This window comes from Klebsiella sp. F11, from assembly GCF_056712265.1.
This window is the reverse complement of sequence record NZ_CM160060.1, coordinates 5,052,584-5,167,042: the sequence shown is the minus strand read 5'-3', so window position 1 is coordinate 5,167,042 and position 114,459 is coordinate 5,052,584. Positions and strand designations below refer to the sequence as shown.

Sequence of the window (114,459 nt, the reverse complement as noted above, 5' to 3'; positions counted from 1 at the left end):
AAACGCCAGGCTGTAGATCTGCTGACGGCGTTTGAACTGATCGAGCTTACTGTCGCCATCATAGAAACCATTGCTCAGTTTATAGCCGTTATGTTCGGTAATGCTGCCTTCGCCCGGTACCGCGCTGTGGTAGCCCCCGGATGGATCTTTTGCCAGATAGGCTCGCAGCAGTAACGAGGTGTCTGCGTTGGGTTGCCAGAGCAGCGACGGCGAAATCGCGTATTTTTCTTCACGCGTGTGCTGGTACTGCGTATCGCTGGAACGCGTCAGGCCAGTCAGGCGAAACGCCAGCTGATCGTTAATCGCGTTGGTGTAATCAAAAGCAGCCCCTTTCGTGTTATTGCTGCCGCCCATCAGGCGGATATGGCCCTGCTCCGTGAACAGCGGATTTTTTGAGGTTTCCATCACCAGACCTCCCGGTACGGTCTGGCCATACAGTGCGGAGGAGGGCCCTTTAATCACGTCGATACGTTCGAGGAACCAGGGGTCGACTTGTAATACGTTATAACTACCTGCATCGCTCATCAGCCGTAGGCCATCGAGGAATACGTTGTCGACGTCGCTACCGTGGAATCCTCGCAGAGATACTGTGTCATAGCGCGTTGCCGCTCCGGCAAAGTTGGTGAAAGCTCCGGCGGTGTAGTTCAGCGCTTCATTGACCGTTAAAGCGCCTTGATCTTCCATCTGCTGACGGGTAATGACTGAAATCGACTGCCCGGTGGTGATCAACGGTTTGTCTGTTTTGGTCGCTCCTTTACTGCTGGTAACCGTGTAGCCGCTGGTTGGTGCATCCGAAGCGTCCGCCGCAGAGCCGGTAACCGTCATGCTATCTTCGGCAAAGCCGCAGGAGGGAAAGGTGGCTGCCAGACCACACAAAAGAACAGAGCGTTTCAGCGTAAAGGCGATTCCCATTATTAAATCCTCATTATTTAAAGCACAGGAAACGCCATTATCACTGCGCCATGCCATTCTCCGGCTATGCGCGGCGATGAGTTATGTATGAGCAACAACAAAAGAGAGTTAACTATTGCGTACCGCGCTTGGCGCGATACCGTAGCGGCGGCGAAAAGCAGTGGCAAAATTCGTGGCGTGTTGATAGCCGGACATCCACGCCGCCTGCTGGACGCTGTAACCCTGTTGTAGATGCTGATACGCCAGCGCCAGCCGACGGTCACGCAGGTAATCGAACACTGAGTCGCCATACGCCTGACGGAACTTAGCGCTGAGGCTACTGGGGCTCATTGCCGCATTGCGCGCCAGCTCGTACAGCGTATGCTCCTGTTGCGGCTGCTGCTCCAGTCGCTGACGTACGCCTTCAAGCCGTCTCCACTCGCCGGGAGGGAACAGTGGCGATACCGGGCATTCCGCCATCATTGCATGCCCCAGAACCTGCATTGCCACCCCGTCCAACAGCAACTGGCGTGTTATAAGCGGGGAGCTGCACGCCAGGGCCGCATGGATGCCGGCCAGTAAATACTCCGGCACGGACCATAGACAGCAAGGATATTTCATCTGCCCCCATTCGGATAACAGATCGGCCATTGCTGGCGATAGCTGCAGGGTCTCAGGAGAGAATCCCAGCACCATCGTCTTCAATTGCGCATCCGCCTGATGACTAACGTTCATCACCCATTGCTCGCCTAGTCGGGTGGTTAGCGCCATCCCTGGACGCACGATAAAATACCGCTTGTCCAGCCGGATACGTAAGCAACCCTCCAGAACGATCAGCGAGCACATCGGTGAACTACGCAGCGAAGTGGATTCATACGGCTGCATAACCTGCACGTGGGAATGGGTGAGTTGAATACCTGATGGCAGCAACGTCTCTTCAACGCTCCCTCGTACGACAGTGTGCCGATCTTTATCACAACTGTTGCGCGACGAAAGCGTCGGGAAACGGTAGTCGATTCCATAACGTTCGCCAAAATCTAAGAAGTCTTCAACTAAAAATGATTGCGGCGACGGCGTGGCGGCGTGGTGGTTGGTCATATTCGTCACAGGAAATCAGGAAACGATGGTGAAGTATTATCAGACCAAAGAGATATAACGAACAAGAGGAAACGATAATTATTCTCACTTATGTCGGCGATTCTTTTGAGTCGCCACGGGTTTAACAGACGCCTCAGAGTCATTTATGGACTTGATCTCCTCCCTGAAAACAGTGCCAGTCTAAACTGAAGTATCCGGTCTTTCGTCCTGCTCACAGAGAGGCTTATTGCCATGATTTTGTTAGCGACCGCCACGGTCGTTTTATTAAATCCGCGCCGTTCCTTATCAATGTATGGATGTGGTTTTACATGACCTTCCGACTTCTAAATTTTATTGTCCGGGCGGTCACAGCTCACTTCTCTCATTCGTCATCTTTATGTGCTAACTACATAAATGAGGAATTGAAATGTCGACACCTTTAATGAATACCGCCCCGGTAAATCACTCGCAAACAATTGCCAATGTTTTCTCCGCCCTGCTGAAAGTGCATGGCAGTATCGACTCGCACGGTCTGGAACGTAAGATCTACCATCTCGTGTTGTTGTGTGCTTCGCAAATCAACGGCTGCGGCTACTGTGTCAAAATGCATACCAAAGAGGCTCGCGAGGACGGTGAAACCGATGCTCGTCTGGACAGCGTGATAGTATGGAGGCATGTCGATGATTTCACGTCTCGCGAACGGGCGGCGTTAGCCTGGACGGAGGCGCTAACGCGGCTTGAACGTCACACCGATTATGGCCCTCTGCGCGCGGAGTTGCGTGAGCACTTTTCTGAGGAGGAAATTAGTGCGCTGACCGCCAATATCACTATGATAAATCTCTGGAATAGAATCCATATTTCCGGCCATTAATATGCAAGACGAAAAGTACGCAGATCTGTTCGAATCCAGAAGGCCGTTTCTGAACGGCCTCGCCTATCGCATTTTAGGCTCTTTGGCCGATGCGGAAGATGCTGTGCAAGACACCTTTATTAAGTGGCTGCATGCGGATCGACGCCCAATCCTGAATCCAGCTGCCTGGCTGACTACGGTCTGTACTCGTCGCTGTCTTGATCTGCTGCGCGGCGCGCAGCAGGCTCGCACTGACTATATCGGCGTCTGGCTTCCGGAACCTCTTCAGACAATGGCCGTTGAAACATCCGAGCAGCAAATGCTGGAACTTTCATCATCGCTATCAATGGCCTTTATGCTACTGCTCGAAAGGCTTACGCCCCGCGAACGCGCGGCGTATTTGCTTCATGATATCTTTGACCTCCCCTACGCAGATCTTGCCATAACTCTGGACGCAGAAGAGGCAACCTGTCGTAAACTGGTGTCACGCGCGCGGGAAAAAGTTGGCCACTCGCAGGTACGTAGCGTTATTCCAGAGGAACGGCAGGAAACGTTGCTTGCCTCTTTCAAAGCCGCGGTGGAAACCGGGAATATCAAACCGCTTTCTGCTCTGCTGTCAGAAGATATTACGCTCAGCGCGGATGGCGGCGGCAAAGTTTCCGCCAATCCGACACCGATTATCGGCAAAATCGACGTTCTTGAGTTCATCGGCGGTAAACTGTCTGTATTTTGGCGAACCTATGAATGGCGACCCGCGCGCATCAACGGCCTGCAAGGCGTTTTGCTCTTTGACCAAAACCATATCGCAGCGGCAGTCAGTTTTGCTCTTGATATCGATGGTCATCTTGCGCAGATATTTATTGTACGCAACCCGGACAAGCTTTCACGACTCGGACGTTTATGGGAAATACCCCTGCGCTAAAAATGCGATATTCCAGTCACTGGATAAAACACAACGGGTTTCGTGACGGCCCCGAAGGGGAGAGCCGCTGGTGGCGAATAATCGAATGCAGTTCGCTGGAGAGTCCGACCGCAGAAAATCAAAAAACCGCCTTGTGGGCGGATTCTCTGAATAGTGGTGCCCGGACTCGGGAACATTCAGCTTTTTATTAAGTTGAGATATGACATAAATTATAATCGAGATTGCTGTCAAGACCCATGGTTTGACCCGTATTTTATATGTAGATAAAAATGATGACCCTGATTTCGGATATGATCCAGTCATAATCAGTAACAACTGGCTTCAGTCCTGCTGTATATTTTAGCAATCGGTGGATTTCTCAGCGAATTCACACGGAGTTATCCATCCCAGTGCAGAATGAGACATCTCTGGTTATAGTATTTGCTCCAGGCCTCGATTCTGCGCCACGTATCCTGGGTCTGGTTCTGGGGAAAATGTATTTCGGCGAATAGTATTTTTTCATCGGCCTACCTTCGTGTAGGGGGGAATGCAAGAATTCTGTTTCTGAATGGAACAGTATTTCGGGTCAAGCTTAGCAACGGTTTTCATCTGATGTAGCCCCCTGAAACACCGGACAGTAGCTGTATCTCCAGATAAGAGATAGGCTTAAATATATGTCTAACAACCATGTTAATTTTGAGATGACCGGGATCCTGTTAGGGCAAGAAGCCCGTAAGCGTAAGACTCCGCAAGAGAAAATTGCCATCATCCAGCAAACAATGGAGCCGGGTATGAATGTCTCCCACGTTGCTCGTCTGCACGGTATTCAGCCCAGTCTGCTGTTTAAATGGAAGAAGCAATATCAGGAAGGTAGCCTCACCGCCGTTGCGGCCGGAGAGGAAGTGGTTCCGGCTTCGGAGCTGGCGACTGCACTCAAACAGGTCCGGGAACTACAGCGTCTCCTGGGTAAGAAGACGATGGAAGTTGAGATCCTCAAAGAAGCGGTGGAGTACGGCCAGTCGCGAAAATGGATAGCGCACGCGCCCTTGTTGCCAAAGGACGGGGAATAGCTCTGGTTAGTCGCACCATGAGCGTGTCGCGTGCGCAGTTATCACTGCGGGTGAGCCGCTCTGCCGACTGGCAGGACAGGCGCAGCAACCGGCGTAATGACGAAGCTGATGCAGAGATACTGTCGGAGATCCTCGGCATCATCAGCGACATGCCCAGCTACGGTTACCGGCGGGTGTGGGGTATCCTGCGTAAGCAACGCCGTGTAGAGGGACTTCCACCGGTGAACGCCAAACGGCTTTACAGGATAATGAGCGAGCATAACCTGCTGTTGTTGCGTGATAAACCAGAGCGTCCGAAGCGGGAGCATAAAGGCAAAATCGCGGTAGCGGAAAGCGATATGCGCTGGTGTTCAGACGGCTTCGAGTTCGGTTGTGACAACGGCGAGAAGCTTCGGGTGACGTTCGCACTGGACTGTTGCGACCGGGAGGCCATAGACTGGGCAGCGAGCACGGGAGGCTACGACAGTTCAACGGTACAGGATGTGATGCTGAGGTCAGTGGAAAGGCGCTTCGGTAGCACGCTGCCGGGTAAACCAGTGCAGTGGCTGACAGATAACGGTTCAGCGTACACCGCGCATGAAACGAAGAAGTTCGCGCGAGAACTGAATCTGGAGCCGTGTACAACAGCGGTGAGCAGCGCACAAAGTAACGGCATGGCCGAACGGTTCGTGAAAACGATGAAGGAAGATTACATCGCGTTCATGCCAAAACCAGATGTGGGAACAGCGCTACAGAACCTTGCAGCGGCGTTCAATCACTAGAATGAAAATCACCCGCACAGTGCGCTGGGATATCACTCTCCGAGAGAGTACCGGCGGCAGCGGGCATCGTTAACTTAAGATACAAAAGCTGTCCGGAGATGGCGGGTCAAGATCAGCAACGGTTTTCATCTAAAATATCAGGTAGTGGGATCGTATTAATATTACAGTATGTAATTGCATCTGTGGGTCTGTCTGTGCCATACCTGAAATAGATTATTATTATTTTTTTATGGCGTGGTTGGTTGGGGGGAGTTGATAGATATCACACATTGTTAAAGCAGAGATTGAGTCTGAGGCGCTTACTCGCTATAAGAGATGCCTAAAACCCGCCGTCTATCATTCTGTTGAATCATTCGGTACATTATCGATGTCTGTAGTCCACAGCTGCTTGCGGGCTATTTCAGCCCGGCATTTCTGTTCAGCGTTTAATGTCGCACGGTACGTTTCATCATCGACCTTCGTTCCCTGATTTTCGGCATATCGCGTGAGTTTCTCTGCGTCCGGTTTATTAAGCTGTGAAAGATGAGGACGCAGGGGAGGCGTTCGATTCAGCTGTACTGATACAAATTGCAGGCGGACGTCATTGTTGACATGAGTATTCAGTATTTAATGGATATTGCCATAACAGGCTGAATATTTAGAAAATATTCAATTATAGTGTTGTGCATGCAGCAATCTGTAGGGATATACCTCGTTCGCGCAAATTATTGCATACAGCCTCGTTGAGGTTTGAATCGGTCACGACACCAGTCAGACTATCAATAGGTGCCGCGCAAAAAAGGGACCAGGAACCATATTTACTGCTATCGGCCAGAAGTATGCGGCGGCGGGCATTGGCCAATAGATCAATCTTCAGCCCGGCCTTATCTTCTGTGGGCGCGGTGATGCCGCGATCGATACTCCATGAGTTACAACTCACAAACGCAATATCCGGATTAATGCTGCGCAACAGTCGACGCCCGTGTTCGCCGATACAGGACTGGCTGGAGTCATCAATACGGCCGCCAATGATGGTGGTTTCAATCTGTTTGAATTCAGAAAGGAATAGCGCGATATGCAGATCGGAGGTAATTACCCGCAAATGCAGATGAGTCAGTTGACGCGCCAGCTCGAGCATGGTGGTGCCAGCGTCCAGTACGATCGAATCGCCTGACTGCACACAGCTGGCGGCAAGCTGCGCGATGGCCTGCTTCTCCGCCAGGTTACGCTGCATTTTTTCCAGTGTCGTTGGTTGCGAGGGAATGAAGCGATTGAGTGCAACTCCACCATGACTCCGGCTAATGACGCCTTCTTTGTCGAGCTTGATCAGATCGCGGCGGATAGTCGCTGGCGAGGCAGAAATTGCACTCACCAGCTGTTCTACAGTAACCAGATTATGACTTTTTAAATAATCCATAATCTGGTCGAGACGGCTTTGTCCCTTCATATTTCCCTATGCAAGCTGCATCGCAAGTTTAATCGATATCGCCATGCTCGCAGAGTTTGCCTTACCTGTCCAGGCGATATCGAACGCCGTGCCATGGTCCGCTGAGGTACGGATAAACGGTAGACCAGCGGTAATATTTACACCATCATAAAATCCTAATAATTTCAGAGGAATATGCCCCTGGTCGTGATACATAGCCACCACCATATCGTACTGACCTTGTTGACACTGCAGGAACACGGTATCCGGTGGGCAAGGGCCATACACATCAATACCTTTCTCTTTCATCGCTTTGATTGCTGGCGCGACCGTGGAGATCTCTTCATCGCCAAACAGACCATTCTCTCCCGCATGTGGGTTCACACCAGCTACCGCAATGCGTGGCTTCTCAAAACCAACCCGGCGCAGGAAGCTGTCGGCCATACCAATCACGGTTCGAATGCGCTCTCCGTTCAGGGTGTCGAGGAACTTACGCAACGCTATGTGCGTGGTTACGTGTATCACTTTTAGATGATCGGTATAGAGCACCATTGCGTAATTTTTGGTGTTCGTGAGATGCGCCAGCAGCTCGGTGTGCCCCGGATAGATGTGCCCGGCGGAATGCAGCGCCTCTTTGTTTAACGGAGCGGTGGCAATGGCATGCACTTCACCGGCCAACGCCAGTTCGGTTGCGCGCTTCACACAGCGCCAGGCGAGGTCGCCTGCTTCTTTCTGAACTACGCCTGGCTTCAGGGCAGCAGGGTTGGCCAGAGGCTCGTCGATAACGTTGATGATCCCCGGGGCGAAATGAGCATCTTTCACGTTATTCAGTACGCGTAGTTCAGCCTGCGGCGTAATGTTCAATCCTATCACCCGGCGCAGCGTGCTGGCGCAGCCGACTACAACGGCGGGAATACCTGCCAGTTCGCCTTCTGCTAACGCTTTAATGATAATCTCCGGGCTGATGCCCGCGGGATCGCCCATGGTCACCGCAATAATTTTATTCACTCGACTTCTCCTCAATGAAACGTATGGCTTCTACCAGGGTGTTTTCATCACCAAAGCCACCTGCTTTGGTCATCACCGGCAGGTGTAATTCGCTGTTAAGCAGAACCCCGTGCGGTACGCAGCCCGCGACCAGGCCCTGAATCTGGAAACCCTTGGCGCCAAGCGCCTGTGCCACGGCAATCGCCACATCTCCGCCGGAGAGATACAAGCCGGCAGGGAGCGTATCGCGACACACTTTGCGCGTCAGTTGCGCGAGGAACAGACAAATGCCTTCCCCTAATTCCTGACGTGAGACCTGATGTTGCTGACACAGCTGTTCGATGTCGTGACGCTGATCGGTATACTGAGTGGTACGCACCACACAATGCGCACCGGCTCGCAATTTCTGCTGTATCGACAGCTGCCATTCGGCCGCCTGCGGCCATGCAGGCTGAGCAAACAGTTGGCGAATATCGATGTCGATAATGCTGATATTGCGCTGCATGGCGAGACGGGCAATCTGTTGCTGTGCAATGGCGCTCATCGAACCCACGATCGCCAGCACTGGCCGCGAAGGGCGTTCCGCGAGAAACTCACCGAGCGCATCGCCCAACCCGGAGGCTCCTGCCAGCAGCGGGCGCGTAGGTAAGGTCGCTGCAGCCGCCACTAATAGCGCGATGTCGGTATCCAGCTCAGCATCCACCACCACTAACCCCCGCTTACTGGCGAGTACTTGCGCCAGCTTGCCGCCGCGCACCGTAGCCAGGTCGAGAGTTTCTCCTGCCATCTCACTCTGCATTTGCAGGCACGTTAAAACATGACCGCTGGTAACCGGGGTTTTAGGATCACTGGCAAATTCGGTATCGGTCAGACGTTGCTGGTTGATCCACACCTCGCCTTCACGTGTCGTACGGCCCAGCCTGGGAACGGCAGGCGCCACCAGGGCTAAGGTTTTCCCACTGGTGCGCAAGGCGGCTTCAATTTCTGCACCGGGATTGCCACGTAACGTTGAATCGATCTTTTTAAATAGCCAACCATCCCGGGCTATCGACTGATACTGCTGTACGGCCAGCGCCGTACGATACGCAGCGTCTGCTGCACTCATCGCGCGGCTATCAGTACTGATCACCAATACATCGGCGTTTTCGGCATCGTTTGGCGTGCTGCTATCAAACAGCACATGCACGTTTGCGCCAACTCGCGCCAGCCCGCTTCCGGCATCATTGGCACCAGTAAAGTCATCCGCGATCACCAGGACCGGCGTTTTCCATGATTGTTTAGTCATTCTCTTTGCTCTGCTACCGGTGGTTCATCGTACTGTTTATGATTATATTAAATCATGATTGATTATATGTGATCAAGATCAAATTATTTGAAACCGCTTTGTCCTATAAATTTAGGCGCTGTAGTGACAAAGGCCGCACTGAATGAGTAAAAGTAATCATTTTGTGCAAAAACGCGAGAAGGGTATGAAATGAATATCAACAGCACCGTGATCAGTGGCTTTCAGGCGCTGAACAACCTCAGCTATCTGCTGCAAGACAAAAAGAAGGCGCTTCTGGTAACCGACAAGAATATCGAAGGCATTTCAGCGGTTAAGTCGCTGATCGCACAGCTGAAGCAGCAGATCAGCAGTTTGAGCATTATCAACAGTGTACCGCCCGAACCCAGCCAGCACGATGTCGCGGCCATTATTGCCGCGTTACCTTCAACCGATGTCGATTTGGTGATTGGGGTTGGGGGAGGCAGCGTGCTGGATGTGGCGAAACTGCTTTCCATCCTGTGCGTTGACAGCGCTCCCACGCTGGATGAGCTACTGGCCGGTGAGAAACCGCAAACCCGTACTGCATCGCTGTTGATCCCGACCACCGCTGGCACCGGCTCAGAAGCCACCCCGAACGCCATTCTGGCGATCCCAGAGAAAGAGACCAAAGTCGGCATTATCACTCCCGTGATGTTGCCAGATTATGTGGCACTGGTGCCAGAACTGACCACCAGTATGCCGCCTCATATCGCCTCTTCAACCGGTATCGATGCGCTGTGCCATCTGATCGAGTGTTTTACCGCCACCATTTCCAACCCGGTGAGTGACAACTACGCGCTAATCGGCATGAAAAAACTGTTTGCCAGCCTTGAAACCACCATTGCCGAACCGGGCAACCTGGAAGCGCGTCTGAACATGCTTTGGGCCTCTTACTACGGCGGCGCGGCCATTGCCCACGCCGGTACCCATCTGGTTCACGCCATGTCCTATCCATTGGGCGGCAAATACCATCTGCCGCATGGTGTGGCGAATGCCATTCTGCTGGCTCCGTGCATGCGTTTTGTACGTCCGGCCGCGGTGAGTAAGTTCGCGCAGGCCTACGATTTGTTGCCTGACGCCGACAGCACACTGGATGAAGAAGCCAAATCTCACGCGCTGGTGGCTTATTTCGCCGCGTTGGTGAAACGCCTCAAACTTCCAGCCAGCCTGGAAGAATTAGGCATCGGCCCGGATCACCTGCCGTATCTGGTTGAAGCCGCGCTCGATGTCCAGCGTCTGATGAAGAATGTACCGATGAAAGTAGGCGCCGATGACGTGCGAAACGTCTACCTGACGCTCTTTCCGGCTTTGAATCACTAAGGACTAATGAGGGAATCATGAACAAGAAAATTCAGGGCGTATTAACCGCCATCGTCACCACTTTTGACAGCGAAGGCGCTTTCAATCCTTCGGCTCAACGGGTTCAGGTCCAGCGGCAGTTGAACGCAGGCAACGGTATTTTCTGCGGCGGCACCAACGGGGAGTTCTTTGTGCTGAACGAGCAAGAGAAGCTGGCGGTCACCGAAACCTGCGTTGATGAAGTGAATGGAGCTGTACCGGTTGTGGCGCACATCGGTGAGATTTCCACACGTGAAACTATCCGTCTGGGCAAACAGGTTGCCAAACTGGGCGTCGATGCGGTTTCTGTGATCACCCCCTATTTCGTCCCGCTGAAGCAGGAAGAGCTGATTGCACACTACCGCGCTGTTGCTGACGATATCGATGTGCCGCTTTACCTGTACAACATACCGGCACGTACCGGTAACACTCTGCAGCCGGAGACAGTACGTACTCTGGCGTCGCACCCGAACATCATCGGCATCAAAGACAGTGCTGGCAGTTATGAGAGCCTGAGCAGTTTCCTACAGGCGGTAGAAGGAATGGATAATTTTAACGTACTTACCGGTCCAGACTCGTTGATCCATCGCGGCTTTGTCGAAGGCTGCACCGCCTGTATTTCTGGTCTGGCAAACGTGGCGCCAAAAGAGATCAATGCCATCTGGGCACGTTTCCACGCGGGCGACATCGAAGGTTCGCGCCAGGCACAAGAGAACATCACTGGCCTGCGCACCGATCTTTATAGCGTCGGTTTTCCGCCTGCGACCGTGAAGAAAGCTGTTTCACTGCTGGGTTCCGATGTGGGGAGCAGCCGTTATGCGGTCAGCTTCTCTGCAGAAGAAGAGCAGAAGATCCGCCAGATAGTGAACCAGTATTTGCAGTAATGACCGATTGGGCAGCCGTTGCTGCCCGTTCCAATATCAGGACCGGGAAGAACTATGAAAATAATCTGTACTTCGCCCTCATTCGCCAAATACGATGCGCAGCCTATCGACGCCCTGCAACAACATGGTTTCGAGCTGATCACACTGCCAGCCGATGCGCCACTGAGCGAACTGGCGCCTCATCTGGCGGATACCGTGGCAATGATCGTCGCCTTTACCGATGTCAATGAAGAATTGTTAGCGCAAGCGCCGCGGCTGAAGATCGTCTGTAAACACGGCGTTGGCGTCGACAATATCAATTTGGATGCGACGCGCGCGCGGGGCATCTATGTAACAAACGTACCGGATGCCAACAAACACGCGGTTGCTGATTTTGCCTTTGCGCTGATCCTGAACAGCGCACGTCAGATAACCCAGGCGGCAATTGAAACCCGCTCCGGTAAGTGGCCACGTATTTTTGCCACCGATGTATATGGCAAAACGCTGGGAATTATTGGCCTCGGCAATATCGGCAAACAAGTAGCGCTCCGAGCCAAGGGTTTCAACATGCGTGTGGTTGCTTTTGATTTCTATCACGATGAAACCTTTGCCGCTGAACACGGCATCGAATTTGTCACGCTGGATCAACTTACCGAGAACAGCGATTTCATTACGTTGCACATGCCGCTGACGGACAAAACACGCAACCTGTTCGATGCTTCACGCATCAAATGTATGAAGAAGAGCGCTTTCCTGATCAATGCCTCACGCGGTGGAATAGTGAATGAAAAGGATCTGTATCAGGCGTTGCTGGATAACGTCATTGCAGGTGCCGCTGCCGACGTGTTCGAACAGGAACCCCTGGCAGAACATCCGCTGTTCAGCCTGAGCAACTTTATTCCGACTTCACATATCGCGGGTTATACCGATGGCGCCATCAGTGCCATTGGAGAACGTTGCGTGACACAGATTGTGCAGTGCATCAAACAGGGCGAACGCCCGGTAAACGTGATGAACGGGCTGGAGTAATCGGCCCTTTTTCTGACAGGTGAAATAATATTATGAACAACACCTCTCGCTCTACCCGCATTCGTTGGTGGATTGCTGGCCTGATGTGGCTGGCGATCGCCATTAACTATATTGACCGAACGGTACTCTCTGCAGCCGCGCCGCATCTGATCAAAGAATTCGACATGAATCCTGAATTGATGGGATTTATTATGGCGGCTTTCTTCTGGTCCTATGCGCTATTGCAGATCCCGGCAGGTTGGTTCGCCGACCGCTTTGGTCAGAAAAAAGGCCTCGGTATTGCCGTGGGATGGTGGTCAATCGCTACGATGGCTATGGGCCTCGCCACGGGCTTTAAATCACTGCTGGCACTGCGTTTAGCGCTAGGTGTCGGCGAAGCCGCTGCCTATCCCAGCAATGCGGGCATCACCGCGCGCTGGTTCCCGGATCGTGAACGCGCCACCGTTTCCGGCCTGTTTGATAGCGCATCGAAGTTTGGTGGTGCCGTTGCTATGCCGCTGATCGTATTCATGATAGCCATGTTTGACTGGCGTCTGACTTTCCTTGCGATTGGTGCTATCGGGTTGCTCTGGGTGATTGCCTGGTACTTCATCTACTCCGAGAATCCTGAAGATCATAAATCGATTAGTCAGGATGAAGTGCGTTTGATACGTGATGGTCAGGCCCAAAAGCACGGCGATAAGAGCGTGCTGCCAATGAAATGGTACAAGCTGCTGCGGTATCGCAACATCTGGGCAATGTGTATTGGTTTCTTCACCATCAACTACACCTCGTATTTCTTTATCACCTGGCTGCCGACGTATCTGGTGAAAGACAAAGGCATGGATTTCCTCAAGATGGGGATGGTCGCTGCTCTGCCCCTGATTTGCGGTATGGTGATTGAAGTGCTGGCGGGTTGGGCATCAGATCGTATGGTACACAACAAAGTGCTGTCGCTGACGGCTACACGCAAACTGTTCCTCACCATTGGTCTGCTGATGGCCCTGTGCATCGGTTTCGCTCCGTTCACTGATTCGGTATTTACGACCGTGTTGCTGCTGTGTATCGCTAAATCCGGTACCACTGTAGCAGCTTCTCAAGTCTGGGCTCTACCGGGTGATGTGGCACCGAAAAACAGCGTATCAATTGTGGCTGGCCTGCAAAATACGGTATCAAACATGGGTGGCGCGGTGGGGCCGATCGTAACCGGTGCCATCGTCGGCGCAACTGGAAACTTTACATGGGCACTGGTGTTCTCTGCTGTGCTGGTCGTGATTGGTATTCTTAACTACCTGTTCCTGATGGGGAGAGTTGAACCTATCGTGGATGAGGAACAGCGACATCATTCACATTCCGTTGTAAGCGGTGCGTAAGTGCCAAACCTGCCGTATCGACCTGATGCGGCGTTTCCCCTACAGAAAATAAAAACAATTGGAGGCGACATGTCGCTAAATTCCAATGGATCACCTGCTGCAATTCAGGCAAGTAAAGCGAAAGGGAAATTTCGTTTCGTCATTCTCACAGTACTGTCCGTCGGCATCGCTATCAACTACATCGATCGCGCTGCCATGAGTGTCGCCATGCCGTTTATGAGCCAGGAGCTGCACTTCTCGCCCACTGACAGCGGCTTACTGCTCTCGGCGTTTTTCTGGAGCTATGTACTGTTCCAACTACCCGGCGGTTGGCTGGTGGATAAACTGGGACCACGCATCACCTTTGCCGTCAGCAGCCTCGGCTGGGGCTTAGCTACAGCAGCTTGCGGCCTTGCCAGCTCAATTGCTGCCCTGGTGGGTTTTCGTTTTGTACTGGGCGCAGTCGAGGCCCCCAGTTATCCCGCCAGCTCTTCAACCGTCACGCGCTGGTTCCCTCGCCAGGAGCGCAGCTTTGCCGCAGCTACCTTTAACAACGGCAGTAAAATCGGCGGCACGCTGGCTATTCCCATTATCTCCTTCCTGATTGCCCTGGTCGGCTGGCGTATGACCTTTGTCATCTCAGGGGCGGTGGCCGTGATCTGGGCCCTGGCATGGTATTTTTGGTATCGTGATCCGCGTGACCATAAAACCGTAACGCGCGAAGAAGTGGAGTTTATTGAGGCCAACCAGGATCCACAAACGGGTGATCCCATGAGTGTGCGCCAACTGCTGGGACAGCGAGCCGTACAGGCGATGATGGCAGGCTTCTTCTGCATCAACTTTGTCTCTTACTTCTTCTTCACTTGGTTCCCAACCTATCTGGTGGAAACTTTCCATTTATCGCTGATGAAATTCGGTCTGCTCGGTATGTTACCTGGGCTGGCGGCGATCGTTGGCGGCTGGTGTGGTGGGTTGCTGTCAGATGCTCTGGTGCGTCGCGGCTATTCACTGAGCGTGGCGCGTAAGATCTCTCTGGTGGGCGGTATGTTAGGTAGCGCTACTATCGGCTTAGCGGCGTTTTCGCCAACAGTTGAACTGGCGCTGGCCTCACTCTGCTTTGCGAACTTTGCCGCCACCTTTGCTTCCGCTGCTTTGTGGGCACTGCCTTCCGATGTCGCACCGAACCGCGCTAACGTGGCAACGATAGGCGGTATTCAAAACATGGCAGCCAATCTGGCAGGTATTATTTCGCCGATCCTGATCGGGGTGATCATGCAGTACACGCACTCATTTATGATCCCTCTGGAAATTGCTGGAGTGATCGGTGTGGTGGGAGCGTTGATTTATGCATTCTGGCTACCGCAAGTACAACCGATGGGCACGCAAACCGCTGCTGCGCTGGATGATAAATTAAGGAGAGAAGTATGAATGCTCGCTGGAAGAAACGCCCGGAGCAATCCACCTGGGGCGACTTCGGGGCCGACGATCAGCTGGGGCGCCTGAATCTGCTCACCGCGCAGAAAGTTCTGGAAGGTGTAGCCGAGGTGAAAATCGGGCAAACTTTCTGCCTGAGTTTGCCTCTCGATTTGCCTGGCGGAACGGCAATGAATCCGCGTCGTTCGCCACCTCGGCTTAATGCAACACGACGCGGAGAGTATGCTAACATGACGTATCCGCTATCACGTGATAATCCGCTGCTTACCGATGTGATTTGTGATGATACCGTCACTCTTGCGCTGCAATACTCAACGCAGTGGGACAGTCTGGCACACATGGGGCAGTGGTTTGATGTCAACGACAATGGCATACCAGAGATGGTGTTTTATAACGGCTACAGGGCCAGTGTGGATATCGTCGGTGAAACCGATTATCGCGGTGGTTGTGGCTGCGCTCTCGGCAGCCACTTAGGAGCCAGGAAACTCGGCATCGAAAATGTGGCGCAACATGGTATGCAAGGTCGTGCGGTGATGATTGATATCAAACGCCACTTTGGTTCAGAGCGGTTTGCGTTTGGCTATCAACATTTGCAGCAGGTTTTGCAAGCGGATGATATAGAGATTCGCCCTGGCGATATGGTTTGTTTCCGTACCGGTATGGATGAATCAATTATCTCCATGCGAGGCGAGCCTGATATGGCTTTCCTCAATAACCATTTTGCCGGGCTGGATGGCAGTGATGAGCAGTTGCGCAACTGGATTGTCGAGAGCGGAGTGGTGGCGCTGATTGCGGATAATCCGGCGGTGGAAATTTTACCGGCACGTCCAATGAACGATGCTTTTTATCCGTCTCATCCTCTTCATGATTTGTGTTTGTTCCGTCTGGGCGTATATCTCGGCGAACTGATGCTGCTGAGTCCTCTTGCAGACTGGCTGGCACAGCATCAACGTCACGCCTTTCTGCTTACCGCACCGCCGCTGCGGTTGCCTGGTGCGGTGGGATCGCCAGCTACGCCGATTGCTACTGTTTAATTCATAAGGTCGGCCTGGTTGCCGACCATCTATTTTTGAACTCCGGGTCTGCCCGGTTTACCGATCAGTTGCGTCACCGGTGTGGTCTGCAGCGTGATGAATATCATGCTGTTGTGATGCCGAGCCTCGAAGCTGGGATTCAGTGATTCACGTTAGGTTGTTTACATACAGGTGCAGGCGACTGGCTTCCACGCCTCCGGGCTGGATTAGCTTGTCCACTGGGTGGAAAAGATGTTTTACCGGGTAATGGAAGGTAAATGTGGCAGTGAGAGCTACGTATAGGAATAAATTATCGCGGAACCCGGGAGTGCTTTTCTGATGGCTGATTTGTGGGAACAAGGGCGAGGTTCAGCATGCGTGTAATATTGCGTCCAGGGTGAATGCACCTGGAAATTACAAACGTGATATTTTCAGAACGCCCAGAACAACGTCAAAAGTACATTATTCTGTAATGGGGGGGACGGAATAAGCCGTAAAAGATGGAATGTGGTTTTAAGTATATCCTGTAGGCAAGCTATTAATGTTGAAAATAATCTCCGGATATTCCAACCGAGTATCACTGCCAGACCGAAATATCCAGAGGTTACGAGGTGGGTGGCAAAGGGACTGCGCCCTCATGAAAACAGAAATTTTAATTCCATCAATAGTCTTAGCATAAAATAACACGTCTGAATACAGATGCTACAGGTTGAAGAAATTAATAACTTGAGCTTATTAGTGTTTTTTTTGCGGGTACTTTTTTTTGCTGATTATAACAGCGGTGACTGAGGTTAAAATATATGTTTTGTTTTCCTGGTAATCATTTTTTTAGTTTCTCGCTTCACCGTTGATATACTACGGCGCGTAATTTTCATGGAAGACCGAACCTTCCGCTGTGAGCATCTCACATCGAAGAACGTCCCTCATCGTTACCCCATTCATTCGCCCTACAATATTGGGTGAATGAATGGGCCAGAAGGTACGTATTCCAGGCATGTTTTTTTCCCATGAAAACCGGCATCAGCTTTCATGCTGGCATGAGCCCTGAATGTCCCGATAAACAGTTCAGCGTTGCCATAGACCAGAAAATCGACCGGGTTAATCAGGTCTCCGGTCTCAGAAAAACTTTCAGTTAATGCGTTTCTGGAAACGAAAAAAGCAGGGCCACCCTTTTCTGGCTGTAGGTCCCCTGTATGCCATTCATTACTGGTAAGGGTTGCATTTTGCCAGCCTGAGGATATTAAGGATTCAACTGCCCGGGTCAGACGCACCAGGGAATTGGGATTTTCTTCATTCCACAGTTCCTCGAGAATGCGACGCAGGCTGACGTGCTTATTCTTTTTTTGACCTGTTTTTATGCAAAGAGCGATATCTTCTGCGACAGATTTCGGGAAGCGTTTTTGTTTTTGGGCCTGAATAAACCAGCGAACAAGGAAGATATTTTCTGCCTGTGGTGAAGACAATATGTTGTCTTTACGTGCCAGATGGAGCGCAGTTAGTGCACAAAAGATGAGGTGAGAAGATGTGTTCTTATTCTTTTCAGATAACATAATGCCTGGTTCAGGAAGAATGGCGTCGCAAATTATACCGTACTGCAACGGGCCTGAAAACTGGCTCCACCCGGGAGAGAAACCGACTACCTTTCTCATTGTTTTTCATCGTCGTAAGGAACTGAAAATGGCCGGAGGTTATTTGATATAACCGCCAGCCTTTGTCGTTCTCAATCTTCTCCAGAAGCTCCGGCAGGCGTTTCAGCAGCAGGGCGGGGTGATGTTGGGTCACCACGGGGGTCACGACACCCTCTAAATCGTAAGCCGGATTATATTTAATCGTACCCTGCTGTACGGCGTGGCACATGATTTTGGTCAGGTGCTGGCGTACCCGTCCGGCGACGTCATGTACGCCTTTATCGTCAATCGCCTTCACAAGCTGCGCCAGATGGCGGGTTTCAACCTGAGCGATATCCATTTCGCCAATGGCGGCGAAAACGTAGCGTTTCAGGCAGATGAGTATTTTATTGGCATGAGCTTTCGACCAGAGTTTAAAGCCACTGCTATGCCATGCGGTAGCGATGCACTTTAATGCACGCGATTCATCAACGGCGGTGTTATGCGCCTTCCGAACCAGGGAGGGACTGATACCGGACGCCAGTAACTTTCGCGCGGCATCGCGTTTTTCGCGGGCTTCCGTCAGAGTAGTCTGTGGATAGGGACCAAAGGCCAGACGGTTTTCTTTACCGCCGCGGCGATAGCGGAAATACCATAACTTAGCGCCGCTGGTCGATTCCGTTAGGTACAGGCCTTGCGAGTCGGTAAGTTTGTATGATTTTACAAGAGATTTTGCTGAGCGGATTTTGCTGTCAGTTAACATATGAGGGTCACTCCAGTTGTCGAACTGAATGACCCGCAATCTGACCCCAAATTCTCTGGATACGAAGGGATAAATCAAAACGTATCAGAAAGACTTTTTACCCCAACCTGTTGAATTTCAACAACACAGGAATCCATAGGAAGGCATAAAAAAAGAATAGTGGTGCCCGGACTCGGACTAACGCCGGAGGCGTTGAACGACGCGCGTGTCGCGTCGGCCCCGAAGGGGTGAGCCGCTGGCGGCGAATAATCGAACGCAGTTCGATGGAGAGTCTGGCCGTAGAAAAGCAAAAACCCGCCTTTTTGGCGGGTTCTCTGAATAGTGGTGCCCGGACTCGGAATCGAACCAAGGACACGGGGATTTTCAATCCCTGTGCTTGTTGCAAAATTGTTAAATGATATATAATTTAACCGTTTACACGCGAATTGATAAATTCGAGTGTAAAACATGCATACATTAGCTAAATCCACATCTATAGGTGTTAGCCACCCGGCACCTCGTGTTATCCCTATGGTCTCAACCAAAGGGGGCGAAGGTAAATCCACTCAAAGCGCCAACCTTGCAGGCTTCCTTGCCGATGCAGGTAAAAAAACTCTCCTCATCGATGGTGACCACTCCCAACCCACCGCAAGCAGCATTTTCTCCCTGGAATATGAAGCCCCCAACGGTTTGTATGAACTGTTGATGAAGACAGTCGATCTCAATCACCCCGAAGAAATCATCTCCCGTTCTGTTATCCCAAATTTAGACATCATCGTTTCCAACGATCCCCACGACCGTTTATCCTCTGCCATGTTGCATGCCCCTGATGGTCGTATGCGGCTGAAGAATGTTCTGCAGCACCCTTTGTTCAACGAGTACGACGTCATCATCATTGACTCCAAAGGTGCGGCGTCTGTGATGCTCGAACTGATTCTGGTTGCCAGTACGGAGTTCGCTGTCGGTGTTATCAAGCCTATACTGCCGGATACGCGTGAGTTTCTGCGTGGCACATTGGGGTTGATGGAAGGATTATTGCCGCTGACCAGCTACGGTATTGCGTTACCGCGTATCCGCATTCTGACGAACTGCATGGAGTACACTAATCTGGATTGGCAGACTCTGGACAGTCTGCGCGGCATTATCGCAAACGGGCAGTATCTGCGTGCAGATACCTTCGACGTCTCCCTTCTCGACACCATCATCCCCAAGCTTGAAATTTACAAAATGGGGCATGCTTCCGGCCAACCTGTTCATCGTCTCGAAAGAACCACAACCCGTACATCAACGCTCGCTGCTGCTGACACTATGTATGAGCTGGCCTGCGAGTTGTTCCCTCACTGGGTTGCCGACTTCGACGTTCTGCGTCAGGAGGCAAATCTATGAAGGTTGATATGCATATTCCTTATTCTTCGGATGCCGAGCAGTGATCTGGTCAAGTTAAACAGGACACTTTTTTCTCAGCCATCTGTTCATATCGCTCTGGCGATAAATACCCATTCGAAGCATGGTTTCTGTCAAGATTGTAATAACGCATATAGTCTGCAACATCACGTTTCATACCTGCCCGCGTCTGCTGCGGGATCAACAGCACCCATTCATGTTTCAAACTGCCCCAAAAACGCTCCATTACCGCGTTATCCCAGCAGGCGCCAACATCTCCCATGCTGCTTCTGAGTCCGTAACTGGTTAACTGCGTTTGGAAGCGCTTGCTGGTATACTGCGCTCCACGATCGGTATGGACGACCAGCCCTGTCGGTGGATTGCGCAGGTTGTAAGCCTGCATGAGAGCCCGGCAAACCAGCGACGATGTCATTCTCTTGTCAATGTGCCAACCGACGATCCGGCGGGAATATAAATCCATGATCGCAGCCAGGTACAACCAGCCTTCACCCGTTTTCAGATACGTAATATCACTCACCCATATCTGGTCCGGTCCGGGAGGATTGAAGTTCTGATTCAACAGATTTGGTGCAAAATCAGCCCCTTTCTTCGGTTTCGTTGTGACCTTCCAGGCACGGCGTTGCCGGCAGAGAAGTCCCTCTTCGCTCATGATTTTTCTAACGCGCCAACGACTTATGGTGACGCCTTCTTCACGGAGCTTTTTAACCAGCGTTCGGCTCCCGGCACTTTCCCGACTGGCAGAGAATAACGCCTTGAGCATCACCCTGACTGCGGTATCTTTCGGCGGGCAGGCTATCGGCTTTTTTCGCCAGGCATACCATGCGGACGGGCTAATGCGCATCACGCGACAAAGCGTCCGTAGCCTGTAATTACCTGCGTTATCGAGGATAAACTGGTATCTCACGACATGTGCTTCGCAAAGAAGGCGCTCGCCTTTTTTAATATTTCCTTCTCAATGCGTAACTCTTTGTTTTCTAGACGTAGCCTTCGGAGTTCAGCTTGTTCATCTTCACTAAGCGGACTTTCATGGCGCTGGCGCGCGGCGGCGACCCAACTGCGCAATGTTTTGGCGCTGATCCCCAAAGAAGTTGCGGCACGCGCAATGGAGTAATTTTGCGTCAGCACCAGGGCCACCGTTTCCTTCTTAAATTCTGGCGTAAACTTTCGCTTCTGATTCACTAAACACCTCCATTTTGGATGTAAGTTTAGTGTCCTGATTATTCGACCACAGCACAGGCCGTTCTCGGCGGCTTGATGCTGGATACCGAGCGGTGGGATGACATTCTGCCATTAGTTGAAGATCGTGATTTTTATCTGGCGGTACATCGTCGTATTTTCCAGGCCATGGCTCGCCTAATGGCTGTTCAGCAGCCGATTGATCTGATTACGCTCCATGAGTCATTGGAACAAAATGGTGAGCTCGAGCAGGTCGGCGGTTTTGCCTATCTGGCGGAGTTGTCGAAAAACACACCGAGCGCAGCAAATATTGTCGCCTATGCCGGGATTGTCGCTGAACGCAGTCGACTGCGTAGCCTGTTGCAGATCGGGCGTGAATTGAGCGCTGATGCTGCCAATCCCCGCGCAGATTCTGCCGCCCTGGCCGAAAGGGCTGAACAGCAATTGTTCCAGCTCTCTGAGCAAACCCACTCACAGCAGAATGTCAGCCTGACCGATGGGCTGAATGCTGTCGTGACCTATCTGGAGACGGTGAATGGCGGTAATGGGATCACAGGAACCCCGACCGGCTTCTCAGAGCTCGATGTGATGACGTGTGGTTTGCAGCCGGGAGATTTGGTTTTGCTTGCCGCACGGCCTTCGATGGGTAAAACCGCCTTTGCGTTGAGCGCCTACACCAGCGCACTTCGAGGCACGGAGAAACCGGCATTCTTCTTTAGCCTGGAAATGCCGCGCGAGCAGTTGCTGCAACGCCTGATTGCTGTTGACGGGCGGGTTGAACTTTCAAGGCTGCGCAGCGGCCAGTTGGATGATGAAGATTGGGCGCGTATTTCCAAAGCGATGGAGCGGTTGTTGCCATTGGAAAACCGCCTGATTATTGACGATGAATCGTATTTGACCCCCTCACTGCTGCGCTCCAGGGCACGGCGCTATACCCGGTTGTATGGTAATCCGGGTTTAATCATGGTCGATTACCTGCAGCTGATGCGTTGCCCTGGCCAGGAAAATCGCACTCAGGAAATTTCAGAAATTTCCCGCAGTCTGAAAGCGCTGGCCAAAGAACTTGATTGTCCCGTTGTTGCGCTATCTCAGCTGAACCGACAGTTGGAAAGCCGTGCTGACAAACGTCCCTTTAATGGTGACCTGCGAGACTCTGGTGCGCTGGAGCAGGATGCCGATGTGATCGCCTTCATCTACCGGGATGAGGTCTATTACGCTGACTCTGATGATGCCGGCACGGCAGAAATTATCATTGGTAAGCAGCGTCAGGGGGCAACGGGCACCGTTCGCGTCAAGTTTGAAGGGCAATTCACCGCGTTCAGTGACTTCCACGATGGTCAGTATGACCAATACTCGGGGAGGGCGTAACTATGGCGCGTACTAAAACCAAGATCCTCGATCTGAACAGTGCTTTGCTCCAGCAGGGCAAGACTGCAGCAGGCACGCAACCTTTAGCCCCTGTGCTGGCGGAAACCCCTGTCAGTGAAATGCCGTTGGTATTGACCCTGGATGAAGTGAACCCGAATCCGGATAACCCGCGCACCACCCGCAACCCCAAATATGATGATATTAAAGCGTCAATTCGGGCACGCGGTTTGGACACAGTGCCAAAAGTAACTCGTGATCCAGAGCGTCCTGAGCTGGGATATTTCTTCAGTGATGGGGGGAATACGCGTTATGCGATCCTTTCCGAACTCTGGCAAGAAACAGGCGAAGAGCGATTCTACCGCTTTTCTTGTGTGTTCAAACCCTGGCCAGGTCGGCTGTCCTGTGTCATTGGTCATTTGGCTGAAAATGAAGTGCGTGGAGATCTGACGTTTATCGAGAAAGCGTTTGGGATCAAGCAGGCACGTACGCTTTTTGAAGAGCAGTTGGGAAAAACAGTTTCTTTACGTGAACTTTCAACGCTGTTGGGTGAGTCCGGCTATCCGGTTCATAACTCCAATATCAGTCGGATGGAAGATACGATCCAATATTTATACCCTTATATTCCACGTTTACTCGAGTCAGGTTTAGGACGTCCACAGATTCAACTCTTGTTAGCCTTACGTGGGAATGCTGACAAAACATGGCAGCGTTTTATCATTGATGTTGAAGTAACTTGTACCTTTGATGCAGTCTTCGGAGCAGTCTGCAGTCACTTTGATGACCCTGAAGTCTATTCGCTGGATATGTTTCGTGATGAGTTGATCGGTGCGCTCATTAACGCGTTGCCACACCCGTTGCTCAATTATGACCGCTGGCTACTGGAGCTCGATCCCAAAGAGCAAAACCGGCGTAAGCACCTCGGTGAGCCTGAGCCGGCATTAACGCCTGAGCTGTCAGGCAAGGGCAATACTGTCGAGTTGGCGCCAGCACTGCAGCAGGAAAATACCGACGGACCGACGGCACCTGAAGTACAGGGGGAGGGCTCTTCTTTGGTACTGGACAGCGCGTTGCCTGGGTCAACGGGTGATGCCGATGATGAATCACAGAACGCTCAGGAAGAGGAAACGCCCACAGCTCAAACTGAACGCCGTGTTGAAACCCAGCCTGACTTATATGGTGCGCCTTCGGTCTTGTCAGGTGACGTTGAAACGGTTTTAGACGGTGAGAATACCATCGTCCCCCTGCCTGACACTCATGAGTCGACAGCCCTTCACAGCAATACCGGGACACAGCCAAATCAAGGTGTAACCCCTGTTGCAGAGGTGCCTTTTGCCGAGGTAGGACTTGAGCCAGTCTCCTCCATTTGGGCTATTTCTGCCCTGCAGGATGATATCGAACACCTGCAGGTGATCACCTTCCGATTGGCATTCGAACTGGCCGAAGTGGCGGGCTGCGAGGCTGAAATCAAAGCTGATAAAGCCAACTTGCAGGCTGCCGGCTACGCATTGACTGCCGAACGTCCCTCTCGCTTCACCGCGTTACTCCTGACCCTTGCCGGCAACAACCCGGACGGCGCCTCATCCAGCTCGCTCAATGAAGCCCTCATCGGGTCGGAAAATGCTGCTGACTGGCCGTTGCTTGACGATATTCATGCCGTGAAATTGATGCGCCTTATTCGCGTCTTACGCCGTCTGCGTGAACTGCAGCGTGACTTATCTGCAACAGAGGAGACAGCCTGATGAGCCATTCACAACGACAGGTGCGCCTGGTGAAACTGGTGCGCAAACTGCTTGAGCTGGCCCGTAGCAACAGTAATGCGCATGAGGCTGGACTGGCGTTAGCCCGGGCGCAAAAACTGATGGAGAAATACGGTATCAGCGAGCTGGAAGCCAGCCTGTCATCTATTCAGACGGCACCGAGCCGGGGAGCGCCTTCCGAAGCGAAACAAAAACTGCCTGAATGGATGTCCGGTCTGGCGTGGGCGATTGCCCGCGCCTTTGGATGCCGTTTGTATTTTTCCTGGCGGGATAGCGAGTCGGGCCCGCGCCGCAACGTGACGTTCTACGGTTTTAGTGAGCGGCCGGCCGTTGCGGCTTATGCGTTCGATGTGCTGAGCCGGCAGTTGAAAGATGCGACTGCAGACTACCTGAAAACCCAGAATAAGCGCCTGAAAATGAGCACGCGGCGTGCCCGGGCTGAGCAGTTTCGTGCCGGCTGGGTTGCCGGCGTCCGGAGAGTCATCACGACGTTTACCGTGACAGAACAGGAATGCGAGCTGATGGGAGCCTGGCTGGAAAGCCAAAAGATGGGTGAGCTGCAAACGCGCGCCCCGAAAACCTGCCGCGGTGATGATATTGCCCGTTTACGTGGATTCGAAGCAGGCCAGAACGCCCGTTTACACCAGGGAGTACAGGGGGCTGTTGCCACTGGTATTGGTTATCAGGGAGGACGCAATTCATGAACCCTTATTTATACCTTCTCACAATGCAGACCTTCGTTTTTTGGTTCCTACTTCTCGGTATGGGCAACGTTCCTGTGCTGTGGTCGAATAATCAGGACACTAAACTTACATCCAAAATGGAGGTGTTTAGTGAATCAGAAGCGAAAATTTACGCCAGAATTTAAGAAGGAAACGGTGGCCCTGGTGCTGACGCAAAATTACTCCATTGCGCGTGCCGCAACTTCTTTGGGGATCAGCGCCAAAACATTGCGCAGTTGGGTCGCCGCCGCGCGCCAGCGCCATGAAAGTCCGCTTAGTGAAGATGAACAAGCTGAACTCCGAAGGCTACGTCTAGAAAACAAAGAGTTACGCATTGAGAAGGAAATATTAAAAAAGGCGAGCGCCTTCTTTGCGAAGCACATGTCGTGAGATACCAGTTTATCCTCGATAACGCAGGTAATTACAGGCTACGGACGCTTTGTCGCGTGATGCGCATTAGCCCGTCCGCATGGTATGCCTGGCGAAAAAAGCCGATAGCCTGCCCGTCGAAAGATACCGCAGTCAGGGTGATGCTCAAGGCGTTATTCTCTGCCAGTCGGGAAAGTGCCGGGAGCCGAACGCTGGTTAAAAAGCTCCGTGAAGAAGGCGTCACCATAAGTCGTTGGCGCGTTAGAAAAATCATGAGCGAAGAGGGACTTCTCTGCCGGCAACGCCGTGCCTGGAAGGTCACAACGAAACCGAAGAAAGGGGCTGATTTTGCACCAAATCTGTTGAATCAGAACTTCAATCCTCCCGGACCGGACCAGATATGGGTGAGTGATATTACGTATCTGAAAACGGGTGAAGGCTGGTTGTACCTGGCTGCGATCATGGATTTATATTCCCGCCGGATCGTCGGTTGGCACATTGACAAGAAAATGACATCGTCGCTGGTTTGCCGGGCTCTCATGCAGGCTTACAACCTGCGCAATCCACCGACAGGGCTGGTCGTCCATACCGATCGTGGAGCGCAGTATACCAGCAAGCGCTTCCAAACGCTGTTAACCAGTTACGGACTCAGAAGCAGCATGGGAGATGTTGGCGCCTGCTGGGATAACGCGGTAATGGAGCGTTTTTGGGGCAGTTTGAAACATGAATGGGTGCTGTTGATCCCGCAGCAGACGCGGGCAGGTATGAAACGTGATGTTGCAGACTATATGCGTTATTACAATCTTGACAGAAACCATGCTTCGAATGGGTATTTATCGCCAGTGCGATATGAACAGATGGCTGAGAAAAAAGTGTCCTGTTTAACTTGACCAGATCACTGATCCCAGAACGTGGTTTAAGGACAAGGGCAAAAACTTCCTTTCAGCGCTGCCATTCCTGTTCGTTTCCATGGTGTTGCTGGCATGTTTGTTTGCTGTTTTTTCGAGATATTTTTCCAAAGTCCAGGGGGCTTCACTATGAGTAATAGCTTGTCTCAGGCGACGAACAGCCTGCTCACTCAGCTCGTGATGGAACTTAAATCAGGCTATATCCGCCGCTGTGAGTCCCTGGGACTGACCACCGAAGAGATGCAGCTGCTGCACGGTTTGACCATTGAAGATCTGCATTACCTGATGAACAGCTCGGTATCAGTGTTGACCTTCCAAATCCATCACGAGAATTTCTCCCTGATGCTGCAACATGCGCGCCGTGAACAGCAGCGCATGCAGCGGATTGATCGTGCACTGGCGTTGGGGGGCTCTATCGAAATGATGCAGCACTATTTTGGCCTCTCGACCGTTGAAGTTGCAGCCCGCCGACGCATGACCGGTATCAACATTCGCCAGGGGCGCTGTGCAGCGCTCAGCGACGACGAGAACGCGGCATTGTGGCGCCAGTGGCAAAAGGCCGACATCGATGACGCCTCCAGTGCCGATGGACTGGACGTCATGATGCTGGCCGCCGAACAGATGGATGTTTCTCTGACGGCTGTCTGGCACGCCGTCCGCAGCTTCGATGCCCCTCAGACGGCAACGGCCAGAAAAGCCATTCAGGCGGTGCGTACGCCACGCGCTACGCCGGGAGGAAATACAAGGAGGCTGGCATGAAGCCCGTGATGTTAATGCCGGGGTTGCAGGTCCCCCGTTCGGCGCCACCATCCTGCCAGAGAAAGGCGAAGGAGCAGGTCAGGCGTTTCCGCCGCGGGGAACGTAACTACAAGCACCTTCATGTTAAAGGCAAGCACGCCCCCGGGCGTGCCTGGATGAAGATTGATATCGGTACCAGCTGGCGACTGCTCAGCCGAAACAGTGGTGATGACTGGGAGCTGTTGACCCATGAACGCTACAACAACGAACTGTGGAAGTGATGGCATTCACCCTGTACCTGGTATCGGGTACAGGCCTGAGTGCCGTTAGGCCAACAACCGCTTGATGCCTTCGCCCTGTGGGCGGGGGCAGCGTAAAAGGATGCGCAAAATCGATGAGCATAAACAACACACCTGATGACAGCCTGATCACCTTTACGCTCGAACAAATGAATGCCCGCCTGGCGGAGCGAATAGGTGCGGAAAAGCACGCGGGGAGCCCCGATGTCACGAATCTGCGCAGCGGTCTGCTGTACAGTGATCTGGTCAAGTTAAACAGGACACTTTTTTCTCAGCCATCTGTTCATATCGCTCTGGCGATAAATACCCATTCGAAGCATGGTTTCTGTCAAGATTGTAATAACGCATATAGTCTGCAACATCACGTTTCATACCTGCCCGCGTCTGCTGCGGGATCAACAGCACCCATTCATGTTTCAAACTGCCCCAAAAACGCTCCATTACCGCGTTATCCCAGCAGGCGCCAACATCTCCCATGCTGCTTCTGAGTCCGTAACTGGTTAACTGCGTTTGGAAGCGCTTGCTGGTATACTGCGCTCCACGATCGGTATGGACGACCAGCCCTGTCGGTGGATTGCGCAGGTTGTAAGCCTGCATGAGAGCCCGGCAAACCAGCGACGATGTCATTCTCTTGTCAATGTGCCAACCGACGATCCGGCGGGAATATAAATCCATGATCGCAGCCAGGTACAACCAGCCTTCACCCGTTTTCAGATACGTAATATCACTCACCCATATCTGGTCCGGTCCGGGAGGATTGAAGTTCTGATTCAACAGATTTGGTGCAAAATCAGCCCCTTTCTTCGGTTTCGTTGTGACCTTCCAGGCACGGCGTTGCCGGCAGAGAAGTCCCTCTTCGCTCATGATTTTTCTAACGCGCCAACGACTTATGGTGACGCCTTCTTCACGGAGCTTTTTAACCAGCGTTCGGCTCCCGGCACTTTCCCGACTGGCAGAGAATAACGCCTTGAGCATCACCCTGACTGCGGTATCTTTCGGCGGGCAGGCTATCGGCTTTTTTCGCCAGGCATACCATGCGGACGGGCTAATGCGCATCACGCGACAAAGCGTCCGTAGCCTGTAATTACCTGCGTTATCGAGGATAAACTGGTATCTCACGACATGTGCTTCGCAAAGAAGGCGCTCGCCTTTTTTAATATTTCCTTCTCAATGCGTAACTCTTTGTTTTCTAGACGTAGCCTTCGGAGTTCAGCTTGTTCATCTTCACTAAGCGGACTTTCATGGCGCTGGCGCGCGGCGGCGACCCAACTGCGCAATGTTTTGGCGCTGATCCCCAAAGAAGTTGCGGCACGCGCAATGGAGTAATTTTGCGTCAGCACCAGGGCCACCGTTTCCTTCTTAAATTCTGGCGTAAACTTTCGCTTCTGATTCACTAAACACCTCCATTTTGGATGTAAGTTTAGTGTCCTGATTATTCGACCACAGCACATGGGCAATGTACATGATTCCATCCCCCGCCGGTTGCTCCTGGACACCCGTCTGTCACCGCTGGATAAAACTGCGTGGATTATGATCCGCCTGTACGCACAACAGAACCAGGGTGCAGTGTTCCCGACCTATGACGAGCTGCAGCTGCAGCTTGCCTCGCCCTTCAATGGTAAGGCGTCTCGCGAGACCGTCAGCCGCGTGCTGCTGATGTTACGCCTGACCGGCTGGCTCAGTTTGTGCCGGCGTGTGCGTGACGGCCAGGGGCGGGTGAGGGGGAATATCTATGCCCAACACGATGAACCACTCTCGGCCCGTGATGCGGAGACATTGGATCCGACCTGGCTGGATACGGTCGCCATGGGCTGTGCGCATAAAAATCGCACCGTCAGCCAGACGGCCTGGTCGGTACTGTCGGATATTCAGCATGATCCGACAATGCGTCATCAGCATTCTCAGATGGCGGCGATTGCAGAACGGCTGGGGTCGCCACAAACCCCGCAACAGATGGCCGTCAGAGTGTCTCAACGACAGGAAAATATCCCCAGTTCGGACGCCGAACTCAGTAAAAAATCCCCGGGTTCGGATACCGAACTAAGTCAAATTAAGCCCGGTTCGGATACCGAACCCAGTGTAAAACAGGAAGACAAAACACCGGGTTCGCTTTCCGAACTCATGGTGAAATCAGTTACTTACGGTGCATCAACGAAACCGAACTGTAACGTACGTTCTTTCACACAGAGTGTGAATAAAACAACGTACGTACCTGAGTTACCGACCGAACTGCAGAACATCATCGCGACGGATGATCAGCGGCAGATTGGTGTCCAGCTTAAGGCATTGCCTGCAGAGGTTGCCCGTCAGGTGCTGGAGAGTCTTGAGCAGGCAATGGCCAAAGGCACCCTGAATAATCCCACTGGCTGGCTGCTGGCGGTGATCAAACGGGCCAGAAATGGTGAGCTGTATGCAAGTGCCAAATCCCCAGAACCTGCCAGGCCTGTACCGCGACGCCAAATACCTTGCTCTGCGGCGCCAGCTAAACCAACAGGTCCGGTCCGTCAACACCTGGCGTCGCGGGATCATGTAAGCGGTGTTGTGGCCAAATTGCGTCAGCAAATGATGCGGGCAAAAAATTAATAGTGATTGCAAAACTAGGTTTGTTCAAAAAATGCACACTGCTGACAGTGTCAGCAGTGTATGAAAATTGCACAGATTTGTTTGTGCCTCTGCTGAGGAATTTGGCGCTGGTTAAATAACGCTCAGTGCTGACAGTGTCAGCACTGTGCAAAATGTAGGCAGTCGTTGGCTTGGAAACTTTTCCTTTAGAAACCAAAAAGAGTTTTGGATTGCTGCTAATGGTGTCTGCCGAGACTATTTCAAGCCACACACGTTCCCGGAAGGATGCTTCTAATGGTTGAATCAGCAAAGAATAATGAACAAAAACCGGCGGCTGCACGCGCTGGTGCATTAAAATCCACTCTTACCGTAGAGCTTCATACCCTCTATGCCATTCGTTTATGGGAAGGGCGACGTAGCCAAAACGCTGATCCTGAAACGTCGGGGAAGCGACGCCCTGATATTTATAGTATGCCCCGTTTTATTCTACGAGCAGGGCAGATCAATGAGGCTTCTGGTGAAGATAACCCTTATGCCGATGCTGCAATGGTCGCCCTGGAAGAGACCTTAAATAAAGGTACGCAGTTACTTCAACAGGCTGTTGCCGAGCTGGACAAAACACTGGCAAACATCCCTGCACAAATTTCTCTTTCAGATGTTGCTTCCGTGTCTCCTTTAAATATTGGTGTATTTAGTCGCACTCCTGTGGGATATCGCTGCGTTTTCCTTCTGGTCGGCTATGACCAGCTTGCGATGAAAGCCTTTCAAGCCTGGCACTATGGGCTTATATCACGTTCGGAACGCGACACTTTATTGGACCGAGGGGGGCACTGGATCCGTAGCGTATACGGTGTCGTCCAACACTATCGTCCCGCGAAGGTGACTCGAGATGATATTCGTCTCGAAACGCCCGCAGGTAAGGATGCGATCACCCGTTTGGGTATGCCTGACGAAGGTATTATGTCGGGCGCAATACGCTCCTCTTTCTCTCCACCACTCAAGACCTCTGCATTAATTTCCTCTAAAAAAGGAGCTAAATCATGAGTATGAATCGACAGGTAAAGTCTTTTTTGATGCCAGGTGTACTCTGCACCGCGTTATTGTTAACGGGGTGCGCAGGCACTGAATTGGGTGAATGGAACAAAAAAATCAGTGACGCTGCCCATTCCCTGGCAACCGGTGGCAGCGGCGGCGCAAGCGAGGGCGGCATGCCCTGGATGACCCGGGCCGGTATTTCCGGGCCCCGGCAGGATGTGCATCATACTTATAGCCTCCCGGTGGACGTTGATACCGCGGCGGCACGCCTGAAAAGTCATTATCAGTTCATCTCCTCCGAGGAACTTGAGAGTCTGCGCCAGCGTGATCAGCACGGCGACTGGAGCGCGAGCTCCATTGATGAAGCACGCCCGGTCTGGTCAGCAAATCGGGGAAGTTATTACAAGATGGGGCAGGAATGGAAAGGCAATGATCGCCTTGAGCTCGAAGTGGTCAAGTCCGGTGCCGGCAGCCGTCTGAAAGTGACATACAGCTCACCGGATGCGTCGCATCTGACCGACGCTTACCTTGGGAGATTGATGACGGAGCTGCAGCAGGTTGCCAAAGGTCAGGGATGAGGGAGGGTATCTGATGCAGCTCTACCTGTGTGAGAAACCCAGCCAGGGTAAAGATATCGGCGCCATTCTCGGGGCGACCCAGCGTAAGCAGGGCTATCTGGCGGGCGCCGGCGTCATCGTTACTTGGGCTATCGGGCACCTGCTGGAGCAGGCTCAGCCGGAGACCTACGGTGAACAGTTCGGTAACCCCTGGCGGGAGTCCGTGCTGCCTATTGTTCCCTCCCTGTGGAAGATGACCGTCAAGAAAGACACGGCTGACCAGTTCGCGGTCATCCGCGGGCTGCTCAAACAGGTGGATTCGGTCGTGATAGCGACCGATGCCGACCGAGAGGGAGAAGTGATTGCGCGGGAGCTGCTGGAACACTGCCACTTTACCGGCCCGGTTCAGCGCCTCTGGTTGTCTGCGCTGGACGAGGCCAGTATCCGGCATGCTCTGGCAAACAAACTCCCAGGCGAGAAGACTGCACCCCTGTATGAGGCCGGCCTGGCACGCGCCCGGGCTGACTGGATGACGGGGATGAACCTGACCCGACTTTATACTCTAAAGGCGCGGGAACAGGGATACGGCGAGGTGTTGTCGATCGGGCGGGTACAGACCCCCACGCTGGCGCTGGTCGTGAACCGTGACCGCGAAATCGCCAACTTTATTTCCAAGCCGTACTGGCAAGTCAGGGCGAACCTGCAAAAGGATGGCATTACTTTTCCTGCGAACTGGGTGCCGGCTGCCAACTACTGCGATGAAGAGAAGCGCTGTATTCAGCAGAATGTGGCGCAGGCCGTGGTGCAGCTGTGTCAGCAAACAGGTCATGCCGTTGTGCTTGAGGTAGGGACCGAGCGTAAGAAAGAGTCCGCGCCGCTGGCCTTTGACCTGGGGACGCTGCAGCAGGCTTGCTCACGCAAGTGGGGGATGAGCGCAAATCAGGTGCTGAGTATCGCGCAGTCGCTGTATGAAACGCACAAGGCGACCACATATCCCCGGACAGATTGCGGCTATCTGCCGACATCGATGCGGGAAGAGGTTGCCGATGTGCTGAGTGCAGTTACCCGCACGGATCCAACGCAGAGCGAAATTGTGGCCAGGCTCGACAGGGCCTTTGTTTCCCGCATCTGGAACGACAAAAAAATCACGGCGCACCATGGGATTATCCCGACTAAGCAGCCGTTCGATTTGAGCAAGCTGTCTGCCGATGAGCTGAAGGTCTATCAGCTGATCCGTCAGCATTACCTGGCACAGTTCCTGCCGTTACATGAAGTGGATGTGACTGAGGCTACCTTTAGTATCGGCGGGCAACTGTTCCGCACTCGTGGCAAGGTCGAGGCGGTGGTAGGTTGGAAAGCTCTGTTCCAGCATGACGTGAGCGAGGTGAAAGAGGAGTCGGCGGACACGGATGATGTCCGGCTGCCGGCGCTGGTAAAAGGTGAATCCGTCGCGGTTGCCGGCGCGGAGCTTAAAACGCTGCAGACGAAGCCCCCGGGGCATTTTACTGACGGGACACTGATCGCCGCCATGAAAAATGCTGCGGCGTTCGTCAGTGACCCGCAACTGAAGAAGGTGCTGAAAGAGAACGCGGGGCTGGGTACTGAAGCGACACGTGCCGGTATCCTGGAAACGCTGTTTAAACGCGGCTACCTGGAGAAGAAGGGAAAAATCCTGCTTTCCACGCCGATTGCCGGCGAACTGATAGATGCGTTACCGACGGCGCTGACCAACCCCGGGATGACGGCGCTGTGGGAGCAGGCGCTGGACGAGATTGCCCAGGGGCAGATGACACTCGAGACGTTCATGAGCCGCCAGGCACAGTGGACGGGCCATCTGGTGGAGAAAGGGAAGACGCAGGCGGTGAAGTTCACTGCGCCTCCTTCACCGCCGTGCCCGACATGCGGAGGGACGATGCGCCGGCGTGCAGGCAAGAAAGGTGGCGGTGCCTTCTGGGGCTGCAGTAGTTATCCCACTTGCCAGGGCATCATCAACATTGATGCCAAAGGAAGCCGTAAGGCCAAGCGCTATAAAGCAAAATCACCGGCTAAAAATAAAACAACCGGAGCGGAGTAAGAGATTGTCTGATGTTTATCGCTGAAAGTTTTGCTAATGTGAGCAAGCTTTGATGCAGAGCACCCCGTGGCTGCGGATGGCAGGAAAGTTTAATGCATGGACAATTCTGCTTCAGCCCGTATCGATGGCCTCCACACTCAGGTTGATTGATTAAGCGCATGCGACTTCGTGAAAAGCGCGCCAGGAGTTTACTACCCCTCCTCGAAGTCAGATGAGATTTACTACCAGTTATGGTGCAAACTCCGCGGCGCAGTCTTTGACTGTGCCGTTTTTGTTTTCTCAATTCACAAAAATGATATTCCTGGTTGACAGCAGCAGCACCTGAACTAAAAATGAACAGGCTTACTTGTTGTCCTCGGACAACCACCAATGCTCAGTGGGTCTGTGATGAGCGCCTTCGGGTGACCCTGCTGTTAATTGACAGCCACTAATGATCCCGTTACCTGAGAGGATCGCCTTCGGGTGGTAACAAAAGAACGCTTCCTTAGCCTGAGAGGGAGTACGTAGCTTAGCTGCGTGGTACATCTGCCCGCCTTTGAGAGTAGATATCGTTGATAGTGAGCGCGACTTTGCGTAACGATTAAGGCTTATTCAATCTGATCAGACTGTCAGGATATGGCGTATACCCATACCTGGCTCCCGACGGGAAATACTTTTCCCGTCAGGGAAGGTGTATTTCTCCGTCACCGAATCTTTACTCCTGGAGAAAACATCATGTCTACCCAATCTCAGCAAGCATCTACCAAAACTGAATACTTCAACCTGACTATCAAGGGCATGGGGTACCTCAGCAACATTCGTCAAGTCAATGGACCGAATGGCACCTTTATCAGCTGTGTCGTCAATGGACTCTCCGGTCCTACCGATAACGCCAGTTACACGCGTTTCGATGTAACGGTCGCCGGTAAAGAAGCCAGCAGCCTGATCAACCGCTGTCAAAAATCGGTTGATGAAGACAAGAAAGTCCTGATTGGTTTTGTGCTCAGCAATCCAAAAACGGACATCTTCACACTCAACAGCGGCGAACATGCCGGTGAACAGCGCGTCAGTCTCAAAGCCCGCCTTATCAAGGTCGATTGGATCAAAATCGGTCAGGAAAAGGTATATCAGGCTGAGAAGTCCGACTCTACGCCGCCTCAGCAGGGTTCCGCACAGCAACAATACGCGGAAAACTCTTTCTGATAACGCCCTCTACGCCTCGATTTTTCGGGGCGTTTTTCCCTTTCTAATTCTATTCCCCTATGAGGATTCGATTATGGCGTCTCGCGGCGTAAACAAAGTCATACTTGTCGGTCATCTCGGCCAGGATCCTGAAGTCCGTTACATGCCAAATGGCGGTGCGGTGGCTAACATTACCCTGGCGACCTCTGAAAGCTGGCGCGATAAGGCAACCGGTGAGCAGAAAGAAAAAACCGAATGGCACCGTATCGTGCTGTTCGGCAAGCTCGCTGAAATTGCCGGCGAATACTTGCGTAAAGGCTCGCAGATTTACATAGAAGGCTCCCTGCAGACCCGCAAATGGACCGATCAGGCCGGTGTTGAAAAATACACCACTGAAGTCGTCGTCAACATTGGCGGCACTCTGCAGATGTTGGGGGGGCGTTCGCAACCTGCCAACGCCGGACAATCAGGCCAGGGCAGTTGGGGGAAACCTCAGCAACCGCAACCTTCGCATAGCGGCACGCCGGCTCAGCAACCCCAGCCAGCTCAATCGGGTGGAAATGCCGCGCCGATGGATTTTGACGATGACATACCGTTCCTTGGGTTTGGTTATGGTATCGCAAAATCAGCCATTTACGCTTTGTGATCGTCGGGAGACATTATGCCGACAATACTTAGAGTAGGTGGTTTTCGCTTTTACTTTTACAGTCATGAACCTAACGAACCGGCGCATGTCCATATTGATAAGGGCAATGCAACCGCTAAAATATGGTTACATGATGTCAGTATTGCGCGTAGTGTGGGATTTGCATCACATGAACTGCGTATACTGCAGCGTCTGGTGACTGAACATCGGACACTTTTACAGGAGGCCTGGGATGCTTACTTTACGCAATGAAAATGATCTGCGTGTAATGAATGTCCGCATCGATGATGACCGTTTGTCGGTTGATTTGATGGATGGCCGAACTATTTCGGCACCGTTAGCTTGGTATCCCCGGCTTGCGGCCGGTACGCAGGCGCAACGGGAAAACTGGGAACTCTGCGGGGCTGGAATGGGTATACACTGGCCAGATCTGGATGAGGACTTAAGTACGGAAGGGTTGTTGATGGGAGCGAAAGGCGTTACTCGTACCCCTTCATTATCCTGATGTTGTTCCTCGTCATCTGACACTAAACGCTGACCTTCGACCCTGTACATGATTCTGTGTAAATGCCTTTTCTCAGAAGTGACCGTCCAGACGGTCACCGAACTCGATAATAAAGCGGCTCATTGCCATACGCCAGTCCCTCAGCGGCATCGTCCATTTCTGTGATGCCGCCTGGATTGCCAGCCACACCACCTTTTTCACCGCGTCGTCTGTCGGGAATACCTTCCGTTTCTTGATTGCATGCCGGATCACGCTGTTCAGCGACTCGATGGCGTTGGTCGTGTAGATCACCTTGCGGATGTCTGCCGGGTAAGCGAAGAACGTCGTCAGGTTGGTCCAGTTTGCCTGCCAGCTCCGGCTTATCTGCGGGTAGCGGCTGTCCCAGGCACTGGAGAACGCTTCCAAAGCCTGCAAGCCGGCCTCTTCCGTGGCAGCCTGATAGATGGCTTTCAGGTCACGGGTCACTGCTTTGTAGTCCTTCCAGGAGACGAACCGCAGGCTGTTGCGCACCATATGCACGATACACAGCTGAATGCGGGCTTCCGGATACACCGCGTTGATGGCGTCGGGGAAGCCTTTCAGCCCGTCAACACAGGCGATGAGGATATCGTTCAGACCACGGTTTTTCAGCTCTGTCAGCACATTAAGCCAGAACTTCGCACCCTCATTTTCGGCCAGCCACATACCCAGCAGTTCTTTCTGGCCTTCGATATTGATACCCAGTGCCAGGAACACAGATTTGTTGATAACGCGGCTGTCCTGCCGGACTTTCAGGACGATACAGTCAAGATAAACAATGGGATAGACTGCATCCAGTGGACGATTTTGCCATTCGACAACCTGCTCAATGACAGCATCGGTGACCTTTGAGACCAGGGCCGGTGAGACATCCGCGTCATACAGCTCTTTGAACGCGGCGGCGATCTCACGGGTGGTCATCCCTTTGGCGTACAACGATAAAATTTGGTTATCCATCCCGGTGATCCGGGTCTGGTTTTTCTTTACCAGTTGCGGTTCGAAAGAGCCATCGCGATCGCGCGGTGTACGCAGCTCCAGCGGGCCATCGCCAGTGATAACTGTCTTTTGGGTATAGCCGTTGCGGGCGTTGGTCGCCGGTTTGGGCTGATGTTTATCGTAGCCGAGGTGATGGGTCATTTCGGCGTTGAGCGCCGCCTCAACACTGATTTTTTTGAGCAGGCGATCGAACTGGTTGAGATCGTCAGGGGTTTTGAGATTTTTGGCCAGTTCATTAGCCAGAGCCTGCAACTGTTTTTCGTCCATAAATTAACCTGTTTTTGATGTTGGATTGAACATATCAAAATCAGGCAATTACACAAATCTATGTACAGGCTCCTGACCTTCGGGTTGGCGTTTTTTTTTGAATAGCAATAAAGAGTTGTTAATTGAGCCTCCCGGACGGTAACCGCACAGTGACATCTGCCAATTGTCACTGAACAGGAAATCTTCCGGATGAAAAAAACAATTCTCTTCTCTTCCCTGGCTGCACTCATGCTGACCGGGTGCGTTACTCAGCAGCCACTGCAGCAACGCGATATTTCCCCTGTCACGCCTTCGGTTACCGTCACCCGCAACGTTCAACCGGTCAGCCCGGATGCTTACGGGCAGGTGCCTGAGGTCGTGCGCTACGACCGTTATTTACTGGTCAGCACCGACCCGGCGGCCGTTCAGCGTGATCCGCTCTCGCAAATCATCGATATCCGTATTCCGGCATCAGTAAAACCGACGGTGGCTGACGCGTTGCGTTATGCGCTGCGCCAGTCGGGCTATTCACTGTGCGCGACTGGACCGGCAAACGGCGTGCTGTACCGGCAGGCGTTGCCGGCGGTGCAGTACCAACTGGTGCTGTGGTCGAATAATCAGGACACTAAACTTACATCCAAAATGGAGGTGTTTAGTGAATCAGAAGCGAAAGTTTACGCCAGAATTTAAGAAGGAAACGGTGGCCCTGGTGCTGACGCAAAATTACTCCATTGCGCGTGCCGCAACTTCTTTGGGGATCAGCGCCAAAACATTGCGCAGTTGGGTCGCCGCCGCGCGCCAGCGCCATGAAAGTCCGCTTAGTGAAGATGAACAAGCTGAACTCCGAAGGCTACGTCTAGAAAACAAAGAGTTACGCATTGAGAAGGAAATATTAAAAAAGGCGAGCGCCTTCTTTGCGAAGCACATGTCGTGAGATACCAGTTTATCCTCGATAACGCAGGTAATTACAGGCTACGGACGCTTTGTCGCGTGATGCGCATTAGCCCGTCCGCATGGTATGCCTGGCGAAAAAAGCCGATAGCCTGCCCGTCGAAAGATACCGCAGTCAGGGTGATGCTCAAGGCGTTATTCTCTGCCAGTCGGGAAAGTGCCGGGAGCCGAACGCTGGTTAAAAAGCTCCGTGAAGAAGGCGTCACCATAAGTCGTTGGCGCGTTAGAAAAATCATGAGCGAAGAGGGACTTCTCTGCCGGCAACGCCGTGCCTGGAAGGTCACAACGAAACCGAAGAAAGGGGCTGATTTTGCACCAAATCTGTTGAATCAGAACTTCAATCCTCCCGGACCGGACCAGATATGGGTGAGTGATATTACGTATCTGAAAACGGGTGAAGGCTGGTTGTACCTGGCTGCGATCATGGATTTATATTCCCGCCGGATCGTCGGTTGGCACATTGACAAGAGAATGACATCGTCGCTGGTTTGCCGGGCTCTCATGCAGGCTTACAACCTGCGCAATCCACCGACAGGGCTGGTCGTCCATACCGATCGTGGAGCGCAGTATACCAGCAAGCGCTTCCAAACGCAGTTAACCAGTTACGGACTCAGAAGCAGCATGGGAGATGTTGGCGCCTGCTGGGATAACGCGGTAATGGAGCGTTTTTGGGGCAGTTTGAAACATGAATGGGTGCTGTTGATCCCGCAGCAGACGCGGGCAGGTATGAAACGTGATGTTGCAGACTATATGCGTTATTACAATCTTGACAGAAACCATGCTTCGAATGGGTATTTATCGCCAGTGCGATATGAACAGATGGCTGAGAAAAAAGTGTCCTGTTTAACTTGACCAGATCAGACTATCAACGTGGCCGGCAAAGGGTATCGTTACGCCAGCCGCCTGCAGGCCTGGGAAGCACTGCAGCACTTTTTGAAAACACATCCTCGCAAGCGCATCGATGTCGGGATTGCCCAGGTCAATCTGGGCTGGAATGGCCATCATTTCATGTCGACCTGGGAGGCGTTTGACCCTTACACCAACCTCAACGCGGCAGCGGCCATCCTGCGGGAATGCTATGACCGCAACCCTGGGAGCTGGCTGGTTGCCGCCGGGTGTTATCACCATCCCGCCGGCGGCGCACCGGCAGCCCGGTATAAATCCATCGTGAGTGGCAAGCTGGCACGCCTGAACGGCAGGGGGGCTGCTCCGGTTCGGGTGACCAGTAAAACCCCCACGGCTACGGTGTTAGCGGTACAAACGGCGGCGCTGACATGGGTTGAGCCACGGAGCCAGTAAGCATGATGAACGTGAATGTGACGAAGCAACTGGAAGAACTGAAAGAACAATTGCCGGCGGCGCTGGCTACATGGCAGCAGTCGAAAGGCGGGAAAATCACCGTTGGATGGATGCATGCCGCTAACCCTGAAGTCATCGGCGCTTTGCTTAAGCTGCTCGATGGCCATGAGCAGGAGGACGCATGAAAACGCTTGAGATGATTAAAAACCTGGCGGAACGCAACACCGTTGTTGCCAGTGCTGACGTACTCGCTGTGTTTGCTGCGCTGGAAAAATCGCATCAGCGCATCGGGGAGCTGGAGTCTCAGCTGCAATCGGGGTTTACGCCGGAGGCGCTGGCTCAGGAAGAACGAGCGGAAAATGCCGAGCAGCGCGTAGCAGAGTTGGAATTCATGCTGAGGAACCCATAATCATGAAAAAAGTGAATTTTCTGCTGTTCGGCCTGAGTCTGGTGACCACCACGGCATTGGCCAACCTGAACGTGATCGCCGATGTCGGTGGCGATGATGCATCACCTTATTTTGAGGGGATTAATCGGCAGGGTGTCGCGGAAGCGCCGCCGGCCATGCCGCAAGCCCCTGCCTCTGCTGATGAAGTTGAAGTGACCGTATTGCCGGTGATGACACCGGAGCTGACGCCGGGTGTGGTAGCGGCGCGCCCACTGCAACTGCCCGGGATTGGTTCGTTGTTTATTGTGGGGGATGACGATGCCAGTCGCCTCTGGCTGCAGGCGAATGCGGAACAACTCAAATCCCGGCATGCTGCGGGGCTCGTCGTTAACGTCAGTAACCTGCCTGCACTGCAGGCACTGCGTGAGCTGGCGCCGGGGGTACCGATGGCGCCGGCCTCCGGCAGTGAGTTGGCGCGCCGGCTGCAGCTGTCGAATTACCCGGTACTCATCACTGATACCGGTTTGTCCCAGCAGGTCACACCATGATATTGGCGCAACACATTGCTGCAGAATTAATGGTAAACCCTGTGCTGACGGTTGTGCTGGTTGTGTTGTTTGTTGCTGTCATGATTGGGCTGAACTGCCGTGGCCGGGAGACAGCCAGCCGTCGGCGCCACCGCCGATATCAGGCGACGGCCACGCGGGTACTGGCGCGCTTACCGCTGCTGGGCGGTGATGGCCAGCGTCTGGCCTATCTGCGCAAAATCAACCCCTATGTATTTGAAGAGCTGTTGCTCCTGGCGTTTGAACGTCAGGGGTATGCCGTTATTCGCAATACCTCCTACAGCGGCGACGGCGGCCTGGACGGTCAGGTCATTATCGAAGGCAAGACCTATTTCATCCAGGCCAAACGTTACGGACGGACGATCTCACCGTCCCATATCACGCGTTTTGGTACGTTGCTGCGACATCACCATTGTGATGGTTTTTTCATTCATACCGGCCGTACCGGTCAACTGAGCCGGGTGTTGTTGCAGAACCATCCCCACGTCCACCTGGTCAGTGGCCGAAAGCTGCTTGCGTTGCTAGCCGGCAATACAGAGTGGCTGCTTTTTTTAACCGTGAATTCGGTCACCAACCCGAATGATAAGGAAGGTCGTCATGAGTAATCGTCATGTCATGGAAGCGCTGCTGCGCCCGGCGGTAGAATTGAATACCGCGATCGTTGCCGGTGCTGCGGCAGCGATTTGTTTTGCTGCTCCCTGGTCGGTCGCCCTGGCGCCGTCGGTGAGTTATGTTACTGCCGGCGGGTTTGCGGTGCTGTCCGCGGTACGAGCACGGCAGGGCCTGCGGGTGGTCCGTTATCGCCGTAATCTGCGTCGGTTACCGCGCTATGTCATGGAAAGTCGACAGATCCCGGTGAGCAGGCAGCGGCTGTTCCTGGGGCGGGGTTTCCGTTGGCAGCAAAAGCACACCCAGCGCCTGATGGATACCCGTCGGCCGGAAGTGGAAAAATACGTCCAACCGTCGCAGTTGTACCAGATGGCGCGCCGACTGGAGCTTAAAACCGAATATACCCTGCCGTGGTTGTCCCAGCTGCTGCGCAAAGACTCCCCGCTTAATCCGGTGCGGCCGCTGCCACCGGTCGGGGGGAACCCGGCGATCCATGGTATTGAACCCGATGAGCTCGATGTCTCGATGGCACTGGGCGAACGTGTAGGGCACAGCCTGGTGTTAGGCACTACGCGTGTCGGTAAGACCCGCCTGGCGGAACTGCTGATCACCCAGGATATTCGCCGCGGTGATATCACCATCGTGTTTGATCCAAAAGGCGATGCGGATTTGCTTCGCCGGGTCTGGGCTGAAGCCCACCGTGCCGGTCGCGGGGATGAGCTGTTCATCTTCCATCTGGGCTGGCCGGATATCTCGGCACGCTATAACGCCGTCGGGCGCTTTGAGCGCGTGTCGGAAGTGGCCGGGCGTATTTCCGGGCAACTGAGCGGAGAGGGCAACAGTGCGGCGTTCCGTGAGTTTGCGTGGCGATTCGTCAATATTGTGGCGCGTGCCCTGGTCGCCCTAGGGCAACGTCCAGACTATCAGTTGATCACCCGTTACGTGAACAACATCAGCGAGCTGTATGAGACCTACGCGAAGAAAGTGATTGAGGCGCGTATGCCGGCGCTGCAGCAACAAATCGACAACAGCCTGCAGGTGCTGACGGAGGACGATGTCCCGCGAAATATGCAGGGCCAGCCGAACGCGATAAAAATCATGGCGATGGAAATGGCCCTCAGCTCGGAAGCCGGCAAGCAACTGTATGACCCTATCCTGGATGGCTTGCGCTCGGCCGTGCGCTATGACCGCACCTACTTCGATAAAATCGTGGCCTCCCTGTTGCCGCTGCTGGAAAAACTCACCACCGGCAAGACCGCCGAGCTTCTGGCACCGAACTATATGGATATGAGCGACCCGAGGCCCATTTTTGACTGGGAGCAGGTCATCCGCAAGCGCGGTATTGTCTACGTGGGGCTGGATGCCTTGTCGGACGGGGTGGTCGCCTCTGCCGTCGGCAACAGCATGTTTGCCGACCTGGTGTCGGTGGCCGGTCATATCTATAAACACGGCATGCACGGCGGGTTGCCGACCCGGGCAGACGGTAAACTGCCAATCAACCTGCACTGTGACGAGTTCAACGAACTCATGGGGGATGAATTTATCCCGCTTATCAACAAAGGCGGCGGCGCCGGTATGCAGGTGACGGCCTACACGCAAACCGAGTCGGATATCGAGGCGCGCATCGGCAGTACCGCGAAGGCGGCTCAGGTGACAGGTAACTTCAATACCCTGATCATGCTCCGTGTCCGTGAGAACCGCACCGCGCAGTTGCTTACCACACAGTTGCCGGAAGTGGATATCTACACCAAAACCCTGGTATCAGGGCATGCCGATACGGCCGATGTGGAGAAGGGACAGGATTTTACTTCCAATACCCAGGACCGCGTCGGGACTGTGAAAGCCCCTCTGCTTGCCCCGGCGGATGTGATTAACCTCCCGAAAGGACAGGCGTTCGCGCTGCTGGAAGGCGGTCAACTGTGGAAGATTCGGATGCCGCTGCCCAGTGGTGACAGGGATGATGCGCTTATGCCGGCGAACCTGCAGAAGATTGCCGAGGAGATGCAGCGCAACTACCGTACCAGTGAATCCTGGTGGTCTGCCAGCACGGTAATGCCGGATGTTGCCATCAAAGGGGGATTGAATGTCACAAGCGGTGAATAATCAACCTCAGCAGCCCGTACAACCCCGTAAGCATGGGCTGTTTTACAATGTGCTGTGGGGCTGGCCCTGGATGCTGATCGGGATGTTCCTGGCTTCGCTTTTGGTGAGCCTGGTGATCGAATATGTCGGGATGGCCTTCTTCTGGCCGGAGCTTGGCGCATCGCACAGTGAAGCGGTGATGAACACCGAGTTGGGGTACCTGTCCTCTGAATTTACGCGTAGTCTGCTGCTGTCTGAACCGTCAGTGACCGTCACCCGTTGGATTATGACGGCGTATCAATGGACCTTCGTGGACAGCGGCTTTTTGGGCTGGATTAAGCAGGCGTATGATACGCAGGTACACAGCCAGAATGCCGTTGCCAGGGAGCTGAACAGCTGGAGCGGTTGGCTAGCTACCACGCTTAAAGAGTACCTGATGGCGACGGTGTACGTCACCGTGATCACCCTGGTACGTGTGACCATTCTGGTGCTGTCCATCCCGCTGTTTATCCTGGTGGTCCTGGTTGCGCTGACCGAGGGGCTGGGGCGGCGTGATATTCGGCGCTACGGTGCCGGCTATGAGTCGAGCTTTGTGTACCACCACGCCAAGCGGATGGTGAAACCGGCGGTGTATATCCCCTGCATGCTGTACTTGTCCTGGCCAACAGCGGTATACCCCAATCTGCTGTTGTTGCCGGCCGCTATCCTGCTCGGCATTGCGGTGACAGTGACGACAGCGTCGTTTAAGAAATATTTGTAGGTCTGAAATCCAGGCTGGACGGCGGCGTACAAAACTGGCTTTTGTGCGCTGCCGTCAGCAGGCAAGTCGCGTAGCGACGCGTCAGTTGATCTGGAATTTATGAAATACAGGAGTAAAAAACTTTATAAAACCAGAAAGAATTCCATGCTGACCTGACGGATATATTTTCCCACTCTTGATGTTCTTGACATGAAGAGGAGCAACTAACGATGATGAAAAGTGAAAGGATTTTTGCAGGCGTAAATACCGCACAAGTCGAGCAAAAGTGCTCGCCGAATTCAGATGTCCATGACATACATTTTACGTTGAGGGATGAGCAACATCATTTCATTATGACGCTTGAGGCAGTTTTGTCGTGCTTGCGCTTTGCAGAACGGGATGGTGACATTCCCGCTCTGCCGCTGGAATGGTGGCAGCTTCTGCAGACAAGGTATCGTCAAGTGAACTAGCGGAGCCGTGGCCCCAGGATGTCGTTGGCCAGGGTGAGGAGTTTTTGGTTGCGTTCAGTCACCTCCCATTTGGCAAAATTGATAATATTGGCGAAATACCTGTAATCGAAAGTGATTTTTTTTCGGCAAATTTCGTGGGTACGCTCAGAACCTTTTTTAAAGGTAAACACGCACTCCATGCTTTCTGTGAGTTCATTATCCAGGACCTGGTGTGCGTGTTTTGTTTGATACATGCCAACATGTACGTAGTCTTTGCAGTCTGGATGCTTTTTCAACTGCCCCCATTCATTTATCACCAGGTCCTCTGGGTAGCGCTCACACAAGGTTGCTGCAAGGGATTTATCAAGGATCTTTGTATACATGATGTCTTGATTATCAGTCATGTATAAAAAAGCCCATGGCGCATTCATCAAAGTGGCTCGCGCGTACAACCATCCTTCTTCATCTCGAAATTTCAGCAACATATTTCTGGCGATCCTTTCATTGATGGATACGCCTGAGTCTTTACTGATGAAATAGGCAATTTTATCAAAATGATTAATGAGTAGGCTAAGAATTTGCTCTACAAGATAGCCCTTTTCTCTTTTGGGGCGCTCTGCTTGATCCGCCGTATTTTTCTTAGAATAAGGACACCATTCATAAGCATCGCGATCATAGATCCCCACCCCTGGAATGGGGCGACCAAAGTGTTTCCCATAGGGGTTCGGTGTATTAGCCAGTTTTTTGTAAAAACCGATAATTTGCACAGGATTATTACACGCTGGGCAGATGGCAAAATATTGGGGAGTTCCATTATCGCTGGTTTTATACCAGGGTGGTCTGCGAGCGGTGCGTTTCTCGTAATCTGTGATATCAATGGGATAGTATGCTTGTGATTTCAGCTCAACCTTGTAGACATTCATGAATACTCTCTCCTTTAGTATAGGGTTAATATTGCAAAACCTGTTTTTGGGATCAAGGTCTCCAGCCTTGCATATAGCCCTCCTCACTGAGCCGAAAATTATCAAAATTCCATAAAGAGTTATCCGCTGACCTCCCGCCCCATCTGTCGCACCCTGAGAGCACCCTACATCATCAAGGAGTGCTTGTGTATGCCTATCCCCGTTGTTCGTGGTCTCGGCGCCGGCTGTGTGCTGGGGCTGACTTTGCTGACCGCATTGCCTGCCTTTGCTGCTGAAAAAGATGAGCTGGCCTCTGCCCAGCGGATGCTGATTCAGGTACAGGCAGCGCTTGAACGTGCGCGTGTTGCCGCCGTGCAGGCGGACCCGTCGGAGCGCGGTCGTTTCTTCTTCGACTATGCCCGCGCTACCGCCGATCTCAAAACCATCAATGCCGGTATCGATCGTTACCTCGAGCCTTCACGCGCGCAACCACGTGATGGCAGTGCGGTGGCCGGCAACTACCGTCGGGAGCGCCCCTGATGGCCATGACCGGTGCGCAGGAGCAGGCCTTCAAGGCGGCCAGCGGCGGCGTTGAAATCAATATCCTGTCGCTGATTTGCATCGGTGGGTTACTGGCGGTGCTGTTTGTCTGGGCGGCCTGGGCTCTGGTTGATGTTTACCAGGGCTGGAGTAACGAAAAAGTACGCAATGGGGCGTTGGTTCACTTCGTCATCAAAACCGTGCTGTTGCTGGTTGTTTCAATCTGGATGTTTGCCAGCTGACCTGTAAGAGGCGCTGGACCGTATTTCACGATGTTATTTTCACACACCAATAAGGAATGTTTTATGAATGCTGCAGTTCGTCTTTTCCGTCAACTCTGCGCGCGTGTCGCAGTAGCCACTTCCCTGGCGTATGTCGCCAGCCAGCCGGTGCAGGCGGCTCTGCCGTCGGTTGAGCCCCCGTCCTCCGGTGGTGGCGGTGGTCTGATGGATACCATCAAAGGCTATTTCCAGGACGGGATCGTTATTATCGGTCTGGTCGCCGCTGCGGTGGCCTTCCTGATTGTCGCCAACGCTGCGATCCATACCTTTGCCGAGGTCCGTGATCAGAAAGCGACCTGGGCCAAGTTCGGCGCCATCGTGCTGGTTGGTGTGGTGCTTCTGGTCACCGTCATTTGGCTGGTTGGCAAGTCCGCCGAAATCCTGTTCTAAGGTTATCCGCCATGCAGACTATCCGATTTTTACCTGACCGCCTCAATGCCGAGCCCGTCGTTTTCCGGGGGTTTACGACCCCGGAAATGGGGCTGGCGGCGTTAGCCGGCGTGGGACTGGGTCTGCTCGTGTCGTTGCCGTTTCTTCCTCTTGCCGGTTGGGTCGTGATACCCACCGGCATGCTGGTGATGCCGCTTCTCGTCATCTGGTTTGGGGGCAGCCGGCTGACGCGCCTTAAGCGCGGTAAACCGGAGAATTATATCTGGCAGCGCCTCGAGGCGCGTAAACGTCGCATGGGGTGGGGGGATCCCACCCTGATTATCGACAAACAGGGCTGGTCGTTGCGTCGCAGCCGCGTTGTTAAGAGGTCCACATGAGCCGTTTCAGACATGCGGTTAAAAACCGCGATCAGCATATTCTCACGTTGCGGGTTGCCTGCGGTGTGCTGGTCGTTTTCCTTCTGGTGGCCAGCATCGGCTGGATGCGGGCGCCTGATAATTTGACCATCCATAACCCGCCAGACCTGCGCAGCGGCTCTACCCGCGCCTGGTGGGAGGTGCCACCGTCCACGGTTTACAGCTTCGGTTTTTATATCTTCCAGCAACTCAATGCCTGGCCTAAGAACGGTGAGGTGGATTACCCGGCAAAAATCAATGGCCTGTCACCGTACCTGACGCCGTCGTGTGAGCGCTTTCTGAAAGCGGACGCCAAAAAGCGTAGCGAAAGCGGTGAACTTGCCGGCAGGACGCGCGTGGTATTCGAAATCCCTGAGCACGGTTACAACGGCCGTTATAACCAGAGCCCAGTGACGGTCAAAGGCCGTGATAACTGGGTGGTGCGCCTTGATCTGGTGGCGGACGAGTCCTTTGCCGGTGAACCGGTGAAACGCGCACTGACACGTTACCCGCTGAAAGTGGTGCGCGCAGAAGGGGATCCGGAACGTAATGAGTTTGGTCTGGCGCTGGATTGTTACGACAGCATGCCACAGCGTCTTGCTGCAGCGCCGGCGGAACCCGCGCCTGAGAAAAAAGGAGTATTCCAATGATGAAAGCACGTGTTCTGGCGCTTTCCCTGAGTGTACTTCCCCTGGCGGCGACGTTTATCGTGCCGGCTACGCAGGCGGAAGAGCTGATGAAATGGGAGCGTATCCCGTTGCAAATCCCGCTGGCCGTCGGCAAGGAGCGGGTGTTGTTTGCCGATAAAAATGTCCGCGTCGGATTCCCGCCGGCGCTGAACGGCAAGCTGCGGGTACAAAGCAGTGGCGGCGCGGTCTACCTGAAAGCGGATGCGGCTTTCCCGCCTACGCGTCTGCAGCTGCAGGACGTGGAAAATGGGGAGGTTATTCTCCTTGATGTGACGGCATCGGACAAAGGCTCGGCTGAACCGGTGCGTATTGTCTACAGCGGTGACGTGACCTCAGTCAGCAGCAGTAATGACACGCCTGCTGCTTCAGGGGGAAACAACGCGGCGCCTGGGGCGGATAACGGCACCCAGGCGAAGCGTAAAAAATTCAAATACAACGCGCCGCTGCCGGTTGTCCTGACGCGTTACGCAGCGCAAAGCCTGTACGGCCCGGTGCGTACGGTTGAAGCGGTGCCCGGTATTCATCCGGTCAACCCGCACCTGCCGAAACGTATCACCACACTGTACCCGTCAGAGCCGGTGACCATCACGCCGCTGGGCGGCTGGGGTATTGGCAGCCGCAACGTGGTAGCGCTGAAGGTGCAAAACACCGCCAGCCGCAAAATCACGCTCGATCCCCGGGTACTGCAGGGGCAGTTTGTGACGGCGACGTTCCAGCACCGCTATCTCGGCCCGGTGGGGACTCCGGAAGACACCACCACGCTGTACCTGGTTACTGCCGGTCGCCCGGATGGGGCGTTTGTCGCGGAGCCATCAGCGGTTCGCAAAGCCGTAAAAGCGGCGAAGAAGGGGGCAAACCATGGCTGATGTGAAATCTAACATGTTGCCTAAAGTGATTGTGTTCGGCGTGCTGGCCACCGCGATCCTCGTCGGACTTAAGGCCTGCAGCGGCGGTAAAACACAGGAGGAGACTCAGCAGGCGCATAACGTTCTGGCCAGCATGTCGCCGGAAGAGCTGCGGGCGCTGGGCGTGGAGGGGGATACCCCGGAGGACACGTTGCGTACCCTGGTGGGCACCCTACGGACTACCCGAACCCAGCAGGCCGAGCTGCAGAAAAACATTGATAAAGTGCTGAAAGAAAACGAAGAACTTCGCAAGCGCAATACCAATGTGTCCGGTCAGGTCAATGAGGCCGTGGCCGGCTTCCAAAAACAAGCACAGCAGCGCCAGCAGCAGCTTCAGCAAGAGCAGCAAACGCTGATGGGAAAAATCCAGACGCTGACCGAGCAGTTGAGTGCGAACAAGGACAAGGCAAAAAGCGACAGTGATATTCCGCTGGGGCTGGGACTGGATGGCTTGGGTGCCGGGGACGGTGGGGCCGCTCCTGGTCAGGATGGCTTGATGAGGGTCGGTCCGAAAGACATGAAAGAACCCGACCCGCGTAATCCGAACAGCGTCAAAGACGGCCCGCAGTTCCCGACGTCGTTCCTGTCGGACAATGCGATCACACGCCAAAAAGCTGCCTATGAGCAGCAGGTTAAAGGACATACCAATGAAAAAGGGGCGGAGGAGAACGCCGAGCCGGTGTTTACCCTGCCTGAGAATTCCACCCTGGTGGGCAGCCGCGCCATGACGGCGCTGCTGGGGCGCGTGATCTGGTCAAGTTAAACAGGACACTTTTTTCTCAGCCATCTGTTCATATCGCACTGGCGATAAATACCCATTCGAAGCATGGTTTCTGTCAAGATTGTAATAACGCATATAGTCTGCAACATCACGTTTCATACCTGCCCGCGTCTGCTGCGGGATCAACAGCACCCATTCATGTTTCAAACTGCCCCAAAAACGCTCCATTACCGCGTTATCCCAGCAGGCGCCAACATCTCCCATGCTGCTTCTGAGTCCGTAACTGGTTAACAGCGTTTGGAAGCGCTTGCTGGTATACTGCGCTCCACGATCGGTATGGACGACCAGCCCTGTCGGTGGATTGCGCAGGTTGTAAGCCTGCATGAGAGCCCGGCAAACCAGCGACGATGTCATTTTCTTGTCAATGTGCCAACCGACGATCCGGCGGGAATATAAATCCATGATCGCAGCCAGGTACAACCAGCCTTCACCCGTTTTCAGATACGTAATATCACTCACCCATATCTGGTCCGGTCCGGGAGGATTGAAGTTCTGATTCAACAGATTTGGTGCAAAATCAGCCCCTTTCTTCGGTTTCGTTGTGACCTTCCAGGCACGGCGTTGCCGGCAGAGAAGTCCCTCTTCGCTCATGATTTTTCTAACGCGCCAACGACTTATGGTGACGCCTTCTTCACGGAGCTTTTTAACCAGCGTTCGGCTCCCGGCACTTTCCCGACTGGCAGAGAATAACGCCTTGAGCATCACCCTGACTGCGGTATCTTTCGACGGGCAGGCTATCGGCTTTTTTCGCCAGGCATACCATGCGGACGGGCTAATGCGCATCACGCGACAAAGCGTCCGTAGCCTGTAATTACCTGCGTTATCGAGGATAAACTGGTATCTCACGACATGTGCTTCGCAAAGAAGGCGCTCGCCTTTTTTAATATTTCCTTCTCAATGCGTAACTCTTTGTTTTCTAGACGTAGCCTTCGGAGTTCAGCTTGTTCATCTTCACTAAGCGGACTTTCATGGCGCTGGCGCGCGGCGGCGACCCAACTGCGCAATGTTTTGGCGCTGATCCCCAAAGAAGTTGCGGCACGCGCAATGGAGTAATTTTGCGTCAGCACCAGGGCCACCGTTTCCTTCTTAAATTCTGGCGTAAATTTTCGCTTCTGATTCACTAAACACCTCCATTTTGGATGTAAGTTTAGTGTCCTGATTATTCGACCACAGCAGCGTGCCGATCAACGGCACGGTGACTGACCCTTACCCGTTCAAGCTGATGATTGGCAAAGACAACCTGACGGCGAACGGCATCGAGTTGCCGGACGTCGAGGGTGCGATTGTCTCCGGGACGGCCAGCGGCGACTGGACGTTGTCGTGCGTGCGCGGCCAGGTCAACAGCATCACCTTCGTGTTTGCGGACGGGACGGTACGCACCTTGCCGCATCCTGACACCAATATGAAGGCCAATAGCAACAACAATAGCGGTAACAATGGTAAAGACGTCAGCACCACCGCCGGCATTGGCTGGATCTCTGATGACAACGGCATCCCGTGCATCGGTGGAGAGCGTAAGTCCAATGCCTCGACCTACCTGCCGACTATCGCCGCCTTGTCGGCCGCCAGCGCCGCCGGGGAAGGGATCAGCCAGGGGCAATACACCACGCAAAACAATGTGAATGGCATCACCTCGACCATGACTGGTAATGCCGGCCAGGCCGTGCTGGGCAAGGCGCTGTCAGGCGGGATGAAAGAGACCGCCGATTGGGTGCGTGAGCGCTACGGCATGATGTTCGACGCCGTGTACGTTCCGCCGGGCCAGAAACTGGCCGTGCACATTACCCGCCAGCTGGCGATCGACTTTGAGACCAAAGGGCGCAAGGTGCGTTACGACTTCAGCCTGCCTGGCGAAGACGGCAGCACCGGCGGACTGGATTAACACGTCATTCAGAGGAGGAGAAGCATGCTGTGGCGCCAATGTGAAAAGTTGAGTCGCCCACAGAGTTGGGCGCTGGTCTTGCTGTCCTGCAGCGCGTTTTGGTTAGGTGTGCTGCTCCTGCTGTGTTTGCTTATAAGAGAATGATAATCATGCGGAAAAATCTGTTTAACCGGGTCCTGGCGACCGCTGTCATTGTCAGCGTCATGGCGTTGGCCGGCTGTTCGACGTCGAAAGAAGAAATGCTGCCGCCAGGCGACAGCTCGATGCTGGAATTGTGGCAGGGTGAGGATGGCGGCGGAACGGCGCGCAATGCGGTGGCGGCGCGCGACAGCCTGCGCCGACCGCTCACCGAGAACGAAAGCCAGGCAACAGCCGCGAGCGATCGCAGCTACAGCCGCACACAGGAAAGCGAAATCAGCCAGCAGTTCCCGCGCCTGCCGAATCCCGACCTGGTGATGTACGTGTTCCCGCACCTGGCGGATGGCAACGCGCCGGTGCCGGGGTACAGCACCGTGTTTCCTTTCTACAGCCAGGTGCAGTATGCGATGCCGGGTGAACGGACGGAGGCTTACTGATGCGGTTTTCCCTGTTTGATAAAAAGCGCCTGGCGCGAAAAAAGCCGGCAGCTGTTGCCCAGGACGCACTGAACGTGACCGAGGACGGTGTGCCGCTGTCTGTCGACGGCCGTGAGCCATTACGGCGCCAGGGCAAGATGACGGTAAAGGATGAGCAGCAGGTGTACCACGCCAATCCGTCCATCGTTGATTACCTGCCCTGGGCGGAGTTTCTCGACCGTGAGCAGTGTATCTTGCTCGATGACGGCGTATCCGTCGGGGCCGTCTTTGACATCACGCCGGTGGCGACCGAAGGGCGGACGGACGATCGCCTGGAGCAGATGCGCGATACTGTAGAGGATGCCCTGCAGGACTCGTTTGACGAACATGATGAAAACCCCTGGATCGTGCAGTTCTTCTGCCAGGACGAGAACAATGTCGAGGCGTATATCGACGGGCTGCGACAGTATGTCAAACCCCACGCGCAGGGCAGTGCGTTTACTGAAGACTGGTTGAAAGAGACTGAGCGCCATCTGCGCGGGATTGCCCGTCCGGAAGGCCTGTTCAAAGATACGCTGATAACAGACCAACCGTGGCGTGGGCAGCAGCGACGGACCCGCATGGTGGTCTATCGCTGGATGGGTAAGAGCAATCATGATCCGATGCCACCGATTGCCATGCTGAATCAGACCTGTGAGCGCGTGACCGGTGCCCTGGCCGGTGCCGGCGTTGCCTGCGTACGCCAGAACGGTGCGCAGTTCCATGACTGGATGCTTCGCCTTTTTAACCCCAGCCCGGAGTGGGTGGATAAAGAGACGCTGTATCGCGATGCCGCCTATTTTGACAGCCGTAACACGCCGGAAGGCGCGATGCCGGTGCAGAATGATTTTGCCGAAACCCTGCTGTTCACCCCGCCCGTATCCGATCCTGACCACGGTGTATGGTGGTTCGATAACCAGGCGCATTGCGCGATCCCGGTCGAGAAGCTGCGCCGTCCGCCGGAGCCGGGCACGATCACCGGTGAAATGAAACGCGGCGAGAAGAAAATCAATGCGCTGATGGATCTGTTCCCGGAGGGGACGATGGTGTGCATGACGATTGTCGTGCAGCCTCAAGACACGCTGGAGAATGACTTCAATCGACTGGCCAAAAATGCCGTCGGTGAGAATACTGAATCTGGCCGCGTGCGCCAGGACGTGGCGCAGGTGAAAGAGTACCTGGGCAATCGCCACAAACTGTACCGTGCCGGTATCACCTTCCTGCTGCGTGCCGGCGATCTGACCTCGCTCAATCACAAACGTGTCGAGCTCACCAACGTGTTGCTTGGCGCCGGCCTGCAACCGGTTCGTCCGGAATTTGATGTGGCGCCGCTCAATACCTACCTGCGGGCGTTGCCGATGTGTTTTAACCCGGAGACGGACAAGAAACACTGGTACACCCGCCTGACCTGGGTACAGCATCTGGCCGGCCTGTTACCGGTGACTGGCCGCGAAACCGGGACCGGTCACCCCGGCATGAGCTTCTTCAACCGCGGTGGGGATACGCTGACGTTTGACCCGCTCAACAAGCACGACCGGAGTCAGAATGCGCACATGCTGTATTTTGGTCCGACCGGCGCGGGGAAATCTGCGACGCTGTGTGCGACCCTGTCGCAGCTGATGGCAATACACCGGCCGCGACTGTTTATTGCCGAAGCGGGGAACTCGTTCGGACTGCTGGCCGATTACTTCGAGAGCCAGGGGCTCAGCGTCAACAAGGTGAGTATCAAACCGGGCAGTGGCGTCTCGCTGCCGCCGTTCTCCTACGCGCATAAACTCGTCGACGATGCGTTAACCTCGCTGGCCCTGGATGAAAATGAACTGCCGGACATCGATGCCGATGACGACGAGGATGAAGATAAGCGCGATTACCTGGGGGAAATGGAGATCTCGGCGCGCATGATGATCACCGGCGGCGATGCGAAGGAAGAACATGAACTGAAACGCGCCGACCGCGCGATGATCCGCGAGGCGTTGCTGATGGCAGCGCGGCAGACCTATGACGAAGGACGGCAGATGTTGCCGGCAGACCTGCAGAAGGCACTGTACGCCATATCCAAAGACGAAGGGAGTGATATCCGTAACGTCCAGCGCCGGGCCAAAGCGGCCGAAATGGCGGAGTCGCTCGGGATGTTTACCCAGGCAGGCAGTTTTGAAGCAGAGCTGTTTAACCGTGAGGGCAGCCTGTGGCCAGAGGCGGATGTGACCCTGATTGACCTTGGGCATCTGGCACGTGAGGGCTATGAGGCGCAGATGGCGCTGACGATGGTGAGCCTGACCAACACCATCAACAACATTGCCGAGCGAGACCAGTACTCGGAGCGGGATATCGTGTTCGCGGTGGATGAGGCGCACATTGTGACGGTGAACCCGCTGCTGGCGCCGTACATGACCAAAATCGTCAAGATGTGGCGTAAGCTCGGCGCCTGGCTGTGGCTGGCCACGCAGAACCTGAAAGACTGCTGTGGTCGAATAATCAGGACACTAAACTTACATCCAAAATGGAGGTGTTTAGTGAATCAGAAGCGAAAGTTTACGCCAGAATTTAAGAAGGAAACGGTGGCCCTGGTGCTGACGCAAAATTACTCCATTGCGCGTGCCGCAACTTCTTTGGGGATCAGCGCCAAAACATTGCGCAGTTGGGTCGCCGCCGCGCGCCAGCGCCATGAAAGTCCGCTTAGTGAAGATGAACAAGCTGAACTCCGAAGGCTACGTCTAGAAAACAAAGAGTTACGCATTGAGAAGGAAATATTAAAAAAGGCGAGCGCCTTCTTTGCGAAGCACATGTCGTGAGATACCAGTTTATCCTCGATAACGCAGGTAATTACAGGCTACGGACGCTTTGTCGCGTGATGCGCATTAGCCCGTCCGCATGGTATGCCTGGCGAAAAAAGCCGATAGCCTGCCCGCCGAAAGATACCGCAGTCAGGGTGATGCTCAAGGCGTTATTCTCTGCCAGTCGGGAAAGTGCCGGGAGCCGAACGCTGGTTAAAAAGCTCCGTGAAGAAGGCGTCACCATAAGTCGTTGGCGCGTTAGAAAAATCATGAGCGAAGAGGGACTTCTCTGCCGGCAACGTCGTGCCTGGAAGGTCACAACGAAACCGAAGAAAGGGGCTGATTTTGCACCAAATCTGTTGAATCAGAACTTCAATCCTCCCGGACCGGACCAGATATGGGTGAGTGATATTACGTATCTGAAAACGGGTGAAGGCTGGTTGTACCTGGCTGCGATCATGGATTTATATTCCCGCCGGATCGTCGGTTGGCACATTGACAAGAGAATGACATCGTCGCTGGTTTGCCGGGCTCTCATGCAGGCTTACAACCTGCGCAATCCACCGACAGGGCTGGTCGTCCATACCGATCGTGGAGCGCAGTATACCAGCAAGCGCTTCCAAACGCAGTTAACCAGTTACGGACTCAGAAGCAGCATGGGAGATGTTGGCGCCTGCTGGGATAACGCGGTAATGGAGCGTTTTTGGGGCAGTTTGAAACATGAATGGGTGCTGTTGATCCCGCAGCAGACGCGGGCAGGTATGAAACGTGATGTTGCAGACTATATGCGTTATTACAATCTTGACAGAAACCATGCTTCGAATGGGTATTTATCGCCAGTGCGATATGAACAGATGGCTGAGAAAAAAGTGTCCTGTTTAACTTGACCAGATCAGACTTCCCGGATATTGCCGAGAAAATGTTGAATATGGCGGAGTGGTGGGTTTGTCTGACCATGCCGCCGGAGGAGGTCAACGACATTGCCCGCTTCAAGGCGCTGACTGAAGAGCAAAAGGCGGTGCTGCTGTCAGCCAGCAAACTCTCCGGCTGTTATACCGAAGGTGTGGTGTTGTCGAAAAAACTCGAGGCGCTGTTCCGTGCAGTACCGCCGAGCCTGTACCTGGCGCTGGGGATGACCGAAAAAGAAGAGAAGGCCGAACGCCGCGCGCTGATGCAGGAGTTTGGCTGCAGCGAGCTCGAGGCGGCGCGAAGGGTAGCGCAAAAGCTTGACCGCCTGCGTGGTCTGGCGGCGAACGGGGAGGCACGGGCTGCATGATGACCCTGAAATATCCTGAACCGGTTGTGCGTTCTCAAGACCTGGTCATTCGAGATCCGGCGTTGTTTACCCTTCCCCCGCAGGGGGTGGCTACCCTGAGCGCAACAGATGCGCAGGGACTCGACACGTTCTGTACGGCTATTCGGGCTCGGTTGTCAGGGCCAGTTCGGCTTACCGCCCACCCGCATCGCATCGGGAGTCGTACCAGTGTGGCTCTGCATCTTGAGGGGCGCCTTGGGCGTTGCATCGATGTGCTGATCACGGTGACCGGCAGTACGTTGTGGCCTCAGCCGGAAGAGTATGATCACCCGCGCTGGTATATTACCGTGCCAGACGCGGCGGATGTGGTGTACCTGCTTCTCCACCTGAGCGAGCTGTGTGAGCGATTTAGGGTTAACTGATAACACTGCAGAAGTTAACGAACACTTCATACTATCTGGTATCTGAGCCAATTTTTGAGAGTATGTTTTCATTTGATCACCGGCCCTCTGGCCGGTTTTTTTTTATCCGGATAACGGTATACTATTCGGTATTACAGGAGGAGATGACGTGGCGATAACTGAAGAAGCATTATCGAAGTCAGGTTTTACGACGAAAGATATACAGAAGCTCCGAAATAATAGTGCCAATTATGGTTCAACTGTAGATGTCATTGTTTCAGACCTGGCGAAGCGGTTCTTGATCAATGTCTGGGTGACGTTTGGGGTTGTTTTGGTGTGTTTGATAGCGCTGATTCTGGGGTCTGTTGACAGCGCATTATCTGGTGTGTTTGCCGGTTTATTCGTTTTAGCCATCGGTTGGTTAACTGTTCCGGCTGGCCTGGCATATAAATCCTGGCGTTTCAGAAAACGGGCTCAATGAGCTGAGTCTGTTGTCGTTGTCATTAAATCGAATACAACTTTTGCCTTAAGTCCATAGCCTACTATTTTCATTGTCAACATAGGTCTGTTCATGGTTTCGACCTTGCGATAAAAATCAGTCGGTAGATAGTGGAACAGCCGCCATGTTCCAGGTCTTCTGAGTAATCCGAATATGCTGTAAGCGTTAGCTGTGAGGGTTACTGCTTTAAAAGCACCGAGACCACTATCTCGGCTGAATCCCATAAACTCAGCGGTTGCCATGACACCATTAGCGAGGATCCCTTCAGAACCAGGTTTGCTTTGTACTTGCTGATCGAATTCTCGCGAAAGCGTATTGAAGCCATCAGCGATAAGTATTACTCCCGCCATGACGCCGATAGGGGTTCCTGTCGCTGCTATTGCAAATCCACCTACAACTTCCAGACCGGCCAGGACGACGTTAACTGCCGTGATGGCATAACCCACGACTTTGTTGTTTTCCTTGATAAATTCTACCTTTGCATACAGTTTTGCGGCCTTTGTTCTGAGTAAGCGATCTTGCTCGAGAAGATTTTCATTTTCTGCTCTTAAGTTCTTTAAATAGGAAATTCCTTCCTCTTCAGATTTTGCCTGGCGAGCAAGATAAAATTGCTGTGATATGAAGGATTTAATATCTTCCATGAACTTGATTTTTGTGAGCCCATCCTGAAGATGGTGAGACGCAACGGTATTCGCGGTATTAATGAGTTTTCGAGCTTCCAGATTAATCATGGTTGCTGACCAGGCGTTAGTCCGTTGTCCTGTAAGCTGTGAAATATCCATTTATACCCTCATAAGCGATTTGTCATACCGTCGACCAAAATCATATAACAAGGTCTACTCAATTGCATAAATTCTTGCAGCATAGATTCAGCGTTAGCGTAGTAAAATTATCGCAATCCAATAAAGACTTCTTTGCTGTCTTTCTGAGCGCTCCATAGCACCCTGTGTGGATTCTATCCACGCAGGAGTGCACGCCATGAAAATCAGCACGTTGCTGACGTTGTTTCCTCTGCTGATGCCGGCATCGGTGCTTGCCGGCACGGTACTGTATACCGATTCCCACCATCCTCCGACGAATAATGATGCTTCCGTGACCGTGATTTATCTTGACGGTCCGGAGCAGTTGCAGACGCAGCTCTTCGGCGCACTGTCGTCGAACCCGGATGAAGCGCAGCGGCAGGCGCAAGCCGTACTGCAGTCACCACAATGGCAGGCGCATGAACAGGAGCTGGCGACGGTTTACCGTGCGGTGGTGCGCGCCTGGGAACTGGGCGTCAAAAAAGTCCCCGCGGTCGTGTTTGACGATCGGGATGTGGTGTATGGCACCGCTGATATCGCCCGGGCCACCGCGTTGCGCGCGAAGTCACTGGAGGGCCAGTGACATGCAACGATTTCCCTTGCAGTTGGCGTCTTCCGGACAACCCCGGCAGACCCTTAAATCCCTCGGTGTAGCCATGATGCTGTCTGCGGCCGGCGTGCCGGCAGTGAATGCCGCACTTAACAGCGCGCAGATTGTTGCCAGTGCGGTATCGCAGTCCTGCATCAGCTGGCGGGTAAGCGGCATTTGTTACTGGTTGTTCTGCAGTTGGGGCGGCTGCACTGTCCGGACTTCGGTCAAAGTTAGCCATTTCATCCCGGAGGCGGTGGTGTCGGCGTATAACACCCCGGGAGGCAACCCGTGGCGTGAGATGTCGATGGTCAGTCAGGCCGCCGGCGGACTCGAGAGCAGTATCACCAGCGCGCTGGGCGGAGTTGCAGCCGGCGGCGGCAACAATGAGCTGAAAACGCCTGGGCAGCGCAAAACCAACCTGCATTTCAAATACGCTGACGCCATTGGCCATCCGGCGACGTCCCTGATTGGCGGCAGCATTGCCGGCTATTCGTGCCGTAGTGCGGCGACCCCCTTCGTGCCGTATTTCCTCAGCACGCTGGACAGCCTGGCATGGCGTACTGGCATGCCGGAATCATTGTATCCGGAGGCGTTGATCCCCGGTCAGCGCGAGGTTGGTAGTCAGGCAGCCGCGAATATGTGGGGCAACGTCTATCCCCGTTCGGGATTTGTGACTCAGGTTGATGACGACAAGGCGGGTGCTCTGGTGGCACAGCGTGTGGCGGACATCATTACTCGAACTGGTCAGCCGCACGTCTACCAGCCCCTGATGGGCCAACGCTCGGAAGGGTACTGGCCACCAGGTGCGGTTCAGGAAAATACCGGAACCAGCAACCACAAATGGCAACGCCTGGCACCTCAACTGAGCCAGTCCTGCGCTGTGTTCCCGGACGGTGAACATCCGCCGGCCGTGGATGGGAACACTGCCTTTGCCCTGTGGCAACCCTATAGCTGCTGCCAGCGCCGCGGGCAGCGTTTCCTCTACAGCACAGATTTCTGAGGCATAAATGATGAAAAAACCAATGAATAAATCTCTCCGGGGACGGCGCAGCCTGCTGTCTCTGTTGGTTGTCAGCAGTATGGCATTGGCCAGCGTGAATGCGCACGCTGACGACAATGACGATAACGGCTGCTGTGGTCGAATAATCAGGACACTAAACTTACATCCAAAATGGAGGTGTTTAGTGAATCAGAAGCGAAAGTTTACGCCAGAATTTAAGAAGGAAACGGTGGCCCTGGTGCTGACGCAAAATTACTCCATTGCGCGTGCCGCAACTTCTTTGGGGATCAGCGCCAAAACATTGCGCAGTTGGGTCGCCGCCGCGCGCCAGCGCCATGAAAGTCCGCTTAGTGAAGATGAACAAGCTGAACTCCGAAGGCTACGTCTAGAAAACAAAGAGTTACGCATTGAGAAGGAAATATTAAAAAAGGCGAGCGCCTTCTTTGCGAAGCACATGTCGTGAGATACCAGTTTATCCTCGATAACGCAGGTAATTACAGGCTACGGACGCTTTGTCGCGTGATGCGCATTAGCCCGTCCGCATGGTATGCCTGGCGAAAAAAGCCGATAGCCTGCCCGCCGAAAGATACCGCAGTCAGGGTGATGCTCAAGGCGTTATTCTCTGCCAGTCGGGAAAGTGCCGGGAGCCGAACGCTGGTTAAAAAGCTCCGTGAAGAAGGCGTCACCATAAGTCGTTGGCGCGTTAGAAAAATCATGAGCGAAGAGGGACTTCTCTGCCGGCAACGTCGTGCCTGGAAGGTCACAACGAAACCGAAGAAAGGGGCTGATTTTGCACCAAATCTGTTGAATCAGAACTTCAATCCTCCCGGACCGGACCAGATATGGGTGAGTGATATTACGTATCTGAAAACGGGTGAAGGCTGGTTGTACCTGGCTGCGATCATGGATTTATATTCCCGCCGGATCGTCGGTTGGCACATTGACAAGAGAATGACATCGTCGCTGGTTTGCCGGGCTCTCATGCAGGCTTACAACCTGCGCAATCCACCGACAGGGCTGGTCGTCCATACCGATCGTGGAGCGCAGTATACCAGCAAGCGCTTCCAAACGCAGTTAACCAGTTACGGACTCAGAAGCAGCATGGGAGATGTTGGCGCCTGCTGGGATAACGCGGTAATGGAGCGTTTTTGGGGCAGTTTGAAACATGAATGGGTGCTGTTGATCCCGCAGCAGACGCGGGCAGGTATGAAACGTGATGTTGCAGACTATATGCGTTATTACAATCTTGACAGAAACCATGCTTCGAATGGGTATTTATCGCCAGTGCGATATGAACAGATGGCTGAGAAAAAAGTGTCCTGTTTAACTTGACCAGATCAGGCACCCTGTTTGGTATTTCGTTGCCCCAGGTGAATGACAGCAATATCGGTTACGGGAAGAACGCCAGCGGCGCGGTCTCGGACAAACTGTTCTATTCCCTGGGCGGAGGCTCGGTGATATCGCAGCCGGCTACGCGTGGCAATATGCAACGCCTGGGGATGAACCTGGGCTGGAGCTCGGATTTGATGTGCGGAAATTTCGACCTGAAGAGCACCATCGGTAACCAGCTCAATGGCGTGACGGACGGGTTCAAGAGCCTGATGGGTAACGTTATTCAGGGCGCTACCGGTGCGGTAGCCAGTCTGCCGGCGATGGCTATCCAGCGTGCTAATCCAGGCTTGTATGAAATGCTGACCAACGGGGTATTGCAGGCCAATGTGGCATTCGACAAAGCCCAGCTCAATTGCCAGAACCTCTCCAAACGGATGATGGATATGGCGGATTCCGGCGGCTGGAGTCAGGCGGCGGCGATGGAGGAGGCCAAAAGCCTGATCAATAACGGGGATGCCGATGCAGTGCGGTCGATGAATGCCACCGAGAAAGTAACCGGGCAATCCGGCCAGACCTGGATCGGTGGGCAGAAGCGCGGCGGCGCCGGTCAGCTGGCCATCAAACCGACGCACGATCTGGCTGCAGCCGGCTACAACATGATGAATGCGTTGCCGGTCACCAGCACCTCCAGCGTATCCGGCAGCAGCTGTACCGGCGGTGCCTGTACCAAATATGCCAGCAGTGAAGAAGCGGCAGCCGCTGTGGTGAAGGTGTTGGGCGACACCTCGCTGCGCACCTGCAAGGACGCCGCGCAATGCACCAGTGGCGAAGGGACCGAACAGCCAGGCAGCACCGTAGCCGGTACAGGTTTTGCGCCGATGCTGGAAGAGGCGACGAAAACGAATAATGAGCAGTTGGCCAAGCTGGTCAATGGGGCAGAAAAACCCACCGCGGGCAACCTGGCCAAACTTAAGACAGGTAGCCTGGCGGTGACCGCCGGCGTTATCAAGGCACTGCAGCGCGATCCGGATAATGCCGCCCTGGTTGGGCGCCTGGCCAGTGAACTGGCGATGGCGGATACCATCGAAACGGCCTTTATCATGCGGCGCATGATCACCACCGGGATGTCTGAGCCGAATGCCTCTGCGCAGAAAGTCGCGATGGAAGAGGGTGATCGGCGTATCGAGGCGCTGGATCGTGAGATCACGGCGCTCAAGAACGAGATGGAGATGAAGCGTGAAATTGCGCGTAACGCGGTACTGACAATCATCGATAGGGAGAACAATCGGGCGGAAACCAACCCGCAGCGTCAGTCGGTTGACAGCCCGGATACTAAATTCAACCAGCTGGCCGTGCCGGAAAGCGACCAGTAATTGTGAGGATGAATCAATGACCGGAACAGAGAAAAATGCGGTGACGCCTACCAGGAGGCGCCGGTTTGGTCTGCGGGCAAAGCGTGTTCTGCAGATGTTGGGCATGCTGGTGATAGCGATGATAGTCGCGCTGGGCATGGCTCACTGGGGTGTCAATCACCCGGGAGAGAGTGCCGCGCTGCGTGACTGGGTGCACAGCACCCGTTATGGCTGGCTGAGTTGGCGCCTGGCGCTTTACGCCGCACTGGCCTGGGGGTTCTGGAAAGTCTGGCATGCGCCGGGCTGCAAACCAGAATACCGGCAACCCCTCAAACGCATGGCCATTGCCTGCGCGGTATTTGCCCTGGCCTGTGAATACAGCCTCTTTGGTGGAGGGCTGTCGTTATGATGACCAACAGCTATCTGGAGTATTTCCTGACGCTGCTCGGCTGGCTGATTAACAACGGCCTGTGGGAGCTGCTGGTCAGTACGGGGCTGTTTGTGCTGCCGTTGCTGTTCAAGGTGGCGGCCATCTGGCTGAAGGTACGAGAGGAAGGGGAGGATGAGGGCAACAAAGGGATGCTGTCCCTGCCGCGCATCGAAAACCTGCTCTACGGGGCATTCTTTGTGATGCTGGCCTGCTGTCTGCCGCTGATGAATGTCAGCCTGGACACCATCAAGTACGACAGCAGCCGGGCGGCGACCTGTGGCACCTGGACCCCGAAGAAGCCGGATGAAACGGGCTACGCCAACATCATGTCGAGCATGAATGGCCAGACGGCGAAGGTGCCGGTGTGGTGGTTGGTGGTGCATAAACTCTCAAAAGGCATCACGTCGGCGGCCGTGGCCACCATTCCGTGCCGGCCGGATCTGCGGCAGGTCCGTTTTGAAGTCCAGCACAGCCGGGTCAACAATCCGGGGCTGGCGAAGGAGCTTCAGGACTTCACCAATGACTGCTACGCGCTGGCGCTGTATACCTGGCAGAACCGCGACCAGGGACAAACGACCGACAAGGCCACGCTGCGTGATATCGAGTGGCTGGGGTCGAAAACCTTCCTGAACGGCGGCTACTACAACAACCTGCAGTCCAAAACTCCGCGTACCAGTTTTCCCTGGAATGAGGGGCGGGACAGCGGCCGGCCAAACACCGGACGAGGGGGCTATCCAACCTGCAGCGAGTGGTGGTCTGCCGGCGAAACGGGGCTGGAAGCCCGCGTGGTGAAACAGGTCGATCCTGGCGTCATGCTGCGGATGTCTGCCGCGCTGAAGATGATGGGGCAACCGGATGCGGACTATAAAGAGGCGGTGGTGCGCCGCCTGGTCAGTCCGGATAACCTGACGGTCTCCCAGGGCGGACGCGCTTATGCCGGTTACGGCGGCAATGCAGACTTTACCCTGGACAACTCGGTTAACCGGCTCGCGTCGCTGGGCGGAACCGCGCTGGGGAGCCTGGCGGCGTACCCGGCATTTGATGCGATGCGTCAGGCATTGCCGATGGTGCAGGCGGTACTGCTGATGGCGGTCTATATCATGGTGCCGCTTATTCTGGCGTTCGCTGCCTACGAGTACAAGACGGTGATTACGGTGACGTTCGTGGTGTTTGCGCTGAACTTCCTGACATTCTGGTGGGAACTGGCTCGCTGGCTGGACAGCTGGTTACTGGAGGCATTGTACAGTTCGGACTCGCACAGTCGTTGGAATGTGGCCGGGTTCCAGAATAGTGCCGATGACCTGATTATGAACCTGGTGATGGGGTGTATGTTCTTGGTATTACCAGCTGTCTGGGTAGGCGCTCTTTCTTGGGCTGGTATTCGGACTGGTGGAGTAATCGAAGGGGCCATGAATAATGGCACCAAACAAGCACAGAACAGTGGAGGTAAAGCGGTTGATACCTTAAGTAGTGCCGCTTTATCGGGGGCTAAAAAAGGTTAGAGCTGTAAAATAGCAGGTGAAAGCCTGCTATTTCCTGCTATTTATTGTCTATTCGCGTCCCGCCAACATAGTTGCCAAATCCCTCAGGACCGGCTCTATAGCCATCATCATCACTATCATTTGTACTATCGGACAATTGCATGTTGCTGAAATCGGCATTCTGTAGGATAAACGCTATTGCCCAAATAAAAAGCATACTGCCAGCAACGATAAGTCCCCCGAAAAGCATAGCTGTGACTGAACCGATGAGAGCGATAACAATCGGAACATGGCCTATCCAGGCAGGAAGCCTGTACGCTCGTACCTTAGATACGCAAAGCCGATCCCATCTCATAATCACATTTTTCAGACGACTCCACTTACGGGCAGCCCAGATACCTCGCTGGTAGGCCTGTTGATCTCTGGCTTGGCTCATAATGCCTCCATACACCTGTTTAGCCTTTTTATCACTATAGCTTAAATAACAACCAATGGCTATTTGCCTGACTCCGTGGGTGGCTGATGCACACCATTGCTTTTCTGATTCCGCCCAGACAAAACATAGCCGATAAGCATCAGTACGGTAAGCGTAAACCCAGTGCCGTATGTAGCCATTAAACCAGTACTGGTAACTTAGACGCCCACTTGTTACAGACGGACATCTAAGTATGGAATCCCAATACTGGCGAAAAGAACCCCGCAAGAATTATTCGAATGACTTCAAGCTCCGTATGGTTGAACTGGCTTCCCGTCCCGGCGCCTGCGTTGCTCAGATTGCCCGTGAAAACGGCGTTAATGATAACGTCATCTTCAAATGGCTGCGGCTCTGGCAGAATGAAGGCCGCATATCGCGCCGCCTTCCGGCTACCGTAGTGACTTCATCACTACCAACGATACTACCTGTTGAGGTTGTACCTGATCCGACTCCATCTGGCAGGATGAACACTGAGCCAGCTCAGTTCTCAGCGCTGAACGCCTCCTCCTGTTGCGTCGAGTTCCGCCACGGCAAAATGACGCTTGAGAACCCGTCACCGGAGTTGCTGGCCGTGCTGCTCCGCGAGCTGACCGGGAGAAGCCAATGATATCCCTCCCGTCAGGCACCCGTATCTGGCTGGTTGCTGGCGTCACGGATATGCGTAAATCGTTCAATGGACTGGGCGAGCTGGTACAGCATGCACTTGATGAAAATCCGTTCTCCGGGCACCTGTTTATCTTCCGTGGCCGCAAAGGTGACACCGTGAAGATCCTCTGGGCTGATGCTGACGGTCTGTGCCTGTTTACCAAACGGCTGGAGGAAGGCCAGTTCATCTGGCCTGCTGTACGCGAGGGTAAAATCGCCATCACCCGCTCACAACTCGCCATGCTCCTCGATAAGCTGGACTGGCGTCAGCCAAAAACAGCCCGACTTAACTCACTGACAATGTTGTAAAAAGAGCATGACCGCATTATAAATGAGGTCATGAGTCAGGACTATATCGCCCGTATCGCCGCGCTGGAAGACGCGCTTCGCCAGAAAGACAGTCGGCTCAGCCTCGTTGCAGAGACTGAGTCGTTCCTGCGTTCTGCGCTGGCCCGCGCAGAAGAGAAAATAGAGAACGAAGAGCGCGAAATAGAGCATCTGCGGGCACAGATAGAAAAACTACGGCGGATGCTGTTCGGTACCCGCTCCGAAAAACTTCGCCGACAGGTTGAAGACGCCGAAGCCCTGCTGAAACAGCAGGAGCAGCAAAGCGATCGTTACAACGGCCGGGATAACGATCAGCAGGTTCCGCGTCAGCTTCGACAGTCGCGCCATCGCCGTCCTCTGCCTGACCATCTTCCACGCGAAATAAACAGGCTGGAGCCCGCCGAAACCTGCTGTCCGGACTGCGGCAGCGATATGGCATACCTCAGAGAAGTCAGCGCAGAGCAACTGGAGCTGGTCTCCAGCGCTCTGAAAGTGATCCGCACGGTCAGGGTGAAAAAGGCCTGCACCCGATGCGACTGCATCGTTGAAGCGCCTGCGCCATCACGCCCTATCGATCGGGGTATCGCCGGTCCGGGTCTGCTGGCCCGGGTGTTAACGGCCAAATACTGTGAACACCTGCCGCTATATCGCCAGTGCGAAATCTTTGCCCGTCAGGGCGTGGATCTGAGCCGGGCTCTGCTCTCCAACTGGGTGGATGCCTGTTGCCGGTTGATGGTCCCGCTGGATGAGGCTCTTTACCGCTACGTGATGGACTGCCGCAAACTGCATACGGATGACACTCCGGTGCCGGTACTGGCACCGGGCAGAAAGAAGACGAAAACCGGGCGCATCTGGACGTACGTTCGCAATGACCGGAACGCGGGGTCGTCAGACCCGCCCGCAGCGTGGTTCGCCTTCTCGCCGGATCGGCAGGGGAAACATCCTCAACAACATCTTCGCCATTACCATAGCGTTCTGCAGGCCGATGCCTTCGCTGGTTACGACAGGTTGTTCAGTGCAGAGCGTGACGGCGGCCCGCTAACAGAAGCAGCCTGCTGGGCCCACGCGCGCCGAAAAATCCACGACGTCTATATAAGTACTCAGACGGTCACAGCAGAGGAAGCCCTGAAACGTATCGGTGAACTGTACGCGGTAGAAGAGGAAATACGCGGCCTCCCGGCAACTGAGCGGCTGGCAGCCAGGCAGTCCCGGAGTAAGCCGCTGCTGGCATCCCTGCATGTGTGGTTGGAGGAGAAAAGCGCAACGCTGTCGAAAAAATCCCGGCTGGGGGAGGCGTTCGCATATGCCCTGAACCAGTGGGATGCGCTGTGCTACTACTGCGATGATGGCCTGGCAGAGCCTGATAACAACGTGGCAGAACGCGCGCTGCGAGCTGTCTGCCTTGGCAAGAAAAATTATATCTTCTTCGGGAGCGATCACGGTGGTGAGCGTGGAGCCCTGCTGTACGGTCTGATCGGTACGTGCAGGCTGAATGGCATCGACCCGGAGGCTTACCTACGCCATATCCTGAGCGTTCTGCCGGAGTGGCCCAGCAACAAAGTGGCTGAACTTCTGCCCTGGAACGTGGATCTCACCAATAAATAGCCGTCAATACGGCACTCGCTGAACGCTTACAAATTAACATGGTTGTTAGACATATATTTAAGCCTATCTCTTATCTGGAGATACAGCTACTGTCCGGTGTTTCAGGGGGCTACATCAGTTCTTGCTCGAGGAATACTTTTTCACCAAACAACTACGTGCAGCAACGGAATGGAGTTATAGGAAAGTAGCACTAACATTTACGCGTTTTATTGGTGGAGCTATAACACCCGCTATGGTGACGCAAAGGGATGTGTTGCTTTGGCGTCGGCATCTGTTAAAGGAGAAAAACCTTTCGGTACATACCTGGAACAATAAGGTTGCCCATCTGCGGGCAATATTTAATTTGGGTATTAAAAAAGCGTTGGTTCAGCACGGTGAGAACCCTTTTAATGGAACGGTAGTTCGATCTGACACTAAGAAAAAACGAATATTGACGAAGTCTCAATTGACCCGTCTTTACCTCGTGATGCAACAGTATGAACAGCGGGAGAAGGAGAGAAAACCAGTGAAGGGGGGAAAGTGCGCACTCTATCCTACCTGGTTCTGGATGACGGTATTAGACACATTTCGATATACCGGTATGCGTAACAATCAGATGATCCACATCCGCCTGAGAGATGTGAACATTGAGCAAGGTTGGATCGAACTTCGACTGGAAGGTAGCAAAACACATCGAGAGTGGAAAGTACCGGTGGTTCGTCAATTAAGGAAGCGAATAGAGCTGCTCATGATACGTGCAATCGAGCGAGGTGCGGGTCAGCATGACCTGCTTTTTGATGTCAAACGGTTCACCAATCCACGGAATACCCATTACATCTATGACGAGAAAAACGTTCTGCAGTCATTTCGTAGCTTCTATCGTCGGTTGTCCAGGGAGAGTGGCTTCGATATTTCCTCACATCGTTTCCGTCACACACTTGCCACGGAGTTGATGAAATCCCCGGACAGAAATCTAAAGCTGGTGAAGGATTTGCTGGGTCACCGTAACGTCAGTACCACAATGGAGTATATCGAATTGGATATGGAAGTAGCAGGAAAAGCACTAGAACAGGAGCTTGTTTTACATACGGATATCACCGCTACGAGAAGCTTACAAAGCTTGACACAGGCATGATTTGCTGTGAATATCACCAGTGATCGAGAAAAGGACGCCTGTGCAGCAACACAGGCATCCTTCTTGAGGAATTCAACTTACAACGTCGCGGTAGTAAACAGTTATTCTGTTATCACTTTGACAAGTCGATTCCGTATTAACCACCCGTTAAAGTTCTCATCCTTTAACCAGTGTGCATTGATGCAGAATTAGTGGTGCCCGGACTCGGAATCGAACCAAGGACACGGGGATTTTCAATCCCCTGCTCTACCGACTGAGCTATCCGGGCAACGGGGCGCATTAAACCGTAATCCACTTCGCGCGTCAACCACATTTCTTGAATTTCCTGCCGATTGCTTAACTTTGCGGCAGATTTGCATCAGACGCCGCGTTTTGGCCATTATTCACATCATCCCGTTGTCGCCCTGCCGGATTTTCCAGCCGCTGACCGCAGAGATAACGTGGCGTAAACCGGAGAGACTATAGTCGCCGATCACCTCTTCATCTTCGCGCGGCGAGCTGATGGTAATCTCCGCATCGACGCCGTGGCGGTAGGTTCCGTGGTGGCTAAAAATCGTGCCGATAAAGCATTTATCGTTCAGCCAGACGGGAATATAGGCCACCGTTTCATAGATATAGTTTGAGGGGACACCGCTGTAGTAGTTATCCGCATCGTCGGCCGAGGTGCCGGGAGGAATGGGGCAAATCGGCGCGTCGCTATCGGTTTGCGGCTTGTCCTTCAGCAATGTGCCCTGCATGACCTCCAGCGACCTGAGTAAATCCGCCTTATCCCTGGCATTCAGCGCCGGCGTTAGCGGCTGGTCTTTCTCCGGCGAGCTGATGGTATTCAGCGTGTAGCGGTAGCGAATCGTCACCGCGGGGGTCCTGTCCGTCGGGCTGAACGGACGCAGCAGGTACAGATTATCCTCGCCGAACTGGCCGTTGTACCAAAGCGCATACACCTGACCGTTAATTCTGACCCACCGGCTCCACTGGTTGGCCCCGCGCCCGTTGAGGGAGTACAGCGCGCCGGGCACGCCGGCATCAAAATCATCGTCGTCATCGCTATCGCTGCCGTTGACGCTATCGAAGGTGTCATCACCGCGTTTTAAGACCCCGGTATAGCTGAACAAGCCGGTTCCGCCGACGTAGCTATCGATAATTAAGTCGCGCCTGCCGTCGTTATCGAGATCGATAAGCGTGAAGCTGACCTTGCCGTTTTCCGAATCCGCGCTGATATCTGAATGGAGAAACGCCTGCCATTCGTCGTCGCTGATATCGCGAGAGGGCTTACTTGTTGAAACCAACGTATCGTCGGCGTAGGTCAGCGTAAAGTTGGTGACGTGCCCGGTGAGCGGGAACTGCTCGGCGATTTTATCCAGATCCAGCTCCGGGTTGGCCTTTTGCTCTTTCAGCACTGCGCTATACAGCGCCTTGAGCGCGAGATTATCGGCGTCTTTCTGCTGCTTAGGACGCACCTGACTGACGAAGGTCGGCAGCATCCAGGTCCCGCCGGGGGTAATTTCGCGGCACATGCCGGTGGTATATTTCAGGCTCTGGACAAACGCTTTGCCGTCCCAGACCCGCTGCTCCCCGCTCACGCAGTCGGCAATACCGCGGCCCTTGCTGAAAAATGCGATGACGCCATCGGCATAGCTGGAGGCATCGGTGGAGATCGGCTGAGGTTTAGCCTGCGGGGCGCTATCCACCACCCACATGGCGTAACCGTCGTTATAGGCGGCCCGCCAGCACAGCGCCTGGAGAAGCAAATGGCTTTTATCGATCGCGGTGGCGGTGATTTGCCGCTCCTGCGCGGGAATATCTTTGTTTTGCCAGTCATCACAGCGGTTATTCAGCAGCGGGACCAGCTCCGGGAGGAAGCGCTGACGCTGTTTAGCGGTCAGCGGTTCCGGCTGCGCGTTGGCGAGCGTAGGGGCGGCAATAATCTCCGGGGCGGGCAGCGCGCTCAGCGTATTGCTATCGTCGGCATCGCCTTTGCGCAGCAGCGCATCCGCGGTACCCAGGCGCTGCTGAAATTCGTCGATCTTGAGAAACACCGCGCTGCTGCCCGCGCTTGAGAGCGGCTTGCGCTCCCCGTTGAGCGAAATCTCAATGCGGCCGTCATGTTCCAGGGCCTGAATCAGCGCGGCCGTTTGCGTGCTGTCGAAGCGGAAGTGGCTGTCGTCTTTGGCATCCAGCGTCCCGCGATCCTGATTGTCGATCAGCAGGCGCACGGTGGCGTCAGGAGGAATATCGCGATCGGTCTGGGCAAAGGTCACCTGGCCGCTCACCCGCTGATCGGGGCCGGCGCTGCGGGTCAGCAGGACGCTGACTTCGCCGACGTTGACGCCGTAGCCCGCGGCCCGGCAGGTGCCGGTATTATCGCAGGCGACCTCCCAGTCTTTATACGCGAAAGAAAAACCCTGTACGGGAGCCGCCAGCAGCGAGATCGGATATAGCCCGATGATGGCAGCCCAAAGGAGAGAACGCATATAAAACCCTGTCAGCATATCGGTGAGAGGGAAATTATATGCGCGAAGGAGGGGTTAAGATATCGGAATCAGGTTAACGCGCCGCCCATTCGACACTGGGCAAAACGCAGGATGTCTTCCGCCAGGCGCCGGGCGGTGTCGACGTCGGCCTGGCTGCGCTTCACCAGCAGGCGGCTCAGGCAGCCTTCGATGATAAGCTCCATCTGTTTGGCGACCATCGCCGGGTCATCCACTTCCAGCTGGGTCAGCAGCTCGTGCGTATAGGCGAGCGAAGCCTGCTTCTGCTGTTCAGCCAGCTGATGAATCGGATGCTGGGCATCCGGATAGAAGGTACAGGCGGCAATAAACAGGCAGCCGGGATAGCGGTGATTGCTCACGCATCGGGTCAGCGCCGCATAGCGCGCCAGCAGCTTCTGCTCCGCCGTTAGCGTCTCGTCCAGCAGCAGCTGGCGACGCCATGTATCAACCTGATGGCTGAGATAGCGGAGGGCGTCATACAGTAGCGCTTCGCGGTCTGGCCAGAAGCGCTTGAGGTCATCGATCGGATAAGCAACGCGCTCGGCGACCATCTCCAGCGTGGTGTTGGCGATACCTTCGGTTTCAAGAATTTGTATGGCTTCACCCAGAACATCTTCACGTTGCACGGTTTTCTCCTCCATTTTACCTCCTAAAGTGTCGTTCACGGTTGCCGATCGCGCAAATGGGCGCTGAATGCCGCGGCATCCATAAAGCCGGTTACGCGCTGCGCGGGCTGCTCCTCTCCCTGCGCATTAAAGAACAGAATCGTCGGCAGGCCGAGCACCCGCAGATGCTTGAGCAGGGCGACGTCCTGCGGGCTGTTCTTCGTGACGTCTACCTGCAACAGAACGGTATCTTTCAGGGCCTGTTGCACTTCCGGTGTGCTAAAGGTGTATTTTTCGAACTCTTTACAGGCCACGCACCAGTCAGCGTACAAATCTAGCATGACCGGCTGGCCTTTAGCCTGCGCCAGCGCCCGGTCGAGCTCATCGACGGTGCCGACGCGGGTAAACGCCAGGTGCGCCTGCTGCTGCGCCGTCGGCGCGCCGAACGCCCAGTCCTGCAGCGGACGAACGCTCACCAGCGCGGCGGCCAGCAGCACGATCTGCACGATGCGCTGCCACGGGCGCGTAGCGCCAAGGGAGGTGATAAAGGCCCAGCTAAAGAAGGCCACCGCCAGCAGCGACCACAGGCGCAGACCCCAGACCTCACCGACAATGCGCTCCAGTAAAAACACCGGCAGCGCCAGGATGACAAAACCGAACGCGGTTTTCACATGGGCCATCCACGGGCCGCTTTTCGGCAGCAGGCGGTTGCCAAACACGGTGACCAGAATCAGCGGCAGCCCCATGCCCAGCGCGTAGAGATACAGCGTGCCGCCGCCCAGCCACAGGTTACCGCTTTGCGCGATGTACAGCAGAATCGCGCTCAGCGGCGCCGTCGTGCAGGGCGAGCAGATCAGCCCGGCGATGGCGCCCATAGCAAACACGCCGCCGGCCGATCCGCCCTGCCGGGCGTTGCTCATCAGCGTCAGGCGCGTCTGCAGGGATGACGGCAGCTGCAGGGTAAACAGGCCAAACATCGACAGCGCCAGCAGAATAAAGACCGCCGACAGGCCGATCAGCACGTACGGATGCTGCAGCGCCGCCTGGAACTGCAGGCCCGCCGCGGCGACCACCATGCCCAGCGCGGTGTAGGTTAGCGCCATCCCCTGAACATAGATAACCGCCAGCAGCAGCGCGCGAGCGGTGGAAAGCCGGCGTTCGCCACCGAGCACGATACCAGAGATCAGCGGATACATCGGCAATACGCAGGGCGTAAACGCGATCCCGATACCAATCAATAGCGCCCAGGGCGCGGAAAACGGAAGCTGATCGCTATCGCTCGCGGTGACGGACCGGTCCGGCGCGGCGGTTGCCACCGGCGGCTGCTCCGCGAGCGCCGGACGCGGCTCGACCGGAAGCGGCGGGTTAAGCTTCGGCTCGCCGACGCCAGGAAGGGCCGGGCGAGCGGGAGGCTGGCCATCGCTGGAGAGCGCCAGCGCCGCGCTGAGCGGCACCACTTTGCTTTCCGGCGGATAGCAGAAGCCGGCGTCGGCGCAGCCCTGCCAGGTCACGGTCAGCGTGGCCCCTTTGGCTGCCTGGGTAAGCGTAACCGGTACGCTCAGACGCTGGCGATAAATCTCACTTTTGCCGTAAAACTCATCGTCGTGCCACTCGCCGGACGGCAGCGACGGCTCAAGAAACGCGGCGTCAGCGGCGCTGAGCTTGATCTGCTTGCGGTAGAGATAGTAACCCTCCTTGATTTGCCAGGTCAGGTTTATCTCGTGCTGGCTCTGCTGAAAATCAAAGGCAAAAGCCTGGTCAGCAGGCACAAAATTTGAGCGGCCGGGCGTATCAAAGAGCCCGGCAAAGGCGGATGTACTGCAAAGCAGCAGAATCAGCGTAACGATGCGTTGAGCCATGAGAGGTAATCAGTGTCTCCGTGAGTGACGGGCAAAACCAGTAGTTCGGGGGTTTGATACGGGTGATGGGACTTAAGGCAGTCAAGCAGCGCCTGCTGATGGGCGCGGTCGGTTTTGAGCAGCATCTGCACTTCATACTCCTGCTCGAGCTTGCCTTCCCAGTAGTAGAGGGAGGTCGCGCCCGGCAGAAGAGTGGCGCAGGCGGCCAGTTTTTCTGCCAGCGCTTTGGCCGCTAAATCCTGGGCGGTCGCTTCATCCGGCGCGGTACAGAGTACAACAACGGCATCAGGCGTAGTCATCGTGAACCTCGTATCAGCGAAAAGAGGCACTATAGCACGCAAGCTGCGGGGGGATTAATCAAACGGGCCACGATGTGGCCCGAATTTAAGCACATTTACAGCACGATGCCGCCGATGACGAACCCCAAAATGACGCACAGGGTAATGGCGATCACCCCGGGGATCAGGAAGGCGTGGTTGAAGACGTACTTGCCGATGCGGGTCGAGCCGGTATCGTCCATTTCGACCGCCGCCAGCAGCGTCGGGTAGGTCGGCAGGACGAACAGCGCGGAGACCGCGGCAAAAGAGGCAATAGCGGTCAGCGGGCTCACGCCGAGCAGCAGCGCCGCGGGCATCAGCGCTTTGGTGGTGGCGGCCTGGGAGTAGAGCAGGGTCGCGGCGAAGAACAGCACCACCGCCAGCAGCCACGGGTAGTTGTGCAGCAGATCGCCCGCCACGGCCTGGATATCAGAGATGTGCGCCTTCACGAAGGTATCGCCCAGCCAGGCGACGCCCAGCACGCAGACGCAGGCGCTCATACCGGATTTAAAGGTGCTGGCGTTCAGCACTTCGCTGGTATCGATCTTACAGGTGATGCTAATCAGCGTGGCGATGGTCAGCATGAAGACTACGATCGCTTCGTTGCGCGGCAGCACCGGGTTCTGGATTAGCCCGACGGTATCGCTGATGGCGGTGGCGTAGAACATGACCGCGACGATGCCGATCAGGAACAGCAGCACGGAGCGTTTGGCGTGCGGCTTCAGCTGGAACACCTGGCTTCCGCGCAGTTTGACTTCCCCTTTCGCCAGGCGCGCCTGGTAAATCGGGTCATCCTTCAGCTCGCAGCCGAGGAAGTTACACACCACGGCGGTAATCATCACGGCGATCAGCGTCACCGGAATACAGATTGCCAGCAGCGTCAGGTAGCTGACGCCCAGCGGCTCCAGAATGCCGGCGAAAAACACCACCGCGGCGGAAATTGGCGAGGCGGTAATCGCAATCTGCGAAGCCACCACGGCAATCGACAGCGGGCGGGAGGGGCGAATGCCTTGTTCCTTTGCGACTTCGGTGATCACTGGCAGGGTCGAGAAGGCGGTATGGCCGGTGCCGGCGAGGACCGTCATAAACCAGGTGACCAGCGGGGCGAGGAAGGTGATGTACTTCGGATGACGGCGCAGCAGGCGCTCTGCAAGGCTGACCAGGTAGTCCATACCGCCGGCAACCTGCATGGCGGCAATCGCGGCGATGACCGCCATGATGATCTCAATGACGTCGAAGGGGATCGCGCCGGGTTTAATTTGAAATATTAAGGTCAGGACGAGGACGCCCAGACCTCCGGCGAATCCGATACCGATGCCACCCAGCCTGGCTCCCAGGTAGATAGCCAGCAGGACAATAACAAGTTCTGCACCAAACATATGTTCCTTCCTTGTTTTTTAACAAGTTGATATTGAATTGTTGTCATTTCGTAAACCCAGAAAAGCAAAAAGGCATGTCATTGCTGACATGCCTTTGGCTAGTTTAACCTGAAAGCTTACTGTTCGCTTTCATCGGTAAAACGCTTTGCTTTATAGGCCGGGTGCATCAGGTTTTGCGGAGAGAAAATATCGTCCAGCTCCGCTTCGGTGAGTAAACCGCGTTCCAGCACCACTTCCCGCACGCTCTTGCCGGTTTCGGCGCAAATCTTGCCGACGATATCGCCATTGTGGTGGCCGATAAACGGGTTGAGGTAGGTGACGATGCCGATGGAGTTGTAAACGTAGCTTTCGCACACCGCTTTGTTGGCGGTAATGCCGTTTACGCATTTCTCCAGCAGGTTATAGCAGGCGTTGGTCAGGATATGAATGGACTCGAACAGCGCCTGGCCGATAACCGGCTCCATCACGTTCAGCTGCAGCTGGCCGGCTTCGGAGGCCATCGTGACCGTGGTGTCGTTGCCGATCACCTTGAAGCACACCTGGTTGACGACTTCCGGCACCACCGGGTTAACCTTGGCCGGCATGATGGATGAACCCGCCTGCAGCTCCGGCAGGTTGATTTCGTTCAGACCAGCGCGCGGGCCAGAAGAGAGCAGGCGCAGGTCGTTACAGATTTTAGACAGCTTCACCGCCAGACGTTTCAGCGAGCTATGCACCATGACGTAGGCGCCGCAGTCGGAGGTGGCTTCAATCAGGTCTTCCGCCGGAATAACCGGTAGGTTGCTGACTTCCGCAAGTTTTTGTACCGCCAGCTGCTGATAGCCGTCCGGGGTATTCAGGCGCGTACCGATGGCGGTGGCGCCGAGGTTCACCTCCAGCAGCAGTTCTGCGGTGCGCAGAATACATTTTGTTTCTTCATTCAGCAGAACGTTGAAGGCGTGGAATTCCTGACCGAGGGTCATCGGTACCGCATCCTGCAGCTGGGTACGACCCATTTTCAGGATGTCCTGGAACTCAACGGCCTTACTCTGGAAGCCCTCGCCGAGCTGGTGAATGGCATCGGTTAATTTCAGCAGGGAGGCATAAACCGCGATGCGGAAACCGGTCGGGTAGGCATCGTTAGTGGACTGGCATTTGTTAACGTGGTCGTTGGGGTTCAGGTACTGGTATTCGCCTTTCTGGTGGCCCATCAGCTCAAGGCCGATGTTCGCCAGCACCTCGTTGGTGTTCATGTTGACGGAAGTCCCCGCGCCGCCCTGGAACACATCAACCGGGAACTGATCCATGCACTTGCCGTTATTCAGCACTTCATCACAGGCGGCAATAATGGTATTCGCGACGCCTTTAGGAATGGTTTGTAGCTCTTTGTTGGCCATGGCAGCGGCCTTTTTCACCATCACCATGCCGCGTACAAACTCGGGAATATCGCTGATTTTGCTATTGCTGATGTAGAAGTTTTCAATCGCTCTCAGAGTATGAACGCCGTAGTAGGCGTCAGCTGGAACTTCCCTGGTACCCAACAGATCTTCTTCGATACGAATGTTGTTTAACATGTGAACCTTCTTTTTCAAGCTGCCAATGAATTCACCAAATACGCAGAATTTATAGGGTTTAGCGCATTTTCTCGCCGAAGATTATTTCCTTAATCGGCCTGGTGCCCACGATCATATGCTGATGATAGCGAATATCAGTAATCTTGATCACTTATTATGTAGTGGGGTCTATAAGAATTATTAATCTGTGAAATGAGTCACCGCTTTGCAGTTCTTGAAAAAAATAAGCGTTTCCGCTGATTGAAATGTGTCGCGTTAGCCCAATATTGATGGGATGCGAATAGCACATCTTAAAGCTGCGGGTGCCGATAGCGGCGCCCGCCAATGAAGGAGACGCCGGTGCGTTGGATTCCGTTTTTGGCCTTTTTTTTATACGTTTACATTGAAATCTCGATCTTTATCCAGGTTTCCCATGTCCTGGGCGTGCTGCTGACGCTGATTTTAGTGATCTTTAGTTCGGTGGTCGGGATGTCGCTGGTGCGCAACCAGGGTTTCAAAAACCTGATGCTGATGCAGCAAAAAATGGCGGCCGGCGAAAGCCCGGCGGCGGAAATGATCAAAAGCGTATCGCTGATTATTGCCGGCCTGCTGCTGCTGATTCCGGGCTTCTTTACCGACTTCCTCGGCCTGCTTCTGCTGCTGCCGCCGGTGCAAAAACACCTGACTCTGAAGCTGATGCCGCATCTGCGCTTTAGCCGGATGCCGGGCGGCGGGTTCAGCGCCGGAACCGGGGGCGGCGATACCTTTGATGGTGAGTATCAGCGTAAAGATGATGAGCGCGACCGTCTGGACCACAAAGACGATCGCTAATCCAGCCAGCCCCGCAGCCGCCGGGCGCGTGGAGTGACAGGCCGGATACGCGCAGCGCGATCCGGCTTTTTTATTGGCGAGCGCCTGGGGTTTCGCTCAGCGGCCGGCGCCGGGGTAACAGCAGCCACAGCGCCGCCAGCACCGTCAGCGCGTACAGGCTTTTCCAGCCGACCATCGCCAGCAGCAGCAGGCACAGCACGCTACCGATGATCGCCAGCACCCGATAGCGTCCCTGCAGCAGACGGCAGCCCGCCAGCATACACAGCAGGTAAATCATAATAAAAATGCCGTTGGCGTAGACGATCAGCGCGTCGAGGTTGATATTGAGCCAGTAGATGCACAGCGTGCTGACGACGCAGCAGGCCAGCACCGCATTGAGCGCGTTGCGCGGGATTTGCCGGGCCGACAGGCGGGCGAGGCGGCTCTGCGGCCTGTACTGCGCCTGCGACCAGACCAGGCGGGCGAAGCTCTGAATATAGATATTGAGGCTGGCGAAGCAGGCGAGGTAGCCAACAACGCAGGCGATCCACAGTGCCTGTACGCCGAAGAGACGCACCACGATATCCGGCAGCGATGCGGCGGCGGCCATCTCCTTGCCGTAGGCGTGAAAATGTAGCACCAGCACGGTACAGGCCCAGTAGACCGTACCGGCCAGCAGCAGGCCAATCATCAGCGCGCGCGGAAAATCGCGCTCCGGGGATTTAAATTCGGAAGCCAGGTGGGCGAAGGCTTCAAGGCCGACGAAGCACCAGAACATGACCGACAGCGCGGCAAAAAGCTGCGGCCGGTCGATATCCTGCGGCGCCGGGAAGGGGATTTGCGCCGGATCGATACCGCCGCGCCACCAGATCGCGACAATCAGGGCCACAATCAGTATCGCTACCAGCGTTTGCAGGTTGGCGCTGGAGCTGGCTCCGCGCGAACCCACCCACCAGATAATGGCCAGCGTCCCCAGTTCAGCGCACAGCAGCTGGCCGTCGTGCCAGCCAAACAGCGCCTGGCTAAAGCCGGTGGCGATATGCAAAGCGGCGGGTAATCCGACCGGGATGACCGATAAAAATAGCCAGCCGGTGACGCGCTCCATGCGGGGGCCGAACGCCATGCTGACGAAATGCGCCACGCCGCCGGCGCTGGGGTAGTGGCGGCCGAGTACGGCAAAGACGATGGCTACCGGGAAGACCAGCAGGATCAGCGCCGGCCACGCCCACAGGCTGTTATCACCCGCAACCAGCGCGGCCAGTGCGGGAACGGCGAAGACGCCGGTACCCAGTAATGATGTGGAGAGTAGACCCACTCCCTGAGCCAGCCCTAACTCCTGTTTCAAACCACTCATGATGCAACCCTGTCGCCGGCAAAACCCGAATGGTATCACAATCGTTTTTGCTTATGACGACTGACCGACGCGCCGTGAATGTGTGCCGCCCGGACACGCGAAAAATTTTTTTTCAATTCGCCCCTTGAAGCGGTAAAAGTCCATCCCCATCTCTCAGGTCACTAGCCGGAAAACCGTATACGGGCCGGTGTCATCCATAACTGATAATGACTTTCTCAAAGGAGAGCTATCAATGAGTATTCGTCCGTTACATGATCGTGTGATCGTCAAACGTAAAGAAGTTGAAACCAAATCTGCTGGCGGCATTGTTCTGACCGGTTCTGCGGCAGCCAAATCAACTCGTGGCGAAATCATCGCTGTCGGTAAGGGCCGCATCCTGGAAAACGGAACCGTGCAGCCGCTGGACGTGAAAGTTGGCGATATCGTCATTTTCAACGACGGCTACGGCGTGAAATCTGAAAAGATCGACAATGAAGAAGTGTTGATCATGTCCGAAAGCGACATCCTGGCGATTGTTGAAGCCTAATCTGCGAACGACACTGAACATACGAATTTAAGGGAAAGACAAAAATGGCAGCTAAAGACGTAAAATTCGGTAACGACGCTCGTGTGAAAATGCTGCGCGGCGTAAACGTACTGGCAGATGCAGTTAAAGTGACTCTGGGCCCGAAAGGCCGTAACGTTGTTCTGGACAAATCCTTCGGCGCACCGACCATCACTAAAGACGGCGTTTCCGTAGCGCGTGAAATCGAGCTGGAAGACAAGTTCGAGAACATGGGCGCGCAGATGGTGAAAGAAGTTGCCTCTAAAGCGAACGACGCTGCGGGCGACGGTACCACCACCGCAACCGTACTGGCTCAGGCGATCATCGCTGAAGGCCTGAAAGCCGTTGCTGCGGGCATGAACCCGATGGATCTGAAACGTGGTATCGACAAAGCCGTCGTTGCCGCCGTTGAAGAACTGAAATCCCTGTCCGTACCGTGCTCCGACTCTAAAGCGATTGCTCAGGTTGGTACCATCTCCGCTAACTCCGACGAAACCGTAGGTAAACTGATCGCTGAAGCGATGGATAAAGTCGGTAAAGAAGGCGTGATCACCGTTGAAGACGGTACCGGTCTGGAAGACGAACTGGACGTGGTTGAAGGTATGCAGTTCGACCGCGGTTACCTCTCCCCGTACTTCATCAACAAGCCGGAAACCGGTGCCGTTGAGCTGGAAAGCCCGTTCATCCTGCTGGCTGACAAAAAAGTTTCCAACATCCGCGAAATGCTGCCGGTTCTGGAAGCGGTAGCGAAAGCCGGCAAGCCGCTGGTTATCATCGCTGAAGACGTTGAAGGCGAAGCGCTGGCGACTCTGGTGGTTAACACCATGCGCGGCATCGTTAAAGTGGCTGCGGTTAAAGCACCGGGCTTCGGTGACCGTCGTAAAGCTATGCTGCAGGACATCGCAACCCTAACCGGCGGCACCGTTATCTCTGAAGAGATCGGTATGGAGCTGGAAAAAGCGACTCTGGAAGACCTGGGTCAGGCAAAACGCGTTGTTATCAACAAAGACACCACCACCATCATCGATGGCGTGGGTGAAGAAGGCGCTATCCAGGGCCGCGTGACTCAGATCCGTAAGCAGATCGAAGAAGCGACTTCTGACTACGACCGTGAAAAACTGCAGGAACGCGTTGCTAAACTGGCAGGCGGCGTTGCGGTTATCAAAGTCGGTGCAGCGACCGAAGTTGAAATGAAAGAGAAGAAAGCGCGCGTTGACGATGCCCTGCACGCGACCCGTGCTGCGGTAGAAGAAGGCGTGGTTGCCGGTGGTGGCGTCGCGCTGGTGCGCGTTGCGGCTAAACTGGTTGGCCTGACTGCGCAGAACGAAGATCAGAACGTCGGTATCAAAGTTGCGCTGCGCGCAATGGAAGCGCCGCTGCGTCAGATCGTTTCCAACGCCGGCGAAGAGCCGTCTGTGGTGGCTAACAACGTGAAAGCGGGCGAAGGTAACTACGGTTACAACGCGGCGACCGAAGAATACGGCAACATGATCGACTTCGGTATCCTCGACCCAACTAAAGTGACCCGTTCTGCGCTGCAGTACGCGGCTTCTGTTGCCGGTCTGATGATCACCACCGAGTGCATGGTGACCGACCTGCCGAAAAGCGATGCGCCTGATTTAGGTGCTGCTGGCGGCATGGGCGGCATGGGTGGTATGGGCGGCATGATGTAGTGCGACGAGAGTCGCGTAGGTAGCTAGCCTAGCGGGCTACGTCGATAGTGAACACTAACTTCTGTTGTGTTCACTATATCCCGCATTAAGTAGCATAAATGTAATAAATGTCCGATGTTCCGGACTTTAAATGCCTCCGGAACATCGGCGCTTCGCTTAGCGAAGCCCTAACTTCCGGATATGGCTTTAAAGTCAGAGTCCCTTAAAACTTACAAATGTATTAACTGTTATAACTATTTGAAATTTATCAAATATATTAACTTTTATAACTATTGTAACGTCTCAATAGATTCACGCTGAAGCAAGTTGCTGTTTTAACTTGTGATGTAGCGGGGAAAACATCGTCTTTATTAATGTTATGTACGCTGGCACCTACCGGTGTGAAGCCGTACGCATGATTGTCTGACTGTATTGCTGTTTGATACAGAGCCAGACCTGTTATGTAACTAGCAGTAGCCTAGGAGCAGCGCGTCGCCAGTAATGGTGAGGTGTGAGAGCGCTCTGACAATGTACTCCCCGATGTTTGGGTGCTGTTTTATCGTGAGATAAGCAGTGGATTTTGCCAGTAGCAGGCAAATGAGAGGCTAGGCTGGATCATAGGGTTAACGTTAAGTGAACTGTCCGTAAGCACCGTCAGCCGCAAGCAGCAAAAGCTACTGATATGCTGTGACCAAAAGGTACAAGGTCGGTTATTCCTTTTACATCTGGGAATACGTTACCAACAGACCTTCGGTGTATAGGCAGAACCTAAGTGATTCGTGTCATGAGTACGGAACTCGGTAAGCCCGTATCTTCGCCACAATGTGGCAGGTGAGTCGCAAGACAAGCTGTTGAGGGTGCGGGTAGAGGTGGTTGGAGAAAGCGAATGCCATTCTGTAATGGAATGGATAGGGGGTTAAAGGTTCCTCCACCGGAAACGGGGCAGACTTCCGACTGGTCTTTAATTGTGTGCAGTACTGTAAAGCAATCTAACGTGGCAGAAAGCTGGCTAAGGTGGTTCATACCCACCCTAACCAGACCCTTGCGGGAGCATAAGATAACTCCCGTAAGGGGGTTGTCCGTCTGCTATTCGCTCGGGGCTTTCTAACCAAAGCACTGAGGAGGGTAGCAAGTTGAGTACGTTAATAAAAGTACCTGCGCTTTCCGGCAGGGCGGAAAATTGGCACCAGATTAACTGGCGTCAGGTACACCGTCAGGTCAGAGGGCTACAGATACGAATCGCAAAGGCAACGGAGCAGAAGCGCTGGCGTAGGGTGAAAGCCCTGCAAAGGATGCTGACGCGCTCGTTTGCAGCCAAAGCACTGGCTGTCAGGCGAGTTACCGAAAATCGAGGCAAAAAGACAGCCGGAGTGGATCGCCAGTTGTGGAACACTCCCGGAAGTAAGTGGCAGGCGATAGGTCAGCTAAAACGGACGGGTTACAAACCGTCTCCGTTAAGGCGTGTTTACATTCCCAAGAGCAACGGCAAACGCCGTCCTCTGGGTATACCGACGATGAAAGACAGAGCGATGCAGGCGTTATACCTGCTGGCACTTGACCCCGTCTCGGAAACAACGGCCGATCGCAACAGCTATGGATTCCGTCCGGCACGTTCAGCGGCAGATGCGATTGAGCAGTGTTTTGTTAATCTCAGTCGTAAAAGCTCTGCTGAATGGGTACTGGAAGGCGATATAAAAGGGTGTTTTGACAATATCAGCCATGACTGGTTACTTGCCAACATTCCGTTGGACAAACAGGTGCTCGGGAAATGGCTTAAAGCGGGATTCATGGAATCCGGTCGGTTATACCCGACGGAGGCTGGTACACCACAGGGGGGCATTATTTCCCCTGTACTGGCGAATATGGCACTGGATGGGCTGGAAGCGGTGTTAGAAACCCATTTTGGGAAGAAAAACACCAAAGCCAGTTACAAAACCAAGGTCAATTATGTGCGTTACGCAGATGATTTTATCATTACGGGGATCTCTAAAGAGTTGCTGGAAGATGAAGCCAAACCCCTCGTTGAAGCCTTTATGGCGGAACGGGGGCTGCAATTATCACCCGAAAAAACGGTGATAACGCATATTTCCGAAGGGTTTGATTTTCTGGGGCAGAACGTGCGCAAGTACTGCGGCAAAATGCTGATAAAGCCCGCTGCCAAGGGACTGCGTAGTCATCTTCAGAAAATCCGGCAAATAGTGAAACGAAATGCGGCGTCAAAACAGGGTGACCTGATAAGGCAACTTAATCCGGTACTGCGGGGTTGGGCAAATTATCATCGTCATATTGTCGCCAAAGAGACGTTTAGCTATATCGACTATCGCGTCTGGAAGTTGCTCTGGCGCTGGTCATGCCGTCGGCACGGTAATCGCAACAAGTACTGGGTGAAACGGAAGTATTTTCACTCTGTAGGTAGCGAAAACTGGGTATTCCAGAGTATCGATGCGGATAACGGTCTGAAAAGGCTCGTTTCCTGCAAAGATATCCCGATAAAACGTCACATTAAAATCAGGTCTGAGGCTAATCCATACGATCCGGTTGACGAGTTGTACTTTGAACAGCGGCAGGTTAAGCGCTGGAAAGAAGGTAAAATGCAGCGAGGAAAACTGAGATTAATTTGGGAGCGACAAGGCCATCGGTGTCCGATCTGCCACCAGATATTCAGAGACAATGATGACTGGGATGTCCATCACATTGTCAGACGGGTAGACGGTGGTGGTGACGAAATCGATAATTTAATGATGTTGCACCCTAACTGCCATCGGTTGGTGCATAACAATTCTTTTTAGAATGTCTGTACTGAGCTTCAAATTTTTAAGCAGTACCTTGATTGCTCAGTTTTTGCCCCCATGTAGTCTCTTGCCAACTAGGCAAACTGCGTACAAGGGGTCAGGATGTTCGGAAAAATTGAAGGCCAGCGTCTTAATTTGGCCAAAATGCATATCGCAAACTACTGTATCGCATTGGAACAGCAGGCTGGAGCAATTGATGTTTCATATGTGGTAGAAGACATTAATCGGGAATTTAAGTTGGTTCCGCGTCTGGATACCAATGCTCTGATCAATGATGTGTTCTATTTCTATGATTGCATTAAAAATCAGCAGGTTACGTCAATCGATAGAGGTGGCTACTGGAAATGGAAAGCAATGTCAGCCTTCGAAGCCAAGGAAGAACTGGCTCGTGAGTTGAGCGCCCTTCAGGCTTAACATTGCAATTCATGGCCTTAGTTATAAGTAAGCGTGTTAAATTTGGTAAATGTTGTCGGCCCAAACAGTAGTGCGGGTTTATAAAGGCTTGAGCCGTATGCGGGGAAACTTGCATGTACGGTTCTTAGGGGGCGGCGGCGCAGTAATGCGCTGCTGCTACCCGACATCATGTGCTCTACCGCTTAGAAACAAAGAAACCCTCGGGCAGAAATGCTCGGGGGTTTTTCTTTTTTCCGGCTTTTTAGTATAAGGTGTACATCCGGGCCAGCGCGTCCAGCTCATTGATCATGGGGAATAACATGCAGGTAAGATATTTAGCAGGGATTGTCGGCGCAGCACTACTGTTAGCGGGTTGCAGTTCCAGCAACGAACTGAGCTCAGGCGGGCAGAGCGTACGCTTTGTTGAAGATAAGCCGGGGGCGGATTGCCAGCTGTTGGGGACCGCGACCGGTAAGCAGAGCAACTGGCTCTCCGGGCAGAACGGCGACGAGGGCGGCTCCATGCGCGGTGCGGCCAACGCGCTGCGTAACCAGGCCGCGGCGATGGGCGGCAACGTGATTTACGGCGTCAGCAGCCCGACGCAGAACCTGCTGTCGAGCTTTGTGCCGACCGATAGCGAAATGAACGGTCAGGTCTATAAGTGCCCGAACTGATCGCTTTCCCCTCTCTCCACTGGGGAGAGGGGAAAGAACGCTAGCGCTGTCGTAGCTGCAAATCCAGCGGCGTCTTGCTCGGCTCGCCGCCGATTTCTCGCGCCAGCCTCGGTACCATATAACCGGATACCAGCGTCAGCAGCTCGCGCATGATGGCCCGGGCTTCTTCATCTTCGACCATAAAGTGGGCCGCGCCCTGGACCTTATCCAGCACGTGCAGGTAATACGGCATCACCCCCGCATCAAATAGCGCATTGCTCAGATTAGCCAGCGTCTGCGCGCTATCGTTGACCCCCCGCAGCAGCACGCTTTGATTGAGCAGCGTAACGCCAGCCTGGCGTAAACGCGCCATCGCCGCGCGAAACTCGGCGTCGATTTCATTGGCGTGGTTGATATGGTTCACCAGCAGTATCTGCAGCGAGGAGCGGGCGAAACGCGCCGTCAGTGCTTCGGTAATGCGCGCCGGGATCACGATCGGCAGCCGGCTGTGAATGCGCAGGCGTTTGACGTGCGGGATCGCCTCCAGCTCGGTGAGCAGCCAGTCGAGCTCATGATCTTTCGCCATCAGCGGATCGCCGCCGGAAAAAATAATCTCATCGAGCTGCGGATGGGCGGAAATATAGTCCATCGCGGCCTGCCAGTTGCGCTTATTGCCCTGGTTATCGGCGTACGGGAAGTGTCTGCGGAAGCAATAACGACAATTTACCGCGCAGCCGCCTTTAACCAGCAGCAGCGCGCGGTTGGCGTATTTGTGCAGCAGTCCGGGCACCACGCTGTGCTGTTCCTCCAGCGGGTCGGTGGAAAAACCGGGGACGGCGATGAACTCTTCCTGCGAAGTAAGTACTTGACGCAAAAGAGGATCGTTGGGGTTTCCTCGCTCCATACGGGCGATGAAGGCCCGGGGAACGCGCAGCGCAAAGAGGCGCTTCGCATCGCGCCCCGCCAATAGGTTTGCATCAGCGTCTACATTTAAAAGATGCAGCAGTTCATCAGGACTGGTCACAACATCGGCAAGTTGCGTTAACCAATCTTCTCTGGATGGGGTATTTAGGGTTACAATATGCGCCATTTTGTGGCTTAGCTACCAATTAACAATTTCAGAGGGCCTTATGGCGACTTACTATAGCAACGATTTTCGTGCCGGTCTTAAAATCATGATGGACGGCGAACCTTATGCCGTTGAAGCGAGTGAATTCGTAAAACCAGGAAAAGGTCAGGCTTTCGCCCGCGTTAAGCTGCGTCGCCTGCTGACCGGCACCCGCGTAGAAAAAACCTTCAAGTCTACCGACTCCGCTGAAGGCGCAGACGTTGTCGATATGAACCTGACTTACCTGTACAACGACGGTGAGTTCTACCACTTCATGAACAACTCCACCTTCGAGCAGCTGGCTGCCGATGCGAAAGCCGTTGGCGATAACGCGAAATGGCTGCTGGATCAGGCTGAGTGCATCGTGACCCTGTGGAACGGTCAGCCTATCTCCGTAACCCCGCCGAACTTCGTTGAGCTGGAAATCGTTGAAACCGATCCGGGTCTGAAAGGCGACACCGCGGGTACCGGCGGTAAACCGGCGACCCTGACCACTGGCGCAGTGGTTAAAGTTCCGCTGTTTGTGCAGATTGGCGAAGTGATTAAAGTGGATACCCGCTCTGGCGAATACGTATCCCGCGTGAAGTAATTCACGTCTCAGATGATTGGCGCAGCAGCGATGCTGCGCCCTCTATGGCGCGCAAGCTATCGATAAGCAGGCAAGGACGATGAACAACACCTTAAAGCTTATGGCACTGCTGCTGCTCAGCGGCGCTCTGCTGGCCGGCTGTCATACGGTCCACGGCGTTGGTGAAGATATCCGCAGCCTGGGGCACGCCATCTCTCACGCCGCCAGCTAAGCACCGACTTTCTCTCCTCTTCTTCTGAATTCGCGCCTCCCGGCGTACCGCATCGCTTTTTCTCTTAAAAAACGCTGAGATCCCTTCATATCGGGTCAGTTTGTCTATGCTTATAGGGCACGATAACTAAAACTGGTAAATAAGGATGACATTATGGTGAAAAAAGCGATTGCAGCGTTCTTTACGGTTTTGGCTCTCTCCTCTGTGCTGACCGCATGTAATACAACGCGCGGCGTCGGTCAGGATATTTCAGAAGGCGGCAGCGCCATTTCCGGCGCGGCGACGAAAGCCCAGCAATAGACCTGACGGTACGGTCGCTGGCCGTACCGTTCTTCCCATCACCTGCGCCGTTGTTTATAATATCCGCGCCTTTTCACTCTGCTGTGGTCGAATAATCAGGACACTAAACTTACATCCAAAATGGAGGTGTTTAGTGAATCAGAAGCGAAAGTTTACGCCAGAATTTAAGAAGGAAACGGTGGCCCTGGTGCTGACGCAAAATTACTCCATTGCGCGTGCCGCAACTTCTTTGGGGATCAGCGCCAAAACATTGCGCAGTTGGGTCGCCGCCGCGCGCCAGCGCCATGAAAGTCCGCTTAGTGAAGATGAACAAGCTGAACTCCGAAGGCTACGTCTAGAAAACAAAGAGTTACGCATTGAGAAGGAAATATTAAAAAAGGCGAGCGCCTTCTTTGCGAAGCACATGTCGTGAGATACCAGTTTATCCTCGATAACGCAGGTAATTACAGGCTACGGACGCTTTGTCGCGTGATGCGCATTAGCCCGTCCGCATGGTATGCCTGGCGAAAAAAGCCGATAGCCTGCCCGTCGAAAGATACCGCAGTCAGGGTGATGCTCAAGGCGTTATTCTCTGCCAGTCGGGAAAGTGCCGGGAGCCGAACGCTGGTTAAAAAGCTCCGTGAAGAAGGCGTCACCATAAGTCGTTGGCGCGTTAGAAAAATCATGAGCGAAGAGGGACTTCTCTGCCGGCAACGCCGTGCCTGGAAGGTCACAACGAAACCGAAGAAAGGGGCTGATTTTGCACCAAATCTGTTGAATCAGAACTTCAATCCTCCCGGACCGGACCAGATATGGGTGAGTGATATTACGTATCTGAAAACGGGTGAAGGCTGGTTGTACCTGGCTGCGATCATGGATTTATATTCCCGCCGGATCGTCGGTTGGCACATTGACAAGAGAATGACATCGTCGCTGGTTTGCCGGGCTCTCATGCAGGCTTACAACCTGCGCAATCCACCGACAGGGCTGGTCGTCCATACCGATCGTGGAGCGCAGTATACCAGCAAGCGCTTCCAAACGCAGTTAACCAGTTACGGACTCAGAAGCAGCATGGGAGATGTTGGCGCCTGCTGGGATAACGCGGTAATGGAGCGTTTTTGGGGCAGTTTGAAACATGAATGGGTGCTGTTGATCCCGCAGCAGACGCGGGCAGGTATGAAACGTGATGTTGCAGACTATATGCGTTATTACAATCTTGACAGAAACCATGCTTCGAATGGGTATTTATCGCCAGTGCGATATGAACAGATGGCTGAGAAAAAAGTGTCCTGTTTAACTTGACCAGATCAATAGCCTTTGTTGACGACGTTCAGCCCGCCGTCGTCGCGCAGGCTGTAGGTTGCTGTGACCTTCTCCAGACCGTGCTCAAAGCTATGGTCGAAACGGGCGATTTCATACCAGGTGCCGAGATAGCGCTGGGTAACAAACGGGCTGACCACCGTTACGCCCTGCGGAGGCGTCGGAGTGCTACAGGCAACAACCAGAAATGAGACGGCAACAGCGGCAATCATTGGCAGCAGACGCATACTATTTTCCTTACTGATTTTTTGCTAAGTGTAGATTCTGGCGGGGAAAAAACGGGGAAATATTCTGCAAAAGAGAGCCCGGTAACACTCCGCTACCGGGCATCGGGACGTTTAGATAAACAATACGCCGACCAGCGTGACCGCGCTCAGAATCGCGGCCAGGCCGTAGAAGACCCACTTCCCGTTAGGGACGTGAATTTTCAGGTCGTGCATGGCGTGATGAATGCGGTGGAGCCCGCACCACAGCGGCAGGACGATCATCAGGAAGAGAAATGCCCGGCCAATAAAGCTCTGGGCAAAGCCGAGCACGCGCTCGTAGCTGAAGGCGTCAGCGGGCGCCAGGCCCAGCGGCAGCAGAATACCGACCAGCAGGATCATTACCGGCGCAATAATGGCGCTCCACATACCACCGGCGCCAAACAGCCCCCAGAATACCGGTTCATCGGAACGTTTTGGGTTAGAATTGATCATTCCAGCCTCCTTACCAGAACAGGGCGATACACAGGATCGCCGCCGTTGCTACCGCAGTCACCGCCCACAGCCCTTTAATAACCGGCTCTGGCCCCATTTTCTCGCCTTTGACAATGATATTGGCGGCTTTCGGCGCCAGTTCAAACCAGGTTTTGCTATGCAGCAGCGCGGCGCCCAGGGCGATCAGATTCAGGATCACCACCACCGGATTTTGCAGGAAGCCAACGTATCCTACCCAGCTTTCCGCCCCGTGTTTCAGAGCAAACAGCCCGTAAATCAGGATGATGCTGAACCAGACGGCCGGTACAGCCGTTCCTTCACGCAGCATGTAGAAGCGATAAAACGGCAGCTTCTTCCACCAGGTGGACGTCATCGGCCGCACGTAGGGCTTGCGTTTAGTGGTCATAATGCACTCCTTAGCGTGGTTTCAGGGTGGCGATAAGAAAGTCTTTCGAGCTTTCTACCTTGCCCTGCTGAATGGCGGCCGCCGGGTCGACGTGCTTCGGACAGACTTCCGAACAGTAGCCCACGAAGGTACAGGTCCAGACGCCGTTCTGACCGTTAAGCTGCGCCATACGTTCCTTTTTCCCGTGGTCGCGGCTGTCCTCGTTGTAACGATGGGCGAGGGTGATGGCCGCCGGGCCGATAAACTCCGGGTTAAGGCCAAACTGTGGACAGGCGGCGTAGCACAGACCGCAGTTGATGCAGCCGGAAAACTGATGGTACTTCGCCATCTGTGCCGGAGTTTGCCTGTTTGGCCCCTGATCCGGGGTACGCGAATTGCCGATAATATAGGGCTTAATCGCCTCCAGGCTCTCGATAAAGTGGGTCATATCGACCACCAGATCGCGCTCGATCGGGAAGTTAGCCAGCGCTTCGACCTTAATGCCCTTGGTGTATTCACGCAGGAAGGTTTTACAGGCCAACTTCGGCACCTTGTTGACCATCATCCCGCAGGAGCCGCAAATCGCCATCCGGCAGGACCAGCGGTAGCTGAGATCCGCCGCGAGGTTGTCTTTGATATAGCTCAGCGCGTCGAGCAGCGAGGTCTGCTCGTCGTAAGGAACCTCATAGAACGCGCTATGCGGTGCGGTGTCCACTTCCGGGTTGTAGCGCACCACCTCGATTTTCAGATTCTTCATCTCAGCCATTGCTCGTCTCCTTCTTCTCGGCTGCTTCCGCTTCTGCGCCATATACGCGTTTTGCCGGCGGCAGAGTGGTGATCTTCACATCGCCATACTCGAGGCGCGTGGCGCCATCGGCATCGCGGAATGCGAGCGTATGCTTGAGGAAATTGACGTCGTCACGCTCGGTGCAGCCCTCATCCAGGCGCTGATGCGCGCCGCGGGACTCTTTACGCGCAAGGGCCGAGTGGGCCATACATTCCGCCACGTTCAGGCCGTGACCCAGTTCGATGGTGTACAGCAGGTCGGTATTGAAGACGCTGGAGCTGTCGGTAATGCGTACGCGCCTGAAGCGCTCCTGCAGCTCGGCCAGCTTATCGACGGTTTTCTGCATTAGCTCCGGCGTACGGTAGATCCCGCAGCCTTCTTCCATTGACATGCCCATCTCGTCGCGAATCTTCGCCCAGTTCTCGTCGCCTTCCTGATTGATGAGGTCCTTCAGGCGTTTTTCGACGTCATTGGTCTGCGCATCCAGCGCGCCGGCGTTGGCTTCTGTCGCTTCCGCCGCTCGGCTGATGGCCTGCTCGCCAGCGAGGCGGCCAAAGACCACCAGCTCGGCCAGCGAGTTGGAGCCAAGACGGTTGGCGCCGTGAAGGCCGACCGACGAGCATTCGCCTACGGCGAACAGCCCCTTGATGCGGGTTTCACAGTTCTGGTCGGTTTCGATGCCGCCCATGGTGTAGTGCGCGGTTGGGCGTACGGGGATCGGCTCTTTAACCGGGTCAACCCCGACGTAGGCCTTCGCCAGTTCGCAGATAAAGGGCAGACGCTCCAGCAGCTTTTTCTCGCCTAAGTGGCGAAGATCGAGATAAACCACGTCGCCGCGCGGCGTCGGGATGGTGTTGCCTTTACGCCATTCGTGCCAGAAGGCCTGGGAGACCTTGTCGCGCGGGCCAAGCTCCATATATTTGTTTTTCGGCTCGCCGAGCGGCGTTTCCGGACCCATGCCGTAATCCTGCAGGTAGCGGTAGCCGTCCTTGTTGACCAGAATACCGCCCTCGCCGCGGCAGCCTTCCGTCATCAGAATACCGGAGCCGGGCAGGCCGGTCGGGTGATACTGCACGAACTCCATATCGCGCAGCGGAACGCCGTGGCTGAGCGCGATGCCCATCCCGTCGCCGGTGACGATGCCGCCGTTGGTGTTGTAGCGATAGACGCGCCCCGCGCCGCCGGTGGCCATCACCACCGCGTTAGCGCGGATTTGCACCAGCGAGCCTTCCATCATATTCATCGCCACCAGGCCACGGACCTGGCCGTCGTCGACCAGAATGTCGAGGACGAAATGTTCGTCGAAACGTTGGATTTGCGGGAACTGAAGGGAGGTCTGGAACAGGGTGTGCAGCATATGGAAGCCGGTTTTATCCGCGGCGAACCACGTGCGTTCGATTTTCATCCCGCCGAAGCGTCGGACGTTGACGCTGCCGTCAGGACGGCGGCTCCACGGGCATCCCCACTGTTCAAGCTGGGTCATTTCCGTCGGGCAATGATGGACAAAATAGTCGACGACATCCTGCTCACAAAGCCAGTCGCCGCCGGCGACGGTGTCGTGAAAATGGTACTCAAAGCTGTCATGATCCTGGGTCACGGCGGCGGAGCCGCCTTCAGCCGCAACGGTGTGGCTGCGCATGGGGTAGACTTTTGAAATCAGTGCGATTTTGGCATTTGGATTAGCCTGCGCTGCGGCGATTGCAGCGCGAAGACCTGCTCCGCCAGCGCCAATTACGGCAAGATCGGCTTGAAAAGTTTGCACGACATTCCTCCAGTTTTTGTTTATTTCGCCGCCGGGCTGGCGAAAATGTGTCACTGCTCCTTTATAGGTAAAGGAGTATAGCCTTAGGGTCGGTAGGGAAAATTGACGTGTTCGATTTTTTATCGATATATGCGGTGATTTATCGACACAATTTATGCTTCCTGGCGGTGAATAAATTTTCGTTATTCTTTACGCCGCCGCGAGCACAAAATTTGTCTCACCCGCCGGTTACGAGTAGACTTCGTGCCCTTGTCTGAAATCGGAGAAAGTACCATGAGCGAGACGGCAACCTGGCAGCCGAGCGCGTCTATTCCAAACCTGTTAAAACGCGCGGCTGTGATGGCGGAAATTCGTCGTTTCTTTACCGACCGCGGCGTGCTGGAGGTGGAGACGCCCTGCATGAGTCAGGCAACGGTAACGGATATTCACCTCTTTCCGTTCCAGACCCGTTTCGTCGGCCCCGGCTATTCGCAGGGGATGGATCTCTATCTGATGACCAGCCCGGAATACCATATGAAGCGCCTGCTGGCCGCCGGCTGTGGCCCGGTCTTCCAGCTGTGCCGCAGCTTCCGCAATGAAGAGATGGGGCGTCACCACAACCCGGAATTCACCATGCTGGAGTGGTATCGTCCGTGTTATGACATGTATCGGCTGATTAACGAGGTCGATGATTTGCTGCAGCAGGTGCTGGAGTGCCAGCCGGCGGAAAGCCTCTCCTATCAGCAGGCGTTCCTGCGTCATCTCGAACTCGACCCGCTATCGGCCGACAAGACCCAGCTGCGCGAAGCGGCGGCTAAGCTCGATCTGAGCAACATCGCCGATACGGAAGAAGATAAGGACACGCTGCTGCAGCTGCTGTTTACCATGGGCGTCGAGCCGCATATTGGCAAAGAGCGTCCGACCTTTATCTATCACTTCCCGGCCAGCCAGGCGTCGCTGGCGCAGATCAGCACCGAAGATCACCGCGTCGCGGAGCGTTTTGAGGTCTATTACAAGGGAATTGAGCTGGCTAACGGCTTCCATGAGCTGACCGACGCCCGCGAACAGCAGCAGCGTTTCGAGCAGGATAACCGCAAGCGCGCGGCCCGCGGCCTGCCGCAGCAGCCGATTGACGACAATCTGCTGGAGGCCCTGAAGGCGGGCCTCCCGGACTGCTCCGGCGTGGCGCTGGGGGTCGATCGCGTGGTGATGCTGGCGCTGGGCGCCGAAAGCATCGGCGAAGTGATCGCCTTTACCGTCGATCGCGCCTGACCCGGGCGAATCGCGCTTCGGCCATCCCGGCTCGGAGAGCGGACCTGACCCGGCGCACGAGCCGCCGGCCAGGTTGAACTTACAGGCTGCCCGCCGTGCGGCTGGATTTCCCCGCTGAGTTCATCGCTCTGCTGCTCTTCCTGCCGTCGATGCTCTCCAGACGCATCTGGAACGGCGGGAACGGCATATCAATACCGTGTTCGCGGTAGCCCGCCAGAATCAGCTTGTGGATCTCGTGACGCAGCGGCATACGGTGGCCCATCTCGGCGGCGTAAATACGCAGCTCGAAAATCTGAATCCCCTGCTGCAGATCGACGAGGAAGGCCTCCGGCGCCGGCGTATCGATAACCAGCGAACAGCGGTGGGCGGCGCTAATCAGGATCTGCGTGACCTCTTCGGTATTCGCATCCGCCGGGGCCGGCACCGTCAGCACCACGCGGGTGACGGAGTCAGACAGCGACCAGTTGATAAACTGCTCGGTGATGAACGCCTTATTCGGCACGATAATCTCTTTCCGGTCCCAGTCGCTGATGGTCGTGGCGCGCGTATTGATGCGGGTAATGCTGCCGGTCAGATCGCGGATAGTCACCGTATCGCCAATACGTATCGGCTTTTCAAAGAGAATAATCAGGCCTGAGATAAAGTTGGCGAAGATCTCCTGTAAGCCAAAACCGAGGCCGACGCCGAGCGCCGCTACCAGCCACTGCAGCTTCGCCCACTCAATGCCAATCATCGAGAAGCCCACCAGGCCGCCAATCAGCATTAACAGGTATTTGGTAATGGTGGTGATCGCGTAGCCGGTGCCCGGCGTGAGATCCAGATGCTGCAGGATTGCCAGCTCCAGCAGCGCAGGGAGGTTGCGCACCAGCTGGGTGGTGATAATCAGCACCAGAATCGCGATCAGCACCGCTCCAAGCGTAATCGGCTCGATGCTTTCAACGCCCTGTACCGTCGAGGTCGCGTCCCACAGCGAGATATTTTCGAGGAAGCCGAACGCCGAATGGATTTCTGACCACAGCACGATCACCGAGACCAGAGCGACCAGCATCAGCAGCGAACGCACCAGCCGCAGCGAGCGGATGCTGATCGCATCGAGATCGATTTCACTGACTTCGATCTCCGCCGATCCTTCCGGGCTGCTGGAGTGCGCGACCTCATCTTCGTCCCGCGCGCGCTGGGCGAGTATTTCCGCCCGCCGATGCCTGGCGCGATCGAAGGCCAGCCGGCGGCGCTGAATCAGCATCCAGCGGCGGATGATGTGATAGACCACGAGCAGCAGGAACCAGATCGCCACCGACGTTTCCAGCCTGGCCAGCAGCGCCTGAGCGGTGGCCAGGTAGCCGATGGCCGCCGCCAGCATGGCAATGAGCGGCGCGCCCAGCAGCAGGTTCCACAGCATGCGGTTAACCATATTATCGCCGCTCCCCGATTTATCGAGATACAGCGGAATGCCGGCATGCTTCAGGCTCAGCGTAACCAGCGCCAGCGCCCCGCAAATCAGCAGGAAGCACAGGCGGCCGAGAGAGGCCGAGAACTCGCGGTCGTTGAGGTTATCGAACATGATCAGCGCAATGATCAGCGGGACGATCAGCCCAATGCTCATCAGGTAGTAGCGCATGGCCTTGGTGACCCGGCTGCGCGGCCAGCCGAAGTGGGCGATAAACAGGCCGTTCGGCCGCGCAAAGGTGGCGCACACCATCACCACCCACAGCAGCGGCACCGTGGCGGTGACGCTATCGCCGATGGCCACCGCCAGCGGGAAGGGCCAGGCGGCCTGCAGGCCATAGCCGAGGGTCATCCACAATACCGGCAGCGGAGAGGCCACCAGAATCGACCAGAACACCGTGCGCAGGGTGAGCCAGAAATGGTCCTGGGTCACTTTGCCGACGCGGGCGCTGGAACGCTCAAGGAAGCGGGTGAAGTGGCGACGCGAGCTGATGCTGAAACCTACCAGAATCAGCGCGCCAAACAGCGGCAGCAGCGTCTCCTTGCTGGTTAGCATCATCGCGCTGGCTTTGCCCAGCTGGCTGACGGTATCGAGAGAGACCAGGCGGCGCAGATCGTGGGCAATTTCCAGCGGCCATGAAAAGCCGATTGGGCTGACGTCCGAGGTCCAGAACAGGTAGCGGTGGGTCGCTTCGTTCATCTCTTTCAGGGCGTCTTCAAGCTGGCCGTTGGCCACTTTGAGCTTGGTCAGCTCCAGAATCAGCGTATCGCCGCCCTGCAGCAGCGAGTTGAGCAGTTCGCTTTGCGTGCGCAGCTGCGCTTCAAGAATGCGATTCTGCTCGCTGGTCAGCGCCTGACCGTCGGCCTGGCGCAGCTGGCGGAGCTGTGTCTGGCTGCCGAGCAGATCCTCAAAGCGCAGCCGCTGCACCCGCAGCTGGGCCATTTCGGTATCCAGCTGCTGGGGTTTTGGCGTCTCCGGCAGACGGGCGACCTGGGCGCGTAGCGCTTCGCCGAGCAGGCTGGAGGCACCCAGCCACTGCGACTGCTCGCGCAGCGTATTGAGCGCCTGGCGCACCTGGAGCGTCTGGCTGGAGGCCTGACGCTGCTGGGAAGCCACCAGGTCCATGCGCTGAGCCTGCTGGTTCAGCGCCTGCGACAGCTCGCGGTTAACTTTAAACTGGGCCACCAGCTGCGGCGGCAGGTTTTCGCTGTTCTCCGCCAGCAGCTCGGTGCTTTCCAGCGCCTTTTCGGCTTCGCGCTGGCGCTGGCTGTTGAGCTGATTGCGCAAGCCCTGCAGATAGCCGTCGAGCAGCTTGCTTTGCTTTTGCGCCAGATCGGCGCGCATGCGCGACAGCTCCTGGCGATTGTTGGCGGAGAGCTGCGCCAGGTCCAGCTCGTTGACCAGCGCCTTCAGGCGCGCGGATTCCGCCTGCAGGCTCAGATTTTGCGCCTGCGCCAGCGGCGTATTGCTGGTCTGCGAGCCGACGCGGCGCTCAACGTCGTTCAGCTGCCGGCGGGCGTCGGTTTGCTGCTGGGGAAGCTGGTTGAGCGAATCGGCGATATCGCGGGCGCGCTCCTGCTCCTGCTGGGCCTGGCGGCTGGCTTCGAGCAGCTGGCTGCTGACCTGCAGGATCTCCTGATTCAGGGCGTCGGTGGAGAGCGTCGTTGGGACCTGGCGCGGTTCATCGGCCAGGTTGTTGATCTGCGAACGCAGGGTCTGGAACAGCTTGGGGAAGTTATCGATAACCTGCTGATACTGGCGCGTGCGCTCGAGGGAAGCGCTACGCTCCTCAAGCGCGTTCAGCGCGGACTGCAGCGCTTCTACGGTATCAGGCTGGGCGGGTTTTGCCGCCTTCGCCTGTTCCAGCTCCTGAGCTATCTGTTTCGCGTCGGGGGCTGTCGCTGCGTACGCCCCCAGACTGAGGCTCCAGGCCAGCAGGAAAATATATATCAGGCGCACGGCATAACCCTTTTAGCTATTAACCTTCGTCTTGCGTGTCGTCGCTCAGAGTGCTGGCGTCGTCTTCGGCCGCGGGCGTGGTCTCAACGGCGGTTGCTAGCGGTTGACCAAGCTTAGTCACAGAGAGGTTCTGCAGCTGTTCGAGCAGCTTGACCTTGCCCGGGGCAAACAGGTTGATCACCGTCGAACCAAGCTTGAAGCGGCCCATCTCCTGGCCTTTCAGCAGGGCAATGGAGCCTTCGCTGTCGCCGGCAGGCCAGGTCCAGCGCTTAATCACGCCTTCACGCGGCGGGGTCACGGTACCGGACCACACGGTTTCGATGCTGCCAACGATGGTCGCGCCGACCAGAATTTGCGCCATCGGGCCAAATTCAGTATCGAACAGGCAGATGACGCGCTCGTTGCGGGCGAACAGATTCGGGACGTTTTGCGCGGTCAGGTGGTTAACGGAGAACAGATCGCCCGGGACGTAGATCATTTCGCGCAGAATACCGTTACACGGCATGTGGACGCGGTGGTAGTCGCGCGGCGACAGATAGGTGGTGGCGAAGTTACCGTGGCGGAACAGCTCGGCCATCTGGTAGTTGCCGGCCAGCAGCGCTTCCAGGGTGTAGTTGTGGCCTTTGGCCTGCAGGATTTTATCGTCTTCAATCGCGCCCAGCTGGCTAATGGCGCCGTCGGCAGGCATCACCAGCACGTTCGGGTCGGTGTTCAGCGGGCGCGCTTCATCGCGCAGAGGTCGAACGAAGAAATCGTTAAAGGTGCGGTAGCTGGCGGTATCGGGCTTCTGCGCCTCTTTCATATCGACCTTGTAGCACTTCACGAACAGATCGATGACCAGTTTCGTCAGCCAACCCGCTCGTTTGCTCGCACCCCAGCCTGCGAGGCGGGTAAGCCACAGTTTAGGCAGAATGTATTGCAGCGAAAGTTTAAGATCGTTTAACAAGGTAGCCTCCAGGCCATTATTTGTCGTTCCTGATCCCCGCAGCATGTCGGGGATCTAAAAAAGGGGTCGATTCTATACGTAAACTCATCCGGGTGACATCAGGGCGGCAGGTTTGCGAATTCCCGGCAGCATAGCGCATTATGCGGACGGGGAGAGAGGCGCAGCCAGCCTGAAGGATGAAGCGTATAGCGATGTTCAGCTTAAATGTCAGTCATCGGATGATGAAAAGCTTTTACGCGTTTTTACCTGTACTTCGTTCATGCTTTCCAGGATGCGGTGGTAGTTTTCAAAACGGTGCGCGTTGATGCTGCCATTTTCAACCGCTTCGCGAATCGCGCAGCCCGGATCGGTATCATGCTTGCAGTCGCGATATTTGCAACGGCCTAAATAATCGTGAAATTCGACAAAGCCGTTGGTGATTTGTTCCGCATCAAGATGCCAGAGGCCAAATTCGCGCACGCCGGGGGAGTCGATCACGTCGCCGCCGTGCGGGAAATGGTAGAGGCGCGCGGCGGTGGTAGTGTGCTGGCCGAGGCCCGAGTTGTCAGAGACGTCGTTGGTCAGGATTAGATCGTCGCCCAGGCCCAGCAGCGCGTTCAGCAGGCTGGATTTACCCACCCCCGACTGCCCGGCGAAGATGCTGATGCGGCCGGTGAGGGCCTCTTCAAGCGGCTTCAGACCGTCCTGGGTGCGGCTTGATACCATCAGCACGGGATAGCCGATTTTGCGATAGATATCCATCTGCTCGTTGACGAACGCTAAGGCGTCTTCGTCCAGCAGATCGATTTTGTTGAGCACAATCAGCGGCTCGACGTCCAGCGCCTCGCTCGCCACCAGGTAGCGGTCAATAATGTTTAACGACAGCTCCGGTAAAATGGCGGAAACGATGACGATCTGATCGATGTTGGCGGCGATGGGCTTAACGCCATCATAGAAATCCGGACGCGTCAGGACCGAGGTTCGCTCGTGCACGGCCTCAACGATACCTTTTACTCTCACGCCGTCGGCGGCGTCTTTGCCCGGGCGCCAGACTACGCGATCGCCGGTTACCAGCGAACGGATCGTCCGGCGAATGTTGCAGCGGTGGACGCTACCGTCAACGGATTCGACGTCGGCATGCATGCCGAAGCGGCTGATGACGATGCCCTCGGAGGTCTCGCCAAACAGATTGTCATCGTAGTCGGCCTTCTCCGAAGTCGTTTTCAGGCGGCGCTGGTGGTTGGCCTTGACGCGGCGCTGTTGGCCTTTGGAGAGTTTATTTTTACTCAATCGAACTGGCTCCTGGTCGCCCTGTAGGGGCAAAACCTCTATGATACACGCTATTTTAGATGAATATAGTCACGCAAGAAGGGTGGAAAATAGCATGAGTGCAGATGAAAACAACCTGATTTGGATCGATCTTGAAATGACGGGGCTGGATCCGGAGCGCGATCGCATAATCGAAATCGCCACCCTGGTGACCGATGCAAACCTCAACATTCTGGCGGAAGGGCCGACCATTGCGGTACACCAGTCTGACGCGCAGCTGGCGCTGATGGATGAGTGGAACGTGCGTACGCATACCGGCAGCGGGCTGGTGGAGCGCGTCAAGGCGAGCACCGTGGGCGATCGCGAGGCGGAGCTGGCGACTATCGATTTCCTCAGGCAGTGGGTGCCCGCGGGTAAATCGCCGATCTGCGGCAACAGCATTGGCCAGGACCGCCGCTTCCTCTTCAAGTATATGCCCGAGCTGGAAGAGTACTTCCACTATCGCTACCTCGACGTCAGCACCCTGAAAGAGCTGGCGCGCCGCTGGAAGCCGGAAATCCTCAACGGCTTTAAAAAGCAGGGCACCCACCAGGCGATGGACGACATTCGCGAATCGGTGGCGGAGCTGGCCTACTACCGCGAGCACTTTATCAAGCTGTAATCATGCTGCCGGGGTCACGCGGCCCCGGCTATTTAAACCACTTCTGCTCCATTTGCCCGAATTCAGGGGAGGCCTTGACGACCTCCAGCGCGGCATTCAGCGCATTGAGCAGCTCAGGGTCATCTTTACGCACCGCGATCGCCAGCTGCTTGCCATAATATTTGGCATCGGTCGCCTGCTCGTCGATGATGGCGTAATCCGGATTGTCCTGCAGCCATGTCTCGGCGCTGGCGCGATCGCTCATCACCCCGTTAACGCCTCCCTCCTTCAGCGCGCTGAACGCAGCCGCGTCGCCATCGTAAGAGACGACGTTCACCTCTTTTTGCTTATCGTGCAGATAGCGCTGGTGAATGCTGCCCTTAGCGATGCCGATCTTTTGTCCCTTCAGATCGGCAAAACCGTGGGCGCTATTCTTCGCGGTGACCACCACGCCGGAGAGCTGCTGGCGATAGGGCTGAGTAAAGGCGACCTGCTTTTCGCGCATCGGGATAACTTCGATGCCGGCGATGATGGCGTCGAATTTCTTAAAGCGCAGCGCCGGGATCAGGGTAGCAAAGCCCTGAGGCGTAAACGTGCACTCAGCCTGCATCTGTTTACAGAGCGCCCTGGCGAGATCGATATCAAAACCGGCAGGCTGGTTCCTGGCGTTGACGGTTTCAAAGGGCGGATTGGCCGTGGTGGTGCCAAAATGCAGCGTCGTTGCCGATGCCGTTCCCATCGCCATCGCCATCGGCAGCAGGACGGAGAGCGCTTGTTTCATTTTCGTTTCCCTGTTTGTCGTTGTTGTTGACCGTCAATGGGGCGATCGCACCCGCGGACCGGGGCAATTTTGCGCCTTTAGCAAGGCTGGAAAAAGTTATTTTGCCTTACGCGCTGCTTATTTATACAATTCAGCGCGCTATATGGCGATAAAATGTCCATTCAGACAAAAATAGAAAAAAAGTGCTCGCAGGGGGGTTGCAGCTAAATCGAATTCTCGTATAATGCGCCTCCCGTGACGAAGCAGAAATGCAAATCACGACGCCATAGAAATATGGCAAGAAGTACGCGGGAATAGCTCAGTTGGTAGAGCACGACCTTGCCAAGGTCGGGGTCGCGAGTTCGAGTCTCGTTTCCCGCTCCATAATTTGAAAGGCACTATCCTAATCACAGGATTTCGGCTTGCGATAAAGCTACCCAGGTAGCGGCAGGTTGAAAGACGAAGATTAAGCGGGAATAGCTCAGTTGGTAGAGCACGACCTTGCCAAGGTCGGGGTCGCGAGTTCGAGTCTCGTTTCCCGCTCCAAATTTGATAGTTACCACACCCAAGCGGGAATAGCTCAGTTGGTAGAGCACGACCTTGCCAAGGTCGGGGTCGCGAGTTCGAGTCTCGTTTCCCGCTCCAAATTTCTTCCTCATGCTCAATTTATCCACAGTGCAATAGCGCGCCGGGGATGCTTTCCGTTGCATACCGGAAAATACTGTAAACAGAGTTATCCACAGGTTAGATGTCAGCAACTTGTTGCTGAAAAACTTCGACTTTTGAATAATATCAGTTCATCTCATTGAAAGTTAATAATAAAATTTCATTTCAAAGTGTTAATACGATCACTTGACGTTCGTCTGCATGTTGAAACGCAATGTGTTTTTGTTTTTATTCACAGCCTGTGAATGAATCAGGCGTCTCGCGGAAGGCCTTTTTCAACCACCCTGACCAACCGCTGTTTCTTCGGCAGTTGCACCTCAACCGCGCCGGCGCTGCGCCTGGCGATTTGCTGCTCTATCGCCCACTCAATGTGTTCATCGAGTAGTGAGTGCTCACCCCGGCGGCTTTCCAGCGCCTTGAGATGTGCTTCATCCCACGGCGCATTTCCCAGCGCCACGGCAATATTGCGTAACCAGCGCAGATGACCAATACGGCGAATTGCCGAACCTTCGGTCACCTTCAGAAAATGACTCTCACTCCAGGCAAACAGCTCTACCAGCGGCGGCGCATGCAGCGCTTTTCGCGGGCTGAAATCATCTTCATCCGTAAGCTGAGAGAAGCGGTTCCACGGGCAAATCAGCTGGCAGTCGTCGCAGCCGTAAATGCGGTTGCCGATCAGCGGGCGGAACTCGACGGGGATCGCGCCTTCCAGCTCAATGGTCAAATAGGAGATGCAGCGGCGGGCGTCGACGGTATAGGGCTCGACGATGGCGCCGGTCGGACAGATGGTCATGCAGGCCACGCAGCGTCCGCACTCTTCGGCGACCGGCCGATCGACGGGCAGGGGGATATCAACCAGCAGCTCGCCGAGGAAAAAGAACGAGCCGGCATCGCGGTTAATAATAAGTGAGTGCTTACCTGTCCAGCCAAGACCCGCTTTTTCCGCCAAAGGACGCTCCAGAATAGGCGCGGAATCGACAAACGGTCTAAAATTGAGCGAAGCACACTGTTCCTGAATCATCTCACCGAGTTTTTTCAGGCGGTTACGTAGCAGCTTATGATAATCACGCCCAAGGGCATAACGGCTGACGTAGCCAAGCGTAGGATCTTTCAGGGTGCGGGCAAACGCGGCATTTGCAGGCAGGTAGTTCATCCGTACACTGATGACGCGTAGCGTACCGGGAAGAAGCTCATGAGGGCGCGCGCGCATCATGCCGTGGCGCGCCATCCATTCCATCTCTCCGTGGTACTGTTTGTCCAGCCATGCCTGCAGTTTGGGTTCGCTGACGCTGAGATCGGTATCGGTGATACCCACCTGCTGGAACCCAAGTTCAGTGCCCCATTGCTTGATTTGTTGCGCTAACTTATTGAGATCGAGGGGCTGTAACATGATGGACCATACAATGACGAGAAACCCTGTCAGTATACCACACTTCATCTGGCCGGCAGAGGCGCTACGGCGTGCGGAAAAAGAGGCCGCCGATAGCCTCGGGCTGACCCTGTTTGAGCTGATGCGCCGGGCCGGCGAAGCGGCTTTCCAGCTGGCGCGAAGCCAGTACCCCGCCAGCCGGCGCTGGCTAATTCTTTGCGGCCACGGCAACAACGGCGGCGACGGCTACGTCGTTGCGCGTCTGGCGCAGGCTGAAGGGATTGAGGTGACGCTGCTGGCGCTGGAGAGCGAGAAGCCCCTGCCGGAGGAAGCGCATGCCGCACGCGAAGAGTGGCTCAACGCCGGCGGGACGATCCACGCGGCGGATATTGTCTGGCCGGAAGAGATCTCGCTGATTATTGACGGAATACTGGGCACCGGCCTGCGCAGCGCTCCGCGCGGGCCTGCCGCCGGGCTGATCGCGCGCGCAAACGCGCATCCGGCGCCGGTAGTGGCGCTGGATATCCCCTCCGGACTCAACGCGCAGACCGGAGCTACGCCGGGGGCGGTGATCCATGCGGCCCACACGCTAACGTTTATCGCCCTTAAGCCGGGGCTGCTGACCGGTAAAGCCCGCGACGTGGTGGGGCAGCTGCGCTATCACTCTCTGGGCCTCGATAGCTGGCTTGCCGGAGAACCGTTCCCGCTAACGCGCTTTGACGCCTCGCAGCTGGTGGGCTGGCTGCCGCCGCGCCGGGCAACCTCCCATAAAGGCGATCACGGCAGGCTGGTCATTATTGGCGGCGCTCGCGGCACCGCCGGCGCCATCAGGATGACCGGAGAAGCGGCGCTGCGGGCGGGAGCGGGGCTAGTCCGGGTGTTGACCCATCCGGAAAACATTGCGCCGATTATTACCGCCAGGCCTGAGCTGATGGTGGATGAGCTCACGGCGCAGAGCCTCGATGAAAGCCTGCAGTGGGCTGATGTGGTGGCGATCGGTCCGGGCCTCGGCCAAAGCGAATGGGCGACGCGAGCGCTACGCCAGTTGGCGAGCGTTGCGAAACCGATGGTGTGGGATGCGGATGCGTTGAACCTGCTGGCAATCAATGCCGATAAACGTCACAATCGCGTGCTGACGCCACACCCCGGCGAAGCCGCCCGCCTGCTTAACTGCAGCGTGGCAGAAATTGAAAGCGATCGCTTACATTCTGCTCAACGTCTGGTAAAACGTTATGGTGGCGTGGTCGTGCTAAAAGGCGCGGGGACGGTGGTGGCCAGTGAAGCAGGCGAGATGGGTATTATCGATGCCGGCAATGCCGGTATGGCCAGCGGCGGAATGGGCGATGTGCTCACCGGTATTATTGCCGCTCTGTTAGGGCAAAAGCTGACGCCGTATGATGCTGCCTGCGCCGGTTGCGTGGCGCACGGCGAAGCCGCAGACCGACTGGCTGCCAGAGATGGCGCCCGTGGGATGCTGGCGACCGATCTCTTTTCCACGCTCAGGCGTGTTGTTAACCCGGATGTGATTGACGTAGACCATGATTAACCGAGTGATTCCTTTACCCGACGAGCAGGCAACCTTAGACCTTGGCAACCGCATTGCGCGGCTCTGTGCGGGCGCCACGGTCATCTATCTGTATGGCGATTTAGGCGCGGGTAAAACGACCTTCAGCCGCGGCTTTTTACACGCACTCGGCCACCGCGGGAATGTCAAAAGCCCTACCTACACGCTGGTGGAGCCGTACACCCTCGAAAACCTGATGGTGTATCACTTCGACCTCTACCGCCTGGCGGACCCCGAAGAGCTCGAGTTTATGGGGATCCGCGACTACTTTACTGACGATGCTATCTGCCTGGTTGAATGGCCGCAGCAGGGCGCGGGCGTGCTGCCCGAGCCGGATGTGGAAATTCATCTTGAATATCAGGCACAAGGGCGTGAGGCGCGCGTAACGGCAGTCTCCTCATTGGGTGAGTCTTTACTGGCGCGTTTAGCCTGAAGGATGGCGGGATGAAATATCGCATAACCCCCTGGCTGGCCGCGGCGCTGATGCTGTTTAGCATGCAGACCCTTGCGGCAAGCTTATCCGATATCCAGGTCTCTAACGGAGAACGGCAGGCCCGTATTACCATTAGCTTTATCGGCGATCCCGAATACTCCTTCAGCCCGCAGGGCAAACGCACGGTGGCGCTGGATATCAAGCAGACCGGCACCCTGCAGGGATTACCGCTGCTGTTTAGCGGCAGCAACCTGGTGAAAAGCATTCGCTCGGGCGCCGCGCAGGATACGCAGTCCCTGCGTCTGCTGGTGGACCTGACTGAAGATGGCAAAACCCGCGCGGTGAAGCAGCAAAACGGCTCTAACTATACCGTGGTGTTCACGATTAACGCCGATGTTCCGCCACCGCCTCCGGTGGTCGTGAAGCGGGTGGAAACGCCGACGATCGCGCCGCGTCCGGTGCCGGTGGCGCCCGCGCGCAATCCGTTTAAATCATCCACTAGCGAACGGCAAACGGTGATGACCGAAAGCCATCCCGCGACGCGTCCGGCCGCTCGCGCCGCGGCAACGGACGATAAGGTCATTATTGCGATCGACGCCGGCCACGGCGGTCAGGATCCCGGGGCGATCGGCCAGAACGGCACCAAAGAGAAGAACGTGACCATCTCCATTGCCCGCAAGCTGCGTACGCTGCTGAACGCCGACCCGATGTTCAGGCCGGTGATGACCCGAGACGGCGACTACTTTATTTCGGTGATGGGCCGTTCCGACGTCGCCCGTAAGCAGAATGCCAACTTCCTGGTGTCGATTCACGCCGATGCGGCGCCGAACCGTGACGCTACCGGCGCGTCGGTATGGGTGCTGTCCAACCGCCGCGCCAATAGCGAAATGGCGGGCTGGCTCGAGCAGCATGAGAAGCAGTCCGAGCTGCTCGGCGGCGCGGGCGACGTGCTGGCGAACAGCCAGTCGGATCCCTACCTGAGCCAGGCGGTGCTGGATTTACAGTTCGGCCATTCCCAGCGCGTCGGGTATGATGTAGCGACCGACGTATTGAGCCAGCTGCAGCGGGTCGGCGATCTCCATAAGCGCCGTCCGGAACACGCCAGTCTCGGCGTGCTGCGTTCGCCGGATATTCCGTCGATCCTTGTCGAAACCGGCTTTATCAGCAATACCGGCGAAGAGCGGCTGCTGGGGAGCGACAGTTATCAGCAGCAGATTGCCGAAGCGATTTATAACGGTCTGCGTAATTACTTTATGCAGCACCCGCTGCAATCAGCCCCGCGCGGCGAGCCCGCGCAAACGGCCAGCGCCGCGTCGCCTGGCAGGACGTTGATAAATTAAGGAGTCAGCCATGCCGATTCAGGTTCTACCGCCGCAGCTCGCCAACCAGATTGCCGCAGGTGAGGTGGTGGAACGTCCGGCGTCGGTGGTTAAGGAGCTGGTCGAAAACAGCCTTGATGCCGGCGCGACCCGCATTGATATTGATATCGAACGCGGCGGCGCGAAGCTTATCCGCATTCGTGACAACGGCTGCGGCATCAAAAAGGACGAGCTGGCGCTGGCGCTGGCTCGCCACGCCACCAGTAAAATTGCCTCCCTTGACGATCTGGAAGCCATCATCAGCCTTGGCTTTCGCGGCGAAGCGCTGGCCAGCATCAGTTCGGTGGCGCGGCTGACTCTGACCTCCCGCACGGCGGAGCAGCAGGAGGCCTGGCAGGCCTACGCCGAAGGGCGCGATCAGGACGTGACCGTCAAGCCGGCGGCGCACCCGGTCGGCACCACGCTGGAAGTGCTGGATCTATTCTATAACACCCCGGCGCGCCGCAAATTTATGCGTACCGAAAAGACGGAATTTAATCATATCGATGAAATCGTCCGCCGCATCGCGCTGGCGCGTTTCGACGTCACGATTAATCTCAGCCATAACGGCAAGGCGATGCGCCAGTACCGTGCCGTACCCGAAGGCGGGCAGCGCGAGCGGCGGCTGGGCGCTATCTGCGGTACGCCGTTCCTCGAGCAGGCGCTGGCGATTGAGTGGCAGCACGGCGATCTGACCCTCAGCGGCTGGGTGGCCGATCCGCTGCATACCAATCCGGCGCTGGCGGAGATCCAGTACTGCTACGTTAACGGCCGGATGATGCGCGACCGGCTGATCAACCACGCCATTCGCCAGGCCTGCGAAGATAAGCTCGGGGCCGACCAGCAGCCGGCTTTTGTCCTCTACCTTGAGATTGACCCGCACCAGGTGGATGTAAACGTCCACCCCGCTAAGCACGAAGTGCGCTTTCACCAGTCTCGCCTGGTCCACGATTTTATCTATCAGGGAGTGCTGAGCGTCCTCCAGCAGCAGCTCAGTGCGCCGCTGGCGGAAGAAGATAAGGGTCAGCCGGCGCGCCTTCAGGTTCCGGAGAACCGGGTCGCGGCGGGCGCTAACCATTTTGCTCAGCCGGTCTCCGCGCGCGAGCCGGCCGCGGCGCGCTACGGCCGCGAAACGTCGCGCGAACCTTCCGGCCCGGCGGGCGGAGGCGGCGCCGGCTGGCCGCACGCGCAGCCGGGATACCAAAAGCAGCAGGGGGCGCTGTATCGGCAGCTGCTGGAGACGCCGGCCGTCGAGCGTAAAAGCAGCGTCCCGGCGCCTGCGGCGGAAGGCTTATCCGGACACAGCCAGAGCTTTGGCCGCGTGCTGACCATCGTTAAAGGCGACTGCGCGCTGCTGGAGCGTGACGGCAGGCTGGCGCTTCTGGCGCTGCCGGTGGCCGAACGCTGGCTGCGTCAGGCGCAGCTGACCCCCGCCGGAGAGCCGGTTTGCGGGCAGCCGCTGCTGATCCCGCTGCGGCTAAAGGTTTCGAGCGTGGAAAAGGACGCGCTGGCGAAAGCGCAGGCGGCGCTGGTGACGTTGGGGATCGATCTGCAGTCCGATGCGCAGCATTTGACGGTTCGCGCGGTGCCTTTACCCTTAAGACAACAAAATTTACAAATCTTGATTCCTGAACTGATAGGCTACCTGGCGCAGCGAAAGGCATTTGACGTCGACGACATCGCGCAGTGGATCGCGCGCAATCTGGCGAGCGAGCATGCGCAGTGGAACATGGCGCAGGCGATTAGCGTGTTGGCGGACGTAGAGCGTTTATGTCCGCAGCTGGTAAAAGCTCCGCCGGGTGGTCTGTTACAACCCGTTGACCTGGATTCGGCGATGAATGCCCTGAAAGATGAGTGATGTAACTGAGGCGAGCCTGCCTAAGGCAATATTTTTAATGGGCCCAACGGCCTCCGGTAAAACCGCGCTGGCCATTGCTTTGCGTAAAATTTTACCGGTAGAGTTGATTAGTGTCGATTCCGCCCTTATCTATCGAGGAATGGACATTGGTACGGCCAAGCCGGATGCGGCAGAGCTGAGCGCAGCGCCGCATCGACTGCTGGATATTCTCGACCCGGCAGAGGCTTACTCCGCGGCGGATTTTCGTCGCGATGCGCTGGCAGAAATGGCGGATATCGTCGCTGCCGGGCGCATTCCGCTGCTGGTTGGCGGAACAATGTTGTATTTCAAAGCGTTGCTGGAAGGGCTGTCGCCGTTACCTTCGGCGGATCCCCAGGTCAGGGCAAAGATTGAGCAACAGGCAGCAGAGCAGGGGTGGCACGTACTGCACCGGCAACTACAGGAGATCGATCCCGTCGCCGCCGCGCGTATTCATCCAAATGATCCGCAAAGACTTTCCCGAGCACTGGAAGTTTTTTTCATTTCGGGTAAAACTTTAACGGAACTGACGCAAACGTCGGGAGACGCTCTGCCGTATAAGGTGCATCAGTTCGCCATCGCCCCGGCGAGCCGTGAACTGCTCCATCAATGCATAGAACAGCGTTTTCATCAGATGTTGGCTTCAGGTTTTGAAGCAGAAGTAAGGGCGTTATTTGCCCGCGGAGATTTGCATACGGATATGCCTTCCATTCGTTGTGTCGGATACCGCCAGATGTGGTCATATCTTGATGGCGAGATCCCGTATGATGAAATGGTTTATCGAGGTGTTTGCGCCACGAGACAGTTAGCCAAGCGTCAGATAACCTGGTTGCGCGGCTGGGAAGATATTCGCTGGTTAGACAGTGAACAACCTGAACAGGCGCTCAACAAAGTATTACAGGTAGTTGGTGCGAGCCAGGACTGAACGTGTACAATTAAACGGTATCGTGCGTAATTTTTTTTAAGAATCGTAAGGTTCTGAGTACAAAACAAGCATACATATAAGGAAAAGAGAGAATGGCTAAGGGGCAATCTTTACAAGATCCGTTCCTGAACGCTTTGCGTCGGGAACGCGTTCCGGTTTCTATTTATTTGGTGAATGGTATTAAGCTGCAAGGGCAAATTGAGTCTTTCGATCAGTTCGTGATCCTGTTGAAGAACACGGTCAGCCAGATGGTCTACAAGCACGCAATTTCTACCGTTGTTCCGTCTCGCCCGGTGTCTCATCACAGCAATAATGCTGGCGGCGGTACAAACAACTATCACCACGGTGGTAGCGCGCAGGGTTCTTCTGCGCCGCAGCAAGACAGCGAAGACGCCGAATAAGGTAATGCTGTTTTCCCAGACCGGGGAGCCAGATTTTACTCTATGAGTTTTAGGTTGCAGGAAGGCGGCATGTAGTGAATCCCCAGGCGTTTACAGCCGTAAATGGCTGGGGTAAACGAGTAAGGCCAATACTCACGCAGCCAGAAAGACCACGAGTGACTGTGTTCCCCGCTGGTATTTTAGAAGGGGTTTACGCTTGTTTGACCGTTATGATGCCGGTGAGCAGGCGGTGCTGGTACACATCTATTTTTCGCAAGACAAAGATATGGAAGACCTTCAGGAGTTTGAATCCCTGGTCTCCTCTGCCGGTGTCGAAGCAATGCAGGTGATTACCGGTAGCCGTAAAGCACCGCACCCGAAATATTTTGTTGGTGAAGGTAAGGCTGTCGAAATTGCGGAAGCCGTAAAAGCGACCGGCGCGTCGGTCGTGCTGTTCGATCATGCCCTGAGCCCGGCCCAGGAACGTAACCTGGAGCGCCTGTGCGAATGCCGGGTTATCGACCGTACGGGGCTTATTTTAGATATTTTCGCCCAGCGAGCGCGCACCCACGAAGGGAAACTACAGGTTGAGCTGGCGCAGCTGCGTCATATGGCGACGCGCCTTGTTCGCGGCTGGACCCACCTTGAAAGACAGAAGGGCGGGATTGGTTTGCGTGGCCCGGGTGAAACCCAGCTCGAAACTGACCGTCGACTGCTGCGTAACCGCATTATGCAGATCCTCGGGCGGCTGGAAAAAGTATCGAAGCAGCGCGAACAGGGACGGCGGTCACGAGCCAAAGCCGATATTCCTACCGTGTCGCTGGTGGGCTACACCAACGCCGGGAAATCAACGTTGTTTAACCAGATAACTGAAGCCCAGGTTTACGCGGCGGACCAGCTGTTCGCGACCCTGGACCCGACGCTGCGCCGCATCGACGTCACCGACGTGGGCGAAACCGTTCTGGCGGACACCGTGGGTTTTATTCGTCATCTGCCGCACGATCTGGTCGCCGCGTTTAAAGCCACGCTGCAGGAGACGCGTCAGGCGACGCTGCTGCTGCACGTGATTGACGCAGCCGATGTCCGTCTGCAGGAAAATATTGATGCCGTAAATACGGTTCTCGCCGAAATCGAGGCCGATGAGATCCCGGTGCTGCTGGTGATGAACAAAATCGACATGCTTGACGATTTTGAACCGCGTATCGACCGGGATGAAGAGAATAAACCGATTCGGGTCTGGCTCTCTGCGCAGACCGGAATTGGGGTACCGCTGCTTTTTCAGGCTTTGACGGAACGACTTTCCGGTGAAGTGGCTCAGCACACTCTGCGCCTACCGCCGCAGGAAGGGCGGCTGAGAAGTCGGTTCTATCAGCTTCAGGCGATAGAAAAAGAGCGGCTGGAGGATGACGGCAGCGTGAGTCTGCAGGTGCGCATGCCGATTGTTGACTGGCGTCGCCTCTGTAAACAAGAGCCAGCGCTGGTTGATTACGTGATTTGACCTTGCAGCTTGCCTGAAGATATTAACCCCTGTGGGGATATCAAAAACAAATATGGAGCATATACATGGCGTGGAATCAGCCCGGTAATAACGGACAGGACCGCGACCCGTGGGGGAGCAGCAATAACCAAGGCGGCAACTCCGGGGGAAATGGCAATAAAGGTGGTCGCGAACAGGGGCCGCCCGATCTGGATGATATCTTCCGCAAGTTAAGTAAAAAACTTGGCGGTCTCGGTGGCGGCAAAGGGGGACCGGGAGGCGTTAGCAGCTCTCAGGGATCTCGCGGCCCTATGGGTGGACGCATTGTCGGCATTGTTGCCGCCGCCGCGGTTATTATCTGGGCTGCCAGCGGTTTCTATACCATTAAGGAAGCGGAACGTGGCGTGGTGACTCGCTTTGGGAAATTCAGCCACCTGGTTGAGCCGGGTCTTAACTGGAAGCCAACCTTTATCGATAACGTCCAGGCCGTTAACGTTGAATCGGTACGTGAACTGGCGGCTTCTGGCGTCATGCTGACCTCTGACGAAAACGTCGTGCGCGTTGAGATGAACGTGCAGTATCGGGTAACCGACCCGGAACGCTACCTGTTTAGCGTTGCCAGCGCCGACGATAGCCTGCGCCAGGCAACCGACAGCGCCCTGCGCGGCGTGATCGGTAAGTACACCATGGACCGTATTCTGACCGAAGGCCGTACCGTGATTCGTAGCGATACCCAGCGCGAGCTGGAAGAGACGATTCGTCCGTACGACATGGGGATTACCCTGCTGGACGTCAACTTCCAGACGGCGCGTCCGCCGGAAGAGGTGAAGGCCGCGTTTGATGATGCGATTGCCGCGCGTGAGAACGAGCAGCAGTACATCCGCGAAGCCGAAGCTTACACCAACGAAGTTCAGCCGCGCGCTAACGGCGCCGCGCAGCGTATCCTCGAAGAGGCGCGTGCGTATAAGACTCAGACCGTTCTTGAAGCTCAGGGTGAAGTCGCGCGCTTTGCGAAGATTCTGCCTGAGTACAAAGCCGCGCCGGAAATTACCCGCGAGCGTCTGTATATCGAAAGCATGGAAAAAGTGCTGAGCCATACCCGCAAAGTGCTGGTTAACGATAAGGGCGGCAACCTGATGGTTCTGCCGCTGGACCAGATGCTGAAAGGCGCCGGCACGCCGACGGCAAAGAGCAATAGCAGCGCTGCGAACGATCTGCTGCGCCTGCCGCCAGCCTCCAGCTCAAGCAGCGCCAGCACCACGTCGACCACGACGGATGGCAACATTATGGACCAACGTCGCGCCAACGCGCAGCGTAACGACTACCAGCGTCAGGGGGAATAACGATGCGTAAACCTGTAATTGCGATTATTGCCATCGTGCTGGTAGTGCTTTACATGTCTATCTTTGTGGTTAAAGAGGGCGAGCGCGGTATTACGCTGCGCTTTGGTAAGGTACTGCGCGATAGCGAAAATAAACCGCTGGTGTATGCGCCGGGCCTGCACTTCAAGATCCCGTTGATTGAGTCAGTGAAAACGCTGGATGCGCGCATCCAGACCATGGACAACCAGGCCGATCGCTTTGTAACCAAAGAGAAGAAAGACCTGATCGTCGACTCCTACATCAAGTGGCGGATCAGCGACTTCAGCCGCTACTACCTGGCAACCGGCGGCGGCGACGTCTCCCAGGCCGAGGTGCTGCTGAAGCGTAAATTCTCTGACCGTCTGCGTTCTGAAATTGGTCGTCTGGACGTGAAGGATATCGTAACCGATTCCCGCGGTCGCCTGACTCTGGAAGTCCGCGATGCCCTGAACTCCGGCTCAGCGGGTACCGAAGATGAAGTCAGCACGCCGGCCGCCGACGATGCTATCGCTAAAGCGGCGGAACGCGTATCGGCAGAAACCAACGGTAAGGTTCCGGTGGTGAACCCGAACAGTATGGCGGCGCTGGGTATTGAAGTCGTCGACGTACGAATCAAGCAGATCAACCTGCCGGCCGAAGTGTCTGAAGCGATTTATAACCGTATGCGCGCCGAGCGTGAAGCGGTTGCCCGTCGCCACCGTTCACAGGGCCAGGAAGAGGCTGAGAAGCTGCGTGCTACCGCGGACTATGAAGTGACCAGGACGCTGGCTGAAGCCGAGCGCCAGGGCCGCATCACGCGCGGTGAAGGCGATGCCGAGTCGGCGAAGCTGTTTGCCGACGCGTTTAGCCAGGATCCGGGCTTCTATGCCTTTATCCGTAGCCTGCGCGCCTATGAGAACAGCTTCCAGGGTAACCAGGACGTTATGGTTCTCAGCCCGGACAGCGATTTCTTCCGCTACATGAAGTCACCTGACTCCGCTCGCAAATAAGCGATTTAGTCAGCGAAAAGGCGCCTTGAGAAAGGCGCCTTTTTTATATTTTTGATTTTAGAAATAACTTTTAACACAATGAGTTATACGTTTTCTTTACAAAAAAAGTGCATAATCAACGCAAAATGCCGGACAATGGGCGACGTGGGTAAAAAGCATCCTGGCTCAGGCCCTGACGCTGTCCGGCGACGGTAGTTTCGTTTATCTCTAAGGGTTAATCATGAACTCAACAATCTGGCTGGCACTGGCGCTGGTTTTAGTACTTGAAGGGCTGGGCCCGCTGCTTTATCCGCGCGCCTGGCGGCGGATGATCGCCACTATGAGCCAGCTGCCGGATAATTTATTACGCCGTTTTGGCGGCGGTCTTGTGGTTGCCGGGATAGTCATCTACTACATGTTGACGAAATCGCTGGGCTGATCAAAAAGTGGCCAGACCTGCCTGGTATTGAGTGCAAAAAGTGCTGTAACTCTGAAAAAGCGATGGTAGAATCCATTTTTAAGCAAACGGTGATTTTGAAAAATGGGCAACAACGTCGTCGTACTGGGCACCCAATGGGGTGACGAAGGTAAAGGGAAGATCGTCGATCTCCTGACTGAACGGGCTAAATATGTTGTGCGCTACCAGGGTGGTCACAACGCAGGCCATACTCTCGTAATCAACGGTGAAAAAACCGTCCTGCATCTTATTCCATCAGGCATTCTGCGCGAAAACGTCACCAGCATCATCGGTAACGGCGTTGTGCTGTCTCCGGCTGCGCTGATGAAAGAGATGAAAGGACTGGAAGACCGTGGTATCCCTGTCCGTGAGCGTCTGCTGCTCTCCGAAGCCTGTCCGCTTATCCTCGATTATCATGTTGCGCTGGACGTTGCGCGTGAAAAAGCGCGCGGTGCGAAAGCTATCGGTACCACCGGTCGCGGCATCGGTCCTGCCTACGAAGATAAAGTCGCTCGCCGCGGCCTGCGCGTGGGTGACCTGTTTGATAAAGCCACCTTCGCCAGCAAACTGAAAGAAGTGATGGAATATCACAACTTCCAGCTGGTGAACTTCTACAAAGCGGAAGCGGTTGATTATCAGAAAGTCCTTGATGACGTTATGGCGATTGCCGACATTCTGACGGCGATGGTCGTAGACGTTTCCGATCTGCTGGATCAGGCGCGTCAGCGCGGCGACTTCGTGATGTTCGAAGGCGCGCAGGGCACGCTGCTGGATATCGACCACGGTACCTATCCGTACGTAACCTCCTCCAACACCACCGCGGGTGGCGTGGCGACCGGCTCCGGCCTGGGTCCGCGCTATGTGGATTACGTTCTGGGTATCATCAAAGCTTACTCTACTCGCGTAGGTGCCGGTCCGTTCCCGACCGAGCTGTTTGATGACATCGGCGAGTTCCTGTGCAAGCAGGGTAACGAATTCGGCGCCACTACCGGCCGCCGTCGTCGTACCGGCTGGCTGGATATCGTGGCGATTCGTCGCGCGGTGCAGATCAACTCCCTGTCCGGCTTCTGCCTGACCAAGCTGGACGTGCTGGACGGCCTGAAAGAAGTTAAAATCTGCGTAGCTTACCGTCTGCCGGACGGCCGTGAAGTGACCACCACTCCGCTGGCAGCCGACAACTGGGAAGGCATCGAGCCGATCTATGAAGTCATGCCGGGCTGGTCCGAAAGCACCTTCGGCGTGAAAGAGCGTAGCGGCCTGCCGCAGGCGGCGCTGAACTACATCGCGCGTATTGAAGAGCTGACCAGCGTACCGGTTGATATTATCTCTACCGGTCCTGACCGTACCGAGACGATGATTCTGCGCGACCCGTTCGACGCGTAATTATCTCCAGGGGCGCCGGTTGGGCGCCCCTTGTTTTGCTGCCTACCCGCCCCATTTCAAATAAATTAGCGGCCTGAGCGTCGGCTGGTTTATCATCAATATAGTCATACCCTGCGGATCCACCGCTTTCCCCTTACCCTGAGGTTGCTGTGCAGTTAACGAGTTTCACTGATTACGGATTACGAGCGCTTATCTATATGGCGTCGTTACCGGATGGTCGAATGACGAGTATCTCCGAAGTGACGGAAGTCTACGGCGTGTCGCGTAATCATATGGTTAAGATAATCAATCAGCTGAGCCGCTCTGGTTACGTTATGGCAGTACGGGGAAAGAACGGGGGGATTCGCCTCGGTAAGCCGGCAAAAACGATTCGCGTTGGTGATGTGGTTCGCGATCTTGAGCCGCTATCGCTGGTCAACTGCAGCAGCGAATTCTGCCACATAACTCCGGCCTGTCGCCTGAAGCAGGCGCTTGCAGAAGCGGCGCAAAGTTTTCTCAAGGAACTGGATAACTACACGCTGGCTGATTTGGTTGAAGAGAATCAACCGCTTTATAAATTATTGCTGGTGGAGTGAGGTAAACTTCACCAGAGATGACAACGGAGGAACCGACATGTCACAAGATCCTTTCCTGGAGCGCGAAGCTGAAAAGTACGCGAACCCAATCCCTAGCCGGGAATTTATCCTCGATCATTTAGCAAAACGTGAAAAACCGGCCAGCCGGGACGAGCTGGCGATAGAACTGAATATCGAAGGCGAAGAGCAGCTGGAAGGGCTGCGCCGCCGCCTGCGCGCCATGGAGCGCGAC

General features: G+C 55.1%; 106 protein-coding genes, 4 tRNA genes and 9 pseudogenes (2 of these 119 only partly in view). 86 read left to right on the top strand and 33 right to left on the bottom strand.

Translation table 11 applies throughout. The features are described from left to right. Positions 1-825, bottom strand: the 5' portion of a protein-coding gene (locus AC1M2H_RS25400) for a TonB-dependent siderophore receptor (protein ID WP_480152034.1). The gene continues 1,206 nt to the left of window position 1, outside the view; 825 of the gene's 2,031 nt are visible here — the first part of the coding sequence; the start codon lies at positions 823-825; its stop codon lies off the left edge, out of view. A gap of 195 nt (positions 826-1,020) precedes the next feature. After that, on the bottom strand, positions 1,021-1,989 hold the full coding sequence (locus tag AC1M2H_RS25395; RefSeq protein WP_480149527.1) for a helix-turn-helix transcriptional regulator: 969 nt from the start codon (positions 1,987-1,989) through the stop codon (positions 1,021-1,023). Between the two features lie 406 nt (positions 1,990-2,395). On the opposite strand from AC1M2H_RS25395, the gene AC1M2H_RS25390 reads away from it, so the two are divergent. From AC1M2H_RS25390 to AC1M2H_RS25380, 3 genes and pseudogenes are all read left to right on the top strand, one after another. After that, on the top strand, positions 2,396-2,839 hold the full coding sequence (locus tag AC1M2H_RS25390) for a carboxymuconolactone decarboxylase family protein (protein ID WP_480149526.1): 444 nt from the start codon (positions 2,396-2,398) through the stop codon (positions 2,837-2,839). Position 2,840: 1 nt separating this feature from the next. Beyond that, on the top strand, positions 2,841-3,740 hold the full coding sequence (sigJ, locus tag AC1M2H_RS25385; RefSeq protein WP_480149525.1) for an RNA polymerase sigma factor SigJ: 900 nt from the start codon (positions 2,841-2,843) through the stop codon (positions 3,738-3,740). Positions 3,741-4,420: 680 nt separating this feature from the next. Further along, positions 4,421-5,628: pseudogene (locus tag AC1M2H_RS25380) on the top strand (IS3 family transposase). Between the two features lie 574 nt (positions 5,629-6,202). Here AC1M2H_RS25380 and AC1M2H_RS25375 read toward each other — a convergent pair. Genes AC1M2H_RS25375 through dtnK form a run of 3 tightly spaced genes read right to left on the bottom strand, consistent with a single transcriptional unit; the run spans position 6,203 to position 9,227 of the window. Next, positions 6,203-6,976, bottom strand: a complete 774-nt coding sequence (locus AC1M2H_RS25375; RefSeq protein ID WP_480149524.1) for a DeoR/GlpR family DNA-binding transcription regulator — start codon at positions 6,974-6,976, stop codon at positions 6,203-6,205. A 6-nt stretch (positions 6,977-6,982) separates the two neighbouring features. Continuing rightward, positions 6,983-7,963: a D-threonate 4-phosphate dehydrogenase gene (locus AC1M2H_RS25370; RefSeq protein WP_208492785.1), complete on the bottom strand. Its 981-nt coding sequence runs from the start codon at positions 7,961-7,963 to the stop codon at positions 6,983-6,985. Next, positions 7,956-9,227: a D-threonate kinase gene (gene dtnK / locus AC1M2H_RS25365; RefSeq protein WP_208492786.1), complete on the bottom strand. Its 1,272-nt coding sequence runs from the start codon at positions 9,225-9,227 to the stop codon at positions 7,956-7,958. The genes AC1M2H_RS25370 and dtnK overlap by 8 nt, the downstream gene beginning before the upstream one ends. A 189-nt stretch (positions 9,228-9,416) precedes the next feature. Here dtnK and AC1M2H_RS25360 point away from each other — a divergent pair, with 189 nt between their 5' ends. The 6 genes from AC1M2H_RS25360 to AC1M2H_RS25335 all read left to right on the top strand — a co-directional run bounded on the left by AC1M2H_RS25360 (position 9,417) and on the right by AC1M2H_RS25335 (position 16,274). Beyond that, positions 9,417-10,565 carry an iron-containing alcohol dehydrogenase gene (locus tag AC1M2H_RS25360; protein WP_208492787.1) on the top strand — a complete coding sequence of 383 codons (1,149 nt, stop codon included), beginning with the start codon at positions 9,417-9,419 and terminating at the stop codon, positions 10,563-10,565. A gap of 17 nt (positions 10,566-10,582) precedes the next feature. Further along, positions 10,583-11,467 carry a dihydrodipicolinate synthase family protein gene (locus tag AC1M2H_RS25355; protein ID WP_208492788.1) on the top strand — a complete coding sequence of 295 codons (885 nt, stop codon included), beginning with the start codon at positions 10,583-10,585 and terminating at the stop codon, positions 11,465-11,467. A gap of 54 nt (positions 11,468-11,521) precedes the next feature. Then, positions 11,522-12,475, top strand: coding sequence for a phosphoglycerate dehydrogenase (locus AC1M2H_RS25350; RefSeq protein WP_480149523.1), 954 nt, complete (start codon positions 11,522-11,524; stop codon positions 12,473-12,475). Positions 12,476-12,507: 32 nt separating this feature from the next. Next, positions 12,508-13,827, top strand: a complete 1,320-nt coding sequence (locus AC1M2H_RS25345) for an MFS transporter (protein ID WP_208492789.1) — start codon at positions 12,508-12,510, stop codon at positions 13,825-13,827. 69 nt (positions 13,828-13,896) lie between these two features. Continuing rightward, positions 13,897-15,234: an MFS transporter gene (locus AC1M2H_RS25340; RefSeq protein ID WP_480152033.1), complete on the top strand. Its 1,338-nt coding sequence runs from the start codon at positions 13,897-13,899 to the stop codon at positions 15,232-15,234. Next, positions 15,231-16,274 carry a cyclase family protein gene (locus AC1M2H_RS25335; RefSeq protein ID WP_480149522.1) on the top strand — a complete coding sequence of 348 codons (1,044 nt, stop codon included), beginning with the start codon at positions 15,231-15,233 and terminating at the stop codon, positions 16,272-16,274. The genes AC1M2H_RS25340 and AC1M2H_RS25335 overlap by 4 nt, the downstream gene beginning before the upstream one ends. Positions 16,275-17,200: 926 nt before the next feature. Here AC1M2H_RS25335 and AC1M2H_RS25330 read toward each other — a convergent pair. Both AC1M2H_RS25330 and AC1M2H_RS25325 read right to left on the bottom strand, forming a co-directional pair. After that, a complete protein-coding gene (locus AC1M2H_RS25330) occupies positions 17,201-17,803 on the bottom strand; it encodes a DUF2913 family protein (RefSeq protein WP_480149521.1) in 603 nt (200 codons plus the stop codon). A 139-nt stretch (positions 17,804-17,942) separates the two neighbouring features. Continuing rightward, positions 17,943-18,623, bottom strand: a pseudogene (locus tag AC1M2H_RS25325) (tyrosine-type recombinase/integrase); the annotation flags it as partial. A 447-nt stretch (positions 18,624-19,070) separates the two neighbouring features. On the opposite strand from AC1M2H_RS25325, the gene AC1M2H_RS25320 reads away from it, so the two are divergent. Next, entirely contained in the window at positions 19,071-19,988 is a 918-nt protein-coding gene (locus AC1M2H_RS25320; protein WP_171887606.1) for a ParA family protein, read from the top strand. Positions 19,989-20,037: 49 nt separating this feature from the next. Here the strand turns inward: AC1M2H_RS25320 and AC1M2H_RS25315 are convergent. Beyond that, positions 20,038-21,224 (bottom strand): IS3 family transposase gene (locus AC1M2H_RS25315; protein ID WP_480152032.1). Its coding sequence is split into 2 segments (ribosomal slippage): positions 20,038-20,948 and positions 20,948-21,224, totalling 1,188 coding nucleotides; the frame shifts between segments, so codons are not numbered across the junction. Between the two features lie 36 nt (positions 21,225-21,260). Between AC1M2H_RS25315 and dnaB-PI the strand changes: the two genes are divergently transcribed. The 6 genes from dnaB-PI (at position 21,261) to AC1M2H_RS25285 (ending at position 27,325) form a co-directional block, all read left to right on the top strand. Next, positions 21,261-22,550 carry an SPI-7-type island replicative DNA helicase gene (dnaB-PI, locus tag AC1M2H_RS25310; protein ID WP_480149520.1) on the top strand — a complete coding sequence of 430 codons (1,290 nt, stop codon included), beginning with the start codon at positions 21,261-21,263 and terminating at the stop codon, positions 22,548-22,550. 2 nt (positions 22,551-22,552) lie between these two features. Further along, the gene (locus AC1M2H_RS25305; RefSeq protein ID WP_480149519.1) at positions 22,553-24,289 is read left to right on the top strand and encodes a ParB family protein; all 1,737 of its coding nucleotides are present in this window, start codon (positions 22,553-22,555) and stop codon (positions 24,287-24,289) included. Beyond that, entirely contained in the window at positions 24,289-25,011 is a 723-nt protein-coding gene (locus AC1M2H_RS25300; protein WP_480149518.1) for a DUF2786 domain-containing protein, read from the top strand. The genes AC1M2H_RS25305 and AC1M2H_RS25300 overlap by 1 nt, the downstream gene beginning before the upstream one ends. 90 nt (positions 25,012-25,101) lie before the next feature. Beyond that, positions 25,102-26,288 (top strand): IS3 family transposase gene (locus tag AC1M2H_RS25295; RefSeq protein ID WP_480152030.1). Its coding sequence is split into 2 segments (ribosomal slippage): positions 25,102-25,378 and positions 25,378-26,288, totalling 1,188 coding nucleotides; the frame shifts between segments, so codons are not numbered across the junction. A gap of 147 nt (positions 26,289-26,435) precedes the next feature. Further along, positions 26,436-27,065, top strand: coding sequence for a DUF2857 domain-containing protein (locus AC1M2H_RS25290; RefSeq protein WP_060558267.1), 630 nt, complete (start codon positions 26,436-26,438; stop codon positions 27,063-27,065). Next, positions 27,062-27,325, top strand: a complete 264-nt coding sequence (locus tag AC1M2H_RS25285; protein WP_043143926.1) for a ParE family toxin-like protein — start codon at positions 27,062-27,064, stop codon at positions 27,323-27,325. The genes AC1M2H_RS25290 and AC1M2H_RS25285 overlap by 4 nt, the downstream gene beginning before the upstream one ends. Before the next feature lie 264 nt (positions 27,326-27,589). Here the strand turns inward: AC1M2H_RS25285 and AC1M2H_RS25280 are convergent. After that, positions 27,590-28,794, bottom strand: a protein-coding gene (locus tag AC1M2H_RS25280) for an IS3 family transposase (protein ID WP_480152031.1) whose coding sequence is annotated in 2 segments (ribosomal slippage) — positions 27,590-28,500 and positions 28,500-28,794 — 1,206 coding nt in all. Because the reading frame shifts where the segments join, the coding sequence is not laid out codon by codon here. On the opposite strand from AC1M2H_RS25280, the gene AC1M2H_RS25275 reads away from it, so the two are divergent. From AC1M2H_RS25275 to AC1M2H_RS25240, 8 genes are all read left to right on the top strand, one after another. After that, positions 28,793-29,926, top strand: coding sequence for an STY4528 family pathogenicity island replication protein (locus AC1M2H_RS25275; protein ID WP_480149517.1), 1,134 nt, complete (start codon positions 28,793-28,795; stop codon positions 29,924-29,926). The genes AC1M2H_RS25280 and AC1M2H_RS25275 overlap by 2 nt on opposite strands. Positions 29,927-30,199: 273 nt before the next feature. Then, complete coding sequence (locus tag AC1M2H_RS25270; RefSeq protein ID WP_147881290.1) at positions 30,200-30,949, top strand: PFL_4669 family integrating conjugative element protein; 750 nt, start codon at positions 30,200-30,202, stop codon at positions 30,947-30,949. Then, positions 30,946-31,518, top strand: coding sequence for a hypothetical protein (locus tag AC1M2H_RS25265; protein ID WP_480149516.1), 573 nt, complete (start codon positions 30,946-30,948; stop codon positions 31,516-31,518). The genes AC1M2H_RS25270 and AC1M2H_RS25265 overlap by 4 nt, the downstream gene beginning before the upstream one ends. A gap of 13 nt (positions 31,519-31,531) precedes the next feature. Next, positions 31,532-33,571 carry a DNA topoisomerase III gene (locus AC1M2H_RS25260; RefSeq protein WP_480149515.1) on the top strand — a complete coding sequence of 680 codons (2,040 nt, stop codon included), beginning with the start codon at positions 31,532-31,534 and terminating at the stop codon, positions 33,569-33,571. Positions 33,572-34,285: 714 nt separating this feature from the next. After that, positions 34,286-34,753, top strand: coding sequence for an STY4534 family ICE replication protein (locus AC1M2H_RS25255; protein WP_060558277.1), 468 nt, complete (start codon positions 34,286-34,288; stop codon positions 34,751-34,753). A 73-nt stretch (positions 34,754-34,826) separates the two neighbouring features. Then, positions 34,827-35,378 (top strand): single-stranded DNA-binding protein, encoded by a 552-nt coding sequence (locus tag AC1M2H_RS25250; protein WP_089181328.1) that lies wholly within the window; start codon positions 34,827-34,829, stop codon positions 35,376-35,378. Positions 35,379-35,393: 15 nt separating this feature from the next. After that, on the top strand, positions 35,394-35,630 hold the full coding sequence (locus tag AC1M2H_RS25245) for a DUF4160 domain-containing protein (protein ID WP_012146806.1): 237 nt from the start codon (positions 35,394-35,396) through the stop codon (positions 35,628-35,630). Next, positions 35,611-35,883: a DUF2442 domain-containing protein gene (locus AC1M2H_RS25240; protein WP_089181327.1), complete on the top strand. Its 273-nt coding sequence runs from the start codon at positions 35,611-35,613 to the stop codon at positions 35,881-35,883. Before AC1M2H_RS25245 ends, AC1M2H_RS25240 begins: the two co-directional genes overlap by 20 nt. A 72-nt stretch (positions 35,884-35,955) precedes the next feature. Here AC1M2H_RS25240 and AC1M2H_RS25235 read toward each other — a convergent pair whose 3' ends face one another. After that, entirely contained in the window at positions 35,956-37,164 is a 1,209-nt protein-coding gene (locus AC1M2H_RS25235; protein WP_480149382.1) for an IS256 family transposase, read from the bottom strand. A gap of 189 nt (positions 37,165-37,353) precedes the next feature. Between AC1M2H_RS25235 and pilL2 the strand changes: the two are divergent. The 10 genes and pseudogenes from pilL2 to AC1M2H_RS25185 form a co-directional block, all read left to right on the top strand. Then, positions 37,354-37,743: pseudogene (gene pilL2, locus AC1M2H_RS25230) on the top strand (PFGI-1 class ICE element type IV pilus protein PilL2); the annotation flags it as partial. A 16-nt stretch (positions 37,744-37,759) separates the two neighbouring features. Further along, positions 37,760-38,946, top strand: a protein-coding gene (locus AC1M2H_RS25225) for an IS3 family transposase (RefSeq protein WP_480151852.1) whose coding sequence is annotated in 2 segments (ribosomal slippage) — positions 37,760-38,036 and positions 38,036-38,946 — 1,188 coding nt in all. Because the reading frame shifts where the segments join, the coding sequence is not laid out codon by codon here. A gap of 9 nt (positions 38,947-38,955) precedes the next feature. Then, positions 38,956-39,393, top strand: a pseudogene (locus AC1M2H_RS25220) (transglycosylase SLT domain-containing protein); the annotation flags it as partial. A 2-nt stretch (positions 39,394-39,395) separates the two neighbouring features. Then, on the top strand, positions 39,396-39,578 hold the full coding sequence (locus tag AC1M2H_RS25215; protein ID WP_198774657.1) for a hypothetical protein: 183 nt from the start codon (positions 39,396-39,398) through the stop codon (positions 39,576-39,578). Continuing rightward, positions 39,575-39,802 carry a hypothetical protein gene (locus AC1M2H_RS25210; protein ID WP_048796742.1) on the top strand — a complete coding sequence of 76 codons (228 nt, stop codon included), beginning with the start codon at positions 39,575-39,577 and terminating at the stop codon, positions 39,800-39,802. Before AC1M2H_RS25215 ends, AC1M2H_RS25210 begins: the two co-directional genes overlap by 4 nt. A gap of 2 nt (positions 39,803-39,804) precedes the next feature. After that, positions 39,805-40,329 carry an integrating conjugative element protein gene (locus AC1M2H_RS25205; protein ID WP_480149514.1) on the top strand — a complete coding sequence of 175 codons (525 nt, stop codon included), beginning with the start codon at positions 39,805-39,807 and terminating at the stop codon, positions 40,327-40,329. Then, the gene (locus AC1M2H_RS25200; protein ID WP_480149513.1) at positions 40,326-40,952 is read left to right on the top strand and encodes a restriction endonuclease; all 627 of its coding nucleotides are present in this window, start codon (positions 40,326-40,328) and stop codon (positions 40,950-40,952) included. The genes AC1M2H_RS25205 and AC1M2H_RS25200 overlap by 4 nt, the downstream gene beginning before the upstream one ends. Next, entirely contained in the window at positions 40,945-43,059 is a 2,115-nt protein-coding gene (traD, locus tag AC1M2H_RS25195) for a type IV conjugative transfer system coupling protein TraD (protein ID WP_480149512.1), read from the top strand. Before AC1M2H_RS25200 ends, traD begins: the two co-directional genes overlap by 8 nt. After that, positions 43,040-43,798 (top strand): TIGR03747 family integrating conjugative element membrane protein, encoded by a 759-nt coding sequence (locus AC1M2H_RS25190; protein ID WP_147880856.1) that lies wholly within the window; start codon positions 43,040-43,042, stop codon positions 43,796-43,798. The genes traD and AC1M2H_RS25190 overlap by 20 nt, the downstream gene beginning before the upstream one ends. Positions 43,799-44,007: 209 nt before the next feature. Then, complete coding sequence (locus AC1M2H_RS25185; RefSeq protein WP_480149511.1) at positions 44,008-44,247, top strand: hypothetical protein; 240 nt, start codon at positions 44,008-44,010, stop codon at positions 44,245-44,247. Here the strand turns inward: AC1M2H_RS25185 and AC1M2H_RS25180 are convergent. Then, positions 44,244-45,149 carry a hypothetical protein gene (locus AC1M2H_RS25180; RefSeq protein WP_480149510.1) on the bottom strand — a complete coding sequence of 302 codons (906 nt, stop codon included), beginning with the start codon at positions 45,147-45,149 and terminating at the stop codon, positions 44,244-44,246. The genes AC1M2H_RS25185 and AC1M2H_RS25180 overlap by 4 nt on opposite strands. Positions 45,150-45,338: 189 nt before the next feature. Between AC1M2H_RS25180 and AC1M2H_RS25175 the strand changes: the two genes are divergently transcribed. The 7 genes and pseudogenes from AC1M2H_RS25175 to AC1M2H_RS25145 form a co-directional block, all read left to right on the top strand. Next, on the top strand, positions 45,339-45,668 hold the full coding sequence (locus tag AC1M2H_RS25175; RefSeq protein ID WP_060558308.1) for an integrative conjugative element protein, RAQPRD family: 330 nt from the start codon (positions 45,339-45,341) through the stop codon (positions 45,666-45,668). Further along, on the top strand, positions 45,668-45,910 hold the full coding sequence (locus AC1M2H_RS25170) for a TIGR03758 family integrating conjugative element protein (RefSeq protein ID WP_187321749.1): 243 nt from the start codon (positions 45,668-45,670) through the stop codon (positions 45,908-45,910). Before AC1M2H_RS25175 ends, AC1M2H_RS25170 begins: the two co-directional genes overlap by 1 nt. 63 nt (positions 45,911-45,973) lie before the next feature. Next, entirely contained in the window at positions 45,974-46,339 is a 366-nt protein-coding gene (locus tag AC1M2H_RS25165; protein ID WP_182074752.1) for a TIGR03745 family integrating conjugative element membrane protein, read from the top strand. 11 nt (positions 46,340-46,350) lie between these two features. After that, entirely contained in the window at positions 46,351-46,716 is a 366-nt protein-coding gene (locus AC1M2H_RS25160) for a TIGR03750 family conjugal transfer protein (protein WP_099981573.1), read from the top strand. After that, on the top strand, positions 46,713-47,384 hold the full coding sequence (locus AC1M2H_RS25155; protein WP_197779562.1) for a PFL_4703 family integrating conjugative element protein: 672 nt from the start codon (positions 46,713-46,715) through the stop codon (positions 47,382-47,384). Before AC1M2H_RS25160 ends, AC1M2H_RS25155 begins: the two co-directional genes overlap by 4 nt. Beyond that, on the top strand, positions 47,381-48,289 hold the full coding sequence (locus AC1M2H_RS25150; RefSeq protein WP_480149509.1) for a TIGR03749 family integrating conjugative element protein: 909 nt from the start codon (positions 47,381-47,383) through the stop codon (positions 48,287-48,289). Before AC1M2H_RS25155 ends, AC1M2H_RS25150 begins: the two co-directional genes overlap by 4 nt. Further along, positions 48,282-49,076: pseudogene (locus AC1M2H_RS25145) on the top strand (TIGR03752 family integrating conjugative element protein); the annotation flags it as partial. The gene AC1M2H_RS25150 and the pseudogene AC1M2H_RS25145, both read left to right, overlap by 8 nt. Positions 49,077-49,082: 6 nt before the next feature. On the opposite strand, the gene AC1M2H_RS25140 reads toward AC1M2H_RS25145, so the two are convergent. After that, positions 49,083-50,269, bottom strand: a protein-coding gene (locus AC1M2H_RS25140) for an IS3 family transposase (protein ID WP_480152030.1) whose coding sequence is annotated in 2 segments (ribosomal slippage) — positions 49,083-49,993 and positions 49,993-50,269 — 1,188 coding nt in all. Because the reading frame shifts where the segments join, the coding sequence is not laid out codon by codon here. A 17-nt stretch (positions 50,270-50,286) separates the two neighbouring features. On the opposite strand from AC1M2H_RS25140, the pseudogene AC1M2H_RS25135 reads away from it, so the two are divergent. From AC1M2H_RS25135 to AC1M2H_RS25105, 7 genes and pseudogenes are all read left to right on the top strand, one after another. Next, positions 50,287-50,991, top strand: a pseudogene (locus AC1M2H_RS25135) (TIGR03752 family integrating conjugative element protein); the annotation flags it as partial. A 149-nt stretch (positions 50,992-51,140) separates the two neighbouring features. Beyond that, on the top strand, positions 51,141-51,566 hold the full coding sequence (locus AC1M2H_RS25130) for a TIGR03751 family conjugal transfer lipoprotein (protein WP_110146549.1): 426 nt from the start codon (positions 51,141-51,143) through the stop codon (positions 51,564-51,566). Continuing rightward, positions 51,566-54,049, top strand: a pseudogene (locus AC1M2H_RS25125) (conjugative transfer ATPase); the annotation flags it as partial. The gene AC1M2H_RS25130 and the pseudogene AC1M2H_RS25125, both read left to right, overlap by 1 nt. Positions 54,050-54,058: 9 nt before the next feature. Then, positions 54,059-55,245 (top strand): IS3 family transposase gene (locus tag AC1M2H_RS25120; RefSeq protein WP_480151836.1). Its coding sequence is split into 2 segments (ribosomal slippage): positions 54,059-54,335 and positions 54,335-55,245, totalling 1,188 coding nucleotides; the frame shifts between segments, so codons are not numbered across the junction. A gap of 8 nt (positions 55,246-55,253) precedes the next feature. Beyond that, positions 55,254-55,634 (top strand): annotated as a pseudogene (locus AC1M2H_RS25115) (conjugative transfer ATPase); the annotation flags it as partial. Continuing rightward, on the top strand, positions 55,631-56,035 hold the full coding sequence (locus tag AC1M2H_RS25110; protein ID WP_480149508.1) for an acetyltransferase: 405 nt from the start codon (positions 55,631-55,633) through the stop codon (positions 56,033-56,035). The pseudogene AC1M2H_RS25115 and the gene AC1M2H_RS25110, both read left to right, overlap by 4 nt. A gap of 148 nt (positions 56,036-56,183) precedes the next feature. After that, positions 56,184-56,495, top strand: a complete 312-nt coding sequence (locus tag AC1M2H_RS25105; RefSeq protein ID WP_157800472.1) for a hypothetical protein — start codon at positions 56,184-56,186, stop codon at positions 56,493-56,495. Here AC1M2H_RS25105 and AC1M2H_RS25100 read toward each other — a convergent pair. Beyond that, positions 56,489-57,295, bottom strand: coding sequence for a DUF4225 domain-containing protein (locus AC1M2H_RS25100; RefSeq protein WP_480149507.1), 807 nt, complete (start codon positions 57,293-57,295; stop codon positions 56,489-56,491). The genes AC1M2H_RS25105 and AC1M2H_RS25100 overlap by 7 nt on opposite strands. Before the next feature lie 196 nt (positions 57,296-57,491). Between AC1M2H_RS25100 and AC1M2H_RS25095 the strand changes: the two genes are divergently transcribed. The 6 genes from AC1M2H_RS25095 (at position 57,492) to AC1M2H_RS25070 (ending at position 63,521) form a co-directional block, all read left to right on the top strand. Next, on the top strand, positions 57,492-57,896 hold the full coding sequence (locus AC1M2H_RS25095) for a TIGR03757 family integrating conjugative element protein (protein ID WP_060558333.1): 405 nt from the start codon (positions 57,492-57,494) through the stop codon (positions 57,894-57,896). A 73-nt stretch (positions 57,897-57,969) separates the two neighbouring features. Then, positions 57,970-58,905 (top strand): TIGR03756 family integrating conjugative element protein, encoded by a 936-nt coding sequence (locus tag AC1M2H_RS25090; protein ID WP_480149506.1) that lies wholly within the window; start codon positions 57,970-57,972, stop codon positions 58,903-58,905. Positions 58,906-59,050: 145 nt separating this feature from the next. Then, positions 59,051-60,237, top strand: a protein-coding gene (locus AC1M2H_RS25085; protein ID WP_480151836.1) for an IS3 family transposase whose coding sequence is annotated in 2 segments (ribosomal slippage) — positions 59,051-59,327 and positions 59,327-60,237 — 1,188 coding nt in all. Because the reading frame shifts where the segments join, the coding sequence is not laid out codon by codon here. Beyond that, a complete protein-coding gene (locus AC1M2H_RS25080) occupies positions 60,234-61,610 on the top strand; it encodes an integrating conjugative element protein (protein ID WP_480149505.1) in 1,377 nt (458 codons plus the stop codon). The genes AC1M2H_RS25085 and AC1M2H_RS25080 overlap by 4 nt, the downstream gene beginning before the upstream one ends. Before the next feature lie 16 nt (positions 61,611-61,626). Continuing rightward, positions 61,627-61,998: a hypothetical protein gene (locus AC1M2H_RS25075; RefSeq protein WP_480149503.1), complete on the top strand. Its 372-nt coding sequence runs from the start codon at positions 61,627-61,629 to the stop codon at positions 61,996-61,998. Beyond that, positions 61,995-63,521 carry a conjugal transfer protein TraG N-terminal domain-containing protein gene (locus tag AC1M2H_RS25070; protein WP_480149502.1) on the top strand — a complete coding sequence of 509 codons (1,527 nt, stop codon included), beginning with the start codon at positions 61,995-61,997 and terminating at the stop codon, positions 63,519-63,521. The genes AC1M2H_RS25075 and AC1M2H_RS25070 overlap by 4 nt, the downstream gene beginning before the upstream one ends. A gap of 37 nt (positions 63,522-63,558) precedes the next feature. Here AC1M2H_RS25070 and AC1M2H_RS25065 read toward each other — a convergent pair whose 3' ends face one another. Continuing rightward, positions 63,559-63,936: a hypothetical protein gene (locus AC1M2H_RS25065; protein ID WP_480149501.1), complete on the bottom strand. Its 378-nt coding sequence runs from the start codon at positions 63,934-63,936 to the stop codon at positions 63,559-63,561. 232 nt (positions 63,937-64,168) lie between these two features. On the opposite strand from AC1M2H_RS25065, the gene tnpA reads away from it, so the two are divergent. From tnpA to AC1M2H_RS25045, 4 genes are all read left to right on the top strand, one after another. Next, positions 64,169-64,582, top strand: coding sequence for an IS66-like element accessory protein TnpA (tnpA, locus tag AC1M2H_RS25060; protein WP_480148419.1), 414 nt, complete (start codon positions 64,169-64,171; stop codon positions 64,580-64,582). Next, a complete protein-coding gene (gene tnpB / locus AC1M2H_RS25055) occupies positions 64,579-64,929 on the top strand; it encodes an IS66 family insertion sequence element accessory protein TnpB (RefSeq protein ID WP_191939720.1) in 351 nt (116 codons plus the stop codon). The genes tnpA and tnpB overlap by 4 nt, the downstream gene beginning before the upstream one ends. Before the next feature lie 30 nt (positions 64,930-64,959). Next, a complete protein-coding gene (gene tnpC / locus AC1M2H_RS25050; RefSeq protein ID WP_480149500.1) occupies positions 64,960-66,552 on the top strand; it encodes an IS66 family transposase in 1,593 nt (530 codons plus the stop codon). Positions 66,553-66,673: 121 nt separating this feature from the next. After that, on the top strand, positions 66,674-67,666 hold the full coding sequence (locus AC1M2H_RS25045) for a tyrosine-type recombinase/integrase (protein WP_480149499.1): 993 nt from the start codon (positions 66,674-66,676) through the stop codon (positions 67,664-67,666). A 192-nt stretch (positions 67,667-67,858) separates the two neighbouring features. Here the strand turns inward: AC1M2H_RS25045 and AC1M2H_RS25040 are convergent. The 7 genes from AC1M2H_RS25040 to aspA all read right to left on the bottom strand — a co-directional run bounded on the left by AC1M2H_RS25040 (position 67,859) and on the right by aspA (position 75,868). After that, a tRNA-Phe gene (locus AC1M2H_RS25040) sits at positions 67,859-67,934 on the bottom strand. A gap of 115 nt (positions 67,935-68,049) precedes the next feature. Further along, positions 68,050-70,137: a DUF1176 domain-containing protein gene (locus AC1M2H_RS25035; RefSeq protein ID WP_480149498.1), complete on the bottom strand. Its 2,088-nt coding sequence runs from the start codon at positions 70,135-70,137 to the stop codon at positions 68,050-68,052. 68 nt (positions 70,138-70,205) lie between these two features. Next, positions 70,206-70,781 carry a transcriptional regulator gene (locus tag AC1M2H_RS25030; protein WP_480149497.1) on the bottom strand — a complete coding sequence of 192 codons (576 nt, stop codon included), beginning with the start codon at positions 70,779-70,781 and terminating at the stop codon, positions 70,206-70,208. A gap of 35 nt (positions 70,782-70,816) precedes the next feature. After that, a complete protein-coding gene (locus tag AC1M2H_RS25025) occupies positions 70,817-72,619 on the bottom strand; it encodes a protein-disulfide reductase DsbD (RefSeq protein ID WP_480149496.1) in 1,803 nt (600 codons plus the stop codon). Next, positions 72,595-72,918 (bottom strand): divalent cation tolerance protein CutA, encoded by a 324-nt coding sequence (cutA, locus tag AC1M2H_RS25020; RefSeq protein ID WP_480149495.1) that lies wholly within the window; start codon positions 72,916-72,918, stop codon positions 72,595-72,597. Before cutA ends, AC1M2H_RS25025 begins: the two co-directional genes overlap by 25 nt. Before the next feature lie 95 nt (positions 72,919-73,013). Continuing rightward, on the bottom strand, positions 73,014-74,315 hold the full coding sequence (locus AC1M2H_RS25015) for an anaerobic C4-dicarboxylate transporter (protein WP_480149494.1): 1,302 nt from the start codon (positions 74,313-74,315) through the stop codon (positions 73,014-73,016). Between the two features lie 116 nt (positions 74,316-74,431). Beyond that, positions 74,432-75,868, bottom strand: coding sequence for an aspartate ammonia-lyase (aspA, locus tag AC1M2H_RS25010; RefSeq protein ID WP_480149493.1), 1,437 nt, complete (start codon positions 75,866-75,868; stop codon positions 74,432-74,434). A 339-nt stretch (positions 75,869-76,207) separates the two neighbouring features. Between aspA and AC1M2H_RS25005 the strand changes: the two genes are divergently transcribed. Next, the gene (locus AC1M2H_RS25005) at positions 76,208-76,678 is read left to right on the top strand and encodes an FxsA family protein (RefSeq protein ID WP_480149492.1); all 471 of its coding nucleotides are present in this window, start codon (positions 76,208-76,210) and stop codon (positions 76,676-76,678) included. Between the two features lie 70 nt (positions 76,679-76,748). Here AC1M2H_RS25005 and yjeH read toward each other — a convergent pair whose 3' ends face one another. Further along, the gene (yjeH, locus tag AC1M2H_RS25000; protein WP_480149491.1) at positions 76,749-78,011 is read right to left on the bottom strand and encodes an L-methionine/branched-chain amino acid transporter; all 1,263 of its coding nucleotides are present in this window, start codon (positions 78,009-78,011) and stop codon (positions 76,749-76,751) included. Between the two features lie 232 nt (positions 78,012-78,243). Here yjeH and AC1M2H_RS24995 point away from each other — a divergent pair, with 232 nt between their 5' ends. From AC1M2H_RS24995 to AC1M2H_RS24975, 5 genes are all read left to right on the top strand, one after another. Beyond that, on the top strand, positions 78,244-78,537 hold the full coding sequence (locus AC1M2H_RS24995; RefSeq protein ID WP_003855929.1) for a co-chaperone GroES: 294 nt from the start codon (positions 78,244-78,246) through the stop codon (positions 78,535-78,537). Positions 78,538-78,581: 44 nt separating this feature from the next. Beyond that, complete coding sequence (groL, locus tag AC1M2H_RS24990; protein WP_480149490.1) at positions 78,582-80,228, top strand: chaperonin GroEL; 1,647 nt, start codon at positions 78,582-78,584, stop codon at positions 80,226-80,228. Between the two features lie 1,112 nt (positions 80,229-81,340). Then, positions 81,341-82,996: a group II intron reverse transcriptase/maturase gene (gene ltrA / locus AC1M2H_RS24985; RefSeq protein WP_480149489.1), complete on the top strand. Its 1,656-nt coding sequence runs from the start codon at positions 81,341-81,343 to the stop codon at positions 82,994-82,996. 105 nt (positions 82,997-83,101) lie between these two features. Further along, positions 83,102-83,413: a hypothetical protein gene (locus AC1M2H_RS24980; RefSeq protein ID WP_480149488.1), complete on the top strand. Its 312-nt coding sequence runs from the start codon at positions 83,102-83,104 to the stop codon at positions 83,411-83,413. Between the two features lie 299 nt (positions 83,414-83,712). Further along, positions 83,713-84,066 carry a DUF4156 domain-containing protein gene (locus tag AC1M2H_RS24975; RefSeq protein WP_004856962.1) on the top strand — a complete coding sequence of 118 codons (354 nt, stop codon included), beginning with the start codon at positions 83,713-83,715 and terminating at the stop codon, positions 84,064-84,066. A gap of 40 nt (positions 84,067-84,106) precedes the next feature. Here AC1M2H_RS24975 and epmB read toward each other — a convergent pair whose 3' ends face one another. Next, on the bottom strand, positions 84,107-85,135 hold the full coding sequence (gene epmB, locus AC1M2H_RS24970; protein WP_480149487.1) for an EF-P beta-lysylation protein EpmB: 1,029 nt from the start codon (positions 85,133-85,135) through the stop codon (positions 84,107-84,109). A gap of 40 nt (positions 85,136-85,175) precedes the next feature. On the opposite strand from epmB, the gene efp reads away from it, so the two are divergent. From efp to AC1M2H_RS24950, 4 genes are all read left to right on the top strand, one after another. Continuing rightward, positions 85,176-85,742, top strand: a complete 567-nt coding sequence (efp, locus tag AC1M2H_RS24965; protein ID WP_434637193.1) for an elongation factor P — start codon at positions 85,176-85,178, stop codon at positions 85,740-85,742. 79 nt (positions 85,743-85,821) lie between these two features. Continuing rightward, positions 85,822-85,953 carry an entericidin A/B family lipoprotein gene (locus tag AC1M2H_RS24960; RefSeq protein ID WP_095104444.1) on the top strand — a complete coding sequence of 44 codons (132 nt, stop codon included), beginning with the start codon at positions 85,822-85,824 and terminating at the stop codon, positions 85,951-85,953. A gap of 153 nt (positions 85,954-86,106) precedes the next feature. Further along, positions 86,107-86,253, top strand: coding sequence for a lipoprotein toxin entericidin B (gene ecnB, locus AC1M2H_RS24955; protein ID WP_004097935.1), 147 nt, complete (start codon positions 86,107-86,109; stop codon positions 86,251-86,253). A gap of 94 nt (positions 86,254-86,347) precedes the next feature. Further along, positions 86,348-87,534 (top strand): IS3 family transposase gene (locus AC1M2H_RS24950; protein ID WP_480151852.1). Its coding sequence is split into 2 segments (ribosomal slippage): positions 86,348-86,624 and positions 86,624-87,534, totalling 1,188 coding nucleotides; the frame shifts between segments, so codons are not numbered across the junction. 8 nt (positions 87,535-87,542) lie between these two features. On the opposite strand, the pseudogene AC1M2H_RS24945 reads toward AC1M2H_RS24950, so the two are convergent. The 5 genes and pseudogenes from AC1M2H_RS24945 to frdA form a co-directional block, all read right to left on the bottom strand. Further along, a pseudogene (locus AC1M2H_RS24945) lies at positions 87,543-87,779 on the bottom strand (lipocalin family protein); the annotation flags it as partial. A 111-nt stretch (positions 87,780-87,890) separates the two neighbouring features. Next, positions 87,891-88,250, bottom strand: coding sequence for a fumarate reductase subunit FrdD (gene frdD / locus AC1M2H_RS24940; protein ID WP_480149485.1), 360 nt, complete (start codon positions 88,248-88,250; stop codon positions 87,891-87,893). Positions 88,251-88,260: 10 nt separating this feature from the next. Next, positions 88,261-88,656 carry a fumarate reductase subunit FrdC gene (frdC, locus tag AC1M2H_RS24935; RefSeq protein WP_480149484.1) on the bottom strand — a complete coding sequence of 132 codons (396 nt, stop codon included), beginning with the start codon at positions 88,654-88,656 and terminating at the stop codon, positions 88,261-88,263. Positions 88,657-88,666: 10 nt separating this feature from the next. Then, positions 88,667-89,401: a fumarate reductase iron-sulfur protein gene (gene frdB, locus AC1M2H_RS24930; protein WP_480149483.1), complete on the bottom strand. Its 735-nt coding sequence runs from the start codon at positions 89,399-89,401 to the stop codon at positions 88,667-88,669. Continuing rightward, entirely contained in the window at positions 89,394-91,184 is a 1,791-nt protein-coding gene (frdA, locus tag AC1M2H_RS24925) for a fumarate reductase (quinol) flavoprotein subunit (protein ID WP_480149482.1), read from the bottom strand. The genes frdB and frdA overlap by 8 nt, the downstream gene beginning before the upstream one ends. A gap of 273 nt (positions 91,185-91,457) precedes the next feature. Here frdA and epmA point away from each other — a divergent pair, with 273 nt between their 5' ends. Next, positions 91,458-92,435, top strand: a complete 978-nt coding sequence (epmA, locus tag AC1M2H_RS24920) for an elongation factor P--(R)-beta-lysine ligase (protein ID WP_480149481.1) — start codon at positions 91,458-91,460, stop codon at positions 92,433-92,435. Between the two features lie 79 nt (positions 92,436-92,514). Here the strand turns inward: epmA and mscM are convergent, their stop codons facing one another. The 3 genes from mscM to rsgA all read right to left on the bottom strand — a co-directional run bounded on the left by mscM (position 92,515) and on the right by rsgA (position 98,056). Beyond that, on the bottom strand, positions 92,515-95,841 hold the full coding sequence (gene mscM, locus AC1M2H_RS24915; protein WP_480149480.1) for a miniconductance mechanosensitive channel MscM: 3,327 nt from the start codon (positions 95,839-95,841) through the stop codon (positions 92,515-92,517). Positions 95,842-95,860: 19 nt separating this feature from the next. Beyond that, positions 95,861-96,787 (bottom strand): archaetidylserine decarboxylase, encoded by a 927-nt coding sequence (asd, locus tag AC1M2H_RS24910; RefSeq protein ID WP_480149479.1) that lies wholly within the window; start codon positions 96,785-96,787, stop codon positions 95,861-95,863. Between the two features lie 207 nt (positions 96,788-96,994). Next, positions 96,995-98,056 (bottom strand): small ribosomal subunit biogenesis GTPase RsgA, encoded by a 1,062-nt coding sequence (rsgA, locus tag AC1M2H_RS24905; RefSeq protein ID WP_480149478.1) that lies wholly within the window; start codon positions 98,054-98,056, stop codon positions 96,995-96,997. Positions 98,057-98,150: 94 nt separating this feature from the next. Between rsgA and orn the strand changes: the two genes are divergently transcribed. Continuing rightward, positions 98,151-98,696, top strand: coding sequence for an oligoribonuclease (gene orn / locus AC1M2H_RS24900; RefSeq protein ID WP_426813361.1), 546 nt, complete (start codon positions 98,151-98,153; stop codon positions 98,694-98,696). 28 nt (positions 98,697-98,724) lie between these two features. Here the strand turns inward: orn and AC1M2H_RS24895 are convergent, their stop codons facing one another. Then, positions 98,725-99,456, bottom strand: coding sequence for a transporter substrate-binding domain-containing protein (locus tag AC1M2H_RS24895; RefSeq protein WP_480149477.1), 732 nt, complete (start codon positions 99,454-99,456; stop codon positions 98,725-98,727). Between the two features lie 287 nt (positions 99,457-99,743). Between AC1M2H_RS24895 and AC1M2H_RS24890 the strand changes: the two genes are divergently transcribed. From AC1M2H_RS24890 to AC1M2H_RS24880, 3 genes are all read left to right on the top strand, one after another. After that, positions 99,744-99,819, top strand: a tRNA-Gly gene (locus tag AC1M2H_RS24890). A gap of 86 nt (positions 99,820-99,905) precedes the next feature. Next, a tRNA-Gly gene (locus tag AC1M2H_RS24885) sits at positions 99,906-99,981 on the top strand. 23 nt (positions 99,982-100,004) lie between these two features. After that, a tRNA-Gly gene (locus AC1M2H_RS24880) sits at positions 100,005-100,080 on the top strand. Between the two features lie 271 nt (positions 100,081-100,351). On the opposite strand, the gene queG is transcribed toward AC1M2H_RS24880, so the two are convergent. Next, positions 100,352-101,491 (bottom strand): tRNA epoxyqueuosine(34) reductase QueG, encoded by a 1,140-nt coding sequence (gene queG, locus AC1M2H_RS24875; RefSeq protein ID WP_480149476.1) that lies wholly within the window; start codon positions 101,489-101,491, stop codon positions 100,352-100,354. Between the two features lie 13 nt (positions 101,492-101,504). Here queG and nnr point away from each other — a divergent pair, with 13 nt between their 5' ends. The 13 genes from nnr to rnr all read left to right on the top strand — a co-directional run. After that, complete coding sequence (gene nnr, locus AC1M2H_RS24870) at positions 101,505-103,016, top strand: bifunctional ADP-dependent NAD(P)H-hydrate dehydratase/NAD(P)H-hydrate epimerase (protein ID WP_480149475.1); 1,512 nt, start codon at positions 101,505-101,507, stop codon at positions 103,014-103,016. Then, positions 103,009-103,467: a tRNA (adenosine(37)-N6)-threonylcarbamoyltransferase complex ATPase subunit type 1 TsaE gene (gene tsaE / locus AC1M2H_RS24865; protein WP_480149474.1), complete on the top strand. Its 459-nt coding sequence runs from the start codon at positions 103,009-103,011 to the stop codon at positions 103,465-103,467. The genes nnr and tsaE overlap by 8 nt, the downstream gene beginning before the upstream one ends. An 11-nt stretch (positions 103,468-103,478) precedes the next feature. Continuing rightward, positions 103,479-104,807, top strand: a complete 1,329-nt coding sequence (gene amiB / locus AC1M2H_RS24860; RefSeq protein WP_480149473.1) for an N-acetylmuramoyl-L-alanine amidase AmiB — start codon at positions 103,479-103,481, stop codon at positions 104,805-104,807. A 10-nt stretch (positions 104,808-104,817) separates the two neighbouring features. Next, entirely contained in the window at positions 104,818-106,683 is a 1,866-nt protein-coding gene (gene mutL, locus AC1M2H_RS24855; RefSeq protein WP_480149472.1) for a DNA mismatch repair endonuclease MutL, read from the top strand. Further along, positions 106,676-107,626 (top strand): tRNA (adenosine(37)-N6)-dimethylallyltransferase MiaA, encoded by a 951-nt coding sequence (gene miaA, locus AC1M2H_RS24850; protein ID WP_480149471.1) that lies wholly within the window; start codon positions 106,676-106,678, stop codon positions 107,624-107,626. The genes mutL and miaA overlap by 8 nt, the downstream gene beginning before the upstream one ends. Positions 107,627-107,718: 92 nt before the next feature. Then, a complete protein-coding gene (gene hfq / locus AC1M2H_RS24845; RefSeq protein WP_426813356.1) occupies positions 107,719-108,027 on the top strand; it encodes an RNA chaperone Hfq in 309 nt (102 codons plus the stop codon). A 196-nt stretch (positions 108,028-108,223) separates the two neighbouring features. After that, positions 108,224-109,504, top strand: coding sequence for a ribosome rescue GTPase HflX (gene hflX / locus AC1M2H_RS24840; protein WP_480149469.1), 1,281 nt, complete (start codon positions 108,224-108,226; stop codon positions 109,502-109,504). 65 nt (positions 109,505-109,569) lie between these two features. Further along, positions 109,570-110,826 (top strand): FtsH protease activity modulator HflK, encoded by a 1,257-nt coding sequence (gene hflK, locus AC1M2H_RS24835; protein ID WP_480149468.1) that lies wholly within the window; start codon positions 109,570-109,572, stop codon positions 110,824-110,826. 2 nt (positions 110,827-110,828) lie between these two features. Further along, a complete protein-coding gene (hflC, locus tag AC1M2H_RS24830) occupies positions 110,829-111,833 on the top strand; it encodes a protease modulator HflC (RefSeq protein WP_480149467.1) in 1,005 nt (334 codons plus the stop codon). 220 nt (positions 111,834-112,053) lie between these two features. Next, a complete protein-coding gene (locus tag AC1M2H_RS24825) occupies positions 112,054-112,251 on the top strand; it encodes a DUF2065 domain-containing protein (protein ID WP_041143716.1) in 198 nt (65 codons plus the stop codon). Positions 112,252-112,353: 102 nt separating this feature from the next. Further along, entirely contained in the window at positions 112,354-113,652 is a 1,299-nt protein-coding gene (locus tag AC1M2H_RS24820; RefSeq protein ID WP_426813353.1) for an adenylosuccinate synthase, read from the top strand. A gap of 149 nt (positions 113,653-113,801) precedes the next feature. Then, entirely contained in the window at positions 113,802-114,227 is a 426-nt protein-coding gene (nsrR, locus tag AC1M2H_RS24815) for a nitric oxide-sensing transcriptional repressor NsrR (protein ID WP_041143718.1), read from the top strand. Between the two features lie 37 nt (positions 114,228-114,264). Continuing rightward, a protein-coding gene (rnr, locus tag AC1M2H_RS24810) for a ribonuclease R (protein WP_480149466.1) crosses the window boundary here: on the top strand, positions 114,265-114,459 show its start. Its footprint extends 2,253 nt past the window's final position; only the first 195 of its 2,448 coding nucleotides appear in the window; it begins with the start codon at positions 114,265-114,267; its stop codon lies off the right edge, out of view.

Excerpts from the sequence above, each read along its gene's own strand:
- frdC (WP_480149484.1), bottom strand. The coding sequence starts at position 88,656 with ATGACCACTAAACGCAAGCCCTACGTGCGGCCGATGACGTCCACCTGG.
- AC1M2H_RS25360 (WP_208492787.1), top strand. The coding sequence starts at position 9,417 with ATGAATATCAACAGCACCGTGATCAGTGGCTTTCAGGCGCTGAACAAC.
- AC1M2H_RS25255 (WP_060558277.1), top strand. The coding sequence starts at position 34,286 with ATGTCTACCCAATCTCAGCAAGCATCTACCAAAACTGAATACTTCAAC.
- AC1M2H_RS25285 (WP_043143926.1), top strand. The coding sequence starts at position 27,062 with ATGAAGCCCGTGATGTTAATGCCGGGGTTGCAGGTCCCCCGTTCGGCG.
- epmA (WP_480149481.1), top strand. The coding sequence starts at position 91,458 with ATGAGCGAGACGGCAACCTGGCAGCCGAGCGCGTCTATTCCAAACCTG.
- AC1M2H_RS25330 (WP_480149521.1), bottom strand. The coding sequence starts at position 17,803 with ATGTTATCTGAAAAGAATAAGAACACATCTTCTCACCTCATCTTTTGT.
- AC1M2H_RS25090 (WP_480149506.1), top strand. The coding sequence starts at position 57,970 with ATGATGCTGTCTGCGGCCGGCGTGCCGGCAGTGAATGCCGCACTTAAC.
- AC1M2H_RS24895 (WP_480149477.1), bottom strand. The coding sequence starts at position 99,456 with ATGAAACAAGCGCTCTCCGTCCTGCTGCCGATGGCGATGGCGATGGGA.
- tnpA (WP_480148419.1), top strand. The coding sequence starts at position 64,169 with ATGGAATCCCAATACTGGCGAAAAGAACCCCGCAAGAATTATTCGAAT.
- AC1M2H_RS25340 (WP_480152033.1), top strand. The coding sequence starts at position 13,897 with ATGTCGCTAAATTCCAATGGATCACCTGCTGCAATTCAGGCAAGTAAA.
- AC1M2H_RS25035 (WP_480149498.1), bottom strand. The coding sequence starts at position 70,137 with ATGCGTTCTCTCCTTTGGGCTGCCATCATCGGGCTATATCCGATCTCG.
- efp (WP_434637193.1), top strand. The coding sequence starts at position 85,176 with ATGGCGACTTACTATAGCAACGATTTTCGTGCCGGTCTTAAAATCATG.
- queG (WP_480149476.1), bottom strand. The coding sequence starts at position 101,491 with ATGTTACAGCCCCTCGATCTCAATAAGTTAGCGCAACAAATCAAGCAA.
- orn (WP_426813361.1), top strand. The coding sequence starts at position 98,151 with ATGAGTGCAGATGAAAACAACCTGATTTGGATCGATCTTGAAATGACG.
- AC1M2H_RS25110 (WP_480149508.1), top strand. The coding sequence starts at position 55,631 with ATGATGACCCTGAAATATCCTGAACCGGTTGTGCGTTCTCAAGACCTG.
- AC1M2H_RS25205 (WP_480149514.1), top strand. The coding sequence starts at position 39,805 with ATGAAAAAAGTGAATTTTCTGCTGTTCGGCCTGAGTCTGGTGACCACC.
- AC1M2H_RS25375 (WP_480149524.1), bottom strand. The coding sequence starts at position 6,976 with ATGAAGGGACAAAGCCGTCTCGACCAGATTATGGATTATTTAAAAAGT.
- AC1M2H_RS25250 (WP_089181328.1), top strand. The coding sequence starts at position 34,827 with ATGGCGTCTCGCGGCGTAAACAAAGTCATACTTGTCGGTCATCTCGGC.
- AC1M2H_RS25290 (WP_060558267.1), top strand. The coding sequence starts at position 26,436 with ATGAGTAATAGCTTGTCTCAGGCGACGAACAGCCTGCTCACTCAGCTC.
- ecnB (WP_004097935.1), top strand. The coding sequence starts at position 86,107 with ATGGTGAAAAAAGCGATTGCAGCGTTCTTTACGGTTTTGGCTCTCTCC.
- yjeH (WP_480149491.1), bottom strand. The coding sequence starts at position 78,011 with ATGAGTGGTTTGAAACAGGAGTTAGGGCTGGCTCAGGGAGTGGGTCTA.
- AC1M2H_RS25355 (WP_208492788.1), top strand. The coding sequence starts at position 10,583 with ATGAACAAGAAAATTCAGGGCGTATTAACCGCCATCGTCACCACTTTT.
- dnaB-PI (WP_480149520.1), top strand. The coding sequence starts at position 21,261 with ATGCTGGATACCGAGCGGTGGGATGACATTCTGCCATTAGTTGAAGAT.
- AC1M2H_RS25210 (WP_048796742.1), top strand. The coding sequence starts at position 39,575 with ATGAAAACGCTTGAGATGATTAAAAACCTGGCGGAACGCAACACCGTT.
- AC1M2H_RS25235 (WP_480149382.1), bottom strand. The coding sequence starts at position 37,164 with ATGGACGAAAAACAGTTGCAGGCTCTGGCTAATGAACTGGCCAAAAAT.
- epmB (WP_480149487.1), bottom strand. The coding sequence starts at position 85,135 with ATGGCGCATATTGTAACCCTAAATACCCCATCCAGAGAAGATTGGTTA.
- tnpB (WP_191939720.1), top strand. The coding sequence starts at position 64,579 with ATGATATCCCTCCCGTCAGGCACCCGTATCTGGCTGGTTGCTGGCGTC.
- hflK (WP_480149468.1), top strand. The coding sequence starts at position 109,570 with ATGGCGTGGAATCAGCCCGGTAATAACGGACAGGACCGCGACCCGTGG.
- AC1M2H_RS25300 (WP_480149518.1), top strand. The coding sequence starts at position 24,289 with ATGAGCCATTCACAACGACAGGTGCGCCTGGTGAAACTGGTGCGCAAA.
- hfq (WP_426813356.1), top strand. The coding sequence starts at position 107,719 with ATGGCTAAGGGGCAATCTTTACAAGATCCGTTCCTGAACGCTTTGCGT.
- AC1M2H_RS25150 (WP_480149509.1), top strand. The coding sequence starts at position 47,381 with ATGATGAAAGCACGTGTTCTGGCGCTTTCCCTGAGTGTACTTCCCCTG.
- tnpC (WP_480149500.1), top strand. The coding sequence starts at position 64,960 with ATGAGTCAGGACTATATCGCCCGTATCGCCGCGCTGGAAGACGCGCTT.
- AC1M2H_RS25065 (WP_480149501.1), bottom strand. The coding sequence starts at position 63,936 with ATGAGCCAAGCCAGAGATCAACAGGCCTACCAGCGAGGTATCTGGGCT.
- AC1M2H_RS25245 (WP_012146806.1), top strand. The coding sequence starts at position 35,394 with ATGCCGACAATACTTAGAGTAGGTGGTTTTCGCTTTTACTTTTACAGT.
- aspA (WP_480149493.1), bottom strand. The coding sequence starts at position 75,868 with ATGTTAAACAACATTCGTATCGAAGAAGATCTGTTGGGTACCAGGGAA.
- AC1M2H_RS25200 (WP_480149513.1), top strand. The coding sequence starts at position 40,326 with ATGATATTGGCGCAACACATTGCTGCAGAATTAATGGTAAACCCTGTG.
- AC1M2H_RS25180 (WP_480149510.1), bottom strand. The coding sequence starts at position 45,149 with ATGAATGTCTACAAGGTTGAGCTGAAATCACAAGCATACTATCCCATT.
- miaA (WP_480149471.1), top strand. The coding sequence starts at position 106,676 with ATGAGTGATGTAACTGAGGCGAGCCTGCCTAAGGCAATATTTTTAATG.
- AC1M2H_RS25075 (WP_480149503.1), top strand. The coding sequence starts at position 61,627 with ATGACCGGAACAGAGAAAAATGCGGTGACGCCTACCAGGAGGCGCCGG.
- tsaE (WP_480149474.1), top strand. The coding sequence starts at position 103,009 with ATGATTAACCGAGTGATTCCTTTACCCGACGAGCAGGCAACCTTAGAC.
- sigJ (WP_480149525.1), top strand. The coding sequence starts at position 2,841 with ATGCAAGACGAAAAGTACGCAGATCTGTTCGAATCCAGAAGGCCGTTT.
- AC1M2H_RS25215 (WP_198774657.1), top strand. The coding sequence starts at position 39,396 with ATGATGAACGTGAATGTGACGAAGCAACTGGAAGAACTGAAAGAACAA.
- AC1M2H_RS25335 (WP_480149522.1), top strand. The coding sequence starts at position 15,231 with ATGAATGCTCGCTGGAAGAAACGCCCGGAGCAATCCACCTGGGGCGAC.
- AC1M2H_RS24825 (WP_041143716.1), top strand. The coding sequence starts at position 112,054 with ATGAACTCAACAATCTGGCTGGCACTGGCGCTGGTTTTAGTACTTGAA.
- AC1M2H_RS25170 (WP_187321749.1), top strand. The coding sequence starts at position 45,668 with ATGGCCATGACCGGTGCGCAGGAGCAGGCCTTCAAGGCGGCCAGCGGC.
- AC1M2H_RS24975 (WP_004856962.1), top strand. The coding sequence starts at position 83,713 with ATGCAGGTAAGATATTTAGCAGGGATTGTCGGCGCAGCACTACTGTTA.
- AC1M2H_RS25395 (WP_480149527.1), bottom strand. The coding sequence starts at position 1,989 with ATGACCAACCACCACGCCGCCACGCCGTCGCCGCAATCATTTTTAGTT.
- hflC (WP_480149467.1), top strand. The coding sequence starts at position 110,829 with ATGCGTAAACCTGTAATTGCGATTATTGCCATCGTGCTGGTAGTGCTT.
- AC1M2H_RS25100 (WP_480149507.1), bottom strand. The coding sequence starts at position 57,295 with ATGGATATTTCACAGCTTACAGGACAACGGACTAACGCCTGGTCAGCA.
- AC1M2H_RS25320 (WP_171887606.1), top strand. The coding sequence starts at position 19,071 with ATGCATACATTAGCTAAATCCACATCTATAGGTGTTAGCCACCCGGCA.
- mutL (WP_480149472.1), top strand. The coding sequence starts at position 104,818 with ATGCCGATTCAGGTTCTACCGCCGCAGCTCGCCAACCAGATTGCCGCA.
- AC1M2H_RS25185 (WP_480149511.1), top strand. The coding sequence starts at position 44,008 with ATGATGAAAAGTGAAAGGATTTTTGCAGGCGTAAATACCGCACAAGTC.
- AC1M2H_RS25390 (WP_480149526.1), top strand. The coding sequence starts at position 2,396 with ATGTCGACACCTTTAATGAATACCGCCCCGGTAAATCACTCGCAAACA.
- AC1M2H_RS25165 (WP_182074752.1), top strand. The coding sequence starts at position 45,974 with ATGAATGCTGCAGTTCGTCTTTTCCGTCAACTCTGCGCGCGTGTCGCA.
- AC1M2H_RS25155 (WP_197779562.1), top strand. The coding sequence starts at position 46,713 with ATGAGCCGTTTCAGACATGCGGTTAAAAACCGCGATCAGCATATTCTC.
- AC1M2H_RS24960 (WP_095104444.1), top strand. The coding sequence starts at position 85,822 with ATGAACAACACCTTAAAGCTTATGGCACTGCTGCTGCTCAGCGGCGCT.
- AC1M2H_RS25260 (WP_480149515.1), top strand. The coding sequence starts at position 31,532 with ATGCAGCTCTACCTGTGTGAGAAACCCAGCCAGGGTAAAGATATCGGC.
- amiB (WP_480149473.1), top strand. The coding sequence starts at position 103,479 with ATGAAATATCGCATAACCCCCTGGCTGGCCGCGGCGCTGATGCTGTTT.
- AC1M2H_RS25345 (WP_208492789.1), top strand. The coding sequence starts at position 12,508 with ATGAACAACACCTCTCGCTCTACCCGCATTCGTTGGTGGATTGCTGGC.
- AC1M2H_RS24980 (WP_480149488.1), top strand. The coding sequence starts at position 83,102 with ATGTTCGGAAAAATTGAAGGCCAGCGTCTTAATTTGGCCAAAATGCAT.
- AC1M2H_RS25025 (WP_480149496.1), bottom strand. The coding sequence starts at position 72,619 with ATGGCTCAACGCATCGTTACGCTGATTCTGCTGCTTTGCAGTACATCC.
- cutA (WP_480149495.1), bottom strand. The coding sequence starts at position 72,918 with ATGACTACGCCTGATGCCGTTGTTGTACTCTGTACCGCGCCGGATGAA.
- AC1M2H_RS25160 (WP_099981573.1), top strand. The coding sequence starts at position 46,351 with ATGCAGACTATCCGATTTTTACCTGACCGCCTCAATGCCGAGCCCGTC.
- AC1M2H_RS25130 (WP_110146549.1), top strand. The coding sequence starts at position 51,141 with ATGCGGAAAAATCTGTTTAACCGGGTCCTGGCGACCGCTGTCATTGTC.
- AC1M2H_RS25175 (WP_060558308.1), top strand. The coding sequence starts at position 45,339 with ATGCCTATCCCCGTTGTTCGTGGTCTCGGCGCCGGCTGTGTGCTGGGG.
- groL (WP_480149490.1), top strand. The coding sequence starts at position 78,582 with ATGGCAGCTAAAGACGTAAAATTCGGTAACGACGCTCGTGTGAAAATG.
- AC1M2H_RS25350 (WP_480149523.1), top strand. The coding sequence starts at position 11,522 with ATGAAAATAATCTGTACTTCGCCCTCATTCGCCAAATACGATGCGCAG.
- AC1M2H_RS25190 (WP_147880856.1), top strand. The coding sequence starts at position 43,040 with ATGTCACAAGCGGTGAATAATCAACCTCAGCAGCCCGTACAACCCCGT.
- AC1M2H_RS25095 (WP_060558333.1), top strand. The coding sequence starts at position 57,492 with ATGAAAATCAGCACGTTGCTGACGTTGTTTCCTCTGCTGATGCCGGCA.
- frdB (WP_480149483.1), bottom strand. The coding sequence starts at position 89,401 with ATGGCTGAGATGAAGAATCTGAAAATCGAGGTGGTGCGCTACAACCCG.
- AC1M2H_RS25240 (WP_089181327.1), top strand. The coding sequence starts at position 35,611 with ATGCTTACTTTACGCAATGAAAATGATCTGCGTGTAATGAATGTCCGC.
- AC1M2H_RS25015 (WP_480149494.1), bottom strand. The coding sequence starts at position 74,315 with ATGTTTGGTGCAGAACTTGTTATTGTCCTGCTGGCTATCTACCTGGGA.
- AC1M2H_RS25305 (WP_480149519.1), top strand. The coding sequence starts at position 22,553 with ATGGCGCGTACTAAAACCAAGATCCTCGATCTGAACAGTGCTTTGCTC.
- AC1M2H_RS25275 (WP_480149517.1), top strand. The coding sequence starts at position 28,793 with ATGGGCAATGTACATGATTCCATCCCCCGCCGGTTGCTCCTGGACACC.
- AC1M2H_RS24995 (WP_003855929.1), top strand. The coding sequence starts at position 78,244 with ATGAGTATTCGTCCGTTACATGATCGTGTGATCGTCAAACGTAAAGAA.
- traD (WP_480149512.1), top strand. The coding sequence starts at position 40,945 with ATGAGTAATCGTCATGTCATGGAAGCGCTGCTGCGCCCGGCGGTAGAA.
- AC1M2H_RS25270 (WP_147881290.1), top strand. The coding sequence starts at position 30,200 with ATGGTTGAATCAGCAAAGAATAATGAACAAAAACCGGCGGCTGCACGC.
- AC1M2H_RS25070 (WP_480149502.1), top strand. The coding sequence starts at position 61,995 with ATGATGACCAACAGCTATCTGGAGTATTTCCTGACGCTGCTCGGCTGG.
- AC1M2H_RS24820 (WP_426813353.1), top strand. The coding sequence starts at position 112,354 with ATGGGCAACAACGTCGTCGTACTGGGCACCCAATGGGGTGACGAAGGT.
- frdD (WP_480149485.1), bottom strand. The coding sequence starts at position 88,250 with ATGATCAATTCTAACCCAAAACGTTCCGATGAACCGGTATTCTGGGGG.
- dtnK (WP_208492786.1), bottom strand. The coding sequence starts at position 9,227 with ATGACTAAACAATCATGGAAAACGCCGGTCCTGGTGATCGCGGATGAC.
- nnr (WP_480149475.1), top strand. The coding sequence starts at position 101,505 with ATGACGAGAAACCCTGTCAGTATACCACACTTCATCTGGCCGGCAGAG.
- AC1M2H_RS25265 (WP_480149516.1), top strand. The coding sequence starts at position 30,946 with ATGAGTATGAATCGACAGGTAAAGTCTTTTTTGATGCCAGGTGTACTC.